Origin of the sequence: Pontibacter beigongshangensis (genome assembly GCF_014332515.1) — a bacterium.
Classification (GTDB): Bacteria; Bacteroidota; Bacteroidia; order Cytophagales; family Hymenobacteraceae; genus Pontibacter; species Pontibacter beigongshangensis.
In genome coordinates this window covers 1-115,343 of record NZ_VFSD01000011.1, presented here as the reverse complement: position 1 = coordinate 115,343, position 115,343 = coordinate 1, and the positions used below count along the sequence as shown (strand labels likewise).

The window sequence follows — 115,343 nt, the reverse complement described above, 5'->3', positions numbered from 1 at the left end:
TACAGAGAGGCTGAACTGACGAATATAAAAGTAGCGCCCGGAAAAACGACCACCCTCCATGTGCAGATAGAGGAGGATGTTACCGAATTCCAGGCCGTAACCATTGTGGGTACCCGGCAAACCAACACCGAGATGGCGCTGATAGAGGATATGCGGCAGAGTGAGGTGGTGGTAAGCGGGGTATCGGGGGAGCAGATAGCAAAATCGCTGGACCGTGATGCCGCCGAAACAGTTAAACGCATACCCGGCGTAACGATCATGAACGATAAGTATATCGTGATCAGGGGCATGAACGAGCGTTACAACACCGTCATGCTGAACGATGTGCTTGCCCCAAGCACTGAGCCCGACGCCAAATCCTTCTCCTTCGATATACTGCCTACCAGCGTGATAGACCGTATCATGATCTATAAAAACGGATCGCCAGAGCTGCCTGGTGAGTTTGGCGGTGGTGTTATTAAAGTATACACCAAAAACATTGTGGTAGAGAACCGCACCAATTTCAGTCTTTCTACTTCTTATAGGGGAGGTACTACGCTGAGAGGTTTTAAAACCTACAACGGCAGCAGCACCGATTTCCTGGGCTTCGACAATGGCACTCGTCAGCTGCCGGAAGCTTTTCCGGATAGCAAAGTAGAAACTAATAATGCCGACGAGCTAGCCCAGCTTGGAAAGCAACTGCCCAACACCTGGGCCCCCGACAACACCACAGCCATGCCCGACATTCGTGCCTCACTGGATATGGCCCGGAAATTTGATATCGGAAACATTCGCTTTAGCAATATCTCAGCTATCTCTTACAGCAACACCCGCACGCACATTTCGCAGGCGCAGCGCACCCGGTATGAGTCGTATGACAAAGAGCTGGGCCGCAGCGAACCCGGGTTTGACTATAGAGATGATATTTCGGCACATAACATTCGCTTGTCGGCCATACACAACTGGTCGGCCCGCCTGAATAACTACAACAAGATCGAGTTCAGGAATATGTTTGTGCAACTTGGCCAGAGCGAGGTTTTGAACCGGGCTGGCATAGAGAAATTTAACCAACTGGACCAGCGGAACACATCGCTCCGCTACCTGAGCCGCACCATCTACCAGGGCAACGTGCAGGGTACTCATGACTCTAAAGATGATAAAACCACCTTTACCTGGACAGGCGGCTACACCTTTACCAACCGCGATGAACCGGATTTTAGAAGGGTGCGCACGCAGCGCCCCATGGGTACTAACGAACCTTTTAGCGTAGCTTTCAAAGCAACACCGAGCTTAGCCGATGCCGGTCGCTTCTACTCAGAGCTAAACGAAAGAACGCTGACCGCCAACAGCCAGTTGGAGCACCGCTTTAACCCGGTCGATTCTGCCTCAGAGAATGCCCCTAAGATCAGGGTTGGTTTTTATGCCGAGCGAAAAGACAGAGACTTCAGTGCCCGATTCTTCTCTTATAGTCCTGCTAATTCCTTGCAATTTGATCAGAATATTCCTCTGCAGCCATTAGACCAGGTTTTCGCTTCGCAGAACATAAATCCGGAAACGGGCTTGGTGATAAAAGAAGGCACTAACCCCAGCGATACCTACACGGCAGCCAACACCATGGTGGCCGGCTATATAGGAGGTGCAACTCCTGTAACAGACAAGCTGTCGGTGGCAGGTGGAGCGCGGGTGGAGTATAACCAGCAGGAACTCAGCACAGTCAAATTAGGCGGAGCAAAAGTAGACGTAAGAAACCCAATTCTGCGGGTGCTGCCGGCTGCCAACCTGACCTATGCCCTGAGCCCGCGTGCCATGCTTCGGGCCGGTGGCAGCATCAGCCTCAACAGACCGGAGTTCCGTGAGTTGGCACCTTTCACCTACTTCGACTTCAACAACCTGTTCGAGATATCCGGTAACCCCGATCTTAAAACGCCAACTATCTACAACGCCGACCTCCGCTACGAGTTTTACCCTAACCCAACAGAGGTGCTGTCGGTGGGAGTGTTCGGTAAGTATTTCCAGAACCCGATCGAGAACTACTTTGAAGTAACCAACATCGGCAACGCCATCACTTTCGGAAATGCCGACAATGCCACCAGCTACGGCATAGAGGCCGAAATCCGGAAGTCGCTGCTCGATTTGTCAGGCTCCAGGTTTATCCAGAACATGACGCTGGTGGTGAACGCTGCCCTGATCAGAAGCGACGTGAAACTGGGTGCGGGAGCAGTAGGCCAGTCGGAGAACAGACCTATGATGGGGCAGTCGCCATACGTGCTCAACACCGGGGTTTATTACGAGGATGCAGACAAGGGGCTACAGGTAAACCTGCTCTACAATGTAGTGGGCCGCCGGATATTTGTGGTAGGCTCCTATGCTAACCCTACGGTATACGAAATGCCGCGCCACCTCCTCGACCTGACCATAACCAAGAGCCTGGGCCGGAACTTTGAGCTGAAAGGCGGTTTCCAGGATCTGCTGAACCAGAGTGTGCACCTGATCCAGGATTCTGATGGCGATGGTAAGATAGGAGCTGTGGATGAGACAGTTCAGAAATACAAGCGCGGTACCTACAGTACGGTGGGCATCACCTACAAATTTTAGACAACACAACTAACTAAACTAACTAAACCAATTTTTAAAAATCAACTTATGAAAAAGCTATTTAATTTGCTTCTAGTAACATTTATGGCCGTTACCTTCTTCGCCTGCGACGACGACGAGAAAGAAGGGACTACCCCGAAAGGCCTGGAGTTTACAACAACGCAGCGAAGCGGCATGACCGTAGTGAGCGGTTCCTCAGAAGAGAACTTTACCATGCGCGCAAACCAGAAATATCTGCTGGAAGGCTTTGTGTACGTGAAGTCTGGTGCTACGCTTACCATAGAGCCCGGCACCGTAATCATGGGGGATAAAGCCAGTATGGGTACGTTGATTATTGAGCGTGGCGCAAAAATAATGGCCGAAGGTACCAGAGAGAAACCAATCGTATTTACCTCTGCGCAGCCTGCCGGCAGCCGAAATCCCGGCGACTGGGGAGGCCTGATTATACTGGGAGCAGCACCTACCAACCTGCCAAGCAACAATGCTAAAATAGAGGGTGGTGTAGACAGAGAATATGGTGGTACAGATGCAGCCGATAACTCAGGTGTTGTAAAGTTTGTGCGAATTGAGTTCCCAGGCATTGCCTTTCAGCCAGACAACGAGATTAATGGCCTGACTTTAGGAGGCGTGGGTACTGGTACTGTGATAGACTACGTGCAGGTGTCTTACTGCGGCGACGACTCGTTTGAAATGTTCGGCGGCACGGTAAACGCCAAACACCTGATCGCTTTTAAGACAGTAGACGATATGTTCGATACCGACAACGGTTACTCTGGCAAGCTGCAGTACCTGGTGGGTATTTCTGACCCAACGCTGGCCGATGCGTCCGGTTCCAACGGTTTTGAGTCTGACGGAGATGCGCAGGGTTCTGATGCCACGCCAAAAACATCTGCCATTTTCTCTAACGTAAGCCTTTTCGGACCAAAGGCCACGGCCTCTACTACGTTCAACACTAACTTCAGAAGAGGGCTGCACATTCGCCGCAACAGCAACATACAGCTGCACAACTCCCTGGTGGCCGGCTGGCCTACAGGCTTGCTGCTCGATGGCACTAAAACCCAGGCTAACGCCACTGCAGGTACCATGGCCATTAAAAACACGGTGATCTCAGGTTCTGCCAACGCACTTACAGTGGAGAGCGGCAGCACCTTTGATGTAGCTGGCTGGTTTAACGCAGCAGGCAACGGAAACAGCGTGGAAGCAGACAATGCGACTCTGAACATCAGCGGAGGATTTAACCAGACAAGCCGTCCTTCCTTTACAGGAAATAACCTGCAGGGTGGTGCCAGCTTCGATGGCCTCGACAGCTTCTTCGAGAGAGTAGAGTTCAGAGGGGCATTCGGTGCAGAAGACTGGACCGCTGGCTGGGCCAACTTCGACCCGAAAAATACGGCTTACTAAGTTGTATTTTGAAAAAGCGAAGGCTCAGAAAGCTATAGTAGCAGGAGCAGCAGCAGAAATAGCAGGCTCCGGAGGGCAGTTTTTATTTAAATAATTGATAGCTCCAGTTAGCTGCTGCTGCCGCCGGATAAGAATTTGATTGCAAATTTATGGGTGAGAAGTAATGCTGCAATCGTAGTAGAGTGGCTTAGTCTCCCACTCTGCGAGAAACCCGCCAAAAGGCGGGTTTCTTTTTTTAAGCGCTACTGCTAATCACCTAAGCGCAAATATGGTTTAGTATGATGGCAGGTTTTTGAATTGCGCAAACCACCATTTCGCAAGTTGAAAACTTGCCTCATTTTTCCCACTAGTTACGGCTGCGCCTAAACCAGCGGTATGGCAAGATGCATGCGTGTATTCAAACTGCTAGATATGTTATGCAATCCAATTATTTAAATGAAAATGCTCTCTGGAGGTGCTGCGCTCTGCTGGTGCTACTCCACACCGGATTGTTTGCTAAAAATCGTACACAGGCGCGCCACCATCACAGCCTCTGAGCAGAAGAAAGCCGACAACCACCAGCACGATCAGTACCAGACCACTCATTCCGCAGCCGCCACCGCAGCCTCTGCCACCGCCTCTTCTGCCGCCACCGCCAAAGAGCCTGGTCAGCAGGAAAAATTTCATTAAGCCTCTTAACATAGTCTGTTTTGTTAGTAAGTAAAGTGTTTTGTTCTGCAGCAGCAAGCGCCTGTAAAGCAGCTTCTTTTACTGTTTAGCAGAGAGTATGGAGTACGCAACAAAAAAAGGGAGCGTTGCCATTGTAAAAATTACAACAGAAACGCTCCCTTTCCCGCAGCGGCTGCCAGAGGAGGTGCCGTGTTAGCTGATGGGTACTTTCCGCAACACAGCTTCTATAAAGTCTTTGGTTTTAATGTTGTCGGCCTCGGCCTCGTAGTTGAGGATAATGCGGTGATTCATGACATCGTAGGCCACGTCTTTTATGTCTTCGGGCAGCACATAGTCGCGCTCGTCGAAATAGGCTACGGCCTTGGCGGCACGGTTCAGGGCAATGCTAGCCCGCGGCGAAACCCCGAACTGGATGTAATCGGCAAACTCGTTGAGGTCGTACTCGGCGGGGCGGCGGGTGGCAAACACCAGCTCTATAATGTATTTTTCCAGCGTCTCGGAGATCTGTACCTGGTTAATCTCGTTCCGGATGGCGAAGATGTCTTCTTTGGAGAGCACCTTGGCCACGGTATCGTTAAAAGACATGTTGGCCATGCGCCGCATAATTTCCAGTTCGTCGGCCTTTTTGGGGTAGTCGATGTACACCTTCATCATAAAGCGGTCTACCTGTGCCTCTGGCAGCGGGTAAGTTCCCTCATGCTCCACCGGGTTCTGCGTGGCCAACACCAGAAAAGGCAGATCGAGGCTGAAGGTGGTTTCTCCGATGGTTACCTGCTTTTCCTGCATTGCCTCCAGCAGCGCCGACTGCACCTTGGCCGGCGAGCGGTTTACTTCGTCGGCCAGAATAAGGTTGGCAAAGATCGGACCCTTTTTCACCTCAAACCGGGAGGCGTTCTGGTTGTAGATCATCGTGCCGATCAGGTCGGAGGGGAGCAGGTCGGGGGTGAACTGTATGCGCTGGAAATCGAGGCGGAGCACTTTGGAGAGGGAGTTGATGGTGAGCGTCTTGGCAAGGCCAGGCACACCCTCCAGCAGAATGTGCCCACCCGTAAACAGGCCTATCAGCAGCCGGTTCACCATATAAGACTGACCTACTACCACTTTTCCCATCTCACTAAATACCTGCTTTATCTTCTGCTGGTGGGCCTTCACCTTGTCCTGATATAGTGTTTCTTCTGCTGGCATGTTTGCTGCTGTATCCGGTAAAACTTTTAAAGATAAGGATATTCGGGCAGCTATACCAATACTTCTGCTGCAGGAGGGAGCGGCTGAGGCAAAAAAAATAGCGCCTTCCGGCGCTAAGCATATCAAAGAAACAACTGATGGGAAAAGGAGGGAAGTCCGGCAGGAGCAGACGGGTTTAAGCAGCTAGATCCTGATCTTTGCAGGGCGGCTGTTCCTGGGGCGTTAATTTGCTTACCCTTGCCTTTTTTGCCTGGCGCACCATCTCTATCAGCTTCTCGAGCTGCGACTCCTCCACATCCAGGGGCAGTACCATGGTGGCAGATGGCGACAGGATGTGTACACGGCGGTAGCGGGTCATCACGTAGAGCATCAGGAAGAAGCCGCTCATCAGGGCAAACGAATCGTTGACATACACCATCAGGGCTGCTGCAATACTCAGGCCCAGGTAAAGTGCCTTGCCTGTGGTTTTTATTTCCCAGTCCGATATGTCTTCCAGCATAATGGAGTTGCAGCCTCTCAGGTCCCAGGGGCTGCGAATCTGGATGACGCGATGGGTGGTAAGGGCCAGTTTCTTATCAACTGTCTGGATAAGATATTGCTCCCCGTCTATCAGCCTGGCAGACGCCATGCGTGACGGAGTGTTAAGTTTGTTGAATCTCTGAAATAGTGTAGGCGATAGTATCACAAAGTGTCGGTTTATTTACTCTTAAGATTCACTAAGTCATCAAAAGGTTGCAAGTAAAAAAAGAATCTCTTCTATTCTTTCGTCAGGTTCCTGCTGCCAAATTAATTGCAAATGTAAAGAGTAAAATTACTATTCGTTTCAAGATACAGGTTTTAATGTTTAACTCTATCGTATCTCTGGTATCAGATTTCCTGTATGGTAGCAAATACCAGCTTCAGAGGCACTTGAAAAATTTAGATAAAAGGTGTCTGAGGCCGCTAAGGTTCAGACACCTTTTATCCTTATACTTTAGCCCAACAGTTAAAGTTATGCTCTAAGTTAGGCTTATTTTTCAATAAATGAAGTAGAAAATATGGTTTTGCCTCATTTTATCTAAATGAAACACAAAATGCCGGGGCATCCGGGCAACACAATAAATGCCCTTTGCGCTATTAAGATCAGGCGGAGAGATACAGGTCGCCCTCATGCCCGTGGGCACGCTGGTTTTTAAACCGGGCAATGTCTGCCTGCATGGCAGTGTAGATCTCCATAATCTCTTCAGATTCTTCTGTAAGCGGTTTGATGTGCTCGGAAAGAAGCTTGGCTGCCAGCGGGTAAAACTTGGAGTCGTCGGTATTGGGGACCTTTACTTTAAAGCTGCTGACAGAGGCTTCCAGCTTTTTCAGGACCGGGAACTGGGCCTTGTACTCTTGAATAGTGTCACGAAGTTTCTCCCTTATCATGAGGTAGAGATCTTCTTCAAACGTCATCCCAAAGTCATCATCCTCTTCCTCGTCGTCGAAGCTAAAATTAGCATCCTCATCAAAGTCAAATTCGTCTTTCATAATCGGTCTTAAAGTTATTCAGGTTGATATTACGAGATTAAAGGTGGTTTGTGTCGAGGCTCTCTAAAAAAATGTTGAAAAGGCTGCCACGGCAATCAGGGCCCGGTAAATTAAACAATATGCATAAATAGGGCTCAGGCTTCAGAATTGCAATAGCTGCCGGCTTATTCGGTATAAGAAATTTATCTGTAAAAAACAGAAGGCAGCCACAAAGGGCCGCCGCCGGCGCAGTGGGGCTGCGCCGGCGGCGGGAGGCATGTTCAGGATCAGGAGAATTTGCGCTCGATGAGGTGCAGCAGCTTGCTTACGTGCTCCTGCTTTTTGCTCCAGTCGTATTTTTGGGCCAGCTCCTGTGTCACAAAGTGTTTTGCCTCTTCAGAATTCCCATACTCGTCCAGCTGTTTAATCGACTGGTAATAGGTCATGTTGTCGCCATCGAACAGCTCGTTTATAAAGCTGAAGCGCTGGTTAATGGAGATGGAGTTTTTCAGCGACTCTATTTTACGGTTGCTGTGCGAGTCGGCCAGCGAGGCCACTGCAGCGCCTTTGTAGAAGTTCTCGTTCAGGGTAGGGCGCTCTGCGGTTTTAAAGCGTTCGTTCAGGCTGCCCTGGCCCGTGGCAGGCCTGGGCGCGGCAGAGGCTTCGCGCTGGGCTGTGTGGATCGGGGCCACCACGTCTTTTTCCGTTTCGGGGGCTGCCGGGGTTGGCCGTGCCACCTCCGGGGCAGCGGGCACGGCAATGCGCAGCAGTTCCTGGTCGCTTATCGGCAGCAGGGCATTAAACTTATCTGTGATTTCCTGCAGCGGGGTGCGGTTGTTGGCGTTCGCATTTACGTACAGCCTGAACCGGCTCAGAATATAGTCGCGGTCGCGGTTGGAGGGCGAAAGCGTGTCTATAAATCCTGCAAAGAGCTGTTTTTCGAGGTCTATGTACTTGAGGTTGTCCTGCAGCTTGGGCAGCGTAATTTCTTCCTGTATGCGCAGAAACTTTTCTTCAAAAACAGTAGCAGGGGCAAGCACCATCAGAAACGTGTCGTAAACCGCCTTTTGCAGCAGCGGCTCAAAGGCGTTGCGCTTCATCAGGATCTTGCGAGAAACCACGTTCATGAAGTTGAGCAGCGCCTCCTTCACATCCTCATGCTCATAGTCGAAATAAGGGCTGCGGAGGTTGGCCATTTCGTGGTGCCATTTCATCAGGAGCTCCTTTATCACGAAAAGGTTAACTTGCTTAACAGGGGTAAAACCCAGCAGCTGAGGGCCGTTTACGGTGTCGTAAGACGCAAAATGGCGGTCGCAGAGCAGATTTGCCAGGTCTTTGCTGTAACGCTCTAGGTGTAATTGATTATATTTGTCTTCCATATTAGGTTTACGTTCTGCTGTAAACTGTAAAGATAGAAATAATATGCCAAAGTTGATCGTGCAGAACCTGGCCAACCGGCAGGTGGAGGTGGCCGGGGGGCAGACGGTATTTGAGGCCTTGCAGGCAGCGGGCATAGACTGGATGCATGCCTGCGGCGCCAAGGGCCGCTGCACCACCTGCCGCCTGGTTGTAACGGAAGGGCTGGAGCATTTTGGCGCCTTAACAGCAACCGAAACCCGCTACCGCGACAACGGAAGGCTGCAGCAAAATGAGCGCCTCCTGTGCCAGGCCACCCTGCATGGCAAGGCCTCCGGGCTGGTGCCGGAGCAGACCAAGCTGCCGCACCAGCAATACTCTTTTTGAGTTAGAAAGTTAGAAAGTTGAAGGCTGCAGACCTCACAGCGTCTTCAGGGCCTGTGCGTGTTTAAGGAGGCGAATGCGAGACTGGAGGGAAGAGGGCAGGTCAGGATCAGGGGAACAGCAACGGCTCCTGAGGGGCTATTTGATTGGAATAACTGCTGATTGTCCGTTGCTGAATTGTTAAATGGCTGCATGGTTGATGTGGAGATGAATAACCGGGAAAAGCTTTTAAAAAATCATCCACTCTTCATGCATACATCTTAAAGAAGGTTCTGCATCTTGTGTCCGTTTCCAATAGCAGCAATGGCTCCGGAGGGGCAAATTCATTCAAATAATTAAGCAACATGAGCAGCTGCAAAGGCCTCGCAGCATGCGTAGCTCCTGCGAGTGTCTGGAGAGCAGCAGCAGCTAAAAGCAGCTTTAGAGGGCCATTTTTATTAGAAAAATTCAGAAGGGCCAAACTATTCAACCAGAGCGGCAGCTCATTATTATGTTACTCTAGAATCTAAAGTCTAGCATCTAAAATTTATTGATAAATGTTTATAGAACCGCGCGTTGGCAACGGAAGCCACGCACACAGGAGGGGGTGGATAGAGGTGATCTGCGGGTCCATGTTTTCCGGGAAAACCGAAGAACTGATCCGCCGCCTGAACAGGGCCACGATTGCCAGGCAGAAGGTGGAGATTTTTAAGCCGACCATAGACAAGCGTTACCACGAGGTGGATGTGGTCTCGCACAACGCCAACGCCATTCGCTCCACCCCGATAGATTTTGCGCAGGATATGTTGCTGCTGGGCGGCAGCTGCGATGTGGTGGGCATAGACGAAGCGCAGTTCTTCGACAGTGGCCTGGCAGAGGCATGTGTAAAGCTGGCTAACAGCGGCGTGCGCGTTATAGCAGCCGGCCTCGACATGGATTACCAGGGCAAGCCTTTTGGCCCCATGCCAGACCTGATGGCGGTGGCGGAGTATGTTACCAAGGTGCATGCCATCTGTGTGCAGTGCGGCGATATTGCCAACTACTCTTTCCGGAATGCCGTGTCTGAAAATCAGGTGCTGCTCGGCGAAACCGAATCGTATGAGGCCCGCTGCCGGCATTGCTTTCTGGAGGGCCGCAAAGCCAGGCGATAAGCAGGGCCGACACTTGGGGGCAGCAGAAGCAGTAGCAGCTTGTGCAAGGCATAATATTCTTCGTAATTTTCTGTTACTTATGCATATAAGGCTAACCGTCTCTGCTGCTGATGTGGCAAGATGGCGCCGGAAGGCCAGACAGAGAAGCAGCGGCCTGGCCTAGGAAAGGCGTGCAGCCATTAACCATCAGAAGTACCTGGTACAACACATGAAGATACTGTTACCGAACATGAAAGTGAGACCTTTACAAGAGCAGGCGCTCTATACAGTCTTTTTATTCGTAGTGCTTTGGCTGTTGAGTGGAAGTAGCACCGTGCATGGGCAGAGCCGGGTAGCCATAGGAGGGTGGCAGCTGCACGTGCCTTACCAGCAGGGCCGGGCCGTGGCCCAAACACCAGACAAGGTATACTGCGCCACCGAGCGAGGCCTCTTTTTCTACGACAAAGAGTTTAATGCCGTCCAGACCCTAACCAAGGTCGATGGGCTACGGGAGCAGCGCATCAGCGCGCTTCGCTACGACCCAGGCACGGAGACCCTGGTAATCGCCTACAACAACACCAACATCGACCTGTTGCGCGGCAACCGGATCATCAACATCAACGACATCTTCCGGAAAACAATTACAGGCGAGAAAGAAATCTACCAGATTTTTATTCATAACAAGATGGCCTACCTCTCCTGCAGTTTTGGGGTAGTGGTGCTGGACCTGGTACGGCTGGAGATCAGGGATACCTACAGCAACCTGGGGCCATCGGGCGAAATGCTGCGGGTAAACTCCACTGCTGTGCTCAGAGACAGCATCTTTGTAGCGTCGAATATGGGCGTGCTGGCCGCAAAACTAACCGGCACCAACCTGCAGGACTTTAACAACTGGAAGAGCCAAAGCACAGGTCTGCCTTTTCAGGAGGCGGCCGTAACCTTGGCGGTCTTTAATGAGAAGGTGGTGACCGGCACAAGGCACCATGGCTTGTTCCGCTGGCATACTGGTAGCTGGCAGCATCTGCCTGCGCCCGCCTTTCCTCATTTAGGCAGCCTGAGAGCCGAAGGGGAGTACCTGATCGTTTCTGCCGGCGATGGCCTGCTTCTCCTGGACAAGGCCTGGCAGCCGACTGTGCTGAAGGGCCCCCTGATGCGCAATACCTATGAGGCATTGGTGAGCGGAGATAACACCCTGTGGGTAGCAGATGGTTCTAGTGGTCTTGTAAGAGCCTCTCTGGCAGGCACCGGTGCCGTTGCTTTTGCACCAAACGGGCCTTACTCCGGCAACAGTTTTAAGATGTATGTCGGCAATGGGGCCGTGTATGGCCTGAGCGGCGGCTATACCGAATCGTATGTGCAGCGGGAGCTCTATGAGGGCTTTTTTGAATACCGCCAGGGCGAGTGGCAGAATTATAACAGCTTTCTCTATCCTGATACGGCTGTTTATCCAGGAGGGAAAGACCTGGTAAGTGCCGTGTATAATCCGGTTACAGATAAGATGTACTTCGGCAGCTTTGGTAATGGCTTGCTGGAGTGGAACGGCTTGGGTAAGTCCAAACTCTACAACGGCCACAACAGCACCCTCGTCAGCGCCAACGACAACAGCAATGTAATAGACAAAACCCTGTATGTGCGTGTTACAGATCTGGCCGTGGACCGGGAGGGAGTGGTCTGGATGACCAACCGCAACCACCAGACGGGCCAGCCCAGCCTGCATGCCCTGTACCCCGATGGCCGCTGGGAAGCTTTTAACATGCCGGGCGTTCCGGACGCCTCCAGGTTCGACCAACTGCTGCTCGACGACTATGGCAATAAGTGGCTCTCCATAAGCAGGCGCGTGTCGGCTCAAACCGGGCTCTATGTGTTTAACAGCGAAACGAAGGAGCGGAGGCTGGTTTCTAAAGGAGCAGGAGCTGGAGGCTTGCCGGATGGCTATATCTATGCTATGGCAAAAGACATGGATGGGGCCATTTGGATAGGCACAGCAGCCGGCGTAGCAGTATTTTACAACACCGACCCCCGCACCATCTTCTCCAACCAGACCTTCGATGCCTATATCCCGATCTTTGAAAGAAGGCCGCTTTTAGACGGGCAAACCGTTCGGGCCATTGCCGTGGACGGTGCTAACCGCAAATGGATGGGAACCGATAATGGCCTCTGGCTTTTCAGCCCCGACGGCGAAGAACTGATCCATCATTTCACAACTCAAAACAGCCCATTGCCTTCCGACAAAGTGTTGTCGGTGGCGGTGGAGCACAGCTCAGGCGAAGTGTTTGTGGCTACCGATGCCGGTATTGCCTCCTACAGGGCAGGAGCCACCATTACAGAGGGAAATCCCGACTGCGCCACCGTTTTCCCGAACCCGGTGGAGCGCCACTACAGCGGCATGATTGGCATTTCGGGGCTTCCGAACAATGCCAGTGTGCGGATAACCGATGTGGCAGGAGTGCTCGTGCACAAAACGCAGGCCACCGGCGGTACCGTGACCTGGGATGCGCGTGGCTACAATGGCAAGCGTGTAAAACCGGGTGTGTACCTGGTTATGAGCTCCGACCGGGATGGTACCCAGGCCTGTGTAAGTAAAATAGCCGTACTGGAATAGATGCTGGTAAAAACTAGAGGCATTGTCCTGAATTATATCCGGTTCCGGGAAACCTCCATTATCGCCAAAGTATACACGGAGCAACTGGGGGTGCAGTCCTATATCGTGAACAGTGTGCGCAAAAAAGGCAGCGGCTCCCGCATTGCCCTTTTTCAACCCTTCACGCTGCTCGAAATGGTGGTGTACACCTCGCAGCGAGGAGGTATTACACGTATTTCGGAATACAGGTCCGCTCACCCCTTCAGCACCATTCCTTTCGACATCAGGAAGAGCAGCATTCTCCTGTTTCTTTCAGAAATGGTGTCGCGCACGGTAAAGGAAGAGGAGGAGAACCCATCGCTGTTTGCCTTTCTTTACGAGGCCATTATTCACTTCGATGAGCTGGAGACGGGCTTCGAGAATTTCCATCTGGAGTTTCTGCTGCAGCTGAGCCACCATTTAGGCTTTGGCCCCAGTTCCGGCGCTGAGATTATAGAGCAGGTGGCTTTTTCGTCGCGTGCGGTCGGAGCTGCCACGGTTCCACCCGTGCTGGCCCTACAGGCCTACGAGGTCTATTTCGATCAGCTGCTACGATCACCGGACCAGGCAAGTATCCCGAACGGTAAGGTAAGGCGGGAGCTGCTGTCGGTGCTTATCGGGTATTATCAGCTGCATGTGGAGAAACTGGGAGACATAAAGTCGCTGGCGGTGCTCTCGGAGGTGCTGTCGGAGTAGAGACTGCTGCTATCAAATTATTTCAACCCCCTCACTTCGACCGGTTTGGCTTATGAGGACAAACAAAGAGGCGGCAGCAGGAGCAGCAGAGCCTCCGGAGGGTGGTTTTGATTAGAATAATTGACTGACGTAAAGCACTTTGGCAGAGACTCCCATGATTTCTGCCACCAGACTATTGAGGCACGTACACTGCAAATAGTGAGAAGTAGCAGCAAAGACCTCACAGCGTGCGCAGCTCCAGTAACAGATCTTGTAGGCAAAATCAGTCGCTGGAGCTGCGCACGCTGCGAGGCTTGTATAGAAATTATTTGAATGAAAAAGGCCCTCCGGAGGCTCTGCTGCTCCTGCTGCATAATACCTGGTATGAAGAAAACAGCGCGTTTGTTTCACCGCTAATAGTGTTGCCCTTTTGTATTTACCTGGATTTAGACAGCAGAGCAGGACCAGGAAGCAGAGGCCATAAAACAGAAGAGACTGCTCCCGGAGCAGTCTCTTCTGTTTTATTTAAAATATGCCGCTTTATCGTTTCCGCAATACCTTCATGTCAAAAATCAGGATCGAATTGCCAGGGATAGAGCCGGAACCACGGGGGCCATAGCCCAGATGGGAAGGAACAAATAAACGGGCTTCTTCCCCCACCTTCATCAGTTGCAGGCCTTCGTCCCATCCTTTTATAACTCTGCCAGCTCCTACCGTTACACTAAACGAGGAACCACGGTTATAGGAGTTGTCGAACTCGTTTCCCCAGATGTTGGTCCCGATATAATGCACGTCGGCTATTTCGCCCGCTTTAATCAAGTCTCCGGTGCCGGGGGTCACGTTCAGGTAGTACAGCCCCGATTCGGTTCTCACCACCTTGGTCGTATCTACATTGTTTGCCCGGAAATACTGCCTGATTACCAGCTCATCTTTTAGCTTCTGCCCTTCGGTGTCGAACACATACGGGTTTTTGGGCTCTTTACAGGCAGAAAAGGAGGCGGCCACAAGCAGCAGAAAGAGCGCTTTGGATAAAATGCCTTTCTTGCTGAAATTGGTTAAAAAGGGAAATGTACGCATATTCAAAAATTGTTATTGTTTCTCTACATCAACCAGCTCAATGTCGAAGCGCAGGATGGAGTTGGCCGGCATGTCCGGGCCTTGCTCACGTGCGCCGTAAGCTAGCGGCGAAGGAATAAGCAACGTGGCTTTGCTGCCTTCGTTTAGCTGGGCAATGGCATCGTCCCAGCCTGGTATCACTTGTCCGCGGCCCAGCGGGAATTTAAAAGGATCGTTGCCTTCAGACGTTTCGAGCTGCTTGCCGTTCAGGTTAGAAAGCTTGTAGTGCACCGATACCAGGTCGCCGGCTGCTGCCTGCGGGCCCTGGCCGGCCTGCGTTACGGTATAGTATACACCAAGTGGCGATTTCTGCACGTTAGTTAGCTTCTGCTCCTTCACATAGTTCTGGATAATGGTGCTGTCGGTTTTCAGCTGGGCAACCATGGCGCTGTCAGTTTTCAGGTTTTGCAGCATTTCGGCGTGCTCCTGTTGCTGCATATCCTCCATAACTTTTTGCTGATAGGCCTCTGCCTCTTCGCGGTTCATCACACGGTCTACCTTAACAAAGTAGGTCAGGTCGGAGCCTTGCTTGATAAAAGGAGGGAGCGGCTGCTTGTAGGTGTGCGCGAAAAGCGAGTCGGCGTTGATCTTGAACACGGCGCTGTCGCCGTCAGAAAGCATCATCAGGGCTTCTTCGAGGCCGCCTTTCATACTTGGCTCCACGATAGGCAACATGGCCGGGAAAGCCGGTTTCTGCGTGCGGGTGTCTACCAGCACAGAGTCTTCGGCGTTTTTCAGCGTCATGTGGAAGGCGATGATCTGGCCCATGCGGGCGCCGGATGTGTCTGCATCGGCCACTTTGCCTTTTGCCTGGTACTCGCCTTTGTCGTCCAGCTCATAAATTTTGTACTTCAGCCCGTTTGCCGATGTCTGAAATTCGTCTTTTTTGTTACATGCCTGGAACAACAGGGCACCAGCTACAACTGGCAACAAAAGTTTGGTTTTAAATAGCATTGTGTATAGGTTGAAAATGATTTGTTTACTTGGTGCTGTTCAGCAGTTCGTTTTTGTAGAGGGGGAGCAGGCTCTCAAATTTTTTCACCGTCGCCTCCAGCGATTCATGCGATATGCCGCCGGCAGCATTGCGGTGTCCGCCTCCGCTGAAATTCTGGCGGGCAAACTCATTCACCGAAAAAGTGCCCACCGACCGGAACGACATTTTTACGGCCTGGCCACGGTCTATGATGATGGCGGCAAACACAATGCCTTCAATCGTCAAGGCAAAGTTAACCAAGCCTTCCGTGTCGCCTGTTTTAGAGTCGTAGGCTTTCAGCTCGTCGGCTGTAATGGCAAAATACGCGGTATTGTACTCATGCAGCACCACCAGCTTATCTTTTAAGGCATAACCCAGAAAGCGCAGGCGCAGTTCCGAGGAGCTGTCGTAGATTAGGCGATGCACATTGGAGGTATTGACCCCGATCTGGAGCAGGTCGGCAATGATCAGGTGCACGTTTTGGGAGGTGCTCGGGTGGCGGAAAGAGCCAGTGTCGGTCATAATACCGGCATAGAGGCACTCCCCGATCCGAGTGTCGATCAGGTCTCTGTCGCCCATGGCTTTTATCAGGTCGTAAACCAGTTCGGCAGTGGCGGCGGCGCTGCTGTCGGCGTAGTCGAGGTCGGCAAAGTTCTCCGGCTCCAGGTGGTGGTCTATGAGTACTTTGGTGCCCTTGGCCTCCCGAATATACTCTCCCATCTCGTGGATGCGCGAGAGGGCCGAAAAATCAAGGCAAAATATTACCTGCGATTCAGAGATGATCCGGCGCACCAGCGTATCGTTCTTCTCAGAATATACCAGCACCTCGTCGTTGCCTTCCATCCAAGCCAGAAAGCTGGGGTAATCGGAAGGGGTGATCACCGTAACCCGGTGCCCTTTCTTTTTCAGATAACCCGCCAAACCCAGCGAAGACCCCAATGCATCGGCATCAGGCTTGTGGTGTGTGGTGATCATCACCTCTTTAGGCTCTTTTAAAAGCTCTTTTAGAGCATTAATATCGTGCATACTGCAAGTTATAACTCCTCTGATTTATAAGGAAATAAGGTGCGAATTTGGGGAAAAATAACTTCTAATGCAATTAAATTGCGGTGGCACATGCTGTTTTATAAGCTCCCAAAGGCAGGCGAATATATAAAGTAAAGCCGGAAAGTAGGTGACAATCCGTAGAATTCACTACTTTTGCAGCGCAATTGGCAAGGCGCTAAAACAATATATAGACCTAATATTATAAGAGCAACAGAAATGGCAGCAAACAAGACATTTACCATGATTAAGCCCGATGCAGTGGCTGAAAACCATATTGGCGGCATCACTAAAATGATAGAAGAAGGCGGCTTCCGTGTAGTGGCTATGAAAAAAACGCAGCTTACCGAAGAGCGTGCCGGAAAGTTTTATGAAGTGCACAAAGAGCGCCCGTTCTATGGCGACCTTGTAAAATACATGTCTTCCGGTCCTATCGTGGCCATGATCCTGGAGAAAGACAATGCCGTAGAAGATTTCCGTAAGCTGATAGGCGCCACCAACCCGGCTCAGGCCGAGGAGGGCACTATCCGTAAGGTGTATGCCAAGTCTATCGAGGCAAACGCCGTACACGGTTCCGACTCCGATGAGAACGCACAGATCGAAGGCGATTTCTTCTTCTCTGCCGACGAGCGTTTCTAGTCAGAAATAATTATTTAAGAGGCCCGCTGAGCAACGTTGTTCGGCGGGCCTTTTTTTGGACCTTATTTCCGAATTAACCCACCTCCATGAAAAAAAATCTTTGCGTTACTGCTGTGGCCAGTCTGTTGCTGTTCAGCGGCTGCCACACGGCAGATCCTGAACCAGACTACTCCGGTATTCAGAGCCTCAGCTACACCATCACAGCCAAATCTGACCTGCTGCTCAGCTCCGATGCCGTTTGGGTGTATCCTACCTTTTTCCTCGATCTGGTTCATGTAGATGTCAACCTGCAGGGCGGTGAGCAGGTGGTGGTGTATCTGTCGGATGAGAAAGGGAGATACAGCAAGAAGATCGAATTCCCGGCCGGAACCGGCGATTATCAGGCTATCATAAACTTTTCGGGTATGCCCAAAGGTATTTACATGAGCGAAGTGCACCTGGCCGATAAGGTAAGCCGGTTCAGGTTAATAAAAGCGGAGTAGCGATATGAGAGCAATTCTTACTTTTCTGGCTTTCACTATTGCGGCCTTCGCCCATGGGCAGCATATAAGTTGGGGACTCGCGGGCAGAGTGGGGGTAGTAGCCACCAACACCTCCGCCGAAAAGCCCATTTACGCCCGTGTTTCAGGCACTGATTATGATTATAAGCCAGGGCTGCAGGTGGGCGCAGGCGTTTGGGCTGCCATACCGGCAGGCAACAGAGGAGCCCTGCAGTTCATGCTGCAGCCCACAGTCAGCCGCCAGCATGCCGGAGAAATACATGTGCTCGACCAGAACAGAAACTCCATGGCCGATGCCAAGTCTGTTAACTTCAGCGTGGCAACGGGCATCAGCGGCGTTTACCTGCATCACCTATCAAGCCAGGTAGCTGTAGGGGCAGGAGTAGGCGCTCACCTCCTCCTCTTTACAAAGACGAAAGTGTATCTGGATGGCGCACTTTTTTATGGAGGAAAAGACGTGATTGAATCCTATGACAACCATACCTACAGGCGCTTGCCTGTGTATCTGCCGCTGGAGCTGCAGGTAAAGCTTACGGAGAAGCTGGCGCTTGTGGGGCAGTTTCAGGTTGGGGTGAGCAACAGGCTGGCAGCAGCCGAAACAGCTTTTAAGGAGCGGGACCTGGCGCTGCAGATAGGCTTAAACTACAGCATGCGGTAAAATTTTCTTGGCGTAGAAGTTTTGAGCAGCAGCAGAAACTCTGAAGGGCATTTTTTATTAGAATAATTTATAAAGCCGTATAATCCGGGAAATCCAAATAATCTGTGATTTAATTAAAAAGCAGCGGCAGGCCCTGTTACAGAGCCTGCCGCTGCTTTTTGAATGTCTTTGGCTTCCTTACCGTGGAATGACAAATTGCTGCCCGGGCTTTATCAGATCCGGGTTGGAGCCGATGGTGGCCTTGTTAGCCTCGTATATTTTCTTCCAGGAGCCGGCATCGCCATAAAACTTCTTGGCAATTTTCGAGAGCGAATCGCCACTCGAAACCGTGTAAACATCCTGGTTAGGAGTGTTTGGTGGAGAAGCCGGTTGCGCGGGGGCAGCGTTTGGCTGCTGAAAACCTTTAGCCGGTGCAGGCTTTGCAGGCTCTTCTTTTCCTTTCTTAAAAAAATCACTCAGTCCCATATATAAAATATTTTAAATCAAACATGTTTTTTAAACCTGCCAGGCTAAAGTCCTGTTGCGTACCTGTTTAATACGCCAACTGTCTCAGTTAGTTCTAAGAAGTGGCTGCTTTCAGGATTTAGGTGCCGACATCAACTTCTTAACTTGATTACCCGTAATCAAACCATCCTGCACAACTTTAGCGGGTAGGGTAAGGTACTAGTATAAAAAACTTTAAGACTATGGAAAATATGAAACCTAAAATGAGCCAATGGTACACTGCTGCGCTCGCGTTGCTGATGCTGGTGCTGGTAAGCTGTGGCGGAAACGAGAAAGTAGGAACCGAGAACATGATATCGGGGAGCAGCAGCAAAACCTGGAAAGCCGACAAGGAACTGACTGCCACTGGCGACAAAGACAAGCTGACAGGTGAAGAGAAGGCGGAAACCATGCAGTTTTATTCTGATGGCAGATTTGCCCTGGGCGGCGGCGGTTCGCTGCAAACAGGCACCTGGTCTTTTGATCAGGCGGCCAAGCGGCTTTCGCTCCAGTTTCAGGGGACAGATGTTTCCGAAAATTTTGATGTGGAGCAGCTAACCGAAAAGGAAATGCGCCTGGTAGCCAGAGACGGCTCTAAAATGGAATTGAAGGCACAGTAAGCGGAGTGAGTGAATGGGTAAATAAGTGAATGAGTAAATATTCAAGTTGAAACAACAGCGGCTGGCAGGAGTGCCGGCCGCTGTTGTTTTTTTAGGTGAGGAAACAAACAAGGAACTACAGCAGCTATATTTGCCTCTTGAGGGGCTGTTTCATTAGCATAATTGGTTATTGTGCTGATGTGCTAACCAGAGGATTGTTTGTTGCTGAGTGTGGAATGTTTAAATTACTTAATGGTTGATTTCCCAGTTTGAAGATTTGCACATGAATAAACAGAACAGACTTTACAAACAATCAACTTTTCTCTCATAACCATTTCGAAAGGCGATTATCTGAAATCAAGCATCTAATAGCTAAGTCACTTGGCCAGGTGCCGGAGAGTTTTAGCAGTTGTCCTTCGCCTTGCGGTCTGCCGGCTGTGGCTGTTTAGGATCGCTCATAAACAGTTTCGGCAAACTGCTTTGTTGCCTGCCGGGTTTCGGCTTTGCGCTCGAACATGCCCATGTGGCCGGTTTCTCCCAAAAAATGCACCGTGCTGTAGTGTGGCAGGTGGCACTGCTCCAGCGCTTTCTCCAGTGGCACGGCCCCGTCTTCTTTCCCGAAAATAAACAGAACCGGGCATTTCAGCTCCTGCAGCACCTTGCGCCGGTCGGGGCGGTCGCGCATGGCGGCCAGCGCGCCGGTCACCGCTGCCTGTGGCGTCTGCTTTCCGATAGTTTTCATCAGCTCGATGTCGCTTTTCAGCCGGTCGCGGTTGTCTTCGTAAAAGAGCGGTGCTATAAAGGGCTCTATAAATTTGTCGACGCCGTGCTGCTCCACAAACTCAATCGTCTTGTTGCGGTTTTCCTTTTTCTCTTCGGTGTCGGGTAGGGCAGAGGAGTGGAAAAGACAAATTCCCTGGAGCTGGGGCTCGTATTTCTCAGCAAATGCCATACTCACGTAGCCGCCCATGGAGTGCCCCACCAACATGCACTGCTGCACGCCCAGGTTGTCGAGCTGCTGCTTTACGTTATCGGCCATGTGCTCCATGCTGTAGCTGCTTATGTTTTGCGTGTTGCTGCCATGGCCCGGCAGGTCCAGCGCAATGACTCTGTAGTGCTGCTGCAACGGTTTCGTGAAATCTTCCCATACCTGCTTGCTTTCGCAGAAGCCGTGCAGAAAAACCAGTGTGTCGCCGGCACCATTATCTGAATAGGTTTTATTTTCCATAGTTTTCTTCATGATGTTTTAAATTTAAGATAATTCCGCAGAAAAGGGAGTGGCCTGTATAGGGTTACTCTAAAGGCAGGTCTATGGTTCGGGCGGGTCTATGATGGTCTCACGAAACGTTGGCCCTATTATTCCCGCTGTTACGCCCCCTGCGAGGTTTGCACAAGCTAGATTATTTGAATGTAATAGGCCCTCCAGAGGCTCTGCTACTCCTGATGCTACACAACAACAACAGTTACTAAATAAAAGAACCGCCAGCGCTTCTGCAGCACTGGCGGTTCTAAATCTATAAATCAAAACTGATCAAGGAGTTTTGAGATCTACTCCTCATGTCCTTAAATCTTCACCTTCACTCTAACCGCCACCATCTCACGCATGGCACGCTCAATAGCAGCCGGGTCGAAACCGGCTTCGCGGTGAAGTTCCTCCTGCGAACCGTGCTCAAATATTTTGTCGGGCATGCCGAGGCGCTTTACCTGGGCCGTGTAGCCATTGTCGACCATAAACTCCAGGACGGCACTGCCGAAGCCGCCTTGCAGGCAGCCGTCTTCCACGGTAATCACTTTATCGTATTTGCTGAAGATGTGGTGCAGCAGTTCCTCGTCGAGTGGTTTGGCAAAGCGCATGTCGTAGTGGCCAGGGGTAATGCCTTCGAAGCTTAGTTTGTGGCAAACCTCCACGGCATAGTTGCCGATGTGGCCAAACGTGAGCAAGGCCACTTCTTCACCTTCCTGCACGGTGCGGCCTTTGCCAATTTCTATCAGCTCGAGCGGGGTGCGCCATTGCGGCATAACGCCCTCGCCGCGTGGGTAGCGAATGGTGAATGGTCCTGCACCATCCTGCGTGGCTGTAAACATGAGGTTGCGAAGTTCCTGCTCATTCATGGGAGCCGACACCACCATGTTGGGGATGCAGCGCATAAAGGCAATGTCGTAGGCGCCATGGTGCGTAGGACCATCTGCTCCGGCAAAGCCGGCACGGTCGAGGCAGAAGACCACGGGCAGGTTTTGCAGGCATACATCGTGCACCACCTGGTCGTAACCGCGTTGCATAAAGGTGCTGTAGATGTTGCAAAACGGAATGAGCCCCTGGGTAGCCAGTCCGGCGGAGAATGTAACGGCGTGCTGTTCGGCAATGCCCACGTCAAAAGCGCGGTCGGGCATGGCTTTCATCATGATGTTGAGGGAGCAGCCAGACGGCATGGCAGGCGTTACGCCCATTACCTTAGGATTCTGCTCGGCAAGCTCCACAATGGTATGGCCAAACACATCCTGGTACTTAGGTGCCTGGGGCGTGTCGTAATGCTTTTTATAGATCTCGCCGGTAATTTTGTCAAAAAGGCCGGGCGCGTGCCATTTGGTCTGCTCTTTCTCGGCCTGGGCGAAGCCTTTGCCCTTGGTTGTGAGAACGTGCAGTATCTTAGGCCCCGGAATATGCTTCAGGTCGTTCAGCACCGAGGTCATATGATGAATGTCGTGGCCATCTATCGGTCCGAAATAGCGGAAGTTCATGCCTTCGAACAGGTTGCTCTGCTTCAGGAGAGCTGCCTTTACGCCCGCTTCCACTTTAGAGAGTATTTGCTGCGCATTAGGGCCAAACTTGCTGATCTTGCCAAGAATGTTCCAGATCTCGTCGCGCATCCTGTTGTAGGTGCGGGAGGTGGTAATATCGGTGAGGTACTCGCGCAGGGCGCCCACATTAGGGTCTATGCTCATGCAGTTGTCGTTGAGCACCACCAGCAGGTTGGCGTTGGCAACGCCGGCGTGGTTCAGGGCCTCAAAGGCCATCCCACCCGTCATGGCGCCATCGCCGATTACGGCAATGTGCTGCCGCTTGCTTTCACCTTTGTACTGCGAGGCTACCGCCATGCCCAAGGCTGCCGAAATAGACGTGCTGGAGTGGCCCACGCCAAAGGCATCGTACTCGCTCTCTTTGCGCTTCGGAAAACCGGAGAGGCCGCCATACTTGCGGTTTGTATGGAAAATATCCCGCCGGCCGGTCAGGATCTTGTGGCCGTACGCCTGGTGGCCAACGTCCCATACCAACTGATCGTAAGGCGTGTTAAAAACGTAATGGAGTGCTGTTGTGAGTTCTACCACCCCCAGGCTGGCACCAAAATGCCCGCCATGGATCGAAACCACGTCTATGATGTATTGCCGCAGTTCCTGACACACTTGCAACAATTGCTCTTCCTTCAGTTTCCGGAGGTCGGCAGGTTTGTCTATGGAGGCAAGCAGCTCTCCTGGTTTAAGAATCATAGAATTGTCTTTATAGACTTCTAACAATTTATTTCAGCAAAAGTTTGCTTGTACGCCAAGCTCTTTTACAGCCTTGTTCCAACGCGCGGGTTAAAAGAACAAGTTCTGAAAAAAAGTTTCTTATTGCCAAAATGTAAAGTTAAATAAATTTAACAATACGGCCGCTTCAAAACTGTCTTTCCTGCTGCTGTACGTTTCTGCTTCACTTGCCCCGGTTGGGTATTGGCATACCGGTGGGCTAACAAATGTTATCTGTATACAGGCCTTTCTATCAATTTGTTCGGGAGACGAATGTTGAAGGAACTCCGGTTAAGGCCAGACAAGGAGCCCACGTTATCCTGAAAATACTTATTTTTGTGTGAAGTGTGGCTTGTTGCACTTGAAATTATAGCTATAGAAGTGAGTTTCGAGATAAAATTACCGTTGTTTGAGGGGCCGTTCGACCTGTTGCTCTTTTTTATCGAGCGTGATGAGCTGGATATACATGACATTCCTATCTTCCAGATTACAAATGAGTTTGTGGGCTATATCCGGCAGTTGGAGAAGCTGAACATAGAGGTGGCCAGCGATTTTATCCTGACGGCGGCCACCCTGATGCGCATAAAGGCCAAAATGCTGCTGCCCCGCACTGAAAAGGACGAAGAAGGAAACGAGATTGACCCGCGCCAGGAGCTGGTGCAGCACCTGCTGGAGTACAAGCGGTTTAAAGACATTATACCCGACCTGACGACCATGGAGGAGCAGCGGCTGGCACAGGAGAACCGGGGCAACATACAAGAGGAACTGCAGCAGATCGCCAATGCCAACCACTTCGAGTACGAGCTGCAGGACCTGAGCCTCTACAAGATCATGCGTGTGTTCGACAAGGTCATGCGGCGGTTCGAGGAAGAGCAGAACCACCCGCGGCACACCGTTATTACTTACCCCTATACCATAGAAGATCAGAAAAACTATATTCTGAAAGCGGTAAAGGAGCGAACTCGCATGACTTTTTCGGAAGTTATCGCTGCTTTCCCAGACAAGATCGGGATGATTTTTAACTTCCTCGCCATACTGGAGATGCTGCAGCTCAACCTGATAGGCGTGGAGGTTGGCGGTGAGTTTAACGATTTTGCCATTACGGTGGCTGCCGGAGACGCCAGCCAGGTAACCGAACTGCTTTTGTAGGATCACGTTATACTGTCAACCGGCCCGGTTGCCAATGTTTCGCTTTTCAGAATCTTTTAGTTTTTTTGCCTGCCACTTGCTGAACAGCTACTGACGGAGGCAAGTGACCAGTACACCTTCATGGACCAGAATCGAAAGACAATACTTAAGAGTTTCAGCCCTGTAAAAGTCCTGATCCCGGTGCTGCTGGGCCTGGCGGCTACTGTCTGGCTTCTTCTGAAAGACGACCAGCTCACCGAACTGAAAGGTATTACACAGGCACACCTGGGCTGGTTGGCGGCGGCCCTTGCAGTGCTCCTGATCCGTGACCTGGGCTATATGTACCGCATCCGGAGCCTGACCGATAAGTTCCTGAGCTGGCGCAACAGCCTGGATGTGATCGTGCTCTGGGAGTTTGCTTCAGCTATTACCCCCTCCGTGGTGGGCGGCACGGCTGTGGCTACCATCATCCTGAACAAAGAGGGCATCCCGCTAGGCAAATCGTTGGCCTATGTTATGTTCACGGCGGTGCTCGACAACATGTTCTTTATTATGGCGGCGCCGCTGGTGCTGCTGGCTACCCAGGGCGAGGTTTTTCCTACCTTCAACCTGGAACCCTCTTTTGCAGCCAACCTCCGGATGGCCTTCTACATCAGCTATGCACTCATCGCGGTGTATACGTTCATCATGATCTATGCCCTTTTTGTAAGGCCGCGCGCCTTTAAGTGGCTCCTGCTGCGTATTACGTCCTGGGGGTTTCTGCGCAGGTGGCGGGTTAATGCCTTCCAGCATGGCAACGAGATTGTGTGGGCTTCGCAGCAACTCAGAGGCAAAGACTTTAATTACTGGGCGCGTGCCATTATTTCTACCATATTTGTATGGTGTGCCCGTTATTTCCTGCTCAACTGTCTGATTGCCGCTTTTACGGATATTACCTTCGGGGAGCACATGCTCATTGTGTCGCGCAACCTTATTTTCTGGATCGTGATGCTGGTGGCCATAACGCCTGGTGGCGCAGGCATTGTAGAGATGGCTTTCCCGAGCTTTTTCGGCAGTTTTCTGGGCCGTTTCAGTACCATTGTGGTGGTGCTCTACCGCCTGATCACGTACTATCCCTACCTGCTGCTGGGCTCGGTGTTCCTGCCCCGTTGGCTGGCAAAGGTGTATGGCAAGTCTGCAGCGGAGAAGGAAATGATGAAGTAATGTTCAAGACCTCACTGCGTCTTTCAGACCTGTGAGTATCTGGGCGAGCGGGAGAGAAGGCTGCGCAGCAAATTATTTGAATGAAAAAGGCCCTCCGGAGGCTTTTTAAAGACACAGGACACAGGACGTAAGACACAAGACTTGTTGCTGATTGATATTTTCCGGTCCATCTTCAAATTTCGAGATCAACCATTAAACAATTTAACAATCAGCAATCAACAACCAGAAATAATTCGAATGAAAGTGGCCTTTCGGAGGCGCTTCAGCTCTTGTCGCTCCTGCCGCAGTTCTTTTTACCAATGCATCACTCATGAAAGTAATTATTATCGGAGGGGGAATAGGTGGTTTGTGCGCGGCCATAGCGTTGCAGCAAGCTGGTATGGAGGCAACTGTGTACGAGGCGGCGCCGGAGCTGAAACCGGTTGGGGCAGGCGTAGGCCTGGCTGCCAACGCCATACAGGGGCTCTCCAGGTTGGGCGTGGCCGATGAGGTGGTGGCGCGCGGAAAGCAACTCATAGCCCTCACCATCTTCGATGAAAAAGGCAAAGTGATCAGCGACATGGACACGCGCCCGCTGAGCAGAAAGTACGGCATCAACAATTTTGTGATCCACCGGGCCGACCTGCACGAGGTGCTCCAGCAGCACCTGCAACCCAGCACCCTTTTCCTGAACAAGCGCTGCCAGCACATAGAGCAGCAGGGCGAGCAGGTGCACGTTACCTTCACCGACGGCACCCAGGCCACTGCCAACCTGCTTGTGGCGGCAGATGGCATTAATTCAGTAATCAGGCGGCAGCTGCTGCCCCAGCGCCTGCCGCGCTATGCCGGCTACACCTGCTGGCGCGGCATTGTAGAGAACCCGGGCGTGCAGATAAACGACACGATCTCTGCTGAAACCTGGGCACCGCAAGGGCGAGTGGGCATTGCGCCGCTGCAGGGCAATACCATCTACTGGTATGCCTGCATCAATGCGCCAGCGCAGGATCCACGCATGGGCCAGCTCACGCCGGTACAACTGGCGGAGCATTTCAAAGATTTGCCGCCTGCCGTGCCTGCTATCCTGGCGGCCACCAGTCCTGAGAAGCTGATCTGGGGCGATATTGGTGATCTGAAGCCGCTGCAGCAGTTTGTGTTCGGGCGTGTGGCCTTGCTGGGCGATGCGGCGCATGCCACCACACCCAACATGGGCCAGGGGGCCTGCCAGGCCATAGAAGATGCCGTGGTGCTGGGACAGTGCCTGCAGCAGGCGCAGGATGTTAGCGTTGCCTTAACTGATTACCAGAAGCGCAGGGTAGCCCGAACGGCAAAGGTTATCCGGCTCTCGCGCCTGTTGGGAGAGGTGTCGCAGTGGGAAAGCCCCTGGCTCTATCGCAGCCGCAACGCACTGTTCCGGCTCGCACCCAGATTTATGACGCAGCGCCAGATGGAGTGGCTGTATCAGGTGGATTTTTGAGGATAATTAATCTTTGAATTTGTTAAAGTAAGATAGATCAACCTCAAAAATAATCCTGGGCCTAAGCCCAAGCTCCACCTTTTCGAACATTTTAATAAGTTTCTGCCCATCAACCAGCTCAATCTGGGGAGCACCTTCTCTGTTCGCTTCTTTTATAGCTTCGATAGTAAATGTGCCGGTCGTCATGATGATTCCTTTCTCTGCCCTGCCAATCATAGCGTTCCTGAAATCTCCTACCTGTGCTCTGGATACTGATCCTTTGTATCTTTTGCACTGAAACAGGACCTTGAAACTAACAAACGGGTTAATTTCCAGAACCCCTTGCCCATCTATGCCTCCATCATGTGAGCCGCCTTTTACTTCTACGTTTTCAAAGCCATGTTCCCGTAGCAGTTCTTTGCAAACTCTTTCAAAACCGGAAGGAGAAATATTTTGGAGAACATCAAGCAGGTTCGTTTCGGCTTTAAGCTCTACCTCTTCAGGAGAAAGCTCTGCCTGCTCTAAAATAACGTCAGCCTTGTTTTTATCCTTTCGTGCCTGCTGATTTATCTCCACCCATTTTAAAAATAGTGCGTGCGCCTGGTCATAAGTCAGGTGGGTTTCTTTACCCTTTTCTGTAAGCTTCCAGGTGCCCCTTACTGAAGAGTCGAGCAAGCCTTCCCATGTAAGATATTGCCGTGCCCAAGCAACTTGATTATGAAACCTATTTGACCCGGACTTAAGCGTCTCATCTAAAAAAGCATCATCTAAATTAAGCATTTCTGCAATTTTGTTAGAGACCTCCTGTGGCTTGCCTGAATAGCCAAGTTCACGAAGCGCATCAAGCAATGGCCCAAACCATCGTACAAACTCAGCCTGTTTTTTCTTTTTTACCACTTAAACAAGAATCTCAAGTCAGCCTTTATTTCCCCCTTTTTCTGAACAAACCTTAAGAGGTATTAAGAGCTATGGAAGATGAAATAGACAACATTGAAAAAACGGGTTGTTTTAACCCTAATTCGCCCGCTTCAGGTACCTGAACAATTCGCTGTCTGTAGACACCACGATGCTGGTCTGCTCGTCGAAAGATTTTTCGAGGGTCTCCATGGATTTCAGGAAACTGTAGAGCTCTTTTGTTTGTGCGTTGCGGTTGTAGGCTGCAGCGTAAATAGAGGTGGCTTCTGCATCGGCCCTGCCCCTGATCTGCTCCGACTCACGCACGGCCTCCGACTGGATTTTGGCCAGGTCGCGCTCCTTATTGCCCTGAATCTTGCGGGCCTCGCCCTGGCCTTCGGAGCGGAACTGGTCTGCTATGCGGTCGCGCTCGCTTTTCATGCGGTCGTACACCCGGTTGCGCACCTCGTCCACATAATTCATTCGCTTAAACCTGAAGTCCAGGATCCGGATGCCCAGGTCTGCTGTTCGTTCGTTGGCTCTCTGTAATATCAAAGCTTCAATTTTCTCTCTTCCCACGGTTATCTTCTCCAGCACTTCGAGGTCTTCCATGTATTCTTCTGATACCTCTGGCTCACGGTTGGAGGAGCGCACAATGTCGAGCAGTTCGTGGCTGGCGATGGCATTCCGGGTCTCACCGTCCAGAATATCGTCGAGCCGCGACTGGCCCGAGCGCTCGTCGCGGAGGCGGATAAAAAACTGCAGCGGGTTGGTGATCTGCCAGCGGGCGTAGGTGTCTACAAATATAAACTTCTTGTCTTTGGTGGGCACCTGGTTGGCATCGCCGTCCCACTCCAGAAAGCGCTTGTCGAAGAACTGCACCTTCTGCACTATCGGTATCCGGAAGTTGAGGCCGGGCTGGGTGCGGGGCTCGCCCACGGGCTTGCCAAATTGTGTTACAATGGCCTGCTGTGTCTCATCCAGCACAAAAAAGCTGCTAAAGACCAGCGTTACCGCTACAAAGGCCAGCACAAGGTATATTATTCTGGAAGTTCTCATGGATTGCTTTTGGGTTGCTGTTGTTGTCTTTGCTGATCAAGGTTTAGCAGCGGAAGCACATTGCTGCCACGTTCGTCTACTATTACTTTGTTTCCTACTTTAGGCAGGATGCGCTCCATGGTTTCGAGGTAGATGCGTTTTTTGGTTACCTCCGGTGCCTTGGCATACTCCTGGTACAGGGAGGTGAAGCGGTCGGCCTCGCCGGTGGCGCCGTTTACCCTGGTCAGGGCGTAGGCTTCTGCCAGCTGCACTGTTTCTTCGGCCTCGCCACGCGCACGCGGAATAATGCGGTTATACTCCGACTCGGCCTGGTTAATAAGTGTTTCGCGCTCCTGCTGCGCCTGGTTTACGGCATTGAAGGAGGGTTTTACCGGGTCGGGTGGGTTCACATCCTGCAGCACGACCTGGTCTATCCGGATGCCATTTTCATATTCCTCGCACATTTTCTGGAGCAGCACCTCCACGCTGGTGGCTACTTCCTGCCGGCCTACCGTCAGGACCTCGTTCACGGTGCGGTCGCCCACGATTTTGCGCATCGCAGACTCCGACATGTCGTGAAGGGCTTTCTCGGCATCACGAACCCGGAACAGGTAGTAATAAGAGTTGACGATGCGGTACTGCACCACCCACTCCACGTTGGCCAGGTTCAAGTCGCCGGTCAGCATCAGCGACTCGTCTGCAAAGTTTTTGCCGGAGTACTGCGTATTGTTGTTGCCCACATTGGCCGTCCGGAAACCGAACTCCTGCTTGAGCTGCCGCTGCACCGGTATTTTGTACATCTTTTCTATCCCGAAGGGCAGAATAAAATTAAGGCCGGGCTCTACGGTGCGGTTATACTGGCCCACATACAGCACTACGCCTTCTTCTTCGGGGCCAACCGTTTTGATAGAGGTGAATATGAGTACCAGCAGAAAAAGGCCGAGCAATACTTTCTGGAAATGCTTCCGGAAAAGGTACATATAATACTGGAACTGGTAATTTTCATCTGACATGGGTGTCTTAGCTGGTTTACTTTGTTGATGATGGGAATCATTCTAAGATAAGGCTAAAGGATAAATATTGCTAGGGTTACATAAATAAAATGAGGTAAGGGAAAAGCGGGTATACGGAAACGTACACAGTTTTCATCTGAGAACAGTTTCAGAATGCTACGCGGAAGTGGAAACCTTAAAATCAGAAATTAGAAATTCAGGATTCGAAATTACGGAAGGTGCCTTTTAGGCTGCAACCACCCTGAGAATCCTGAAATCCTGTAAATCGTTGTGGGTAGGGTGCCTATAGAAAGATTCAGACAAAAAACCTGATACCTGGCCTCTATTATGTAGCGTCTAGCATCTAAAAAAGCCTCTGGAGGGCTGTTTTCATTCGAATAATGAAGGTTATTCTAATAATTTTTTACAATCATTAGCAACTTGAATATCAATTGATTATAAAAAACATATAGTAGTATATCATCTGATTGAAGGAGAGTTAAAGAGTTGGTTTCTGCTAATAATATGGTCTGGTTCAGCCCAAGACTAACGATTTTTAAATATTGTTAATCTTTTGTATACTTTTATACAAATTGTTTTTGCTCAGACTATTTATAAGCCATTAAATCCCAGCTCTTTTACCTGATATGCATACTGATGTTTGTTTTAAACAACTAATTATCAATCAATTGGCGTCCTTATAAAATTATCAGAATAATGTTTAATTTCTGCTTGTTGATTGCTGATTGTTAAATTGTTTAATGGTTGATCTCGAAATTTGAAGATGGACCGGAAAATATCAATCAGCAACAAGTCTTGTGTCTTACGTCCTGTGTCTTTAAAAAACCTCCAGAGGGCCTTTTTCATTCAAATAATTTGCCCGCTGCTCACTTACAAACCCATGTGCCCGGAGGCAGAGAGTGTCACATGGGCAAGACTACATTTCCATACGCATGGCAGATCCTAAATCGATGTCCTCAATGTATGGGTCCAGCACAGCGACAGCACTGGCAGATTTCTTAAACGTGCTGATAACCTGAGCTTCCTTTCCGGCCCAAAGCTCCACAAACAGCCCGTTCAGGGAGTAAAGCGTTACCTGCCACCCGTTGTAGGTACGCTGGCCGAGCATGGTGCCATCTTTTTCTAACGATTCTGTTTGGCTTCGGAACGGGAGCCTTTCGAACATTGAATATTCCAAGATGCTTAGTTTGGTTAGTTGGTTATTAAGAAGTGTGGCCGTTGCGAAATAGTTTCATCCCGAACTTATTTGCAAATGAACAAGATGATAAATAAGGAAAGCTGCCCCGTTACCGGAGCAGCTTTCCTTGTTATTGTAACTATGGTTGTTACTTTTATACCAGCTCGTGCTTGATCAGGTATTCTGCAATTTGCACGGCGTTGGTGGCAGCCCCTTTGCGCAGGTTGTCGGCCACGATCCACATGTTCACGGTGCGCGGCTGTGTTTCGTCCAGGCGAACGCGGCCTACCAATACTTCGTCTTTGCCATGGGCATCTTTCGGCATCGGGTACTCCAGGTTTTTCACGTTGTCAACCACTTTTACACCTTCTGTCTCGTTCAGGATGCGGTAGATATCGTCCAGCGAGAAATCGTTCTCAAACTCTACGTTCACCGACTCAGAGTGGCCGCCCATTACCGGAATACGCACAGCAGTAGCTGTTACCCGGATAGAGTCATCGCTCATGATCTTCTTGGTTTCGAGGATCATCTTCATCTCTTCTTTGGTGTACCCGTTGTCCTGGAACACGTCGATGTGCGGCAGCACGTTCAGGTCGATGGTGTATGGGTACGCCATATCGCCTTGCTTGCCGGCACGCTCGTTCATGAGCTGGTCCACGGCATTTTTGCCAGTGCCCGTTACCGACTGGTAGGTGCTTACCACCACGCGCTTCATCTTCAGTTCTTCGTGCAGCTTGTTGAGGGCCACCACCATCTGGATGGTAGAACAGTTCGGGTTGGCAATAATTTTATCGTCTTTTGTCAGCTCTTTGGCGTTGATCTCGGGCACTACCAGTTTTTTGGTAGGGTCCATGCGCCAGGCCGAGGAGTTGTCTACTACCACAATGCCAGCTTCTGCAAACTTGGGAGCCCACTCGGAGGAGGTGCTGCCACCGGCAGAGAAGATCGCAATTTGCGGGGCAGCCGCGATCGCGTCCTGCATCCCGATAACCTTTATCTGTTTACCCTTAAACGCCATCTGTTTCCCAACAGATCTTTCTGAAGCAACCAACAATAATTCATCCACCGGGAAGTTTCTTTCTTCCAGCACTTTCAAAATTTCGCCGCCAACAAGTCCTGTGGCGCCTACAACTGCTACTTTCATGTTTAAAGTTTATAAATAAATAGATAAATGGTTATTGTGTGTTAATGTAATTTATGTGCTAATAGTTTAATGTGCTCCCGCATTGATGGCAGATTGATAGATTTCTGATATTAAATGTATCAGAAATCCTGCTTTTCTGCTTTTGGTAATCTTGGCACCAAAATAACACCGGCTCCCGTAAAAGTCTCAAAGTATCCTGCTTTCTCTTGTTAAGCTGGTTTGAGTGCCCTGGTTTGTGGTACAAACTGCCTGAGCCATGGCCTGTACTTCCTGCCCCCTCCTGGGCAGTGGGTGCCGACGCCGCATCCTTACACGAGGTTGCAAAGTAAATAAGTTTTCATCACAATTCTGCATATGAAACAAACTTTACTCATTCTCTTTCTGCTATTTCCATTTTTATCGAAGGGTCAGCTCCAGGAAAATTTCTCTGACGGCAACTTCACCCAAAACCCCACCTGGACTGGCAACACCGGCAGCTTTCTGGTAAACACGGCGGGGCAGTTGCAAAGCAACGGGCCCGCCGTAACAGGCACCACCCTAACCCTCTCCACATCCCTGGAGGCTGTGACGGGCACGGTATGGGAATTTTGGGCAAATCTGCGCCTGGCCACCTCGTCTGGCAACTATGCCGATATTTTCCTGATCTCCGACTCCGAAGACCTGAGCGGCAGCAACAGCGGCTACTTTGTGCGCATTGGCGGCACCCCCGACGAGGTGAGCCTCTTCCGAAAAGACCGTGGCGGCAACCCGGTGTATGTGATCAACGGGCAGGACGGTACCATCGGGAGCAGCGCCAATAATGTGGTGCGGGTGCGGGTAACCCGCAGCGTGAGCCAGGAGTGGCACCTGGAGATTGACCTGACGGGGCAGGGACAAAGCTACGTGAGCCAGGGCACCGCTACCGATGCCACTTACACCCGCTCCGGCTACTTCGGCCTGGTGCTGCGCTACTCCTCTGCCAACAGCCGCAACTTCTACTTCGACGATTTTTCTGTAACGGATACTGCTCCGCCTGCCTTAGAGGCCGCCCAAACAATGAGCCCAAACCAGTTGGAGTTGCGCTTTAACGAGCCACTGGCCCGGCAGGATGCTGTCAACCCGGCCAATTACACCCTTAACGGCAGCATGCATCCCACCAGCGCCGCCCTCACCGCGGCGGGTACGGTGCAGCTGCAGTTTGAACAGAACTTCAGCTCCGGCGCCAACATCATCAGCATCAGAAACCTTTCAGATTATTATGACAATGTGCTTCCGGAGCCGATCCGGAGCAACTTTTCTTTTGCACCGCCAGCGGGGCTGCCGGGTTACAACGAACTGCTGATTACCGAGATAATGGCCCGCGAAACACCTGCCGTAGGCTTGCCTGCCCAGGAATACATAGAACTCCACAACCCCACCAACCGGGTACTGACACTGCAGGGAATCCGCTACTCTGATGCCACGACCAGCACCACCTTGCCTAATGTGCAGCTGCAACCGGGTGAGTATGCCGTGGTGGTGCCGAACAGCCAGGTCACGAACTTTGCGGCTTTTGGTAGGGTCATCGGCATCAGCAACTTTCCGAGCCTGAATAACACCGGTGAGCTGCTGCAGCTCCGCCAGCCAAACGGCCGCCTTATTTTCGCGGTCAGCTACAGCGATACCTGGTACAAAGACAACGTAAAACGCAACGGGGGCTGGAGCCTGGAGATGATTGATGTAAACAACCCCTGCACCGGCCTCGACAACTGGACAGCTTCTGCCGATCCTCGCGGTGGTACGCCTGCTCAGCCGAATTCTGTTGCAACTTTAAACCCTGATAACACGCCGCCACAGCTGCTCAGCGTTACAGCCACAGCCCCCAACATGCTGCTGCTCCGCTTTAACGAGCGGCTCGACAGTGTACAGGCGGCCAACCGTGGCCGCTATAGCCTGAGTCCGGCGGGGGTGGTAAGCCAGGCGCAGGTGCAGGGGCCGCTGTTCACGGAGGTCGTGCTGCAGCTGGCGGCCCCGCTGCAGGAGCTGCAACGGCATACATTGTCGGCAACAGGCATCGTGGATTGTGCCGGAAACCTGAGCCATCAGCCTTTGCAGGCCACCTTTGCCTTGCCCTCGGCTCCTGCTCCCGGCGATGTGGTGATAAATGAGGTGCTCTTTAACCCGCGCACGGGCGGTGTGGATTTTGTGGAGCTCGTGAACCGCAGCAACAAATACCTGAACCTGCAGGGCTGGCAGCTCGCCAACGTCAGCAACGACAGCATCGCCAGCCTCCGCACCATCACCACCACCAGCTATGTGCTGGAGCCGGGGCAGTACGTGGTGCTCACCTCTAATCCTGAAAACATTAAAATGAATTACCCTGCCGGCCCCGAAGAAACATTTCTGCGCATGACCAGCCTGCCGGCTTACCCCGATGCGGCCGGCACCGTAGTTGTGCTGCAACCCGATTCCCGCATCGCCGACCGCTTCGACTACAACCAGAACATGCACTTCGGGCTGCTCGACGACCTGGATGGCGTGTCGCTGGAGCGGATACGGCTGCAGGGGCCTACTACTGCTGCTAACTTCCATTCGGCTGCCAGTGCGGTGGGTTATGCCACCCCGGGCTACCTGAACTCGCAGGCACAGGAGCAGCTGGCCGTGGCCAGTATCTTCAGCGTAGACCCAAAAATATTTACACCCGATGGCGATGGTCTGCACGATTTCACGACCCTCAACTACAGCACTGATCAGACTGGTTTTATGGCCAACATCACGGTTTTTGATGAGCGGGGGCGGGAGATACGGAAACTGGTGCGGAATGAGCTGCTGGCCACCAACGGCTTCTTCCGTTGGGACGGCCTGCGCGAAGACGGCACCAAAGCCGCCATAGGCTACTACCTGCTCTATATCGAGCTCTTCGACCTGAACGGCCGCAAAAGTGTGCACAAGGAGAAGGTGGTGGTAGGGGGAGTGTTTAATTAGCTAAGAGTGAATTTGCGCTGGTCATTCATTTTTAAATCTTCACATCTTCAAATTAAAGAATTAGCACATCAGCACATTAAACCAATTATTCCAATGAAAAAGCCCCTCCGGAGGTTCTGCTGCTGCACCTGCTCAGGATCTTTTTTGAGAGCAAACTATGCTAATGCTCCTTTATCCAGGGGATAATGGATGCGAGCATGGGCACAAAGGCACTGCCGTGGGTGCCGCCTTCTATCGGGAAGAACTCCACCTGCTTTGCACCCCTTGCCCTGAATCCGTCGAAAGTGTCTTTTGAGTTTTGGAAAGGTACAATCTCATCGGCGGTGCCGTGGTAGAGGCGGGTGGGGCTCTGTGGGGTCCAGTTGGTGAGGCTGTTGTCCTGCAGTGCCTTTTTCAGGGTTTGCTCCCCGCTGGGCTGTAGCAGGCCCTGGTAAAAAGCGGGTGTGAATAGCTTCTGCGGGTCGCGGGGCAGTTCGCGGTTGATGCTGCCGCCGCTGTTGCTTCCGTTAAAAAGGCCCGGCAACTTAGTGGCATATGGCTCCTGAAACATGTCGGAAAGGGGGCGCTGCCAGTTGTTGGTGTGGTTGTAGGCCTGAAGTAGGTAGGCCAGGTAAGCAGGATAGGAGTAGTCTTTGCCAGAGGTAACATCATCGAGCATGGAGCTAAGGTCATAGCCGCCTGCTCCGGCTGCTGCTGCTGTAATCTTTAAGCTATGGGCAGGGTTGGTCTCTATCTCTTTCTGGGCCGCCAGCGTAACGTAGCCCCCTTCGGAGTAACCCACCAGAAACAGCTTTTCGCCGGCAGCAATTTGCTTTTCCTTGTAGAACTCTTTTGCAGCCTTTATCATATCTACTACGGCCATGGCAGAATGCTGCCGGTCGTAGTAAGGGTGAAACAGGTTTTTGGACTCTCCGAAACCAAGGTAATCCGGGATGAGGGTGATGTAGCCGGCTGAGGCGAAGAGTTCAAACCCCGAAAGACCGGAGAAGTGCGTGGGGGCCTCCCTGTGTGCGAAGATAGTACCGTGTTGCGCGCTCAGCACAGGGGCAGGAGTCATCATGCCATCCGGCACGCAGATCAGGCCCGACGCCTTTACCTCCTGGCCCTGGTAAGTGGTGTGGTACACTATCTTGTAAACGGATACGCCATATTTTACTTCGCTGAGGTAAGCCTCATAGCCTTGGGTCGGCACAAGTGTTTGCAGCGTTTTTAGCGGAACCGAAAGTAGCAGCGCAGAAGAAACATACCTTGCAGGCGTTTCAGTAATCACTGGCGTTGGTTCACTGTTGGAGCGATTGCAGCCTGTGAAGGAAACGAAGCTGCTTAACAGAAAGAGGTATAGTGCTAGTGTCTTTATCACGGTTTTTGAGGTCAGGATATGTGGTGTTGCTACAACACGCTGGGGTGAAGAAGAGTGCCATCAGTGCCGTGTTTCACCCAGATCAGCTATAGCCTGATTGCCCAGTAAACGGGCTTGCGCAACTCCTGCGTGTGCCGTATAAGGGCTGCTCTGACAGTTTGCAGCAGCAGCAGCTTTAATAAGCTCTGGAGGGGTGTTTTGATTAGAATAATTTATTTAATGTGCTACTTATACCTGCTGGTAAAAAGGAGGTTCCATGTTGTTCGCCGATTAGATAAAGAACCTGCAGGAGCTACCAGGCAGATGAGGTTGCCAGGTGCACCGATTCAGAAGAAATGCCAGTAGCCCTTGCCTTAGGCTCTCGCCCACAAGATCCTTGACAGGAGGACAACACGGGAGAGGGAGGGTGAACGTATGAAGCAACTAAATTCGATTTGGTATAATTTTCAAATTCCATAATCTGAAGAATTAGCACATCAGCACATTAAACCAATTATGCTAATGAAATGGCCCCTCCGGAGCTCATCTTGTAGGGAAAAGCAGGCTCGCACCAGCGCAAAATTCAGGGAATAGAATCCTCGTTTTTTCCTGCCAGATGAGCTCCAGAGGTATTCCCCACAGCTTCTGCTCCGCCTTTTAAAGTGTAATAAGACCAACATTAATCCACCTGAATCTCGCCGGCAGACCAGTATAAAGTCGTTTTGGCTTTGGCGTATTTGGCGCGGAGGGCATACAGCTTTAGCTGGGCTTCCATGTATTTTAACTCGCGGGCGTTTACCAGAAAAAGAGAGCTTTCGCCGCTTTCGAAACGGGTTAGCTCGCCCTGGTGCAATATCTCGGCATTGGCCACCATCTGTTCCTGCAGCCGTATCTGCTCCTCCAGCGATGCCCACTCATTAAACGCTGCCAACAGACCGTTTTCAACTTCCCGGGCTGTTTGTACCAACTCCATGCTGTTGAGCTGCTGTTTGGCTTTGGTGAGTTGCAGTTTGCCGCGTTCTTCGCGCAGAAACAGGGGCAGGCTGAAACTCATGCCCAGCTTGTAATTGGCGTTCATGTGCTGGCGATCAAACAGGTCGGTATTTCTGTAAAAGTCGTTCTGCAACACATTGTACTCCACATTTAGTTTAGGCTTGAGCTTATCGGCTGCAAATTGCTGCTCTATCTGCAGCTGCTCCCCCTTCAGGCTGAGCTTGCGCAGGTCGGGGTGGTTTGCCTTCGCTATTTCGAGCAGGTGGTTAAGCGAATCCTGTGGCAGCGAAGTCAGTTCGCTGCCGGTGAGGGCCGGCACAGTGTGCTCCTGCAGCTCCAGCGGCACTTCATTGTCGGCCCAAAGGTGTGTGGCGGCCATCAGGCGGGCATTGTTGTAGTTTAGCTGTGCCTGATGCAGCATTACCTGCCTGTTCTGCACTTCTGTTAGCGCCTCCACGGTGTCGATGGCGGCCAGGTCGCCTTCCTGCACCCGCGCCCGCACTGCCCTCAGCCTGAAATCGGCCAGCTCAAGCGACTCCTGAATCAGCTGCACCTCGCGGTAAAACTGCAGCCAGTCCCAGTAGTCTTTGGTTACCTGCAGCAGCAGCTTGTTTATGAGTTTTACGCGGTCGGCTTCCGCTATCTGCTGCATGAGGCGAGCCTGCCGCACGGTGGCGCGGCGGGCATCTATAAACAGCCCCTGCCCCAGCGGCACCGAAATGCCGGCAAAGCTCAGGCCGTCGGCAGGTGTGCTGTTTTCGGGGTTCAGGTAGTTGCCGGTGGTTTGGTCGTAGCCGGCCATCAGCTCAGGTCCGAACCACAGCGGCACCCGCAGGGCATTGTTCCAGAGCGTGTAGTACTCCTTGCCAGCAAACTCTTTTTTATAGAGCTTGCTGCTGACAACAGGGTCGAAGGCGCCACGGGCCATGCGCAGCTCCTGCCGTGCCTGCTCCGTGAGCAGGGCCGCCTGGCTGGCCACCGGGTGGTACTGGAGCACCAGCCGGTGGAAGTCCTGCAACGTAAGTACCTGCACCGAGTCCTGCGCCGGCTGCGCCAGGCTCCTGGCAGAGGCCGTCAGGAGCAGGAGCAGCACCGGGAGCCACCATACTTTAGGAGGGTTGTATGTCATAGCTGGCCTGTTAGTCATATTTTCCATCTGTGCCGGAAGGGTTCTTGCCTTGGCCGGCTGCTTCATCGCCATTATAATCTGGCGGGAAGCTGTTGAGCTGTCGCCACACTTCGTACCAGATCGGCACGGTGTTCAGCATCGCCCAGCCATAGACACCAGACCCTACCCGGAGCGCGTCCGGCCAGGGCTCCTGGTCGGGGTGAGGTATTACCAGCATGCGGTACCGCCCGTTCGTGCCCGTATTATCCAGCACCGCCACAATGCCGCCAAAGGTACCAAAGCTGGCGCCGGGCCAGCCGGAGAACACCAGGGCAGGCCAGCCTTCAAACTGCAGCCGGATGTCATCGCCTGGTTTAATCAGCGGCAGGTCGAGGGCATTTACATAGAGTTCTGCCGCCATCTGGGAGTTGTGCGGCATAATGGTGGCCAGTGGCTCGCCCTCTTTTATGGTTTCGCCTATACCGGCCTTTAATGTACGCACCAGGTTGCCATCCTGCGGTGCCACAATGTGGTAGTACTGGCTCCGGACCTGGGTGCTGCTCAGCTCGCTCTGCAGTTTAGATACCTCCGCCATCGTGCCGTAGAGGTAGGAGCGGGTGGAGCTCAGCTCGGCCTCTGCTTTGGCAATTTTATCGGCATACTCTGCCTGCAGGGAGTTTAGCTCTGTGCGGGCGTTTTGCAGTTCGGCCCGCGATGCATCTAATTTATTTATGGCCGAAAGTAGCTTGGCCTGCGACTCCTGCAGCTTTAGCCGCCGTGCTTCCAGTTCGGTGAGCGATTTCAGGCCCTGGTTGTAGAGGTTTTCCTGGCGGGCGAACTGCGCCTCGGCAATGGCCAGGTCGGTGCGTTGCGCCACCACCTCCATGCTGTCGCTCTGCAGTTTCAGACGTGTTTGCTCTACCTTGTTCCGGCCTTTCTGCAGGCTGAAAACCAAGCCCTCGCGGAGCGCTTTTATCTGCTCCTGCATGGCCCGCATCTTTGCTTCGGTGGCGGAGGCGGCATCGCGCTTGGCATCTGTCTGCTCACCCAGGCGGGTAATCAGGTTTGGGTCCATGTACTTTTCTTTTATCTCTGAGATGCTCACAATGGTGTCGCCCTTTTTTACGAAGGCTCCTTCCATAATATGCCACTTTTCTATGCGGCCGGCTATGGTCGCCTGCACGGTTTGGGGCCTGTCCTGGGGCGTGAGAGCCGTTAAAATACCCTCAGAGCGGATGTTCTGGGTCCAGGGCAGAAAGAGGGTCAGGACTATGATGGTGAATATGATGCCGATCCAGTAGGTGAGTATCCGGCCCTGGCGCGGTGTCTTCACCTGCGACATGGCGCTCAGGTGCTCATACTCAGCATGATGCTTATCTGCTTTTGCTTCTGTGGCCATGGTTTAATAGGTTACGTCGGTGAGTTCTTTTAAAATATCGAGTTTGCGCATCTCCTCAAAGCTTCCTGATGCTACCAGCTTTCCGTCCTGCATGAGCAGCGTGCGGTCGCAAAGCTGCATCACATCTTTATCGTTAGATACCATGATAATGGTCCAGTCGAACTCGCTGCTGGTAAGCAGGCGGAGGAAGTGAATTTTGTCGGCCTTTGGCATGCCTACCCAGAAGTCGTCGATGATGAGTAGCCGTGGGCGCTGCACCACACTGCGGGCCATCACAATTTTGCGGGCCACGCTGCCCGGAAGCCGCAGACTACCTCCTGTGAGGTTGGATTGTAGGCCCTCTGGCAGCGAGTGCACAAAAGGCGTAAGGCCGGAGAGTTCAATAGACCATAGCACATCTGCCAGTGGCAGGTCGCGGCCCAGGGTAATGTTCTCGAGCAGCGTGCCGTCAAAAACCTGCTCTTTAGACATGTTGTCGCCTATCAGGCTGCGCAGGTTGCCAATATGCAGGTCGCGCAACGACACATTGTTGTAGGCGATGCTGCCTTCGTAGCTGGGGTAGAGGCCCAGTATAAGGTTTACCAGCGTACTTTTGCCGGAACTGTTGTAGCCGGAAAGGCAGATATGCTCCGATGACCTTACTTCCAGGCTGATGTTGTCGAGCACGTTCTTGTCGGAATAAGGGAACTGGTAGACAAGGTTCTTTACCTGGAGGCTAAAGCCGCCTCTCAGGGGCATCTCGCTTATTTTAATTCCTTTCGGCTCTTCTAAAGGCAGGTCGGTTACCTGGCCCAACTTATCGAGGCTTGTGAGTACGTCGTATACCGTATCCAGCTTAATGATAATTTTCTCTACTGCCGTCATAATCAAAATGATCACGATCTCGGAGGCGACGAACTGCCCTATGTTGATCTCCCGCTGCACCACCAGTATGCAGCCCAGTATCAGCAGGCCGCCGGTAATAAAAGTCTTGAAGCCCACAAAGCTGAAGTACTGGGTCATGAGCACGCTGAAGTGCTGCTTCCGGACCTTCAGGTAACTGTTTACATAGTCGTTGGTGCGCTCCATGGGCAGGTTGGTGTGGCCCACCAGTTTAAAGGTGCTCATGGAGCGCGCCAGTTCTTCGAGCCATGCAGCCGTTTTGAACTTGTACTTAGATTCTACAATGCTGGTCTCCACACCTCTGTCGCCAGTCCACCAGATAATGCCGACCAGGGCGATAATCAGGATAAAGCCCAGAAAGATGAAGTAAGGGTGGTAGAGCGACAGCAGGATCAGCCCGAAAACGATCTGGATAACAGCCGTTGAAAAATCGGTCAGGATTTTGGCGATACCCTTCTGCAGGGTTACCACATCGAAAAACCGGTTGATGAGTTCCGGGGGGTAATACTTGTAAAGGGCCTCAGACTTGATGCGCGGAATGCGGTAGGCAAAGTCGAAGGCCGTGCGGGCAAACAGCCGCTGCTGCATAAACTCCACCATCCAGAGCTGCATTACCTGCAGGCCACCCACAAGCAGCAGAGCCACCACAATAAGCCCGATCAGCACCACCACCGACACCGAGATCTGCCCGCTCGATACAAAGCCGATAATGCTCTGAATGCCCAGTGGCAGCGAAAGACTGATAAGCCCTGCTGCCATGGCGTACACGTAGAGGTAAATGATTTCTTTCTTTTCCAGTGATAAAAGGTCCAGAAAGCGCCTCATTGGCCTGATGCCTTTATTTTTACTGCTCATGTTATGCTGTTGTGTTAGGCCGTGTTGGTTCTATGGCAGAGAATACGAGGTGAGTCAGAAAAGCCGTGGTTTCTCCTTTCAGATGTTTCGTATCGCCGATCTCGGTGAGTGATGGCAGGTGCTGCGCAAAAAACACCTGCTGGTGCGCTGCCTCCAGCACTGTGCTCATGAGCGCATGCGGATACGGATAATCGGGGTTAATGTCTTGTGCCATACGAGCCAACCGGTTGCAGAGGTGCTTGAATTCCATAAAATATCCTTCTTTGTTCTCCGAGTCTACTTCTTTGGTGTGGTACACTTTAGTCGATTCAGCCATCACAATCCGGTAGAGTCTGCTTTCATCCATATAGTCTGCCACCGGGTCGCCTGCTTTGCCGGCTGTGGTAAGCGCGGCTATGGCCCGGGTGAGGCGCTCGCGTGGGTCGTCTATGTTTTGTATCCGGAATGTGACGCTATAGTCGAGCCAGGCCCAGTAGCACGACACCAGGTATACCAGCAGTTTGTGCTTGTTCTCGAAATATCGGTACACCGAGGCCTCCGCAGAATCGATCTCCGCTGCCAGTTTCCTGAACGTGAAGTGCTCAAACCCCAGTTCATCTATCAGCCTGACACTCTCGCTTATGATTTTCCGGCCCAGCTCCGTGCCTTCCGGCTCCCGAAGGTAGGACTTGTGTATTAACCTGATATTAATGCTGGTTGTTATCATCATGTCTGGCTGAAAAGCGATTTCTTTATTATTAACAAAATTAATAAAGGTATTGTTTGTAATAGTATTAATATCTAAAAGGTTTCAGGTACTATCAAAAAAATGTTTGATGAATTTTTATGTCAACAAATCGTATATAGTTGCTATGAGTATTATACAGTTTTACTTTTCCGATAGCTAACAGCACAGCCGCCATGACAACCATAACTGAAATTGCCCCGGATATTTACAGGATCAGCGCCTTTGTGCCGGAATACAACATGCAGTTTAACCACTTCCTGATTAAAGATGAGGAGCCCATGCTCTACCACACCGGCATGCGTATGATGTTCCCACTGCTGAAGGAGGCAGTGGCCAGGTTAATGAATCCAGACCAGTTGCGGTGGGTCGGCTTCAGCCACTTTGAGGTCGATGAGTGTGGCTCTCTGAACGATTGGCTGGAACTAGCCCCCCATGCACAGGCTGTATGCAGCGAAACCGGTGCTTTGGTAAATATGGGTGATTTTGCCATCCGGCCAGCCAGAGGCCTGCGCAGAGCCGACGTGCTGGAAACGGGCCGCTATCGGTACAGGTTGATACCTACTCCACATTTGCCGCATGGCTGGGATGCCGGCGTGCTTTTCGAAGAAGAGACGAAAACGCTTTTCTGCTCCGACCTTTTTCACCAGGATGGTAACGGCGTGGCTTTAACCGAACACGATATTCTGGGAGAAGTGCGTGCCTCGCTGCGTGCCGGGCAATCTTCTCCTTTGCCAGATTATATGCCGTATACCTATAAAACGAAAATGATGCTTGCGGAACTGGCCAGCCTGCAACCCAGTACCCTGGCCATTATGCATGGCTCCTCTTTTAAGGGCCATTGCAGCCAGGCCTTGCTGGACCTGGATGGCATTATGAAAGAAGAGCTTGGGGAAGAAGGAAGGGGGGCAAAGCGATGATGTGCTATACCGAGTCGGCAGGCAAAACGCAGCAGATGCCAAAAAGATGCATTACCTTTGTAACCTGCCGCTGCCCCTGGTACTATACGAGAGGCGGGAGCCACGCATAAACACCGTCACCATGAAGTTTGAAGATTACCGCATCTCTGATGAAATAAAGAAAAGCCTGAGCAAACTGGGCTTTCTGAAGCCAACCGACATACAGTACAAGGCCATTCCGCCTATTATGAAAGGCGAGGACGTGCTGGCCATTGCCCAGACAGGCACCGGCAAAACGGCTGCGTTTGCCATACCGGTACTCGATATGCTGCAGTACGCTAAAAACAGAAAACGCGAGGATGGGATAAAGTGCGTGGTGATGGTGCCCACACGGGAGCTGGCCCTGCAGATAACAGAGGTGTTTCAGCAGATAGGCCGGCACACGCGGGTAGAAACGTTCTGCGTATTTGGCGGGGTGGAGCAGGGGCCACAGATCCAGAAACTGGAAGATGGCATTGATATACTCGTGGCCACACCCGGCCGCCTCTTCGACCTGGTGAGCCAGGGCTATATCAGGCTGCACCGCGTGGAGGTGCTGGTGCTCGATGAGGCCGACCACATGCTGGACCTCGGCTTTATCAAAGACATCCGTCAGCTGATCACCAAACTGCCGCGCAAGCGCCAGACGCTGTTCTTCTCGGCCACCATCAACGAAACCATAAAAGAGCTGGCCTACTCGCTGGTAAACAAGCCGGTACGCATCCAGATATCGCCCAAAGACCCGGTGGCTAAAAACGTGGACCACTCTGTGATGTATGTGGAGATGGACGACAAGCGCTTTTTCCTGGAGCGGGTGGTAAAGGAGAACCCCGACAAGAAGATACTGGTGTTTGTGCGCACCAAAGTGCGGGCCGAGCGGGTACTCAAAGCCATGGAGCGGGTAGAGATAAAGAGCATGACCATTCACGGCGACAAGGAGCAGAAGGACCGCCAGGACGCCATGAAGCAGTTCAAGAAAGGCGATGTGAAGCTGCTGATCGCCACCGATGTGAGTGCGCGCGGCATCGACATTCCGAACGTGGATTACGTGGTGAACTACGACCTGCCGGAGCAGCCCGAGAGCTACGTGCACCGCGTGGGCCGCACCGGCCGCGGTACCCAGAAGGGCATTGCCGTTACCTTCTGCAGCCCCGAAGAAAAACCCATCTTGGACGAGATACAGACCTACCTCACCAAAGACATTAAAGTGCTGCAGATAGACCGCGAAGACTACGAAGCCACCATCGACTTCAGCCCCGCCGCCACCTACGACTGGAAAGCCCTGATGAAAGAGGCGGAGGAGAAGGAGACGCAGGCCAAAATAGAAAAGTCTAAGCGAGCCAAGAAAAAGGCCAAGGGCAAGAAGAAGTAGCCTCAGGCCTTGCCTTGCCGGGCAGCCAGCTAAGCAGCAGCAGCAGCAGAAAATTGCTCAGAAGGGCCTTTTCTATTCGAATAATTGCCGATTGATATACCAAATCGCATTTAGTTGCTTCCATACTCCTGTCCTGCCTCTCCCATGTTGTACTCCTGTCAAGGATCTTGTGGGCGAGAGCCTAAGGCAAGGGGTGCTGGCGTTTTTACTGAATCGCTGCACCTGGCCAACCTCATCTGCCCTGTAGCTGCGGTAGGTTTTCTCTGATCAGCCTAAGCCATAGGGAACAACAAAGTACGGGATGGTGGTATCACCAGGCAATTATTCAAATGAAATCAGGACTTTCTGTATGGCTGCGCCTCCTGGTACTGCTGCGGCACATCAATCCCAGGTACGCTAAGCTCTAGACTTTCCGCGATTTCTCCAGTAGCCGCTCAATCCAGAAGATCAGGAACAGGGCGATGAGGTTTACCCCGATAAATTTTAGCCCGGTTTCGGAGCCGATGCTGAACTGGAATGAGGAGAGGGCCAGTCGGAACTTCACCGTCCAGGAGCCCGCCATGTCGAGCCCCAGGCCCAGTCGCAGGCCCGACACATACTGGAAGCTGTAAGCCCCGAAAGAAAAATAGACCACCTGCAGCACCTGGTTTATGAGAGACAGGATGAGCCCCCGCCTGAGCTGCCGCCAGAGGATAATACCACACAGGATAGAAAACACATAGAGCCCGCCCGCAAACAAGGAGAGGCGCAATACCGGAACCGTAAGCACAAGCTCGCCCCGAAACAGCACCCACAGCGTGAGCGCAATTCCTGCCAGGCCGCCCAAAACCTGGTATAGGGCCAGCCCCTTATGCTGGTTGTTTAGTGTATAGCGCAAGAGTGTAGTGGTTTAAGTAAAAAAACGGCAGAGCCATTTGCTGTTTAAACAGCAAAGCTGAGGCAAATGTAAAGAAAACCGGTCAGAGATGCGCAGAAAGCTTTATTTGTTGGTGCTGTTTACGCCTGGAGGTGGACCCAAAAGCAGCTTGTGATAGATCAATTCTTTTAAGCTGTAGCCTGAAGGAACATTTGGTGCGAGCGGCAAGCGCGCACCAGCGACCTGCTTTTCCCTACAAGATGAGCTCCGGAGGGGCTTTTTCATTTAAATAATCGCTGTTCCGCAACATGCTATAAATCCTTTTTGCCCTTTAATCGCCGGCAACTGAGGCAGATAAGGCTCTCATGTCTTATTTAGGGATCATCAGCCCAGGCCTCGCAGGATCTGCGCAAGCTGCGTAGCTTGAGCTGGCCCCACCAGATTATTCGAATGCATTTGCCCCTCCGGAGGCTCTGCTACTCCTGCTGCTGCTGATCCGGATTTTATGCGACAGCTGTATTTTGATTGTATCAGGTGTGCCTCCTCTGCGTCATATCCTGCTGCCAGACCTGTTGCCTTAGATCTTACCTTCTGCCTGCAGCTGTTTCACTATCTTTTCTGCCACTTGTTTGCCCAGTTCCTGCCCCATTGCCATCGACTCCTCCATAATCTGGGGCATGGTGCTGATGGTCTTTTTGCCAAGCGGTGTCTGGTAAAATTTTATCAGCTCCTTTATCTCTTCATGCGTGTAATGCTTGTCGTAAATAGGGGCAATGTTGGTGATGATGAGCTCGGCATTAAACTGCTTCTGAAACTCCGTGAAAAACTCCTCCGGGATGCTGGGGTTGCTGTTTCGGAGCCCCTGCATGCTCGAGCCCAGCGCCTGAATGCCCAGATCTGCAGCTCCTGTTAAGGCAAGCAGCCTTTTAATGTCTTTAGTTTTAGCGGTGTCCTGGGCAAAAGCGCTGCAGGTTAGCACTAGCGCCACCAGTATAATAAATAATGATTTCATGAAAAGTAGGTAAAATATGGATTGCTGTAACCTCGCCTCGCCGCCGGAAACTGGTGCTGAAGCAGGATCAAATTAACATAAATTTCAGAAGACTCATATTTTTATTTTGACCAGCGTAGCGGCAGCCAGACTTTGCCGTAACCATACCCAACCTCCAGTACCTGCACCTGCCCCTGCTCGTCTATGGCTACGCTGCAGGGGAAGGTGAGGCCGGTGGCGATGGCCTCGATGGTGTTGTCGGTAGGCAAGGCAATATCAGCGGGTTGTACGGTTCTGGTAGAAGTGCGGGTGGCTCCCTGCCCACCGCCCGAAGAGGAGGAGAGGCGGTAGCAGTTCCCGAGCCAAACGGAGCAAAGCGACAGGAGCAGAACGCTCTGAAATCTGATTTGCATAAGACAAACGAAAAGTATAACTTATACCACTGTTATTACCGTACGCCAGCACTTTTTAACGTTAACTTGCATCAGCATCTTACATCTGCTACCCCTGTTCCCGGCCCAAAACGCAACCTCTTGGAAGCTGCTGTCTGGGTGGCGGGCATTGCTGCGCTGGCCCTTACTGACCCGGAGGCAAAGCACCTGTTCAGCTTTTGCCCGGTAAGCTGGGTCTGGGAGGGCGGCTGCCCTGGTTGCGGACTCGGGCATGCTATCGGCTTTTTGTTCAGAGGCATGCTTGCGGCTTCGTGGCAGGCGCACCCACTGGGCGTTCCGGCATTGCTGCTGCTGCTCTGGCGCGTTTTTGTGCTGTTTAAGAATTACCTGTTCCTGCGATCTTTCCATCTTACACATAAAATAAAATTATGAATATTCTGAACCTGATGCCGGAGCTGGAGCCCGACGAAATGGCCTTTATACAGGGCATCACCCGAAACATGACCGAGGAGCAGCTAAAGCAGTTCGTCGTAATCTACCGCTCACGGCGAAAAGAGCCGATGCTGATTCTGGCTACCACACTGGTTGGATTTTTTGGGGTGGCAGGTATACAACGTTTCCTGGTTGGCCAGATTGGGATGGGCGTACTCTACTTCTTTACCGCCGGCCTCTGCTTTGTAGGCACTATCGTAGATTTGGTAAATTACAAGCGCCTGGCCTTTGAATTCAATATTAAAGAGGCCCAGATGGTGCAGGCCATGATGGGAGCATACCCTCCTATGAGATAGCTTTTAGAAAGTTAGAAAGGTCCGAGAGTTAGAAGCTTGAAAAGTTAGAAAGTTGTGGGGGTAACAGGATTGTGTTCAATTTGAAGATGATTCGATTTAAAGGTATCCGGCCAAAGCAGGCTCAAAAACAGCAGATGCAAAAGAGCGGCAGACGCAAAAAAAAAAAACCGCTGGGCGTAGCTTCCGACCACGCCCTTTCTGTACCAATTAGACTCTAACTACCTTTGCTTTGCAGAAGCAACAGTTAGGGATGGCACGATTTTTAGAATTTATACCTGCCCTTACAGCATTTTTCGCTGCTTCAGGCAGCGAGGTTAGTCAGAGACTAACCAATATAAAAAGGGCGTATTCAGAAACTACGCCCAACACAGGAAAATGAATGTGCTGTTGTAATAATTATTAAGTCTCGAAATTTGAAGACGAGAAGATTATGAGCTGATTTACAGAAGATTAATTTAGGAATCAATCAACTCTTCACTCTTAACTCCTAAAATGGTCTTATGTCCTTTTCAGCAGCAGCAGCAGAACCCATAGCAGGGCCATTTCCATTAGAATAATTTAAAAAATTTTATTCTCTCATTCACTCATTCTCTCATTCATTCATTCACCACCTACCGCATCCGCACAAAGTTGGTGCGGTAGCTTTGGCTGTGGCCGTTTACCTGCAGCAGAAAGAGCCCGGCTGGCAGGTTGGCGATGTGGACGCGTATTTCTCCGGAGCGGTGGAGGGGCTGCTGGCTTATCAGCCTGCCGGTGGCGTCGTAGATGATGGCGGAGGTGGGGGCAAAAGGCAGGTCTGAAACGAGCAGGTAATCTTTGCTGGCCGGGTTTGGGTAAACCACAGGTGTGGCCAACTGCTCTGTCGGCGAGGCCAGGGCCATGTTTCGCTCCATTTTCAGCACCACATCCGGAAGCCAGCGGTTAGGATCAACTTCTATGCCTGTTACTTCTCCTGCTACCTCCAGCACATATTCCTTTCGTTGCTCGTCGTGCGGCAGTTTTACCAGTTGGTTGCCTGCTGTGGTCCTGATCAAATACTCTACATCGAGGTTGAAAAATGGGGTAACCGGCGAGCTGCCAGTCTGCTCGGAGGCCAGCAGCAGTTGGTCGCCGAGCTGGTTCCACTCCACGGAGAACTGCGGGTGGCCTTCGCCTGTGTACCACTGCTCAAAAAAGTAATCCAGATCCATGTCGGCTGTTTCTTCGAGTACGCGTTGCAGGTCGGCGGTGGTGGCTGCGGTGTCGCGGTACTGTGCCTGGTAGTTTTGCAGCGCCTGAAAGAAGAGGGCATCGTTGTTGAAGACATAGCGCAGCAGGTGTACCACGGCAGCACTTTTCTTATAGGTGAGCCTGTAGTTGAAAATGCGGCTTACATTGGTGGTGTCGGGCACGAAAATGCTGCCGCCCGGCTGCTGCACCACTACAGTATGGGCATCCTGCATCCAGCTGGCCGCAGCAGGCGCGTTGAACTGCTGCAGTGCCAGGTATTCGGCATAGGAGGCAAAGCCTTCGTTCAGCCAGATATCCTGCCAGGAGGCGCAGGTTACATTGTTGCCAAACCACTGGTGCGCCAGTTCGTGGGCGGTAAGGGTAAAGGTGAAGGTGCTTTGGGTAGTCATGGTCTGGTGTTCCATGCCACCGCCCATCGGCGCCATGCTGTGCCCGTATTTTTCGGAGGCGAAGGGGTAAAGGGTAAACAGCCCCGAAAAATATTCCATAAAAGGAGCCGTAAGGTCTATCTGCGGTTTGAGCGTTTCTAAAGCACCTCCCCGGTACACATAATTTAAGATAGGAACAGGAGCAGCAGCCCCAGCCGGGTTAGCATAGATCAGATATTCCTCATAGTTAGAAACAGCCACCGAAATCAGGTAATAAGCGATCGGGTACTTCGATTTCCATTCGTGGCGCCTGCGGCCATCCGGTAATTCTACCACCTTGGTCAGCAGCCCGTTGGAGCCGACCTTGTTGTCGGCGCTGGTGGTGACGAACACATGCACGGAGTCGGCTTTGTCGGTAAGCACCTGTTTTACGGGCCACCACTCATAGGCCGCGTAAGGTTCGCTCAGGCTCCAGGTTACCTGGTTGCCCCAGGCTGGCTCGGTGGCCGACGTAAAGCCGCTGCCAATGGCGGCGTTGCCTACTGGGGCGTTACCATTATAATAAACCGTGGCCGTTAGTTTGTCGGGTTGGGTGAGGGGAGTAGCCAGCTTAACAGAAACATCGCCAGCGGTGCGGCTGATGGTGGCTTGCTTTACTCCATTTACTATGACCGAGTCGATCTGGTAGGCCGGGTGCAGCTCAAAGGCGAAGGTATCGAGGCGGGTGCTGGTGAGATGGGCGATAGTGGTTACATGGCCTGTTATGCCGGTCGTGTTCCGTTCCAGTTCCAGGTCCAGTTTGTAGAAACTGACATTGTACTGGTTCATGCGCTGCACATGCGCTGGTGCAGCAATGGCTTTTCGCTCCAGCAAACCAATACGGCCGAGGGAGCAGATCTCAGTTTCCTGGGCCGTGGCTGGCAGGAAGCAGGTAAGGAGAAGGAACAGCAGCGGGAGCAGGTAGTGCTTTTTCATATGCGGCCAATAGCTTTTTAGAATATATCCTCATTTTCAACTTATACGCTGGTTCAGGCAAAAGCTGCCTGAATTATTTGAATGAAAACAGGCCTTCAGAGTTGCTGCTGCTGCTCTGCTGCAATGCCGCTACAGCAGGGCCTTCAGTATAATAGTGCGTAGCAGCAGTGTGTCCGAAATAGTCGAGAAAGTACCTGTCTTTCCCCGAACTTTTATTTTCTGGATTGTAGCTTTTTGTGCTACTTTAGGGATCATACAAAAGGCAGACTTTCTATGGCAGCACTCCGGATAAGCGAAATTTATATTTACCCGATCAAGTCGCTCGGGGGCATCAGTTTGCAACAGGCGCAGGTAGAGGAGCGAGGTTTCCGGCACGACCGGCGCTGGATGCTGATAGATGCCGCTAACAACTTCCTGACGCAGCGGCAGCATGCCCACATGGCGCTGCTTCAGGTGGCGCTGCAGCCAGACGGCCTGGAGGTGCGCCATAAGCATGGGTTGCTGGGGCCTTTGTTCGTGCCTTTCGGGCAAACGGAGGGTCCTGAGCTGCAGGTCCGCATCTGGGACGATACCTGCACTGCCCTGGAAGTAAGCCCTGCCATAAGCGCCTGGTTTGCAGAAGCGCTGCAGATGCCGGCCAGGCTGGTGTACATGCCTCCCACCTCCGAGCGCAAAGTAGACCCGACCTATGCGCAGCAAGACGAGATCGTAGGCTTCGCCGACGGTTACCCTTTCCTGCTGATCGGGCAGGCCTCGCTCGATGACCTGAACAGCCGGCTGCAAGCCCCAGTGCCCATGAACAGGTTCCGGCCAAACCTGGTATTTACGGGCGGCGCACCATTTGCAGAAGACAGTTTCGGGCATTTCCAGGTCAGCCAGACACGCTTTAGGGCGGCAAAGCCCTGTGGCCGCTGCGTGGTTACCACCATCGATCAGGGATCCGGCCAGAAAGGTGCCGAACCGCTGAAAACCTTATCCACTTACCGGCTTGTTAACAACAAGGTCATGTTCGGGCAGAACCTGGTGCACGACGGAGCGGGCCAGTTGCAGGTAGGGGATGAGCTGGTGGTGCAGGAGTGGAGACCTTAGCCTTTTTAGTAAGTGACAATTATTCTAACCCAGGTTGTGCGGTAGAGAGCCTTTCTGACTTTGTCCCTTTGTCATCCAGATGGGATCTTGTGAGCGAGAGCCTAAAGCAATGGCTACTGGCTAAGGAGTTTATTTAGCATAGTCGCCTTTATGCTTTGACAGCTGCAGCAACTTGTTTTATGGCCCGTGTCTTTGTTCTTTGTCTTGATACAGAAAGAACCAAAAAAATCAAGACGATTTTGTTTGTCGGGGCCCCTTCCCCCACTCGCTGAACGCTCTTTGCAGAGGGCCCCTACCCCCAACAAAAAAACGTCAATCGGTGCACCTGGCAACTGTATCTGCCTCATAGTTACCCGCCGCAATACATAATTTGGGGCTGCTACAGCACAAACGAATTATTCTAATGAAAAAGGCCCTCCGGAGCCTTTCCCGCTGCTCCTGCTGCTCCTTTGCCAGGCTCTTTCAGGACCAGGCACCGCACGAGGCGCGGCACCCAAAACTGGCTCCACTCGAGCAACAACACGCCCTTAAAAACCGGCTATTTAAATTGATGTAGTATTTATGCATACCATATTTTGTATTTATGCATACTTTTATTAATTTGTCTCTGCAGCTTTGGCTGCACCCCATGCGCTAGTAATCTACCTACATCAGTTCAGTTATTTTTTATGTTCTTAAGCAGAGTTTGGCCTGTATTTGCACTCCTGTTCATTGTGAAAATAGGGGCAGTGCAGGCGCAGGAGGGGCAAATGGCCCTGAGTGTGGAGAAAATAATGCGGGACCCGAAGTGGATGGGAACCTCGCCAACAAATATAACCTGGTCTGAAGACGGGCGCAGGATATATTTTAACTGGAACCCCGAGGGCAACCGCAACGACTCTCTTTACAGCGTTTCTTCTGATGGGAAGAACATTACAAAAGTAAGCGCCCGGGAACGCCGCAACCTGCCAGCCAGCAATGGCCGCTACAACAAAGCCAGGAGCAAAAAAGTGTACGAGAAGAACGGCGACATTTTCCTGCTCGATATCAGATCGGGGAAAGTGCAGCAGCTAACCAGCACGGTAGAGCGCGAAAGCAGCCCCTCGTTTAGCTTTGATGAGCAGAAGGTGGTGTTTCTCAAAGATAACAACATGTATACCTGGGCGCTGAGCGGCGGCCAGGTAACCCAACTCACCGATTTCAGGAAAGGAAGGAAGCCAGCCGATGCGGAGAGCAAAGACCCGCAGAAAGCCTGGCTGCGCAAGCAGCAACTAGAGCTCTTCCAGATCATACGCGAGCAGGACGCAGATAAAAAGGCTGCCGAAAAGCAGCAAAAGGCCGACACCCCATCACAACCAAAAGAAATATACATAGAGGAGAAGACGGTAGACAATGTGGTGCTGAGCCCGGATGAGCGCTTTATCACCTACAGGCTCATAAAGCGGCCTGCCGATGCCAAAGGAACCCTGGTGCCTGCCTTCGTGACTGCCTCGGGTTACACCGAAGCTATTGACGCCCGCACAAAAGTAGGCGATGCTCAGATGGCCACGGAGTTCTTTGTGTACGATACCCGCCGCGACACCACCTTTGCCGTTTCCATGGCTACGGTAGCAGGCATAGCGGAGCAGCCCGCTTACCTGAAAGATCAGAAAACAAAATCGTCGGGAGAAAAAGAGGCAGCAGGCAAGGCTGCCAAGCAGGAAACCCGCGCCACAACACTCTACGGGCCATACTGGTCCGACAATGGTAAGAGCGCAGTGGTGGTAGCCCGGTCTGCCGATAACAAAGACCGCTGGATTCTAGCCTTTGACCCTGCCAGCGGAAAGCTGAGTCTCCTCGACCGCCAGCACGACGATGCCTGGATAGGTGGCCCCGGCATTGGCTATGGAGCAGGCGATATCGGCTGGATGCCCGACAACGAGCACATCTGGTTTATATCGGAAGAAAACGGCTATGCACATATATATAAGTGTCATGCCAGAAACGGAGACAAAAAAGCCCTGACCAGCGGAAAGTTCGAAGTATCTAATGTATCGCTGTCGCGGGATAAGAAGAGCTGGTATTTTACGGCTAACCAGGTGCACCCTGGGGAGCAGCACTTTTACCGCATGCCTTTGCAGGGAGGGGAAATGGTGCAGCTAACCACGCAGCCTGGTGCGCACCAGGTAGTCATGTCGCCGGATGAGAAGAAACTGGCTATCCGGTATTCTTATACGAACAAGCCCTGGGAGCTCTTCCTGATGGATAATAAAAAGGGAGCTGCCATGCGGCAGGTGACACAGTCGGCATCGGAGGAGTTTGCCGCCTATAATTGGCGTGACCCGGAGGTAATTACGTTTAAGGCCCGGGATGGGGCCGATGTGCATGCCAGGGTGTATAAGCCAGCTACAGTTCAGGTCAATGGGCCGGCTGTAATTTTTGTACACGGGGCTGGCTATCTGCAAAATGCCCACAAGTGGTGGAGTTCTTACTTTAGAGAGTACATGTTCCATAATTTTCTGGTAGACCAGGGGTACACCGTGCTGGACATCGATTACAGAGGCAGTGCCGGCTATGGCCGCGATGTGCGTACCGGCATTTACCAGTTTATGGGCGGAAAAGACCTGACAGACCATGTAGACGGAGCCAGGCATCTGGTGGAGCAGTACCAGGCAGACCCAGAGCGGATCGGGATTTACGGTGGCTCCTACGGCGGCTTTATTACGCTGATGGCCATGTTTACCGAGCCTGATGTGTTTGCTGCTGGTGCCGCTTTACGCTCTGTTACAGACTGGGCGCACTACAACCATGGCTACACTTCCAACATTCTTAACACCCCACATACAGACAGCCTGGCTTATACCAAAAGCTCTCCTATATATTATGCTGAGGGGCTAAAAGGAGCTTTGCTCATGTGCCATGGCATGGTAGATACCAATGTGCATTTCCAGGATATCGTGCGTCTGTCGCAGCGGCTGATTGAGTTAGGGAAAGATAACTGGGAACTGGCGGTGTATCCTGTAGAGGACCACGCCTTTACAGAACCAGCCAGCTGGACCGATGAGTATAAGCGCATTTTTAAGTTATTTGAGCATAATCTTAAAAAATAAATAGAATGCTCTTGTAATTGTTATAGTAAGGGTTGTTGAAGATCAGCTAAAATGATGCAATCTGATTTGTTCCGCTATAAACCGGATTGCCTAAATGAATTAAGGGTGGTATTCTTTTTTGCATATCCCTTTTGTTGCAGGAGATAATTCAGGCATAAGAAGCAGGTTTTCAGGCTTGTAAATCAGGGTATTTCGATATAGTGATATAGGAAACTTCAATTATTTAAATTCGTAGAGCAAGTATTCGTGCAATTGATATCACAGATATGGTGCAAATTGTGCTCCGCTATATAATAGGAAATTATAAGAACTACTTCAGTGAAGCACTATAGAATTGCTGTTAGGATCACCACTTCCCTATATAGTTTACAAATTTTTTTATTTTTATTTTTCCAAATGTGTTTTGCCTGATTATCAGGTAATTATAAAAGCCGGCTGGGCCAGGGCAAAATAGGTAAAAGAAATATTGATTTGACCTTGATTCGTTTCGGCATAAAATTATATTATGATGGCGATAATTATCAAATAACTAACGTTAGTTATTTGATAATTATCTAAAAATTAACGTTTGTAATTAAAAATTTGTGAATTTTCAGTGTATGACAAAAAAAATATTAATAAGTTTTTAAATTGGTTATTGCTTTATATATTTGGAAAATAAACTATCCTATCTTAAACATTTTACAATCTAAACAACTCAAGTATGAAGAAGAGTATACTGCTCAATTTCATTTTTGTGTTTGCGCTTGTCGTTCAGGCGTTTGCACAGGGTCGGACAGTTACAGGTACTGTAACTGATCAGGCCACGGGGCAAGGTCTCCCCGGTGTCTCCATTCAGGTGAAGGGCACAACCACAGGTACTGCTACAGACATTGATGGCAATTTCTCAGTAAGTGTTCCTGCAGAAAACTCGACCCTGATTTTCCGTGCTATTGGCTACAGGTCAGTAGAGCGTGCAGTTGGCTCCTCTTCAACTGTTGATGTAGTGCTTTCGGTAAATGCCGAGCAGCTTAGCGAAGTAGTGGTTACAGCGCAGGGCATTGAAAGAGATGAGCGCTCGTTGGGTTACGCTACCCAGACAGTGCAGGGCGATGCCATTTCTCAACGTTCTGAGCCAAATGTGCTGAATGCCCTGCAAGGTAAAGTAGCAGGTGTTAACATCACTGGCGCGTCTGGCGCCCCGGGTGCCTCCACCAACATCAACATTCGTGGCATTACTTCATTTAACGGAAGCAACCAGCCGCTTATTGTGGTAGATGGTATCATCTTCAGCAACGATGTAGACAACTCTCAGAACACGCTTTTTGGTTCGCAGCCTTCTAACCGTCTGGCCGATATCAACCCGGAAAGCATTGAGTCTATCAACATCCTGAAAGGCCCGGCTGCCTCTGTGCTTTACGGTTCAAGAGCATCTGCTGGTGTAATTGTAATTACTACCAAGAGTGGTAGAGGAATGAAAGGCAAAACAGAGGTTACTTTCAACTCATCTGTTAACTTCCAGAATATTGCCTACCTGCCAGAGTTCCAGAACGAATACGGCCAGGGTACTCAAAACAACTACGTAAACAACTCCACTAACTCCTGGGGTCCTCGCTTTGGAACCCCTGGTTTTGACAACGTAACTACTATCTGGGGCGAAAGTGTTCCTTATCGTGCTTATCCTGATAACATCAAGGATTTTTACCAGACAGGCAAGTTCCTGATGAACTCACTTAACATAGCCGGTGGCGATGAGAAGAACAACTTCAGCACTGCCCTCTCCAGCACTTTGCAGGAAGGTGTGATTCGTGAAAGCGGATTTGACAGACACAGTGTGCAGGTTGGCGGTAACTCTGCTCTGAACAATGGTATTAAGGTAGGTGGTACAGTTTCTTATGTGAAGACTTCTCAGAAGGGTGCTACCATGGGTAATGGTGGCAGTGCGTTTGGGCAGATTACACGTGTGCCAAGAAGCTTTAACCTGACTGGCATGGATTACAAAGATGTAAACGGAAACAGTATTTATTTCCTTCCCAGCCAGAACCACCCGCTTTGGAGCTTAGAGAATGAGTTCTTCGAAAGCAACGTAGACCGTGTGTTCGGTAACCTGTCAGTAGGGTACGATTTTGCTGACTGGTTGAACGTAACTTACCGTGTAACGGCTGATACTTATGCTGATACAAGACGCCAGGTGCTGCGAATAGGTGCTGCCAGAGCTCCGGAAGGCCAGATTGATGAAGATTTGAGAACAAGAGCAGAGCTGAACGGCGACCTGATGATTACAGCCCGTAAAAGCGACATCTTTACAGAAGGCCTGAGCGCTACCTTGTTATTGGGTCAGAACATTAACCAGCGTACATTCAAACAGTCTGGTGTAATCTCTGAATCACTGGTAATTCCAGGCTTCGATAACGTAAGTAACGGTTCTATCTTTACCAGCTCTTATGAGAGTAACACCAAAAGAAGACTGTTGGGCCACTATGGTCAGTTATCATTAGATTATAGGTCTTATCTGTTCCTGGAGCTTTCTGCCCGTGTAGATAAGTCGTCTACGCTGCCAGCCGGAAGCAATGCTTATTTCTATCCGTCTGCTGCCGTTAGCTTTGTGCCAACTGAGGCTTTCAACATTCAGTCAGACATTCTTTCTTATGCCAAAGTAAGAGGTAACATTGCCCGTGTAGGCCGTGACGCTGACCCTTATTTGCTGCAGTCTGTATTTACCCAGTCAACCTTTGGTAATAACCTGGCCAGTGTAACTTTCCCGCTGTCAGTAGGCGGAGGTAGCATCCCTGGTTTCCAGATCGGTACCCGTATCGGTTCAAACCAGCTGAAGCCGGAATTTGTAACTTCTTATGAAGGTGGTTTCAACTTAGGGTTCTTCAACAACCGTGTAGGTGTTGACTTCACGTACTTCAACACAACCAGTACGAACCAGATCTTCAACGTTGCTATCTCTAACGCTTCCGGTTACGACACCAGAACCACCAACATCGGTGAAATGAGAAACAGAGGTATAGAGCTGCAGCTGTCAGGTACACCGATCAGAACAGGTGATTTTGAGTGGGATATCATGGTGAACTTTACCCGTATCCGCAACAAAGTTATCTCTATTGCAGAAGGTGTAGAAAACTCTACTATTACCGGAGACTCATTTATCGGTATTGCGCCGTCTATTGCGGTTGGTTATCCTTACGGTGTGGTAATTGGTACAGCCAATGCCAGAAATGAGAACGGCGATCTTCTGGTAAACCCTACAACAGGTGGCTTTATGCCAGGTGTGGCCGGCAAAGTAATATCTAATCCACAGAAAGATTATACTGTTGGTATCAACAACTCGTTCAGCTACAAAGGTTTTAACCTTTCTGCCCTGTTCGACATCAACAAAGGTGGCCAGATCTACTCTTTCTCTCAGGTTGATATGCGCTCAGCAGGACACGTAGCTGAAACAGCTGTAGACCGTGACCAGCCACGCATCCTGCCGGGTGTAATTGCTAATAGCGACGGAACTTACCGCCCTAACAACATCCAGGTTTCTGCTCAGACTTTTTGGGCTGGCTTAGGTGGCCTTGCTTCTGAAGCTGCTGTGTTCGATGCTACTTCTTACAGATTAAGAGAGGTTGCCCTGTCTTACGCGCTGCCAGAAAGCCTGCTGTCCAGAACTCCTTTCGGAGGCATCTCTCTTGGTGTTAGTGGCAGAAACCTGTTGATGTACGCCCCAGGTTTCCCTTCAGATCCTGAAATTAACACGCAGGGTGCCGGGAACATTCAGGGAATGGATATGAATGGTGTGCCAACAACTAAAAATTACGGTATCAACCTTCGCGTAACATTTTAATTAAAAGACACATATGAAATTTTCATTGATAAAGAAAAATATAGTAATCGGGGTAACGCTCGCTCTTTCGGCATCATTAGTCTCCTGCAACGACTTTTTAGATATTAACGAGACGCCGAACAACCCGACAGCCGTGCCTCCGTCCACCTTATTGCCAACAGGCCTGGTGGGTTCTGCCTTTGCAAATGCAAATGAGCTGAACAGGTTTACAAGTGCCATCATGAGCGTAACGGCCGGGGTGGCAGGCAGCCCGGTAGATTATGACCGCTACAACACAGATGGTGCTGACTTTGGTAACCAGTGGCGATTTGAGATATACGGAGGCGCTCTTGTTAACTACGAGCAACTGATCCAGGCGGCAGAGGAAATCAACTCACCTGCCTATACCGGTATCGCTAAAATCATGAAGGCTTATACCTTTGCTATTGCCACAGATGTATGGGGCGATGTGCCTTACTCGGAGGCTCTGCAGGGTGCTGAAATTCCGCAACCTAGCCTGGATTCTCAGCGTGATATTTACCTGGGTAACGAAGCGGAAGGTATCCAGAGCCTGTTTGACCTGGTAAGGGAAGGACTGGCTGACCTGGAATTAGCAAGTGCAGCCTCTCCTGGAAACGATGACCTGGTATACGGTGGCGAAATGGACAAGTGGAAGCGTGCCGGCAACACCCTGTTGCTGAAACTGGCTATGCAGATCAGCCAGGTAGAGCCTACTGTAGCCCGTGATGTTATCAACTCCGTTATTCAGGCCAACAACTACATTGTGGCGAACGACCAGAACCTGTCAGTTAAATTTGGCGGACAGATTGGTAGTCAGAACCCGATCCATACGTACACCAACATCTCTTCTTTTAGAACAGACCAGATGATGAGTACCCGGTTCGTAAACCTGCTGAAAGGCCTGAACGATCCGCGGCTGGACGCTTTTGTAACAAAGCCGAGTGGTGACTATGTAACTATTGACAACGGATTTGGAGGCACTGCCCCAACTCCTGCTACCAGGTCGATGTTCGGTACTTATATAACCGGCGAAGACGGATCAGCGCCAGTACGCTTGCTGACCAACTGGCAGCGTGCTTTTATCTTAGCTGAAGCTGCTATCCGCTTAGGTACTGCCGGCGACCCGCAAGCCCTCTATGCCGAAGGTATCCGGGCTTCTATGTCTTCTGTTGGTATATCAGATGCCAATATCGATGCGTACTTTGCTGCTAACCCAACCGTGGTAACACTGGCTGGTACAGATGCACAGAAGATCGAGCAGATTATAACACAGAAGTACATCTCTATGACCGGTAACGGATTAGAGCAGTGGAACGACTGGAGAAGAACAGGTTATCCTACGCTGGCACCTCACCAGAATGCGGTTGGTATAGATGGTACCAGACCCGTGCGTGCCCAGTACATTGACCAGGAAGTTGCACGTAACCCAAGCTTCCCGAACAATGTGTACTCGAACGTGCCAGTATGGTGGGATGTTAATTAGTTATAACCAATAATTAAGCTAAAAGATGAAGAATATATTAATCATATTAATGCTTTTGACCACTGTTACGCTATCTTCCTGCGACAAAGAATATGGTGTGTTCTATAGCGATAACAGACCGGCAGTGCCAGTAACTTACCCTGGTACTACCACGCACGGGTTCAACCCTTACATTACGCATTCCATTTCTGGTGGAGGTAATATCACGTTTACGCTTTCTATTCCGGAGAACAGTGGAAGAACCATCAGAGAAATAACTAAAGTGGTAGCCGGAGGTACAAGCATCAACGCAGGTAATGTAGGCAGCGCGGTAGTTGGCGGCACAGGAGCTACTGCTGCCTATAACACAGCTCCGATTTCGGGTAACGGCACTACGGCTACGTTCACCACTAACCTGGATGAGTTTGCTGCCAAAACCGGTGAAGCTGCTAAAACTGATGCTAACAAGCTGATTAAGGCAGGCGGTGAAATTGCTTTCATGTTTATGATTACGCTGGATAATAATGAAACCATTATTCCTGTGCAGGTTAGAGCTAGACTCGTGCAATAGGTTTAGCTAAAGTTATAACAAATAAAAAAAGGCTGCTCCTATTGGGCAGCCTTTTTTTATTATACGATGTCTGGCAAATTCTGCCCTTCCCTAACATTGCGTGGGTAGTGTTTTTATCTATTCTAAACTACCCGGGGCCGCGCCATACATGAGAAGCGCCACGCAGCTTCCGGCACTGTTTATTGGAAAGAAGAGGTGAGCACTACAGCAATTTTACACAGAGAAACGGTACCCTTCACCTGCTTCCACTTTATGCCTAAGCTCCTCCTCGAAGCAGGAAGTGCGAAACTGCTTAAATTGTTCCTGCTTTATATAACGAGCCCGGTACCCTCATTATACCTAGCGGTGGTACCATCTTATACTAGGTATAGGCAGGCTTTTGATGCATCTTGTGGTGCGCTCTTACTAAGGCCCTGTCACTTATCTCTTTAAAAAGCCGTTCTACATCCATGGCTCCCAAACCGTCAAGCTATCTCTAACTGGAAACTCCAGTTTCTGCACCTATATTTTAATATATTCCCAAGGGGGCACCAAATGGCATTAAAATGGATAAGTTCTATATTTTTATATAAATCCAGTAATATATTCAATTAATACAATTATTGGAACAACTATTAAAGAATTTCGTACAAATGATTTTTAGTTCTTGAATTGAATTTTTCACCCAAAAAATTCGAATTTAGGGCAATTCACCCGTCTGTAGAGATTACTACACCAGGAAATTCCGGGTAGTGTTCTAGCTTATGCCATTCTGATTTCTTCCACAAGCAACCAATTCCTGCTCTTTTAGCTTTTCACCCTAATAACTTAAATTTAAGGCCAATATGAGGTGTCTGATAACGAGTTAATCAGCAAGCAGCGCCTTCAATTTGGAGTATTCTGTCCAATACTGTCCACAATGAAATAATGATTAATAATTTTAGCATGAAGAAGAGTATACTACTCACTTTTAGCTTTGTGTTTGCGCTCGTAATACTGGCGTTTGCACAACAAGAAAGAACCATTTCAGGTACTGTAACCGATCAGGTTACTGGCGAAGGTTTGCCTGGTGTGTCCATACAGGTGAAGGGAACTACTATGGGCACTGCCGCCGATTTAGATGGAAGATTTTCCCTGGATGTTCCTGCAGAGGGCGGAACGCTTATTTTTCGTGCAATTGGCTACAAAGCCATTGAACGTGAAATCGGAAGCGCTGCTACGATAAATGTTTCCCTGGCTGTTGATTCGGAGCAACTGCAGGAAGTGGTGGTAACAGCGCTCGGACGCAGGGAAGAAGAGAGAACATTAGGCTATGCCACGCAGCAAATAACATCTGAGTCGCTTACCCAGGGGCGCGACCGGAGTGTGTTAAACTCCTTGCAGGGGAAGGTAGCAGGTGTTAACATACAGAACCAGGGTGGCGGGCCAGGGTCTTCTACCCGTGTGGTAATACGGGGAGCGAAATCGATATCGCAGAATAACCAGGCCTTGTTTGTTATCGACGGTATTCCTGTAGATAACAGTTCTCCCAACAGTGTGCCCGGGCTCGGTGATAACCTTAACAACGGGGTGGATGCCGGGAACCGGGCTAACGACATTAATCCTGATGATATTGAGTCGGTAAATATTCTGAAAGGTCCTGCCGCCGCCGCGCTTTACGGTGCCCGTGCTGCAAATGGCGTTATCATGATTACGACGAAGTCAGGCAGGAACACGAACAGAAAGGCGGAGATAAGTGTAGTTTCTTCCTACCACATCGAAGATGTACTCCGTTATCCTAAATTTCAGAATGAGTACGGGCAGGGCTTTTTTGGCGAGCCCGATTTGCTGGAGAACACCAGCTGGGGTCCGCGTTTTAACGGAGAATTGCTACCTTGGGGCCAGGTAGTGAACAATCAGCAGAAAGTTAAGCCTTATGCGGCGCTGCCAGATAACATCAAGGAGTTCTTTGACTATGGCTCCAACATGACCAACAGTGTGTCGTTGTCGGGTGGTGGCGAGAAAGCGAATTACTATGCTTCCTACTCCAACACACGGCAAAAAGGTATTGTGCCTACCACCGATTATGACCGGAACACCCTTGCTTTTAAAGGCTCTGCCAACCTGGCCAATAATTTCACATCAGCGGTTTCCATAACTTACACCAAGTCTGGTGGCGACTTTGCCATGACCGGGCAGGGAAATTCGGCTTTTAACCAACTCATTCAAACGCCGCGCGATATTCCGGTTCGGGAGCTGGAAGATCTGTCTAGCCCTTTTAACGATGAGGCTGGCTATTACTCCCCTTACACGGTTAACCCCTATTGGTCTCTCAGAAACCAGACTTACAAAAACGATGTGGACCGCATGTTCGGGAATGTTAATTTTGGTTATAAAGTAAATGAGCACCTGAACCTGACATACCGGATTGGTACCGACTTCTTTACGGACCGTCGCAAGCAGTTTATGGCTATTCGTGATGTGACAGGTCAGAACGAAGCCACCAAGGACAACGGTATGTACACCGAGCGGCAGATCTACAACAGAGAGACCAACTCAGATTTTATGATCTCCTACAACCGCGACCTGACAGAGAATTTTGATGTGCAGCTGTTGGTTGGTAATAACATAAACCAACGGTCGAGCGATGACTTGTTTGCACAGGCCGATGCCCTGGCCAACAACGAGTACCAGTCGTTAAGCAATATTGTGGGTACACCTCTGGTAACCAGTACGCGCCAAATGCGGCGCCTGATCGGCCTCTACGGTTCCGCTAAATTTGGTTTCAGAAACTATCTGTGGTTAGAACTTACCGGGCGTAACGACTGGTCGTCTACGCTGCCCACAGGCGACAATAGTTTCTTCTACCCATCCGTAAACTTAGCCTTTGATGCTGCATCAGCCTTAAATCTGAATGAGAGCACTCCTATTAACTTTGCAAAGTTACGCGCCAATTATGCTAACGTAGGAAACGATGCCCTGCCTTACAGTACAAGGTCGGTGTTCGTATCTGGCAATATTACCGATGGCTTTAGTGGCACCGACCTTAATTTTCCGTTTGCGGGCATCCCAGGCTTTGAGGTGAGCAATATAATCGGAAACTCTCAGCTGAAGCCGGAAAATACAAGTTCATGGGAAGTGGGAGCTGACTTGCGCCTGTTCAATGAGCGCGTAAGAGTGGATGCCGCTTATTACGATTCTAAGTCTACCGACCAGATCATAGAAGTGCCTATCTCTTATGCTACAGGCTTTGGCTCTGCCTTTCTGAATGCGGCAACCGTGCGTAACAAAGGGGTCGAGTTATTGGTTGGCGGTATCATCATCGAGACAAACGACTTCTCCTGGGACCTGAGTGTTAACTACACAAAAAACAAAAATGTGGTAGAAGATGTCTATGGAGGTAATGAAATCTCGCTGGGAGGCTTGATTTCAGCTTCATTGATGATAACAGAGGGCATGCCCTACGGTATGTTTAAAGCCGACGATATCAGGCGCGACCCGCAGGGACGTATTGTTGTGAACGAAACAACCGGGCGGCCACGGCTCGCAGACGAACCAACCTACCAGGGAAGCATTCAGCCAGATTGGCAGGGCGGCCTTGTAAACACCGTAACTTACAAGGGGCTTCGCTTTTCCATCGTGTTCGATACGCGGCAAGGCGGCAAGATGTACTCCAGAACACGGGCTACACAGCGCTTTGCAGGCACGGCTCCTGAAACCCTGTACAACGACCGCCAGCCTTTCATCCTGCCTAACTCAGTAGTGCAGGTAGGGACAACAGATGAATACATCGAGAATACAACAGCGATCACCAACGACAACCTGTACGACTACTGGGGTAACCTGCCTGAGGCGACCAACATCATCGATGCCTCTTTTACCAAGCTGAGGGAAGTGAGCTTGTCTTACAAGCTGCCCGCTTCTGTTACTGAGAAAACATTCTTTGGTAATATTGAGCTGGGGGTATCGGGCCGCAACCTGTTGCTGTGGACACCGGATGAGAACACATACATAGACCCGGAAATGAACAGCTTCGGGAACGGAAACCTGCAGGGTTACGACTATAGCGGTACACCATCTACCCGCACCTGGGGAGGCAACGTCAGATTTACTTTTTAAGAAAATTGAAGGCAAGAATCATGAAAACTTATAAAAAATGTATGCTGGCTGCTGCCTTTGCAACTTCTTTAGGCCTTACTGCCTGCGAAGACTTTCTGGATATCAATGATGATCCGAACAACCCGCCCTCCTCTACACCAGCACTTACCTTACCAGCCGGGCAAGGCGAAGTAGCCTATATACTGGGCAACCAGTTCCAGTTTCTGGGTAACTTCTTTGCGCAGCACTGGACCCAGTCGGGAGGTGCCAACCAGTATTGCGACCTGGAACTCTACCAGATGACTTCTTCGGATTATGATACGCGTGTTTGGGCAGAGCTTTATGCAGGAGCGCTAAATGATTTCAGGTATGTTGCCGACCAGGCTACGGAGACCAATAGCCCGAATTACGCAGCGATCGGCCAGATCATGCAGGCTTATACCTTTCAGGTAATTACAGATGCCTGGGGCGATGTGCCTTACACCTCTGCCCTGGAAGGTTTAACCAATCTGAACCCGGAGTACCAGAGCCAGGAGGAGATCTACACCAACCTGATCGTGTTACTGAATGAGGCCATTGCCAAAATAGATGCCGACGCGCCTGTGCCCGCATCCGATGACCTTATTTTTGGAGGAGACATGAACCTGTGGCGGAAGTTTGCCAATACCTTAAAACTGCGCATTTACCTGCGCCAGGCCTACGTAAGACCTGACGTAGCACAGGCTGGCATACAGGAAATGTACACGGCAGGTGCCGAGTTCCTCGGCATGGGAGAAACCGCCGATGTGCCGTTTGCCAATCAGACACAAAACCGGAACCCATTCTTTCAGACACAGGTAACCTTTAGAGGAGGCGTAGACGTAGTGGCCAGCAATACTGCCCTCACCTACTTGCAAACCACCGGCGACCCCAGACTCGATAACTTTTATGCTCCGGCACAAACAGGTGCCAATGCAGGCACTTTTGTGGGAGTTGACCAAGGAACAGAATGTGCTCCTGGCCGGACTGGCGAGCAGGCCAACACCATATCTAAGCCAGGGCCATCTGTTGCCAGTGCCACTACTGCCGTTCCGCTTCTTACGGCGGCTGAAAGTTACTTCTTGCAGGCCGAAGCGGTTGCCAGAGGCTGGACCAACGGCGTTGGTGTGCCAAGTGACCTCTATGCCCAGGGAATCAGAGCTTCATTTGACTATGTGGGAGACAATGTTGCCGGAGTGGACGCGCTGCTGCAACAGCCAGACGTAGCATATCCGGCAGGTGGCACTGTAGAAGCGCAGGTGGAGCGGATAATTACCCAAAAATGGATATCCTTTAATGGTACACAAGGGTTTGAGGCCTGGACAGAGTATAGGAGAACGGGCTATCCAAGCTTTATAGAACTATCAGCGGCAGCTTCAGAAAGTGTCATCCCTAAGCGAATACTATATCCAAACACGGAGTCTATCCGGAATCAGAACTATCCGGGTTTAAAAGAGCTCTCCGTAGCGGTTTGGTGGGATGTTAAAGACTAATGTTGAACTTACAAGGTAAAGCCATGAGACATAAAAATAGAATAGTAGCATCGGTTATGATGATGCTACTGACGTCTTTCGCCCTGCTCAGCTGCGAAAAGGATGATGAGACTGCAAACATTTCTTTTGTTACTACCTACCCGGACTTTGAAATGACAGGCGGGCTGGTGGTGCTGGTAAAGGGTGAAGAATATGTGGAGCCGGGTGTGGTGGCAACCGAGTCGGGGCAGGAGATTGAGATCACTACCTCCGTTGTCGGAAGCGCCTATATCGATCCGGCAAATTCAGACCCCAGCAATGTGAGTTATACCAGCTCCATCGATACCAATGTTCCGGGCATCTACACTATCACCTACTCGGCCACCAATTCTGATAACTTCTCAGGGTCAACAACCAGAACGTTAATTGTACTGGATGCGGCCCCGGATCCTACCGTTGACCTGTCAGGGCACTACATAAGCAGTACTTCTCCGGCCTCTGATATTACTAAGGTAGCAGACGGCGTGTTTTATGCCACTAACTTCTGGGGGGGAGGAAGCACGGTGGTACTAGCCGGATACATCTTGACTTCAGATGGGGTAAATCTGAACATACCTATGCAGGAAAGCCTGGTGCCGATCTACGGGTATGGCACCAGGCTGGCCAACGGTACATTGGATTTGCGCATGACAAGACCCACTTTCTCACCTCCGCTGATAGACCAGGTAAAGGTTTGGGAAAAGGAGTAACTGGTAGGAGCTTAAAAAAGAAATATTAAACATTTGGATATGAGAATCAAGAATTTACTTATACTAGCCATCCTGTTGATCCCGGGCCTCTTCATTTCCTGCGACGAAGATGATGACCTGAAGGTAGAAAATTCGTCTACGCACCCGGTCTCAGGCGACTGGACCGTGACTTATAAAGTAGAAACAAGCCCGAACGTTTTCGAGGACATTTACGGGGTTGGGGAAACGCACCTTTTAGTCTATAACACCGCCGCAGACAACGGGCAGGAGATTTGGGTAGATGATCATGGAAACTTCTGGGCTTACAAAGTTAAAGCAAACGTTAACATGAGTAACCTGACTTTTTCCGGAAGTGAACTGGGCAATCAAAGTGAACTGGACGATCCAACTAATGAAAATCAGGTTACCATTACTGACGGGAAAGTAATTAAAGATGGCACCATGGTTACTGGAGCAAGAACCGATAGCATTTACTTCCGCGTATCCTTCAGCGATGACGAAGCCCCCTACGGCACGATCTATCATGTTTCGGGCCACAGAAGCACAGGCTTTTAGGAGTTGACATTTAAAAAAAGCTTCTTACAGAATGACATGTTTTTTACCTGCCATTCTGTAAGAAGCTTTTTTTAATGCCCAAACAGCGATTCACAAACAAATTTCTGTGCTCAGCCTTCGGAGCATTAAGATAGAAGGCTCCGGAGGGCCATTTTCATTAGAATAATTACCCGGGACATGCATTACCTGCCAACTTATACACTCGTGCTCCTCCAATTTGATTTTTAGAAGAGTTGAGTGCTTTTGAAGCCGCCAGAAAGCATATCTGCCATCATTTCTAGTTTTGAATTTGGCAAAGCACTTGGTAGCACATTTAGCCTGCCCTGTTCGGTAAAGGGCAAATTATTTGAATAAAAATAGACCCAAAGAGTATTTACAGGCTGAGACAAAACGTATCGAAACTCACATTTGATTTGTACTAATTGTTAAAAATCCTGCGTCTTATGTCCTGTAGCACTGGCAGTACAAATCCGATTTCCGGGATGTTAAGTCGCCGTCTATAGTTGAAGGCATCAGGCTAAAATCTATACCCCAGAGCCGCTCCCTCGTACCGGTACCCCATAAAGCTGCCCATGACGGGGGCAAGCGACAGGCCGGTTCTGTTGGTCTTCTTGTGCAGTTGTGGCACCAGTATGCCTGCGGCTGCCCCAAGTGTATAGCCTATAATATTGTCGCTCAGAAAGTGCTTGCCAGCTTTAAGCCTGAAGTAGCCCACAGTAGCCGGCACGGCTGCCGCTGCCGCCCACACATAGGGCCTGGCCGGAGAATCTGGGTTGAAGTCGTGAAACACCTTGGCAAAGAAGAAGGTAGCGCTGGCAGAAGCTGCCGTGTGACCGGCATAAAAGGAGTTTCTGGAGTTGGCCCGCATCTTTTCGGCCATGTCCACATCAGGGCTGTAGATCATAGGCCTGGTGCGTGGGTTCAGTCCGTTAGTTATGGTGAAGAGCGTGCCCGTAACAGCCATGGTTTGCACGTAGAGGCCAAACACCTGCCCGGCGTTGCTGCGGATGTTATCATTCAGAACCCAGATAAAAGGCATGGCAAAAGAGGTGTAAAACGGAATATCACTGATCTTGTTGGCATTTTCGGAGTCCCAGCCGGCAGAAAAGCGGTCGAAGCCGTTTACATCGCTGGTCTGTAGCCGGCTTATCTGTTCTTCTGTTAAGCCGTCTTTGTCCTGCATCAGCGTGAGACCATAGTAGCTCAGGCCCATGCCGGCGGCAGTAATGGGTCCGTCAACTTTCCAGCTGGTCTTGTAGGGTGAGTCCTGCTGTGCTCTAAGCATCAGGCTCTGAGAAAATAGCAGGGAAAAGATAAGTATTTTTAGTTTCATCTGAATGTCTTATTAAGTAGATATTTAACGTTGGTGGAACGTGTAAACAATAAAAAAGTTTATAGGCAAAGGCACTTAGAACCGGCCACCCGGCCGTTTTTGGCTGCCGGCCTGCTCCAGGCTCCGGAATCAGGGCAGGTAGTGTAATGAAAAGATGTAGAGTGAAATATCGCTGGCTGCAACTATAAAATGTTTATAGTCTGCCTTAATTATTATAGCTTTGTGTATCTTTCAAAATAAAAGCTTACAGTTGTTAAACAGCCTTTAACCCTATTTGATAATGCCATATTTATTCACTTCTGAATCTGTATCAGAAGGTCACCCAGATAAGGTAGCAGACCAGATATCGGATGCCCTGATTGATAACTTTCTGGCCTGGGATCCTGATTCCAAAGTAGCCTGCGAAACACTGGTAACCACCGGGCAGGTTATCCTGGCGGGCGAAGTAAAATCAAAAACGTACCTGGATGTGCAGCGAATTACCCGTGAGGTGATCAGGAAGATTGGTTATACCAAGTCGGAATATATGTTTGAGGCGAATTCCTGTGGTGTGCTTTCGGCCATTCATGAGCAGTCTGCCGATATCAACCAGGGAGTAGACCGGCTGACCAAGCAGGAGCAGGGAGCCGGCGACCAGGGCATGATGTTTGGCTATGCGACCAGCGAAACCGAAAACTACATGCCGCTGGCCCTCGATCTGGCGCACAAAATTCTGATCGAGCTGGCAGCCATCCGCCGCGAAGGCACTCAGATTGACTACCTCCGCCCCGATGCCAAGTCGCAGGTAACCATAGAGTACAGCGACGACCACCGGCCTATCCGCATAGATTCTATTGTGGTTTCCACACAGCACGACGAATTTGGCTCTGAAGAAGCCATGCAGAAAAGAATTCAGGACGATATTGTAGAGGTGCTGATCCCGAGGGTTAAGCGCCAACTGAAGGAAGAACTGCAGGCCCTGTTCACGGATAAGATAAAATACCATATCAACCCTACCGGCAAGTTTGTGATTGGCGGTCCGCATGGCGATACCGGCTTAACCGGCCGTAAAATAATTGTGGATACGTACGGTGGCAAAGGGGCTCACGGTGGAGGAGCCTTCTCGGGCAAAGACCCGTCTAAGGTAGACCGCTCGGCGGCTTATGCCACACGCCACATTGCCAAAAACATGGTGGCAGCCGGCGTGGCCGACGAAGTGCTGGTGCAGGTGTCGTATGCCATTGGCGTAAAAGACCCGATGGGTATTTATGTGAATACTTACGGCACCGCCAAAGTAGACCTCTCTGACGGCGAGATAGCGCAGAAGATCGGGGATATATTCGACATGACGCCCTATGGCATCGAAACCCGCCTGAAACTCCGCAACCCCATCTATGCTGAGACGGCTGCCTATGGCCACATGGGCCGTAAAAACGAAACAGTAACAAAGGTGTTCGAAGGTGCCAACGGCGAAAAGAAGGAACTGGAAGTGGAGCTGTTTACCTGGGAAAGCCTGGATTATGTAGGGAAGCTACAAGAAGCTTTCAGAATTTAATGTGCTGGTTTCTTAATGTGCTAATGGGACAATGACCATTAAGATAAATGATTAAACTGTTGAATGGTTGAATCATTGTTCTGACCTCGCAGCGTGCGCCGCAGCTCCTGCGAGTGTCTGGAGCATGGTAGCATAGTCAGGAAATTAAATGATAGTCCAAAGTCCTGTGTCCTTTTAAGCAGCAGCAAAACCTCCGGAGGGGCTTTTTTATTAGAATAATTCATCTCCCCGGCTACATTACAGTTGCTTCAGTATATCTATAAAACAGGAGAGGCTGCCCTAATGCGGGGCAGCCTCTCCTGTTTTATAGATAAGACTTAACAAGCTTTCAGTAAGTCATTTGCTTTTCTTTGAACCTTTTCAGCTGACGGCGCATAGCGTCTACGGCAGCATCGGCGGCAGCTTCAAAAGAGGGCGCATTCTCCTGCGAGAACAGGGTGGAGCCGGGCACAAAAAGCTTGATCTCTACAGTCTTTGTGTCTGTGCCATCGCTGTTGTTGTGTTTAAGAAACACCTCTCCCTCCACAATGCGGTCGTAGAAGGTCTCCAGTTTGTTCACTTTCTGTTTCACAAATTCGGTAAGCTGAGTGTCAGCATCGAAATGGATGGAATGCATCTGTAGCTTCATAGTAATTTAATTTAAATGTTAAACTTATGCCTTTGGATGAGCTTTCTCGAAAATCGATTTTAGCTTCTCAATTGAATTGTGCGTGTATACCTGCGTGGCGGCAAGGCTGGCATGCCCCAATAAATCCTTGATCGCATTCAGGTCGGCCCCCTTGTTCAGGAGATGCGTTGCGAACGAGTGCCTGAGCACATGCGGGCTGTTGTGTTCTGAGGTCGTGATCAAGCTGATGTATTTTTTTACAACACGGTAAACAAATTTTGGATAGAGCGGGCGTGCTTTAGTTGTAACGAGCAGCATTTTCGAATTGTTATCCGGCAAGGCTTTTTTCTTAGCTGCTATATACAATTCGAGGGTAGAGTGCAGCGAGTCGTTGATGGGAATGATCCGCTCCTTGTTGCCTTTGCCAAGCACCCGCACCGTACGGGCATGTAGGTTTATATCACCGTGCTCAATGCCGATCAGCTCGGCCAGGCGGATGCCGGTTCCGTAGAGGAACTCCAGGATAAGCTTATCGCGGTGCCCCTCGAAGTTGTCTTCGAACTCAAATGTGTCGAGCAGGTTGTTAAAGGGTTGTTCCGCCACAAAGCCGGGCAGCTTTTTAGAGGCCTTTGGGGCTCTGATGCGGAGCATGGGGTTCACCTGCACACGCTGTTGTGAGAGCAGGAATTTGTAGTAGGAGCGGAGGCAGGCTATTTTGCGGTTAATAGAGCGTGCCTCCAGGTGCTTCTGCACCAGGGAAAGGAGCCAGGACCGGATAATGGCATGATCAGCCTCGGCAGGATCAGAAATTTGGTAGACCTCTTGCAGGTAGTCTGCAAATTGGCCTAGGTCTGTATGGTAAGAGGTAAGCGTATGAGAGCTGTAACGCTTCTCGTACTGCAGGTATTTGAAAAATAAATCCATAAATTAGTGCGCTGGGCAGTACACTAATTTATGGAAAAATATCTATAGTGCCAGTAAAGACTAGTAGTTATCTTGAGCAAAAAGCGTTTGCTTGTACTTTGCTCTTTCTTTCTGCTTTCTTTTAGATACAGATGGCTTTTCAAAGAAAGTTCTTGCTCTCAGTTCTTTAAGAACACCGGTTCTCTCAAATTTCTTCTTAAATCTTTTTAAAGCGCGGTCTACCGACTCGTTGTCTTTTACGTTTACAATGATCATATTTTTTTAATTTCTTCTTCAGGTATTAAGGCTGCAAATTTACGAAAGTTTCTGCTTAAAAATCAATAGATTGGTAAAATATTTTATCCGCTCTATGCAATAGGTCCTTTCTGCCGCCCCATCAGCACTGGGGCAACTATATTTTGACGATACTTTTGCCAAAAATGTTACTTCAGGATCGCCCTTGCTATCACAAGTTTCTGGATCTCGCTGGTTCCTTCGCCTATAGTGCACAGCTTTGCATCGCGGTAAAACTTCTCGGCCGGGTAATCTTTTGTAAAGCCGTAGCCCCCGAAAATTTGCAAGGCTTCGTTAGCAGCCCGCACGGCCACCTCCGAGGCATAGTACTTCGCCATCGCCGATTCCTTGTTCACATCGAGTCCCCGGTTTTTCATGTCGGCCGCCTGGTAGGTGAGCAGCGAAGCCGCCTCGATCTCCGTGGCCATATCGGCCAGCTTAAACGAGATGCCCTGAAAAGAGGAGATAGGCTGGTTGAACTGCTGTCGCTCCTGCGAGTAGGCCAGTGCGGCCTCAAAAGCGCCCTGGGCGATGCCCAGCGAGAGCGCCGCAATCGAGATCCGGCCACCATCCAGCACCTTCATGGCCTGTATAAAGCCTTCGCCCACATTGCCCAGCACCTGGTCTTGGTGCACGCGGCAATCCTGGAAAACAAGCTCCGTGGTTTCGGAGGCACGCATGCCCATCTTGTCTTCTTTGCGGCCTGCGCTAAAACCAGGTGTTCCTTTCTCTATAATAAAGGCCGTCATGCCCCTCGAGTCGCCCGTTTCGCCGGTGCGCACAATTACCACCGCCACCTGCCCCGACTTACCGTGCGTAATAAAGTTCTTGGCGCCGTTTATCACCCAGTGGTCGCCGTCCTGCACGGCCACGGTGCGCATGTTGCCGGCATCGGAGCCTGTGTTAGGTTCGGTAAGGCCCCAGGCGCCAATCCATTCGGCGGTGGCAAGCTTAGGCAAGTACTTCTTTTTCTGAGCGTCGTTGGCAAACTGCAGTATGTGGCCGGTGCATAAAGAGTTGTGGGCGGCCATAGACAGACCGATGGAGCCGTCTATTTTAGACAGCTCGGCAATAGCGGTAACATACTCCAGGTAGCCGAAGCCGGAGCCGCCAAACTCTGCAGGCACCAGCACGCCCATTAGCCCGAGCTTGCCCAGTTCTTTAAACACGTCCACCGGAAATTCCTGGCTCTCGTCCCATTGGCGCATAAAAGGGCGAATATGTTTGGTGCCAAAGTCCCGGATCATGTCAGCGATCATACGCTGATTTTCTGTTGTTGATAATTCCATGAGTTTAGATTGTAGAGGGTGTGCAAGTCGCGTATATAACGGCAAGGAACAGTGCCATGTTTGCCCGATTTGAAATTTAACTAAAACTGCATAATCTTCTATTAAGTATAGAGGATATTATAGACGCTGCTTCACCGGAATAGTTGTAGGAAGGAGGCCTGCCGATAGATTTCGCTTATTTTGCCAAAAGGTATAATTGCAATATATTACCCATATATTTGCGTAAATGTGGCAACCTCAAGCGGGTCATTCTGGTGTTGTTACACTAATATTGTTCGATGATACAGTTTTTAAAAGACTTATTTGGTGCTGCTGTGGAGGAAGCTTCGCTGGCTTGCCTGGAAGTAGATATGCATTCTCATATTTTGCCCGGGCTTGACGATGGCGCAGAGAACCTGGAGCAATCGCTTGAGTTGGTGCGGGCCATGCAGGCGCTGGGCTACCGGAAACTGATCATGACGCCGCACATTATGAGTGACTTTTACAGAAACACACCGGCCGGTATCAGAGAACGGCTTAGAATGCTGCAGCACGCCGTGGCAGAGGCAAAAATAGATATGGAGCTGGCCTGCGCCGCAGAACATTACCTGGACGAGGGCTTTGTGAACAAGCTGGAGGCGAAAGAGGAATTGCTGACCTTCGGAGACAATTACCTCCTGTTCGAGACATCTTTCCTGAACGAGCCGCTGAACCTGAAAGAGGCTGTGTTCCTGATGCGTACCCAGGGCTATAAGCCCGTGCTGGCCCACCCGGAGCGCTACTCCTATTTCTATGGCAAGTACCACGAGCTGGTAGCCTTGCGCGAGAAAGGGGTGCTTTTTCAGATTAACCTGAACTCACTGGTAGGATATTACTCCGGTCAGGCCCGTACCATGGCGGAGCGGCTGGTAGATGATGGCATGGTAGATTTTCTCGGCACCGACGCCCACACCATTAAACATATTGCTTCCGTGCATAAAGTGCTGAACTGCAAATATATTCATAAAGCGCTGGCACTTAACCTGCGTAACAACCAACTGTAATCATCCCCCTGATATTTTGGCTATGACGGTATTCGTGACAGGTGGCAGTGGCCTGATAGGCAGTTATTTAATTCCGGCGCTGGTGGCGCAGGGGCATATAGTAAAGGCCTTGTACAGGGGCCGCATTCCGGCAGTGGAAGGAGGAGATAAAGTGCTGTGGCTGGAGGGCGATATCCTGGACCCGAGCCTGCTGCGGGAGGCACTGCAAGGGGTGCAGTACGTGTTCCATTGTGCGGGGCTGGTGTCGTATGCACCTCAGGACGAGGAGCTGCTGAAGCAGGTAAACGTGGAGGGCACCGCTAACATAGTCGATGCCTGCCTGGAAGTAGGAAACATTAAGCTTTGCCACGTCAGCTCCATCGCGGCGATCGGGCGCTCCAAAACGGCATCAGTTTTGTCGGAGAAAAACAAGTGGGACCAGGCCGAGGAGCATTCGGCCTACGCCAGCTCAAAATATTTTGGCGAGCTCGAAGTGTGGCGCGGTGTGGCAGAGGGGCTAAAGGCCGTGATCGTAAACCCCTCGGTGGTGCTGGGCCCTGCCGACTGGAACCGCAGCAGTACCCGCCTCTTAAAATATGTTTTTGACGAGAAGCCGTTCTACACAGGAGGAAGTGCTAATTTTGTGGATGTACGCGATGTGGTGGAGGCCATGCTCCGGCTGACCTTCTCGGATATTTCGGCAGAAAGATTTATATTAAACGCAGAACAGATGGAGTACAAAATCTTTTTTGAGCAGGTGGCGCACTGCCTCGGAAAAAAGGCCCCATCGCACAAAGTAATACCTGCCTTTGCAGAAGTGATCTGGCGACTGGAGCATGCGCTCGCCGTGGTTACGGGCAGAAGGCCACTCATCACTAAAGACACGGCACGTTTAGCCGGCAAAAGCCATCTGTTCAGCAACGAGAAAGTAAAACAAGCCATAAATATAGAGTTCAGGCCCTTGGGGGAGACCATCGCCTGGTGCTGCAGCCGATTGCTCGCGGCAGGCAAGCGCTCTGAAACAGCAGAGGCACTCTAAACTATTTGCTGTCATAAAATGTAATAAGAAAGAGCTTGCTTTTAGGCAGCTTGTTGGATTTTGGAGATGAAAGAAAACTTTGACGAACACAGCGAGGAACTTGAACTGATACAGCGGTTCGAACAGATGCTGGGAAGCAGTGAAACTGCTTTTTTCGACCTGAATGACTTTGAATACATAATTGACCACTATACGGCCAATTTCGATTATAAAAAGGCGATTATCGCCTGCGACTCTGCGCTTGCGCAGTATCCTTTCTCAAACGAGCTGCTCATAGACAAGGCGCAGCTGCTGGCCATGTCCGGCAGTTTCGACGAGGCCCTTACCCTTATTGAGCAGGTGGCAGAAGTAGAGGTGCAGAACCCCGATGTGTTCCTCACACGGGGCATCATATTTACCCAGCGCGGCGATTACCGCGATGCCATCGACCAGTTTAAGAAAGCCCTGGCCTTTGCCGAGGACCGCGACGATATTTTCTTTAACATTGGCCTGGCCTACCAGACCTGGGGCAAGTTTGCCTCTGCCATTAAATATTACAAAAAGTGTATCGCCCTGAATGTAGAAAATGAGGCGGCCATGCAAGAGGTGGTGTATTGTATGGAGATTACCGGCAATATGCGCGAGGAACTGCCGTTTTTCCAAGAATTTGTAGATGCCGACCCATACTCGTATGTAGCCTGGTTTAACCTGGGCAACGTGTACAACAAACTCGGCAACTACGACAAAGCCATTGCCGCCTACGACTACTCTACCCTTATCAAGCCCGATTTTATTACCGCTTACAACAACATGGCCAACGCCTATGTGTTTTTGGGCGAGTATACCAAGGCCATAGAGGCGTTTAATGCCATGCTCGAGCACGGTCCGCCATCAGCGGAGGTGTATTGCAACATTGGCGAGTGCTACGAAAAGCTAAACCAGTGGGACCTGTCGAGGCGGTATTACCAGAAATCCATAGACCTGGACCAGACCATGGATGAGGCCTGGTTCGGGATCGGCATTATTCTGGATGCGCAGGGCAAATGGTACGAGGCCGTGCATTTCTTCCGGAAAGCGGTGAACCTCTACGAAGACAGCGTGGATTACTGGGTGGCGCTGGCCGCCGCCGAGTACCATGTGGGGCATGTGGTGTCGGCGCTGGAGAGCTACGAGCGCGCCGCCGAAATTCAGCCCGGCGACAAAGACATTTACCTCAACTGGTCCATTATTCTGTTTGAACAGGGAAATTTTGAGGAGGCCACCGAGATTATTTTAAACGCCATAGAACTGCAACCAGACGAAGCAGAGCTATATTACAGGGCTTGCGCCTACATGCTTTCTGCAGGAAAATACAAGGAGGCGTACAATTATTTGGAAAATGGTTTAATTTTGGATTTTAATAAACACAAACTGCTGTTCGAATTCTTCCCGGAGCTTGAGTCGCAGCGTGCCTTAGCCAGATTAATTGACCAGTACCGCAAATAAAATTAAATGAACTATACCCTTAAAAACGTGCCGCAGCGCGAGCCGAAACCTCGCGAGCGGGGGTTTACCATGGCCATGGACAAAGGCCTGAGCATCCGTGAAGTAGAAGACTTCATAGAAGTAGCCGGCGAGTATGTTGATATCGTGAAGCTCGGCTGGGCCACGTCTTACGTAGTGCCTAACCTGCAGAAAAAGCTGGATGTGTTTAAAGCGGCCGGCATTCCGGTTTACTTTGGGGGCACCCTTTTCGAGGCATTCGTTATCCGCAACCAGTTCGACGATTACCGCCGCGTGCTTGACAAGTACCAGATGACCTTCGCAGAGGTGTCGGACGGGTCGCTGGAGATGGAGCATGATAAAAAGTGCGAGTATATCCGCACGCTGGCCGAACAGGTAACTGTGCTGTCGGAAGTGGGGTCTAAGGACGACGCCAAGATCATACCGCCCTATATGTGGATACAGCTGATGCAGAAAGAGCTGGACGCCGGCGCCTGGAAAGTAATCGGCGAGGCCCGCGAGGGCGGTAACGTTGGCCTCTTCCGCTCTACCGGCGAGGTGCGGAGCGGCCTGGTGGAAGAGATCCTGACCAAAGTGCCTTTTGAAAAGATTCTGTGGGAGGCACCACAGAAAGCGCAGCAGGTGTGGTTTATTAAGCTGCTTGGAACAAACGTGAACTTAGGCAACATTGCGCCAAGCGAAGTGGTGCCACTCGAGACCATCCGCCTGGGGCTGCGAGGCGACACATTTTCACAGTTTTTAGACCTCGACAAGTCTTGCTAAGAAATTCTCTTGTATTATAAAATATCAGGATAAAACCATAAATTGCCCGTCGGAAAAAGGACGGGCAATTTTTTTGTAGCAACAAAAGGCCTGCCTCAGGCGCTTTGGCTGGCTGCCACATCCTGCGCAAGAAGCAGACAGGAGCAGCACCAGCAGGAGAAATTGCCTACGGAGGGCTGTTTTGATTAGAATAATTGCCTGGTGCCGCAGTCAATGCTGTACTACAAGCGAGTTTAGGGTGACACTGTGGCTCGATCCTGATAATCGGAAAAGGTTAAAGCAATTTTAGTTAGGAAAACATCACCTGCGTATCGTTTATAATTTTTAACATCTAAACCTGGCGCAGCACCTTAGCGCCTAACGTCATATGTCAAATCCATCATCTACCAAGGAAAAAAGAACTTCTGACAGGAAGAACAGAACGCTGAAAGAGTACCTGTTGCTCTTCTCCAAAGGCGCAAGCATGGGAGCCGCTGATGTGGTGCCGGGCGTGTCTGGCGGAACAATTGCCTTTATCACAGGCATCTACGAAGAACTACTTGGCTCTATCCGGTCGGTAAACGGCGAAGCGGTTCGGTTGCTGGCCCGGCTCAATTTTGCAGGTTTCTGGAAGCACATCAACGGTACCTTCCTGGTGGTGCTCCTGTCAGGCATCCTTTTCTCTGTGGCCTCTTTGTCGCGGCTTATCCTGTACCTGCTCGAAACCTATCCTGAAATGCTGTGGGCCTTCTTTTTCGGGCTTATTGTGGCCTCGGCCGTGGTAGTAAGCAAAAAAATAACCCGCTGGAATGGTGCCGTGGTCTTGGCCGGGCTGGTGGGTACGGTGGCGGCGTATTTTATTACGGTCATGTCGCCCACGCAGACCCCGGAGGCCTACTGGTTTATTTTCCTGTCGGGGGCCATTGCGATCTGCGCCATGATCCTGCCGGGCATCTCCGGCAGCTTTTTGCTGGTGCTGCTGGCCAAGTACGAGTTTATTTTGAATGCCGTGAAGGATCTGCGGATTGATGTGGTGGCCACTTTTGCAGTGGGCTGTGTAACCGGTATCCTGGCTTTCTCGCACGTGCTCAACTGGATGCTGAAGCGCTACCACAACCTTACTGTGGCATTGCTCACAGGCTTCATGATCGGGTCGCTGAACAAGGTATGGCCCTGGAAAGAAACCATCACCACCTACACCGACCGCCATGGCGTGGTAAAGCCGCTGGTGCAGGAAAATGTGCTCCCAACGGATTATCTGCAGCTTACAGGGCAGGAACCCTATCTGCTCTACGGCGTGCTGCTGGCTGTGGCAGGGTTTGCGCTGGTATATCTCATCGATCTTATTACAGACGACGACACCAAAAAAGTCTAAGGCTGCGTCAGCTGAATAATTAGAGATCCAACATTAGAAATGATGATGGCGCGGGCGTCCTCGCCCGCGACGACTATTCTGAGGGCTCTGGCCGCCTGGGAAACCTTATGCAGGCACATTCATTTTGGGGAAGTTAAATGACTGGGGCGAGAAAAACATCCGAATAAATGATGTCGCTTGCAGGGCTGTAGCTGCAGCATCAGAACCTCCGGAGGGGTATTTTCATTAGAATAATTCGGTTATGCAGCCTGTTTCTTCTACTCCTACTGATAGGGCAATACTCACTTGAGTGTACTTAGCACTCCTCCAGTTTTATTTTTAGAAATGGTCCAGGCTTGTAAAGTTGCCGGATAGCCTATCTGCCATAATTTCTATTTTGAATATTAAATTTGGCGAAGCTTATTTGGTATAAATGTTAATCAATAAGGTAAAATGAGAAAATTCGGGTTGATCGGGCGTAAGTTAGGGCACTCCTTTTCGAAGCGGTACTTTACCGGTAAGTTTGAGCGCGAAGGCATTCAAGGTGCTGTTTACGATCTTTATGAACTGGACCAGATCGCGGAGTTTCCGGAACTGCTCATGCGTGAGCCGGAACTGGCGGGGCTGAACGTAACGGTGCCATACAAAGAAGTAGTCATACCTTTTCTGGACGAGATGGATGCCGCCGCTGCTGCCATTGGAGCCGTAAACACCATTCGGGTAGAAAACGGAAAGACAAAAGGCTACAATACCGACTTTATCGGCTTCAGGCAAACGCTGGAGGAGTTTTACCCCGTGGGGCAGGAGGGGAGGGCGCTGGTGCTGGGTACAGGCGGTGCCGCCAAAGCCGTGATAGCCGCCCTCGATGCCCTAGGCATTGCGCACAAGCAAGTATCGCGAAGCGCCGGTCCGTCTGCCATCAGCTACGAGGAGGTGCAGGCAGGGCTGCTGACGACGCACAAGCTCATCATTAACACCACTCCGCTCGGCATGTACCCGGCCACCGATGCCTGTCCGCCGCTGCCATACGAGTCGCTTACGCCACAGCACTACCTCTACGACCTGGTCTACAACCCGGAGCAAACGCAGTTTATGCAAAAAGGCGCTGCTGCCGGTGCCCAGGTCACCAACGGGCTGGCCATGCTCTACAAACAGGCCGAAGCCGCTTGGGCTATCTGGAATGCGTAGGGCTGCGCCTTGATAGGAATTCAAAATTAGAAATTAAAAATTAGGAATGATAATGGCGTGAGCGTTCCCGCTCTTACCGACTATTCCACGGCCTGCGGCTGCTTTTAGGCCCCTTTGCAGGCATCATGCAAGGCAGATCAGCAGCAGTAGAAACCTCCAGAGGGCCTTTCTGATTAGAATAATTGGCTTCATGTGCTGATGAGCGAAGCATGCAATAGCAGCTTCTAAAGACCAGATACACAACACTCTTAACTTTTAACGCCTACCCGGATCGGGTGTTTCTCGTCTAAAATCCAGTATCCGGCGTCTTGAAGGAGCGTTAACAGCAGCCGTTATCTCTGAGGGGCCATTTTCATTGGAATATTTCTGTGCCGCTTATCTCTTTGGCTAACAGTCGTTAGTAAATCTATCTTGTGTTATTTTTCTGTGAGGCTGTAACTATTGTATGCCCTTTGTGCGTACCTACAGGAAAGCTACTTACAATATGACGCACTTATACCAACTTAAACATAAAGCACAGGAATTTAACACGTCGATTTACGCCATTTATTTGTCTTACCGCGACAAACGGGCTAAATGGCCGGTTCGCCTGTTACTGGCCTTTGTGATTGGCTATGCCCTTAGCCCCATAGATCTTATTCCGGACCTGACCGTGTTGTTCGGCTTCCTGGACGATGTGGTGGTGGTGGCGCTGGGCTTGAGCCTGTCGTGGCAGATGCTCCCGAAAGATGTTGTAAATGAAGCACGACTGCAGGCCTACGAAACCATGAACAGAGCGGAATCAGGCGAGGGGCACCGGATTATAGGATATACCTGGGTGCTGGCCCTCACGGTAGTGGCGGTGCTCTTCTATAAGCTGCTGTTTCTGAACATCATCTAACCTGAGTTGCTACCTGGCCTGCTGTAACTCACTCTGTAATTTCAGCAACTAAACTAAAAATGCCGGATCTCTGATATGAGGTCTGGCATTTTTAGTTTCATCTCCCTTATTATCATCAGATCATGTAATTGATAAGAACTGTTTAATAGGATAATTCCTAAGGATAATATGAATTAAAGACAAAATTTATTATTGTTGTCCCTATCGTTTTCATATCTTTGTGTATCCTGCTATTGATGCCACTCCAGGCATAGAATCCGGATTCTGTTGAATATTTTTTTAATTCGCTTGCAACCCTTTGTCGCGAACAGGACTCATAGGGGTGTAAGTCGTAAGGAAGGTAGCTTTTGAAACTTTTTACCAGGCCAAAGTCAGACGAGGAGAAACTCATTGAAGGGTGCATTGCCGGCAAGCGGGAAGTGCAACGGGACCTATATGACCTGTACTCTAAAAAGATGATGGCGGTTTGCCTGCGTTACGCACCTACCAATTTTGAGGCAGAAGATATCATGCAGGAGGGGTTTGTGAAGGTGTTTGCCAACATCGAGAAGTTTAAGCGCGATTGTCCGTTGGAGTTCTGGATCAGGCGCATCATGATCAACACGGCCCTGAAACACTTGCGGCAGAAGTCGCTGCTCACGGTTTCACATGAAACAGAGGAAGTTGCCAGCATCAGCTCCGACTCCTGCAACCTGACCGGCTATAGCCTGGAGGAGCTCATGAGCATGATCCAAAGCCTGGCCCCACGCTACCGGATGGTGTTTAACTTGTACGCCATAGAGGGCTACAACCATAAGGAGATAGGTGAAATGATGGGTATTTCGGAAGGAACTTCAAAATCGCAGTACTCACGTGCCAGGGTCATATTACAGCAAATGCTGGCACGGCAGGACCATAACTTTAAAGAGCATGTCATCAGCAAATAAACAGGAGCGGGGATCACTGGAAGAGCAGTTCCGTAGCCGGATGCACGACGCTGAGGCTTCGCCTGCTCCGGACCTTTGGTCGCGCATAGACCATGAGCTTACTGTACATGAAAACCGCCAGTACAAGGAGCGGTTCGTTATGTACAGGCAACTGGCTGCCGCTTGTCTTGTGCTGCTACTGCTGGCCGGTGCTTTGGTGTACTACCAGGTGGGTAACCAGGCCGGGCAACCTGTAGCAGCCACAGCGCAACAAGTTGCAGCTAATGCCAATACGCAGGCTGCACCCGCAGAAGCCTCAGAGCCAGCAAAAAGCAGCCAGACCGCAGCGCCAGCAGGGGCAGAAGCCATAGCCTCCGCACAGCCGGCCACGCGTACCGCAAAACCCCTGCCTGCCGGTTCTGATAGCCGTGTGGCCGGTGCAGCCCCTGCCAGGGCGGCAACAGCAGAAACACCAAAGCAAGAGGTGCAGCAGCCATACCTGGAGCAGCCTGGTAGCACAAATCCGCCTGCGTATGCCGCCACTGGTGGTACAGGCGAGCCTGCGGAGGCACAGGAAAAAGTACAACAGCCAGCCATACCCGATACAGAAAGTGCCCGGCCAAAAATGCAGTCGGTGGTGGTGCGGCAGAAGTTGCCGGAGGAGCAGGAAGTCCTGCTGCCAAAAACGATTAAGGAGCTCGGGGAGCCACAGTACAAGACATTGGCAGCCATGCCTGCTACTGACCAGAAGAAGGAGGATGCCCTGCAGCAATCGCTTGGCAAAACAGCTAAAAAAGAGCAGGTAGTTGCCAGTGCTGCCAATAGTAGGTGGAGCGTGGGAATGGCTTCCGGGCCATCTTACTTTAACCAGAACATAGGCCTGCCCGACCAGATGATGCCAGCCGTACGCTATAACAGCTTTGCAACTTTCGGCCCGCAAGCCGATGTTTCGACAGCCAGAAATATGGAAGCTGCCCGTGAGGAATACGATGATAATACAGACGCGGCATTCTCTTATGGCATGGAAGTGCGTGCAGGTTTCCGGCTGACCAAAAAGCTGAAGCTCCTGTCGGGGATCGGGTTTATCCAAAACTCGGCCCGCACCAAGACCAGTTTTATTTTCAGGCAGTTCTGGTTTAAGCCTACCACCCGCGAGCCTTATGAACTTGTTTCTACCATCTTTATGCCATCGCTTACAAACGGGTTCTCTCCTGATTCGATTGCCGTGGAGCAGACAAGCCCGTTTTATGTAAACTACCAGTACCGGCAGATATCGGTGCCGCTCGGCCTGCAGTACGAAGGCAAGATCGGCAACAGGGGCTGGCGCTGGTATGCCTCCGGGGCCCTGGCAGCCAACTTCCTGACAGAAAGCAGAATCACGACAGGCTCCGATAAAGTGCCGTCTTTCAGCTACGACAACAAGGAGGAAGTGTCGCCTTTCCGGAAAGTGCAGTTCTCTACCAACATAGGCATGGGGGTGGGCAAGCAAATATCCGAGTCGGTGATGATCGTGGCAGGGCCGGAGTTCCGCAGCTACCTGAGCTCTATGCTGGCCAACCCCGACCAGGCCCTGGCACCCCAAGGCAAACCCTACTCCATTGGCGTGAACCTGGGCGTGCAGTACCTGCTGGGCCAGGGCGAAAAATAAAATTTTCTTCGGGCCTTGCAACCAGTAGGCCCGAAACTGAATCGTATAAGTAGTAAGTAATGCGTTCACAGCCATGAAAACGATCCTTAACTCTTTTGCCGCACTGGCAGAGGCCGCGAACATAAACCTGCTGGGCTGGTTCCTGCTGTTGGCTCTCCTGCTTTATTCGGTCTTGCGGGCAGGCTGATCGCAGCCGTCGGCAAGTACTTCCCAGCACGCCAGGGGCTGATGGGGAGGCGGCAGCCTTTTCGTGACTGTTACTTCATAAAAATGCCCAAATCAGCGCAACATAAACCAACCGTAATTAACCCTTGCGGCAATACCATGAATAAAACTACTTATTGGCTCCCCGTGGTTATTATTTCATTTCTGACGCTTTCAGGATGCTTAGAGAGCGAAGATGTGAGGCCGGCGCTGCTGGCCGAAGAAATGCAGACGACCCTGCACGGCAGGTGGAACATAGAGCGGATCGAGTCGGAGCTCTGCCGAGACCGTAACTGCACCTCCGAAAACTACGAGGGCAAACCCACCGATTACTTTGAGTTCAGGGCCGACAGCGCTTTTCTGATGCGGTTAGACTATTACAACAAAACGTACCGCAGTGCCTATAAAGTAAATTACCACTATAACCCGGGCACTATCGTGCTCAGTTCGGGCGCCTGGGTGGGTTACTTCGAGATAAAAGAAGCAAAGGACAAGAAACTGGTGCTGAAGAACTCGTTTACCGGCCAGGACCCGAAAGCAGTTTTTACCGATTCGTATTACCTGTACCGATAAACCTGATCTACCAGCAGTTGCCATGCGGCGACAGGTTCATGTCGGATGTTTTCCTATGCGTTACCTGAATTTTTTTGCGCCTTTAGTACAACCTAAAACTATGAAACCTGCCTTTTACCTTGCGCTTATCTTCCTCTGCTTGTCGCTGCTGGCAATCAGTTGTTCGGGGGAGGAACCGGTGCCTGTTGCTTGTGTGCAGGCAGAGGTGGTAGGGGCTGACTGCGAAACCGGCTGGTACGTGTTGCGCCTGCTAAACGATAACCAGGCGTCCGGCCTGCAGAGCAACCGCTTTGTGGGCCAGATTCAGGGCGGTTTGGTAACAACAGACAACCTGCCCGCTGCCTACAGGCTGCAAGGCATCCGGATAGAGGTGGCACTGGAGCTGAACGGTGAATATAGTCCCCGCTGCGTGGCTACTTCTGTTATGTATCCGGCTGTAAGGGTGGTGCAGGTATGTGCCTGCGGCTCCGGAAATTGTGCGGAACCCGAAGCCACTGTTTCACGTGGTAACCGCCTTCTGTCTAAACTTGGACGCTGTCTTGCCTAACCAGGCCGGTAGTTAAGTAGCAGGTGTGGCAGGCACTGCAATTAAATTATTCCAATGATTTTGCCCCTCCGGAGACTTAAGAGCTGCTGCTGGTTTAAACAAAACCTGGTGGTGCAGTTATCGATCTTTTTGTTGATTAGGATAGTGTTTTTCAGAAGGCCTGCCAGTTATCGGCAGGCTTTTTCTTTGCTGCAGGTAAGGAACAACTGATTAACTGATCCGACGCAATAATTTTAAACAGATAAAAAGCCCTCCCGATGGATGTAATCCCTCATGGAAAAATATCGAAGCTCCATCCTGGAAAAAGAGCCCTGAATTTTTCTGCCAGTACCCGTTCCCAGAAAGTACCCAAAACTTGTAACATTCTGAAGATGGCAGGCAGAAAGGAGGTGACCGGTCGAGGGGGCAGCTGTTGTACACAATAGGTGCATAACTTACCTTGAACTCGTATTACAGGAAGCTTAGCAGCAGAACCTCCGGAGGGGCAAAATCATTGGAATAATTGATAAAAACACTTACCTCATGCTGTCATACCTGTTTGCCCGGAAATAATTTATATGGAGGAGTTGGGCAATGGGAAGCTCTCAGGGCAATCAGTTTACAAGGTGATGACGTTTCTGAACATAAACAGGCGAAATACTAAGTGTGCCATTCTTCCCGCTAATCATTTTAGCATAAACAGTAGCAAAAGCTAAACTTACCTGCACCTATTGGTGTTATAGTCTATCTTTACAGTCTTTACAATCCGTAAAAACAACGCATGAATTTTCAGCTAACATCAGAATTTCAGCCAACCGGCGACCAGCCCAAAGCCATCGCCCAACTCACGGAGGGGTTAAACCGCGGAGAGCATGCGCAGGTGTTGCTGGGTGCCACTGGCACTGGTAAGACCTTTACCATGGCCAACGTGATCAAAAACGTAGAAAAGCCGACACTGGTGCTTTGCCATAACAAAACGCTGGCAGCGCAGCTGTACGGTGAGTTCAAGCAGTTCTTCCCAAATAATGCCGTAGAGTATTTTATCTCGTACTACGACTACTACCAGCCGGAGGCCTATATTGCTTCTTCGGATGTGTTCATAGAAAAAGATCTGGCCATAAACGAGGAGATCGAGAAGCTGCGGCTGCATACTACCTCAGCGCTGCTGTCGGGCAGGCGCGACGTGATTGTGGTGGCCTCGGTGTCGTGCATCTACGGTATTGGCAACCCCGAGGAGTTTGGCAAAAATGTGCTGCACCTGGCGCCGGGGCAGCGGTTCAGCCGAAACAACCTGCTCTACACCTTTGTGCAGATTCTCTACAGCCGCACCGAAGCCGAGTTCACACGTGGAACATTCCGGGTAAAGGGCGACACAGTAGATATTTACCCGGCCTATGCCGACTTTGCCTACCGCCTCTACTTCTTTGGCGATGAGCTGGAGCAGATTCACCGCATCGACCCGGCTTCGGGCAAAAAGCTTTCCGATGAACAGGCTATTACGCTTTACCCGGCCAACCTCTTCGTAACGGGCAAAGATACCCTGAACCAGGCTATCAGTGAGATCCAGTTCGACATGGTGGCGCAGCACGAGTATTTCCTGAAAGAAGACCGACCCGTAGAAGCCAAACGCATTAAAGAGCGCACCGAGTTCGACCTTGAGATGATCCGTGAGCTGGGTTACTGCTCCGGCATCGAGAACTACTCCCGCTACTTCGACCGTCGGGCTCCCGGAGCGCGCCCCTTCTGCCTCCTCGATTATTTCCCGGACGATTTCCTGATGGTGATAGACGAGAGCCACGTAACCATACCGCAGGTGCGGGCCATGTGGGGCGGCGACCGCTCCCGCAAGGTGGCGCTGGTAGAATATGGCTTCCGGCTTCCGGCGGCCATGGACAACCGCCCGCTCACCTTCAACGAGTTTGAGAGCGTGATGCACCAGGTAGTATTTGTAAGCGCCACGCCCGGCGATTACGAAATTCAGAAGTCGGAAGGCGTGGTGGTGGAGCAGATCATACGCCCCACCGGCCTGCTCGATCCGGAAATAGACGTGCGCCCAAGCGCCAATCAGGTAGATGACCTGCTCGATGAAATAGACGAACGCATTAAACGAAACGAGCGGGTACTCGTGACTACCCTCACCAAGCGGATGTCTGAAGAGCTGTGCAAGTACCTCGAGCGCCTCAACATAAAGGTAAAATACCTGCACTCTGAAGTAAAAACGCTCGACCGGGTAGAAATACTGCGGGAACTGCGCATGGGCGATATAGATGTGCTGATCGGTGTGAACCTGCTCCGTGAGGGGCTGGACCTGCCGGAGGTAAGCCTGGTGGCTATTCTGGATGCCGACAAAGAAGGTTTCCTGCGCGACCAGCGCTCGCTCATCCAGACCATGGGCCGCGCTGCCCGTAACTCTGGCGGCCGGGTAATTATGTACGCCGACCGCATGACCGGCTCTATGCAGCGCGCCATCGACGAAACGAATCGCCGCCGCGCCACCCAGATGGCTTACAACGAGGAGCACGGCATAACACCGCGCACCATTCTGAAGTCGAGGAACGAGATTCACGAGCAGACATCTGTGGCCGATATGCGGAAGCGGGAAGTGAAAATGTACGTTGGTCCCGAAGAGGTGACGCTGGCGGCAGAACCGATCGTGCAGACCATGAAGCGCGACGAACTGGAAAAGCTCATCAAAAAGACCGAGAAGCAGATGGAAGCAGCCGCCAAAGACCTCGATTTCCTGCAAGCCGCCAAGTACCGCGACGAGCTGGCCGATTTACGGAAGCTGCTCAAGTCGAAGCGGGATTAAGGGTGAGTACTTTATAAAACCGCCGCAGCTAATATTAGCTGCGGCGGTTTTTGTTTTATAAAAGAGGAAGCCTGCCTAAAGTGAATTATTCTAATGATTTTGGCCTTCCAGAGGTCGGTATAGGATCAGCTAACGAGCACAACGTTCACTGTTATTTCTCCTGCCGTTGAGACGAAAGTGATCGTTGTTTTTCTTAAGTCCACGACAAGGTTCCCGCTCACCCACCCGCCTTTAAGCCGGCACTTGCCTTCATGTGGCCCTTATTAGTCTTCACGTAGTTAATTAGCTGGCTCATGTTCCGTATAAAGGCCTGGGTTGAGATATATTCCTGGTCGGAGGTGTCTTTAAACGGCGAAGTGTCTGTTTCGTCGCCTACAAAGGCAGCTCCGTACTCGTCTGTTGGCTCTATCTTTTGTCCTTCGCCGTGGTAAGGGTTACTGATGGTGGCGTGCTTTACGAGCCAACGGTTCTGGTCGTCGAGCGCCGCTATGATCTCGTTCACCTGCGCTTCGGTGGGTGCCTGGCTGGAGGAGGAGCGGTTCAGGCTATAGAAGGTCTGCGGTGTGCCTGCCTCTGCAAAGGCTGCTACCTTTAGCGGTGAGTTTTTGGTGGCTTCTTCCGGCGATAAGGTTTTAACCCGCTTAAACTCGGCTTTCAGGCGGTCCAGATCTAACGTCTTTTTGCCGCGGTAGTGCGCTAGCAGGTTCTTATCATTGTAGTCGTAATAGTAGTAGCCGTGCTTTACATTAGATCCCTTGCGGTGCACGAACACAGGCTTGTTGGTTCCGATCTCTACAAACGTAGGATGGGAGTACTGGTTGTTCTCCGTCATGTTTTCAGGCAGCCGGGTTTTCTCCAGCCAGGCTAAGGCATCCGGAATCGGGGTCAGGTATTTCGACTCGCCGGTGTACTCATAAAAGTGGAGCAGGAGCATTATGTTGCTGTAGGTAGTGGTGGGCAGTAGCATGGGAGGCTCATAGGTGCGGGCACCGGCGGGTTCCAGGTTCATGTTGTATTGCTGGGCCCAGCCACCGCTGCTATGTTGCGAGATCAGGTAAAAATTCATGCCCCGCTGTATAGGATCCAGCAAACGCTCTTCGCCCAGAGTCAGGTAGCACTGCATCAGGAAGTTGATGTTTTCCCAGATCACATCGTCGTTAAAAGTAAAAAAAGAAGTGTAGTCCGGGAGGCCGTTTTTGTTGAAATCGTACTTGAGCGGATAGCGCTGCGGCCAGCCGCCAAGTGGGTACTGGCTTTCCAGGATAAAATTGATTGCTTTGTCTACAGGCGGTTTGTATTCGGGGGCCAGCTTAGTGAGGTACATTCGCAGCAGGAACCGGGCCGCATCGGTAGTATTGTCGTCGTCGAAAGTAGCGTTGGCATAATAGTGTTGAAACTCCTCCAGGCGCCAGCCGTTTTTGCCGATGGTGTTGTACCACTGCTTCAGCGATCGGTCGCCGGCAAAGTCGATCATGTAGTTCCAGCCCCCTTCTTTGCTTTGTCCCCACACAATGGCCGCCGCTGCTTTGGCTGCCGCCTGGTAGTAGTGCTCGTCGCCAGTGGCCGCGTAAGCATCCAGAAAGGTGTGCCCCATACTAACGGTGCCAGGCCCCTGCAGCCACACCATGGTTTTGTAGGCTTCCATCTCGCCCCAGCGCCGCGAAAAATCCGGCAGATAAAACCACACATAGCCGCCGTTGGTGCTCACTTTTTCCACCATGTACTGCGAAGCTCTCATCATGGCGTGTTCTGCCGCCTCAACCAAGGGAGGAGCCTGCGCTACTACCGGGTTAGTAAAAATAGCTGCAAGGGTAAAGCAGATGAGCCAGTGTTTTATTTTCTGTGCCATGATGTTTGCAGAGGTAATGCATTATATGCAGCGGGTATCCTGAAATTACAAATAATAACAAACAATAGTTAGGTTTATGGCAAGAATAATTTATCTTATGCGGCTATGGCGTTAGAATTTCATGATTTCTCATGCCATAAAAATTGTTCAGATAATAGATAGCTGTTAAGTCAGGCATGAATTATTTGAATGAAAAAGGCCCTCCAAAGGCATTTTACTCGTTTACATCCTTTGGCTTTACTTATACAGTACAAATATGATCTTGCTCTGCCGATAGTTTCATGAGGAAGAACTTACGTATATGCTCTTTTACAATACAGCCTGTGAAAGATCCTGACTATCATTTCCGGACAGCTACAACAGACGATGCCGACTTGCTGGCAGACCTGGGGTGGCGCACGTTTGAGGAGGCGTTCGGGCCATATAATGATCCGGCGGACATGCGCTCCTACAAACCGACGATGTATGGGCCTGAGCTTCAGGCTGAGGAACTGGCCGATGACGTGACCGAGTTTGTGATAGTAGAAGCTGATGAGGTGCCTGTGGCTTACCTGAAGCTGAACTGGGACGAAGCACCCAGGGAAATAAAAGGAAGCCGCCCCATACAGATAAGCCGCCTGTTTGTGCTCCAGAAATGGACCGGCAAAGGCCTTGGCGAAAAACTCATGGAAATGGCACTGGAGCGTGCCAGGCGCAGAAGGCATCAGGTAGTGTGGCTCACTGTGTGGTCAAAGAACAAGCGGGCGCTACGCTTTTACCACAAGCACGGGTTTGTAAAAGTAGGAGAACTGGATTTCTACCTGGGCAAGGAGGTGCAACTCGACTATTACATGCAGCGGAAAATATGAACAGTGTTTAAGAGCGAAGGCTACCCCCGGGTTAAAATGAAAATCAGGAATGACGGCTGGCTTGCCATGCTGGCAGCTTATCCGGCGTAAGGTTCTCCTGATGCTGCAATTGGAACTGCCTGAGCTGGCTGCCAGGATATTGGAAGGATTAGGAATTATTCTAATCAAAATGGCCCTCTGGGGCTATAAGGCCTGGTCCGCCCCGGAACCGAAGCAGGGCCAGAAAAGTTTTTGTGGTTTTAGAAAGGTTGGAAGCGAATGGTATAAAAGGCAGCACTGAATTACCAGGCTCTATTCGCTAAGTACAGGCAAGTAAAATCTGTCGTAGGTTGCCGGGCCAGCAGCATCAGAAGCAGAAGAGGTCTCTGGAGGGCTGTTTTGATTGGAATAATTCCTGCAGACAGACTTCTTTCGCTTCTCAAACTGACCCGACGATATTTACCTGAATGTACCTGGTGCGCGCTTGTAGCTCGTGCTTTCATTCCACTTATAATTCGAAACAGGCACCGCCGGTTATTAAACCTTGTCGAGCCCAGGGAGACAAAAAGTAGGCGCCATCAGCAAAAAGCATAAAGCAGGCACTCACTCATCCTTCAGAATTAGAGCAGCAGCAGCCCCTTCTCCCGCAGCGTGAACCAGGCGGGGGAGTTCAGGAACTCCGTGAAGCTGAGATGGGCATCGGCAGGATAGCTTTCCTCCAGTTGCTTCAGCGTAATAGTGGCCGGCTCTTCGGCGCTCAGTTCCTGTATCACATCAAAAAGCCACTGGCCGATGGCTGCCGTAGTTTTGACCTCAAAATCCTCGGCCTTTTCATAAAACGTGAGCACGCTACGTTCCAGCGTCTCTCCCTTCTTGGCCGTCATGGTAAAGTCGATATCCGGTAGGTTGCCCAGCCAGACCATGCGGGCAGTCTTACGTTCTGCATCTGTTTTGGCGGGTGCTGCTATGGCTTTGTAGATCAGGTCGCGGGGCAGTTTGGCGCGCGGCACTTTAAAATCGAACCAGAAGGAGAGGGGCTCGTCGAGTGCCACGCCATGCATGTAATTGTAAATGGCCTTTGCCAGGCCGGGGCCGAACAGCTCATGGTTGGTGCCCTGCGGATCTTCGTGCCAGAGGTCGTTGTTGGCAAAACCGCCGTCTTCAGGACCAACTTTTACCACGCCGTATTTAGCCGGGTTCTTGCCCACGGGGCTGTGTGCTGTCATGCTGAAGCGGTGCCAGTAGCCCGACTGAATCACGTTGTTCTGGAACAGTTGCCGCACCACCTCCAGCGAATCGATGGTTTCCTGGGCGGTTTGGGTCGGGAAACCATACATCAGGTAGGCGTGCACCATAATGCCGGCCTGCGTAAAACCATCGGTAACACGGGCTACCTGGGCAATACTTACACCTTTCTCCATCAGGCTGAGCAGGCGGTCGGAGGCTACCTCCAGGCCACCAGAAACGGCGATGCAACCGGAGGCCGCCAGCAGGCGGCAAAGGTCGGGGCTAAAGGTTTTCTCAAACCGGATATTGCCCCACCACGTAATTTTCACGCCACGCTTCAGCAGCTCCAGCGCCAGGTCGCGCAGCGAAGCAGGAGGTGCGGCCTCATCTACAAAATGAAAACCGGTCTGGCCGGTTTGGGCGATAATCTGCTCAATGCGGTCTACCAGCAAGGCGGCGGGAGCGGCCTCATAGCGCGAAATATAATCGAGGGTGATGTCGCAGAAGGAGCAGCGTTTCCAGTAGCAGCCGTGGGCAACGGTGAGCTTGTTCCAGCGGCCGTCGCTCCAGAGGCGGTGCATCGGGTTGATCACGTCGATAACCGACAGGTACTCCGTCAGGGGCAGGTCGCTGTAGTCGGGTGTGCCCACTTCTACGTGCGGAATGTCTTTGTCTAGGCAGCCGTTTATGTACTCCACCTTGCCATCTTGCAGCAGGAAGGTGCGTTGCAGAAAATAGAGCTGGCGCTGGCCCTGCAGGTGCTCCAGCAGCTTTAGCCAGGGCCCTTCGCCATCATCGAGGGTTATGTAGTCGATGTATTTGAAAATGCGGGGCTCGCGCAGGGTACGGAGTTCGGTGTTGGGATAGCCGCCGCCCATCATGGTCTTAATATGTGGAAACTTCTCTTTGATGTATTTGGCTAGCAGCAGTCCGCCATACAAATTCCCCGGAAACGGAATAGAAAAGCCCACCACACCGGGTTGCACTGTCTGTAATCGCTCCTCCAGCAGTTCCAGCAACATTTCGTCTACCAGGTTTGGGGTTTCCTGCAGCGCATTTTCCAGCGGGTCGAACGAGGTGGCCGACATGGCCAGCTTATCGGCGTAGCGGCTGAAGGCGAAGTAGGGACAGATGGTTTCCTTGATCAGGTCGCCCAGGTCTTCGAGGTAAAGCGTGGCCAGGTAACGGGCGCGGTCGGTAATGCCCATGCTGCCGAAAGCCCAGTCGATATCCTCCACCTGATCGAAACGCGCGGCCTCGGGCAGGTAGCGGCCGTAGCTGATCTGTTGGGCCAGCGTGGTGTCTTTGTTCTGCAGGAACCGGATGACTGGTTCAATCGTCTGCAGGTATTCCCGCTTCAGGCGCAGCATGCGCAGGCTGTTATCCGAAAGCTCAAACGAGCCTGCTTCTATGGCTGCAAAAATCCGCTTCAGGCCCGCACACGAGAACATGCGCAGCACCAGTTCTATGCCAAAATCTGCCTGTACTACGGCAAAGCCCTGCCCGGTTAAAAAGCCTTTCAGATAGGCCGTGGCCGGATAAGGCGTGTTGAGTTGCGTGAGCGGAGGCGTTATGAGCAGGATAGTTGGATTCTTCAAAGTAAATAGCAATAATAATGTTATAACGCAGGAACCAAACAAGAAGCTGCTGCTGTTTCTGATGCACTAACAGCGGCAGCTTGCTGCAGGTTCATATACAGGTGTTTGCCGCTGTTTTTTATCCGGTGCAAATTTATGAAAAGGCGGCTTTTCGGAACTTTTAACAAGTTAAAATGATAGTATCCTAACAAGAAGTGCACAGGTTCTGAGCAGCTGCCGAACTTACAAAACTATCGAATAGATCGCTTTTATCTTACCTTTTCAACTTTTATCCACTTTAAATTTATTTCCTTTTCTTGATGAAGAAATCATTGAAATTATTCGTGATGGCCGTGCTGATGCTGAGTGCTGTGGCCTGTGACCAGTTAGAGGACCTGGTGGTTACCAAAGTTCCTGGCGTGTCGAATATCGATTATAAAATTAAAGAGCCGGCTGGTTCGGAAGCCTTTGTAAAGGTACAGCCGGTGGAGTTGGTTAAACCAGACTCCTTAGGTTACAAAGATCACCTGCGGGCGCTCCAGATTAACAGTATTGCGGCGCAGGTCCTGCAGTACACCGGCACGGAATCTCATATAATATCAGACCTGAAATTATATTATGCCCAGGAGGGGACCACAGCCTATACAGAATTAGGTACCATCGATACCCTCGACTTGTATAATCTGGCTGTTAGAGAAAGTATCGTGTATGTGCAGTTCATCGATAAAGAACGTGATGAGCCCATTTTGAAAGAAATGATCTTAGCTGACAAGAAAGTTAATTTTAAACTGGTAGGGCTGAACCCTTCCAAAAAGGGCATTGAAACCACTATCCGGTTTCGGGTTGATGCTAACCTAAGCGTTGGGTTGAAGAACTAAGCAGGCTTACTAAACAGAACAGGCCCGTGCTCATCTGAGCAAGGGTCTGTTCTGTTATAGACCTGGTGCTTCTGAAATTTACCTCGCCAGGTCCTTCAGCTTGTTTACGGTGTAGTTTACGCCCGGCACAATTACGACTACTGTAGCAGCCAGCAACACGAAAAGCACGAAAAAAGAGCGCAGCCACCTGCTAAAAAAGTCGGAGGGGAGCCCAAAGGTGTACAATTCCAGGGCGGAGGCCAGCAGCAGGCAAAATATGGAGATTACCAGCAGCTTTCGCTTCAGATGCTGGGTTGCAAAAGGCTTTTTCATGGGGCACTTATTTTAATGCCTGTAAAGGTAAGGTGCCGGAACCAGGTTTTATAATCAGGCGTGCCCTTTTTCTGCTTCCTCTTCTTCGTTGCCGCTTCGGGGGGTAGTGTCGGATGGTTGCTTGTGCATGCGCGCCGGGTCCGCGAGGTCTTTTTTTACTTTCTCTATATCAGAAGAATCATCTTTGGTGTTCTGTTGTAGGGGTTTCTTGTCTTTGCTGTTCTGTTTCATAGCCTTTGATTTGTTTTATGTATCTGTCTTCTGCATACGTTTTAGCGGGGCAACAGATGTGTCTTTAACTCAGATGGCTTTGTGGTCGTAAACGGGGAACAGGCTTTATGGCCGCATCACGAAACCTGTTGGGAAATAAGTTAACAAAGAAACCTTGAAACTATGAATAAGATGAACCTAAAAACAGCTGTTCTGGCCGGCGTATTTTGTGCCCTGTCGGGCTTTGGTATCACGGCTTGCAACACGGGCACCGACCCAGGCGATACCAATACAGAAAGAAGTGGTATTGAAGAAACGGAAGAAGGTTTAAAGCAAAGCAGCACCTCCCGCGACACGGCCGACCATGAGCATCACTACGACCATGCCGACCACCCCGACAGCACCGCTATTGGCGGCGGAGCCTACAACCAGGATGGCAAAAGAGACAAGCGAGGCGAGTAGGTTGGGCTGTGCCAAATTAGAAATTAGAAAAGACACACGATAGCTGTCGCTTATAATTGAATGAGAAAAGGAGCAGAAACCGCTTTTTACTAAAACGGTTTCTGCTCCTTTTCTTACTCTTATTTTGGCAGGTGGCAGTCAATCTGAATTATTTGAATAAAAATAGCCTTCCGGAGCCTATTTCTGCTGCTGTTTCGAGCGTCTTTTGTTAACTGAAATAGCCTACCTGAAGGTAAAGCCATTCGGAGCCACACCTACTCTGAACGAGTCAACCACAGCACCCGTAGTGTTGTAGCGCACTACCCAGCCATCGGAAGTGTAGTTAGGGGCTTTGCCGGCATAAATATAGCCATTTGCCGGGTCTAGGCCTAAGCTGCTGAAACTTCGGGAGGGGTAGGAGGAGCCTCTGTTAATGAAGGGTGTAGTGTTAAGAGCCGTGGCTGCTATATCCTGCTGGTATACCTTGTTATCGTAAACAAAATAAATTTTGTCTTTGGTGGTATTGGTGGTGATGCCGGTAGGAGCAGGCGCGTTTCGGGTGAAGGAATAGGTCGTGGTTACCCTATTAGTGCTTAAATCGATTTTCGTCAGAGCGCCGGGCTGGCTCAGCTCCTCGCTCACTGACCAGTCCTTTGGGTCATATTCTTTGCGGTTGCTGCTGGCCACCCATAGCACATTGTTTCGATCTATTGCGAGGCTGTTGGGGCCATAAGTAACAGCCAAGGTATTCTCTACTGCATCTGTAGCTGTGTTAATTACACTAACAGAACTTCCGCCCACATTGGCTACATATAACTTACCGCCAGCAATTACCATTTTCTCGGGGTTAACACCTACCTCTATGGTTTTAGTCACAGTTAAGGTGCTCAAGTCAACTACAGCTACTCTGCCATTGCTGTTGTAAGTAACCCACTCCGTAACGTAACCCTTTTGGTTATCGAGAGCGGCAAAGTAGCGAGGCATCTCCAGCCCACCTATCTCACCTTCAGCCTTGAACGTGTTGGCGTTGGCGACCACAACTTTCTTGCTGTTATTCATGACCAGGTAAGCCCGATCATTGTGCACTGCTATGCTTTGCAGTACATCTCCCAGCACTTGTTCGTCATTCTCCTTGCTGAAAACTTGGTTGACCAGGGTGCCGTTGCTACGGTTGTAGTAGCTGACAGAGGCATTTGAATGCCCCATAGCCCCTTCGTTAGAGATAAGCACCGCATTCTCGGCATAGGTGTTGGTTGGGCCGTCAGCTTTGTCGTCGCAACTGGTAAACATAAAAGCGCCTGTTGCCAGAACAGAGGCAACTAAAAAGCCGCGCAAAGAAGTAAATCTTTTCATTGTTTAGTTATTAGTATAGGGTTTTTATTGGATTACATAGCGAAGATTGAAGGTATAGGCGCGCGGAGGCATGGCACGGTTCACCATCGTCTGGTATTCGGTGTTGGTGGAGTTATCGATGCGCAACGTGGTGTGAAGAGAGCCGGTGCCCAGCTTAAACTGCCGCTCTAGTGCCAGCCCCAGCAAGGCAAAACCTGGCATGCTTCCGGAGTTATTGGTGGTGATGTAGCGCCGGCTGTTGTAGATCAGGTTGCCGGTAAAGGTCCAGGAGCGGAAGGTGGCATCGGTGGCGAGGGTGGCTTTGTGCAGTGGCACGTAGGGCAGCTGTCTGTTTAGTTCGGCTGCCGATCCTTCGTACGACTTTACCTGCTCTGTTGCGGTATAGGCATAGCTGAAGGAGAGGCCAGGCTGCAGTTCACCGATGGTTGTGGTCGCCCTGCTGCTAAGCTCCAAGCCCTGCGAGTGTACCTTTTGCAGGTTAAGCGGAGTCCAGTAGCCAATGCCAGTGTCTGTCCAGAGCACCCAATTGTCTATGAGCATATGAAAAGCAGTCGCCTCTGACTCTAGTTTGAAGTTGCCTTGGGTATACAGGTGGCGCAGTCCGCTTTCGGCCTGCCATCCCTGCTCCGGCTTAAGGTTGGGGTTGCCACCCGGTTGCCAGAATCGCTCATTCAGCGTAGGCACGCGGTAACTCCCCGATATATTTCCTTTCAGATACAGTTGGTGCTCCCCAAAACTCAGGAACTGCCAGTTAGCACCTACAGTGGGTGTGGGTGCCGGGTTATAGCCTTTGATAAATGCCTGGCGTAGGTTCAGGCTCAGGGCAAGTTTTGGGTCCGGGTCGTAGCGGAAGAGCAGAAAGGCTGAAGCGCGGTTTTCTGTCACTTCGCCGCCATAGCCCTGCACCTCAGCCGCGAAATGTTGCAGGTTCAGGCCGCCCCGCAGGCTCCATTTCTGGCCCTGGGTATAGGTCTGCTCCGCTTGCAATTGGTAGGTGGTAATGTCTGTAGTGGAATTGTTGCTGTTGTCGGTGTAGTGCAGAAAATCAGAGAAGTAACCTGCCTTTAGGCTAGTTTCGCCCAGGCGGCTGTTGTGGCCGAATTCTGCCATCAGGCGCAGGTTCTTGTCGAGCTGCTCGGCTTTATTGTCGGCTGCGCCCATGGCTGGCTGCAACTGCCGGTGCGTGTAGGTATACCAGCTCCTGACGGCCACATGGCTCCTGCGGGCAAGCTGCCACCTGATATCCTGTGTCAGACCATGCTGTTGTACCCGGGCGTGCTCTTGCCTGGTATCGGGAGCCCCAAAGCGGCCAAGGTCACGGTATGTAAAGTCGTTCTGCGCGTCATGCCAATAACCGCTGGCTCCAATGGCAATTTTCTCACCCTTATAGCGTAAGGCCGCCTGGCTGAAGTAGCGGCCAAAGCTGCCGGCTTCCTGCTGCAGTTCCATACCAAATCCCTTGCCCGAATGCTCCGGCGAAGTAAGCATAACGGCTCCGCCAATGGCACCGTTGCCATAAGAAGCACCTGCCGCCCCGTGCTGCACCGCTATACTGCCGATGCCGCTCAATGGCAGTGTGGCAAAATCATTCTGGCCGAGCGAGGGCAGGGCAATGCTCAGCCCGTTCCAGAGTACTGCTGTGTGTGAGGCCGATGTTCCCCTGAACGACACGCTGGAAATGCCGCTGGCGCCATATGTTTTGAGGTAAAGGGGCGTGCGGGTTTGTAAAGCTTCAGCAAGCGTGGTGGAGGTGTAGGTGCTCAGGTAGGTGCTGTCGAGGGTGCTAACACGGCTGCCCGCGGCAAACACCTCGGCCGGTTTGCCGAATATTTCTACCGCCTGGAGCTGGTACAGCGTGGTGTCCTGCTGTGCCTCCGCCACCAGGGCCAGGCACCAGCAGGCGATACAAAAAATTACTTTGCAGTTGCTAAGGTTTCCCACAATTCATGCGCTTACATCCCGAAGCATGCCATGGGTAGAGGGGCAGGTGTAGCGAACGCTGGTATTAGCGCAGGCCGTGCCGCTTTTTTCCCGAAAGCATACGACAAATTTGGTCGGACTGGCAGGTCTCCTGGCTCTCTTCAGTTAGTTCGCCTTCCCATCCGGTTGCAGGACAGTGGCTTTGGTTGTGAACTAACCCTTTGTAGAAGAATACAGTTGCGGGAACAGCGCAGGTATTTCACCTGCTTCCCTTTTAAGGCCCGTGCTACGGCAGTAGTACAAGCCACCAATCTGAGCGCAAAGGTAGAGATTTTGTTTAATTAAAAATTAAAATTTAGAAATTAAAAATGGGCAGAGTCATGTACTCAGCAAAACCAGAGCGTTTTCAGCATGCTTTCAATTTCAGGAAACCATGAATACTGATTCACAAGCCCTTCAGGTCCTTTCGAGGTAAAGATAATTTGTGCCCTGTATAAAAATAATAAATGAGCAGCAGCAGTGAGAACCTTCAGAGGGGCCAGTTCATTAGAATAATTCGGAAAAAAGAGAGGCGACAAAGACCTGAAAAGCTGTTTTTAATCGTTGCCAGAACACAAGGGACCAGTCGCAGTATAATTAAAGCTGAAAAGCAACCACCTACTTCTATGACCGGACAGAAACTGCCGACCACATTTTATACCCGCCCCCATGTGGTGCAGGTGGCCCAGGAACTGCTGGGCAAGTACCTGTTCACGAACATCGGTGGCATAGTAACAGGAGGCAAAATTGTAGAAACAGAAGCGTATTCAGGCGAAAACGACCGCGCCTGCCATGCTCACCTGAACCGCAGAACGCAACGCACCGAGATCATGTACCACCAGGGAGGTGTGGCTTATGTGTACCTCGTGTACGGCATTTACCATCTCTTCAACATTATCACCAACGAGGCGGGCAAGGCCGATGCAGTGCTCGTTCGCGCCATTGAGCCCACCGAGGGCCTAGAAGAAATGCAACTGCGCCGCAACATGCCTTTCCTTAAACCCAACCTGACGGCTGGTCCAGGCGTGCTGAGCATCGCCCTCGGCATCAGTAAAAAGCACTACGGCACCGACCTCAGCGGCCACACCATCTGGGTAGAAGACAGAGGCCTGCAGGTTCCTTCGGAAAGAATTGCCATTGGCCCGCGCATCGGGGTAGACTATGCCGGAGATGACGCCCTGCTGCCCTGGCGCTTCTGGCTGAAGGAGAATAAGTGGGTGAGCCGGAAGAAGTAATTTAAATATTTATATTGACTTGGGAAAGCTGAGAACTGGCTTGCTTGGCTTGGTTCTTCCGGAAATAGTGCGGATAAAATGAATAGGCAGTTAGTGAATACGATAATGGGTATAACGAAAATGGAAGCTGCTGAAACCAAGCTTCGTAGTGAATTAGACATACATTCCAGATCCGGAAACTGATTTTTAGCCATCTGTTTAAAGAAAATCAATCCAAATCCGTAAAAGTACTAACAGCTGTGTGTTTTTGGCAAGGTATTTATTCTATATAACCAAAGGGTAATACAAGTTAAAATATAAGGCAATGGAAGCACTAAAGAAATTGCGGACGCTATGCATGGTTGCATTGGTTGCCGTTAGTTTGCTCGGGGCTGGCGAGGCAGTGGCACAGGGTGGTGCTGTGGTTTCGTTCCAGACCTTTTACGATGAGCTGGCACCTTATGGGCGCTGGATTCAGTATCCGGCGCACGGCTATGTGTGGTCTCCCAATGTGGAGCCAGGTTTTCAGCCCTACGCCACGCGGGGGCACTGGGTCATGACGGCGTACGGCAACACCTGGGTATCGGATTACCGTTGGGGCTGGGCACCGTTCCACTACGGCCGCTGGCTCTACGACGACTTTTATGGCTGGCTCTGGGTTCCTGGTCACGAATGGGGACCTGCCTGGGTGCACTGGCGAACCGGTGGCGACTACTACGGATGGGCTCCGCTAGGGCCAGGCATGCATATTAACCTTGCCATTAACATACCCATGGTGCACTGGGTGTTTGTGCCACGGCGCTATATTATGAGCCCGCGCATTTACAGGTATTGCGTGCCCAGAACCCGTGTAGTGAACGTTTACCACAACACCACCATTATCAATAACTACTATTATAACAGCAACCGCACCTATGTGTATGGGCCACGTGCCAACGAGATAGAGCAGCATACCCGCAGACGGGTGCAGGTGTACGAGGTTAACAACGACAACAAACCGGGTCGCCCCGTAGTGGACAGAAGTGCTGTAAGAATGTACCGACCCGAGGTAACCTCCGAAAGACCATCGCGCAATGAGGCCCCTGCCCGTGTCGTAGCCAGAGAAACCGGAGGACGCCCGGATCGGGGCGCAGTAGATGGCTCCCAGAACAGACCCGAAGGAGGTTTGGGCACCGAAGGTAGAAACAATATGATACGTGAGCATAACACCGGCACAAGACCTAATCCCCGGGCTGGAGATGCGTCTGGTGGCAACCCAGGCATTGAAAGGATTACACCAGGTGCCGCACCGGTCCGCGACCTAAACAGCAGCTACCAACCCGCCGAAGGCGCAGAAACGCAAAGGCCAACCAGGAATGCAAGTCCTTCGCGCCCAGAGCGTGCCGTGCGTAGCGACAACGAACGGATAAGCCCTGGCCTGCAGCCGATACCGAACATGCAGGAGCAGGCACCACGCAGGCGTCTTGAAAGCCAGGTAAGAACAGAGGCACCTGTGCGCCGGGAACAACCAGCCATGCAACCCCAGCGGCCGCAAAGGCAGGAACGACCGATCATAAACCAGAATGCACCCGTGCGGGTAGCACCGCAACAGCCGATGCAGCCACAGCGCACAGAGCGGCCGCAGCGTATAGTTCAGCCTCAACGGGTGGAGCAGCCGCAGCGTTCGGTACAATCCTCAACCCCGAGCCAGCGCCCGGCGGCAACGCAACCGCAGCGCTCATCAGGCGGAAGTGGCAAGCCGACCAGAAATTTTTAAGCCTAATGCTCCTCTAATTTGATTTTGAGAAAGGTGAAACGCTTTTAAAGCTCCCAGAAAACAAAGCTGCCATCATTTCTAATTTTGAGTTTCTAATTTTTAATCTGGAAGAGCAATAGTATGACCTCCACAAAACAAAAGCCGCACCCCCAATAAGGTGCGGCTTTTGTTTTGTAGCAGCTAAAAGCTAATATCTATTTTTTCTTTTCCTCGTCCTGCTCATTATCTGTGCGGTTTTGAGGAGTGTAGTTGTTACCTCCTTTATCACCCTGGGCATTTTTTTCCATGTCGTTAGAGATGTCTTTTCTCTGGCCTTTGCTTGTGTCAGCAGGGCTGCTTTGTTGTTTTTTGTTTTCTTTATCGTGGCTCATAGCTTTTGCATGTTTGGTTCATCTAAAATATACGGGCTTCAGGCAAAGCAGTTGGTTTTTGGCTGCCCGCCTCTCTGTCTGCCAGCCTTGGTATCGCTACGGTTTGTCTTGCCTACAAATTCGGGCTTTGTGCCCTTCTTCAATACTTATGATTGCTATTTAAGAGAAATCTGTGCTCCGGCTGACAGTCTCTGGGAAGTAACCTTGCAGGTATAAAGGTTTTACCTGAGGTCGTTTTGCTCTGCCTCGCGGCTCTGGTTGGCGCCCTGTATGTTTGGCATGGCCCCGCCGCTCGTTTGTCCCGAAGACGAAGAGCTTTGAGAAGTGGTGGAGCTTTCTGGCAGCGTAGAGGCTTTGGCTTCCTTAGTTGCCGGCTTGGTTTTACCTGTCTCGGCAAGGTGTGTCGGCTGGGTTGGTTGCTTGTTGTTTTTCATAGCATTTTGTTTAAAGAGTATACCTGCTTCTACGATTCAAATGCTTAGTAGTTAGAAGCTTGGGTGTAGTGTTGTGGAGGTTGAATAGGAATAATCTCTTAATGCATAATCCTGGCTATAGAAATATAGTAATTATCCTGCTGTAGGGTAATTGCTTGATTACTATAGTTATGTAGGGGCCGAAGCAAGGTGTCTGAGCCTCTTTGAGTTGGATTATTGTGCGTAGTAGCAGAAGATAAAAATTTGATGCAGTTTTCAGAAGGAAGGTGCCTGCATCAAAGCCCTTGCTTAAGGTGCTGATATCTCATTTTTTCATTTCGGAGATTTGAAGATGAGCAGATTTGAGAACTACCAGAACAGCTTTTAAACGCTATCAACTCTTCACTCTCAACTCTTAAAGGAGGTCTTGCATTCTCTAAAGCAGCAGGGGCAGAAATCTCCGGAGGGGCAAAACCATTAGAATAATCGGGCACCAGGCTAATCAGGAGAATCCTTTCGTTAAGGTTCAGACAAACAGCAGCAGAGCCTCCAGAGCTCATCTTGTTGGGAAAAATAATACTTCTGTTTCCTGAATTTTGCGCTGGTGCGCGCTTGCCGCTCGTACTTTCCTATCAAGCCTTTCCAGAAGGGGCCAAAGCAGCTTGTTATAGATCAATCCTTTTAGGCTGTAGCCGTAAGGAACATTTGGTACGAGCGGCAAGCTCGCACCAGCCACCTGCTTTTCTCTACAAGATGAGCTCCGGAGGGCCATTTTTATTCAAATAATTGCATTTGGGCATTTGCTGCGGCTCCTGCTACGGCTTCTCACAATAAAGGACCACGGGCTTCTGGTGCATATCGGTGGTAAAGAACAGGTAGGTGTTTCCTCCTTCCTTTATACCTGTTTTGCGCCGGATTTCGGCTACTGTTTCGGGAAAGTTGCGAACAGTAATATTGGCTTTTTTGCCGGGCAGTTGCTGCAGCAGTTCCTTTTTGTTGCAACGGCCAGTGGCGATGCAGCGGAAAGTACGGCCCGGAAAATCGGGTAGCAAGTTATCGGAGGTGTAGAGGTGGCTGTTGGGGTGCAGCTTGGCAAGCTGGTACTGCTGCGCCAGATACTTGTAGGCTCCCGCTTTCAGAATGGCGGCGTTTGGCTCGTAAACATAAGCCTTTGCATCGGCATAAGTTACCGCAGCCGCCTGTTCCTGCTCCTCCGCAAAAACAAGGCGTTGCTCCTGCCCGCCCGCCAGCAGGTTTATGGCGCATATTTCCGGCCTGGCTACCGGAGCAGCTGAGAGCCAATACAGCACTTCCTTGCACTCGTTCTGCACCGCCACCACCCATACCTTCGTCACCGACTGCAGTTGCTCCAGGGCAAGGCCGATGTCGAGCATCGGCGATGTTTTGAGGAGCACGGCATCAGCTTTTTCGAGGAGCGTAGGCAGCAGGCGCAGCACGTCGGGCTCACAGTCCTGCAGCAGGTGTACCCGCTCGTCGCGGCCGCCGCGCCGGGCCGGGTCCAGGTATATAACATCGGCTTTGCCGCCGAAGCTGCTCAGAAATGTCTCAGCACTGGCATGCACCGCCTGTATATTGTCGGCCTGGAGCAGGCTGAAGTTATGGGCGGCAATTTCTGACAACTCCTGCTGCTGTTCTATGTGCAGTACTTTTTCGAAGCTTCTGGCAAAAAAGAAGCTGTCTACGCCAAAGCCGCCGGTGAGGTCGATAAGCGTATGGCCATTTATGAGCGAAGCTTTAAAAGCCGCAGTGGTTTCAGAAGAACTTTGCTCTACCGACAGCGCCACCGGAAAGATCGCATCCGGGTGCGCCACCCAGGTCGGGAGTTTAGTTGCGGCTTTCTGGCGCGCCTGAATCTGCTGCACCAGCTCCAGCACCGGCAGGTCGGGGTGGCGCCTGGCCTGCAGCATGAGCGTAGGCACATCCTCCTGCAGGTGCTCCTGTATAAACTGCTTTTCGGCCTCTGTAAATTGGCGCATAAATTATGGCGGGTTAGTGAGCTTTGTTTCTGCCAGGGCAAATGCTGGCCATATAGCTCCGGTTACGATAAAGTTTGCATTGCCGGTACGGGTAGTAAGATAAGTTCTGAAAAGGAAATGTTCCCCATCAATGCCTAACAACTAATCTAACAATTATGAGGTTTCTGGATCCGGACATTTTACCCTCTTCTTGCTTCAACCCATAATTCTGATGCTGTGCTTCCTTGCAAATATAGCAAATCAGGAAGTAGAGGCAGTAATGAGAAATTTTGTTTAAAAAAAATAAACAAATGTTAAACAAAATAAATACGAGCCGGTTTTAAAGCTGAAACTAATTTAGAAATTCATTTTAAAATTGAACACTATGAAAAATTGGACCAAGATTTTATTGCTGACCGTACTCCCGCTATTTGCCCTGACCAGTTGCAACGATGACGATGATGAATTGCAGCCAGGCGCAAATGTGATGGTGGTGCACGCTTCTCCTGATGCTCCCTCCGTAGATCTGCTCATAGATGATAAAAAAGTAAACACTTCGGCCCTCAGCTACCCGAACAACACTGGTTACCTAAGCGTATCCTCGGGCACGCGCAATGTAAAAGTAAATGCGGCCGGTACTTCTACCACCGTCATTAATGGCAACCTCGACCTGGAGTCGGGCAGGAGCTACAGCGTGTTCGCTATTAACACTTTAAGCAATATCGAGCCCCTGATACTGGAAGATGACCTGGCAAGCCCGGCCAACGGAAGAGCGCATGTACGTTTCCTGCACCTTTCGCCAGATGCCCCGGCCGTGGATATTGCCGTACAGAATGGCCCCACCTTGTTCAGTAACCGCGCCTTTAAATCTGCCACAGCCTTTACGCCCGTAGACGCCGGCACTTATACCCTCGAGGTAAGGTTGGCAGGAACGAACACAACCGTGCTTACCGTGCCCAACGTAATGCTGGAGAACGGAGCCATCTATACCGTGTTTGCACAAGGTTTCGCAAATCCGGCTTCCGGCAACACCAACACGCTAGGCGCAGGCGCGATCAGGAACAACTAAGGCCATGCCAGACGCACATTCGGCATAAGAACTTTTCATGGTGCGAGCGTCCTCGCCTGTGACTATTATTCCGATGCCGCTGGCTGCTTTTAAATTCTATTGCAGACACCAAATAGCTGGGAATTCTGATGGAAGGCACGTTAGTAATTATCAACAAAGTATGATCGGGTGAGCTTGTAGGCTGAGCAGGGGCTGTATTTCTGAATTATTCTAATGAAAAAGGCCCTCCCACATAAATCATGGCTGCTCCTCGCTCAGGTTGTATGCCCGTGCTTTATCGGATCAGGATATGTTTTGTCTCGTCAAATAATATAAGTGGCTGCCTTAACCGGGCGGCCACTTTTTTATGCGTTGTTCCTGGCTCAGGTACGATCTGCTGCTGCCGAAATGTTTTAGCCACAGGTAGATGCAGCCAGCGCCCGAGGAACTTTTATGGACTATTAATCTACACTAATAGAGATAGTTTTATGGATTTATGCAAAAAATTGCTTAATTTTGTGTTATCAGATGAAAACATATTAACATGATTGATACCCAACTTTCTTACAAAGTAAAAGATATTTCGCTCGCTGAATGGGGCCGGAAAGAAATAAGACTGGCAGAGGCAGAAATGCCCGGCCTGATGGCTATCCGTGAGGAATATGGCCCGGGCAAGCCATTGGCTGGCGCCCGTATTGCCGGCTGCCTGCACATGACGATCCAGACGGCGGTGTTGATCGAGACGCTGATTGAACTGGGTGCTGAGGTTACCTGGTCGTCCTGCAACATCTTCTCTACCCAGGATCATGCGGCCGCAGCCATTGCAGCCGCTGGCATTTCGGTGTATGCCTGGAAAGGTATGACCGAAGAAGAGTTTGACTGGTGCATTGAGCAGACCCTGTTCTTTGGTGAAGACCGCAAGCCGCTGAACATGATTCTGGACGATGGTGGCGACCTGACCAACATGGTGCTCGACAAGTACCCTGAGCTGGCTGCCGGCATCAAAGGGCTTTCTGAAGAGACTACTACCGGTGTGCACCGCCTGTATGAGCGCATGAAAAACGGCACGCTTCCTATGCCTGCCATTAACGTGAACGACTCTGTTACCAAATCTAAGTTCGATAACAAGTACGGCTGTAAAGAGTCGTTGGTAGATGCGATCCGTCGTGCCACTGACGTGATGATGGCTGGTAAAGTAGCCGTGGTGGCTGGCTACGGCGACGTAGGCAAAGGTTCTGCCGCTTCACTTCGTGGCGCTGGTGCCCGCGTTATCGTTACCGAGATTGACCCGATCTGCGCCCTGCAGGCCGCCATGGATGGCTTTGCCGTGAAGAAAATGGTGGATGCCGTAAAAGAGGCCGACATTGTGGTGACAGCTACCGGCAACTACGGCATTATTGGTGAGCAGCACTTCCGCAGCATGAAAGACAAAGCGATTGTGTGTAACATCGGTCACTTCGACAACGAGATTGACATGGCCTGGCTGAATGGTAACTACGGTCATACCAAAGATACTGTTAAGCCACAGGTGGACTTGTACAACATAGACGGCAAAGACGTGATCGTGCTGGCCGAAGGTCGCCTGGTAAACCTGGGTTGCGCTACAGGTCACCCATCGTTTGTAATGTCTAACTCTTTCTCGAACCAGACACTGGCCCAGATCGAGCTTTGGACGAACACAGACGCCTACGAAAATAAAGTATACACCCTGCCGAAGCACCTCGACGAGAAAGTAGCTAACCTGCACCTGGCTAAAATTGGTGTGGAGCTGGATGAACTCACTCCAGAGCAGGCCGCCTATATCGGTGTAGAAGTTCAGGGACCATTTAAGCCTGAGTACTACAGATACTAGTTTTTTGAGACACAAGTCGCAGGACAGAAGACTTTTCCTGAGTAGAGATAAAAGAAGAAGCCGGTGCAACTGCACCGGCTTCTTCTTTTATAAATAGAATTATTTGAATGATTCAGGTCCTCCGGAGGCTCGGCGGCTGCTTTCAAAACCTTATAAAAGTCTTGTGTCCTGCGTCTTAAGTCCTTTTTAAATGATATTAAACCGCGACATCAGCGTCTTCTTATAGGATTTCCCAATCGGGATGTCACCTTTCCCGAACACCACGGAGTTTTCTTCCAGAGCCTCAATTTTGTCGAGGTTGGCGATGTAGGAGCGGTGCACGCGTACAAAGTTCTGTGCCGGCAGTTTGTGCTCCATGTCTTTGAGGGTGGAGCTAACCAGGTACTTCTGATCGGCGGTTACAATAAAGGAGTAATTGTCGTAAGCCTCTACCCACAGAATATCGCTGTACATCACTTTTATGATCCGGTGCTTCACCTTCACAAAAATGTAGTCGGTAGCTACTTCCTGCTCTTTGCTATTTGTGGGATGTGCTGTCTCTTCGGCTTCCTCTGCTTTTTGGTCGTGCCTGTACAGGGCGATTTCGATGGCGGAGCGCAGGCTTTTATGATCGAAGGGCTTTACCAGAAAACCGTCTGGTTCGGTTTTCTTGGCTCTGTCTATAGTAGCTTTGTCGGCATAGGCAGTCAGGAAAATAAACGGGATCTTGAATTCGGTTTTAATGAGTAAACCAATGTCGATGCCATCGGCTTTACCGCGCAGGTTTATATCCAGCAGCACCAGGTCAGGCTTTGTCTCCCGGATCATGTTAATGGTGTCTTCACCTGAATCGATGGCACAAGTTTCATAACCTAACTCTTCCAAACAAGCAGCCAAGTCCTCCGCGATAATGACCTCATCCTCTGAAATTAGAATTTTAGGTTTTGTCATAACATTAGTTCTTACATGTATTATCTACGTAAGGTTATATATCAAAATACAAAGTATTTGTTGCGCCCTTATCGGTTTTAAGCTCCAGCCTCCCGTTTAGTTTTTTAACCAGGGAGTTTACCAGCCGCAAGCCAAAGGAAGTTGCGCTTTTAGGATCAAAATCAGCTGGCATTCCCACTCCGCTATCTGCAATGGTCAGTTTGAAGGTCTGATACGTATGATGCTCCAGGCTAATGTGCAGCCACCCCTTTTGTCCGTTAGGGAATGCATATTTTAACGTATTGGAAACTAGTTCGTTTACGATAAGTCCTAAAGTAATGGCTGAATCTATATCAACTTTTAAATGGGGGATGTTTAAGTGCAGCGCCACCTGCTCCGGCCTGGTGCCAAAAGAGGAGTAAAGGCTCTCGCAAATGCCTGTAAAATAGTTGGCCAGGTCTATTTGTGCCAGGTCCTCGTGCTGGTACAGGCGCTCATGCAGAATGGCCATAGATTGCACTCTGTTGCGGAGCGCGCGCATCACCTGAATAGATTCCGGGTCGTGCAGGTGGCGGGTCTGCAGGTTGAGCAGGCTGATCACGATCTGGAGGTTGTTCTTTACCCGGTGGTGTATTTCTTTCAATAGCGTTTCTTTTTCTCTGTTCTTTTCTTCGAGCATACGGGTGCGGTGCTGCACCCGCTGCTCCAGCAGCGAGTTCTGCTTCACCAGGTTCCGTTCGCGCAGCCGGATAAGTGAAATGACGGCCCCTGCCACTACCAGCAGGAGAACCGTAATAAACCACTCGCGTTTCCAGACAGGAGGGGCCAGCGAGAAGCTGTAGCTTGCCGGGGCGGGCGTCCAGAACCCGTCGTTGTTGCGCGCCATGACCTGGAACGTATAGTTGCCGGGGTTCAGGTTGGCATAGGTAGCAGAGGTCCTGGCCGTTATGCCCGACCAGTTGTCCTGCAGCCCGATTAGCCGGTAGCGGTACCGCACCTGCTCCGGGTTAGACAGCGAAATGCCCTGGAAACTGAAGGTGACATGGTTCTGATCGTAGCGGAGTTGCAGGTCTGCCGGCAGCCCGGTAGCAGTGTCTGTCTTAAAGCCCAACTCCTGCCAATCGGCGGGCTGCATAAACAGGTCTATCGAGGTCAGAAATGTTTTAGGATATACCCTGTTAAGCTTGTCGAGGCGGTGCGTGTAGCTGGTAAGGCCGCGGGCGGTGCCGAACCACACGGTCCCATCGGGGGTTTGGGTTATGCTGTTGCGGCTCACTTCCCTGCCCCTGAAACCATCCTTTGCGGTATAGGTCTTAAAGGTAAGCTCCTTTTGCTGCTGGTAAAGACTTAAAGACGCTTTCAGGACACTGCGGCTGGTGCCGACCCAAAGAAAATTCAGGTTGTCGATGTACAGGCTGAGGATGCTCTCGTCGGGCAACCCATTGGCGGCATCAAAGACCCGTGGGTATTGTAGGTTCTGGTCCAGTATCAGGAGGCCTTGGTCATACCCGCCAAAGTACAGGTTCCCGAGCGAGTCTTCCGCAATGGAATACACCTCACGGAAGTTAAATTTTTTCAGCGCTGGCACTGCTTCCATGGCGCCATTCCTCTCTCTGAATATGCCATTTTCGGTGCCTGCCCATAAAATGTTCCGGCTGTCGAGGTGCAGCTGGTGTACTTTGCCAAGGGCCGGGGCAAAAGGTGCGGAGAATCTGCCGTTGCTGAACCGGGCTATACCCCCGGCGGTGGCAAACCACAGGTTGCCTGGCGGGTCAGAAAGGCACTGGTACACCTCGTTAGATGGCAGCCCGTGTTGAACTGTGTAGTGGGTTGTTTGGGCTGGCGTAATTTGCCAGACGCCGTTGCTGGTGCAGACCCAGAACAGTTCCGCCTGGTTGGTCCGGATATCGTGCAGGATCGTGCCCCGGGGCCAGAGGCCAGGCCAGATCCATTGCAGCTTCTCCCGCTCCATTAGAGCGGTGTGGCCGTCTTCGGTCCCGATCATAAGGCGGCCCTGCGTATCTTGCGAGAGGGTGGTGACTCGGAATTCGTTGATCTCTCCGAAATTAAAATAATGCGTAAACCACGGGTTGCGGTACTGCTGAAGTCCCTGTCCGTTGGTCCCGATCCAAATATTGCCTTCCGAATCGCTGGTCAGTGCGGCAATGTGGTTTGTCTTAAGACCATTGCGCTTAGTAAGGTGTTCGAAGTGCCTGCCATTGTATTTCAGAATACCCTCGTGCCGAAGGCCGATCCAGATGTTCTGGTCAGCATCCTGTGCAAAGCCGATCACGTCGGGCTGCCTGATGCTGGCTGGCAAGGCTAAATTGGTGAGCTGCCCCTGCCTGAATACAGCCACTCCGAGGCTGGTGCCGACCCAAATGCTGCTGTCGGTGCCCTGCCAGAGGCAGTTGATGTTGTTGGAAGGAAGCAAACTGGTTTGCGCCGTAACCGACAGGGTGCCGGATGCGCCGTTTATGAGCAAGCCATTGGCCGCGCTGCCTGCCCACACTTCGCCGGCCGCAGTACTGAGTACCGCTGTATAAGCCTGCGCAGGAAACTGACTGCTCCTGGTAAAAGTGTTGTCTTTTGTAACGAAGAGCCCGTTGCCTGTGGCAGCCCAGATGCGCCCCTTGTTGTCCTCAGCAAGGCTGTTTACTTTTCCTGTCGGGTGCGGGGTGGCCCGGGGAGCTGGTTTAAATTCCGATCCGTTGAACAGCATGATTCCTTGCCTGGCCGTACCTATCCAGAGCTGGTTTCGGCTGTCTTGCAGCAGACTAGTGATGTGGTTGCTGCTGAGGCCCTGGCGTTTGGTGAAGGTAGTGAAGCTAATGCCGTTGAAGCGACCCAGCCCGCTGCGCGTTCCCAGCCACAGTTGCCCCTTGTTGTCTTGCAGTATGGCATTGACCTGCGACTGTGGCAGCCCATGTTCCTGGGTCCAGTTACGGAAATTGTACTGCTGCCCCTGTAACGAAACAGGGCAACAGAGGATGAGCAGTAGCCTTATAAGCCACCTTAAACAATGCCCTGTGCAGCGGCTGTGTTGCATTATGCGAAACCCGGATAATTGTATTTGTCAGTACGTGTACGGCAGATATAGAGTAAGAGTATTGCAAAAAGAATATGTTGTGGGTGCGGCGGCAGAGAAAAAGTAGGTCCGGAGGGCCTTTTTCATTCACATAATTTGGTTTAATGTGCTGCCTGACCCGGTACCGTTTAGCTATATTGTTGCATAGCCCCGGTGCTGAGCGCTCACAGCTGGGGAAGGAGCCTCAAGCCAAGACCGGGATTTGTAAGGTAGCCAGCTCAGGTCATTCATTTCCAAATCTCCAAATTGAAAAATTGAAAAATTAGCACATCAGCACATTGATCCATTAGCACATTAATCAGCACGTCAAAACAAATTATTTGAATGAAAAAGGCCCTCCGGAGCCTTTGCTGCTGCTGCTCCTGCTGGCAATTGCTGATACCTGACGGGGCCTCACCAGGAGGGGTTTTTATCACGTACGAAAATTATTTCCTAATTTCTGCAACTATGCCAGCAAAGGCCCCGTATAAACAAACGGCTAAAAGTTGAAGATTAATTTAATAAAAATTCATTTTCAAGATAAGGAAAAGCCTCTCTGTAAAACGAGAGGCTTTTTTTGTTTTACAGGTAACTCCATCCTTCCTTTTCCACCTTTTATCTAAGCTTCCCGGTCTCTCTCCGTTACTGTGCGCTCTGCTCAATTCTGCCTAAGAAGGCAATTTGCTATTGGTATAAACACGCATAATTTGTTCCTTTGCTGCCACAGCCGCAAGAACAGATGAGCGTAAAGATATCAGTTGTTATTATTACATATAACGAAGAAAGGGTCATCGGGCCTTGCCTCGACTCTGTGGCAGGCATAGCAGATGAGATCGTGGTAGTTGACTCTTTCTCGACCGACCGGACAAAAGAAATCTGTGAGTCGTATGGCGTTAATTTTTCGGCTAACCCTTTTGTGGGGCACATCGAGCAAAAGAACCATGCGCTAACCCTGGCCAGCTACGACCATGTGCTCTCGCTCGATGCTGACGAGGCCCTGACGGAAGAACTTAGGGAGGCAGTGGCAGCAGCCAAAGCCAACTGGACCAAAGACGCCTATAAGCTTGCCCGCCTTACCAACTACTGTGGCAGCTGGATAAAACACTCCGGCTGGTACCCCGACTGGAAAGTACGCCTGTTTGATCGCAGAAAGGCGCACTGGGGCGGCCAGAACCCTCACGACAGAGTCATATTAGCCGCAGAGGCAACCCTGGGTATTCTAAAAGGAGACTTGCTGCACTACTCTTACTACAGCATCAAGCAGCATCTGGATCAGGTTAATTTTTTTACAGAAATAGCCTTAGAAGAGATGAAGCGCAGAAACAAAAGGACTTCTATCCTGGCCCTGCTCCTGAAACCTCCGTTTAAATTTATAAAGATGTATTTTGTACAGTTGGGCTTTCTGGATGGGTTTGCCGGTTTCTGCATAGCTGTAATCTCATCGTATGCTGTGTTTGTTAAATACGCAAAGCTTTACCTTTATAACAAGAACAGAGCCTGATGAAGACAATTCTTATAAGCAGGCCAGATGCTATTGGCGATGTGGTGCTCACCTTGCCAATGTGCGGCTGGCTGAAGCACCTGCTCCCGGATTGCCGCCTTATTTTTCTGGGGTCTACTTATACGGCTCCTGTAATTGCCTGCTGCGAACATGTGGATGATTTTATCAATGCCGATACCCTGCTCGCCCTGCCATACCAGGAGCAGGAAAGTTTCCTGAGGGCAAAGTCCATAGATATCGTCATACATGTACTTCCGCATAAAGCCATCGCAAAGCTGGCCTACAGTGCCGGCATTCCGCTGCGCGTAGGCACCCGCAACAGGTGGTTTCATTGGCGCACCTGCAACAAACTAGTGGCGCTGAGCCGGAAAAACTCCGACTTACACGAAAGCCAGCTAAACCTGCAGCTGCTGAAGGGAATCGGCATCAACAGCTTCCCTGCTTTTGAAGAAGTGCATCGCTATACTGGCTTTGCCAGCATTGCCCCTTTGCCGGCATGGGCGCAGGAACTGTTGGATCAGAGGCAGCCGGGGAAGTTGAACATCATTCTGCACCCTAAATCAAGAGGCAGCGCCCGGGAGTGGAGTTTGCAGCATTATGGCGAGCTGGCCCGCTTGCTGCACAGGCAGGGGCACCAGGTGTTTGTAACGGGTACTGCAAAAGAAGGAGATTTAATCAGAAACTGGCTGCAAGAGCACGCCGATTTCGTACAAGACATGACAGGACGCTTCGAGCTGTCAGAATTTATCAGTTTTACAGGCGCAGCCGATGGCATAGTGGCGGCCAGTACGGGTGCCCTGCATCTTGTGGCGGTGGCAGGGGGGCATGCCCTGGGTATTTACGTGCCTATGCGGCCGCTGCATCCGGGGCGCTGGGCCCCGATAGGGGAGCATGCCGATTTTCTGGTAAAGCCCATCGCCTGCCAGGATTGCCGTAAGCGCCCGGAGTCGTGCCATTGCATAGCGGAGATTAGCCCTGCCATGGCCATGAGCAAAATAAATGGCTGGCACGGGCAGTAAAAAAGCAGGATATAGGCCTGCTTAAATGGGGTTATAGCAATGGCAGGTAACTTTTTTGCGCCAATTTTGTATGTAGACCTATATAGTTGTCCGTTGTTAAGGATAAATAAAGTTAGGGCCATATCTTTGTACTATAAGACAGGCCTGATTCACTTACGTAAGTACAAACTCTAATTAAATGAGCGAGCAAACAGGTAAACAACTGAGTAAGGAGGAAAAAGATGCACGGTTTGAGGCCGAGCTGCTTCCTGTATTGGCCCCTCTGTACAACTTTGCCTACAGACTGACCTTAGATGAAGATGATGCCAACGACCTGGTGCAGGAAACATATCTTAAGGCGTATCGCTTTTTTGATTACTTCGAACAAGGAACTAATGCAAAAGCATGGCTGTTCCGAATCCTGAAGAACTCCTTCATCAATGAGTTTCGCAAAAAGAGCAAACAACCCGCTAAAGTAGACTACAGCGAAGTAGAAGGATATTACAACACCGATGACGTAGAGGGCGAGGGAGGCGTTGCTTCCACCTCCGACATGCGCACAGAGAGCGTGCAGGACCTGATAGGCGACGAGGTGGCCAGTGCCCTGAATGCGCTTCCCGTCGATTTCAGGACGGTAATTATCCTGTGCGATCTGGAAGGATTTACATACGAGGAAATGGCCAAGATACTTGACATACCGATCGGAACAGTAAGATCGAGGCTGCACCGCGCCCGGAATTCTCTGAAAGAAAAGTTGGAGGAGTATGCCAAAAGTATGGGATATAACAGTTAACAAAAAATACTAGAGTTTGAAGTTAAGATGGAAACAGGATTTACAGAAGCGTACAAGAAAATGTCTGAAGAAGGCAACGAGACAGACTGTGAGAAGGTAGCAGGGATCTTAGATCTGGTCATAGATGGGGAAGCAAGTTCCGAAGAGCAGTATTTTTTCAATTCCCATATTGAAGAGTGTGTGCCCTGCTTCGAGAGCCATCAAAAGCAAAGGCTTCTGAAAAGCATTATCAGCGGCCATTTAAAGCGCGTTATTGTTCCCGAGCGGCTCGCTCACTCTATTAAGACCAGGATCCAGGAAACCGTATAACACCTCTGATGCAAGGAAAGATCATCATATTTTCGGCTCCGTCCGGTGCCGGCAAAACCACTATCGTAAAGCACCTGCTGCAGGTGAACCCTAAACTAGACTTCTCCATCTCGGCCTGCACCCGCGACAAGCGCGGTCGGAGCGAGGAAAACGGGAAAGACTATTATTTTATCACACCCGAAGACTTTAAGCGAAGGATCGAAAAAGACGAGTTCGTGGAGTGGGAAGAAGTGTACGAAGGCGCTTTTTACGGCACCCTGAAATCGGAGATTGAGCGCATCTGGGCCAGCGGCAAATACCCGATCCTGGATGTGGATGTAAAAGGAGGACTAAGTATAAAAGAATTCTACAAAGACAGCGCACTGGCTATTTTCGTAAAGCCACCTTCCATAGACGAGTTGGCCAAGCGCCTTACAGCCCGCAACACCGATTCTACCTCGAGCATATCGAGCCGGGTGTTTAAAGCGGAGTTTGAGCTCAAGTTCGAGAATAAGTTCGACAAGGTAATTGTGAACGACAACCTGGAGGAGGCCTTTGCCAAAGCGGAGAAGCTGGTTTCAGACTTTCTTAACGCAGAGCAGGCGTAACCATGAAGGTAGGGCTCCTGTTCGGCTCTTTTAACCCGATCCATATCGGGCACCTGCTGCTGGCAAACTTCATGGCCACCAGCACCGACCTCGACACAGTTTGGTTTGTGGTGTCGCCCCAGAACCCGTTTAAGCAGAGCAACACGCTCCTGCACGAGTTCGACCGGCTGCACATGGTCTCGCTGGCCATCGGCGATAACCCGGACCTGGGGGTGTCGAACATCGAGTTTCATATGCCCAGGCCGAGCTATACCATCGATACGCTGACCTACCTGCAGGAAAAGTACCCCAGCTACGAATTTGTGCTGATCATCGGCGAAGACAATCTGGCCGGGTTTCCGAAGTGGAAGAACTACGAGAGCATCCTGAACTACCACCGGGTATACGTGTACCCCCGCTCCGGCTCGGCCACCACCGACCTCACGACAACACTTCCGAATGTTTCTTTTGTAAAGGCGCCTGTGCTGGATATTTCGGCCACTTTTATCAGAGACTGCATCCGGCAGGGCAAGTCCATCCGGTACATGCTGCCAGACGAGGTGGCCGCCTATATTAAGGTGCACAAGCTTTATCTGTGATTATGTTCCATAACC

At 50.9% G+C, this 115,343-nt stretch carries 95 protein-coding genes and 1 riboswitch (1 of these 96 running past the window's edge); of the genes, 55 read left to right on the top strand and 40 right to left on the bottom strand.

The window, feature by feature from the left end:
* From FJM74_RS10750 to FJM74_RS10740, 3 genes are all read left to right on the top strand, one after another.
* Nucleotides 1–2,574: the 3' portion of a TonB-dependent receptor gene (locus FJM74_RS10750; RefSeq protein ID WP_187262600.1), read on the top strand. The gene continues 228 nt to the left of window position 1, outside the view; the window shows 2,574 of its 2,802 coding nt (coding positions 229–2,802); its start codon lies beyond the left edge, outside the window; the stop codon is at nucleotides 2,572–2,574.
* A gap of 48 nt (nucleotides 2,575–2,622) precedes the next feature.
* Nucleotides 2,623–3,975: a T9SS C-terminal target domain-containing protein gene (locus tag FJM74_RS10745; protein ID WP_187262599.1), complete on the top strand. Its 1,353-nt coding sequence runs from the start codon at nucleotides 2,623–2,625 to the stop codon at nucleotides 3,973–3,975.
* Nucleotides 3,976–4,410: 435 nt separating this feature from the next.
* Nucleotides 4,411–4,644, top strand: coding sequence for a hypothetical protein (locus tag FJM74_RS10740; protein ID WP_187262598.1), 234 nt, complete (start codon nucleotides 4,411–4,413; stop codon nucleotides 4,642–4,644).
* A 192-nt stretch (nucleotides 4,645–4,836) separates the two neighbouring features.
* Here FJM74_RS10740 and FJM74_RS10735 read toward each other — a convergent pair whose 3' ends face one another.
* The 4 genes from FJM74_RS10735 to FJM74_RS10720 form a co-directional block, all read right to left on the bottom strand.
* Complete coding sequence (locus FJM74_RS10735) at nucleotides 4,837–5,829, bottom strand: AAA family ATPase (protein WP_187262597.1); 993 nt, start codon at nucleotides 5,827–5,829, stop codon at nucleotides 4,837–4,839.
* A gap of 175 nt (nucleotides 5,830–6,004) precedes the next feature.
* Nucleotides 6,005–6,457, bottom strand: coding sequence for a hypothetical protein (locus FJM74_RS10730; RefSeq protein WP_187262596.1), 453 nt, complete (start codon nucleotides 6,455–6,457; stop codon nucleotides 6,005–6,007).
* Between the two features lie 494 nt (nucleotides 6,458–6,951).
* Nucleotides 6,952–7,338, bottom strand: coding sequence for a hypothetical protein (locus FJM74_RS10725; RefSeq protein WP_187262595.1), 387 nt, complete (start codon nucleotides 7,336–7,338; stop codon nucleotides 6,952–6,954).
* 266 nt (nucleotides 7,339–7,604) lie between these two features.
* On the bottom strand, nucleotides 7,605–8,696 hold the full coding sequence (locus FJM74_RS10720; RefSeq protein WP_187262594.1) for a hypothetical protein: 1,092 nt from the start codon (nucleotides 8,694–8,696) through the stop codon (nucleotides 7,605–7,607).
* Between the two features lie 43 nt (nucleotides 8,697–8,739).
* Between FJM74_RS10720 and FJM74_RS10715 the strand changes: the two genes are divergently transcribed.
* The 4 genes from FJM74_RS10715 to recO all read left to right on the top strand — a co-directional run bounded on the left by FJM74_RS10715 (nucleotide 8,740) and on the right by recO (nucleotide 13,482).
* Nucleotides 8,740–9,060 carry a 2Fe-2S iron-sulfur cluster-binding protein gene (locus FJM74_RS10715; RefSeq protein ID WP_187262593.1) on the top strand — a complete coding sequence of 107 codons (321 nt, stop codon included), beginning with the start codon at nucleotides 8,740–8,742 and terminating at the stop codon, nucleotides 9,058–9,060.
* 533 nt (nucleotides 9,061–9,593) lie between these two features.
* On the top strand, nucleotides 9,594–10,187 hold the full coding sequence (locus FJM74_RS10710; RefSeq protein ID WP_187262592.1) for a thymidine kinase: 594 nt from the start codon (nucleotides 9,594–9,596) through the stop codon (nucleotides 10,185–10,187).
* 208 nt (nucleotides 10,188–10,395) lie between these two features.
* Nucleotides 10,396–12,768, top strand: coding sequence for a type IX secretion system anionic LPS delivery protein PorZ (porZ, locus tag FJM74_RS10705; RefSeq protein ID WP_187262591.1), 2,373 nt, complete (start codon nucleotides 10,396–10,398; stop codon nucleotides 12,766–12,768).
* Nucleotides 12,769–13,482 (top strand): DNA repair protein RecO, encoded by a 714-nt coding sequence (gene recO, locus FJM74_RS10700; RefSeq protein WP_187262590.1) that lies wholly within the window; start codon nucleotides 12,769–12,771, stop codon nucleotides 13,480–13,482. It abuts the gene before it with no gap.
* 519 nt (nucleotides 13,483–14,001) lie between these two features.
* Here recO and FJM74_RS10695 read toward each other — a convergent pair.
* The 3 genes from FJM74_RS10695 to FJM74_RS10685 are packed head-to-tail and all read right to left on the bottom strand — an operon-like array spanning nucleotide 14,002 to nucleotide 16,576.
* Nucleotides 14,002–14,538: an FKBP-type peptidyl-prolyl cis-trans isomerase gene (locus FJM74_RS10695; protein WP_187262589.1), complete on the bottom strand. Its 537-nt coding sequence runs from the start codon at nucleotides 14,536–14,538 to the stop codon at nucleotides 14,002–14,004.
* Between the two features lie 12 nt (nucleotides 14,539–14,550).
* Nucleotides 14,551–15,531, bottom strand: a complete 981-nt coding sequence (locus FJM74_RS10690) for an FKBP-type peptidyl-prolyl cis-trans isomerase (protein ID WP_187262588.1) — start codon at nucleotides 15,529–15,531, stop codon at nucleotides 14,551–14,553.
* A 25-nt stretch (nucleotides 15,532–15,556) separates the two neighbouring features.
* Entirely contained in the window at nucleotides 15,557–16,576 is a 1,020-nt protein-coding gene (locus FJM74_RS10685; protein WP_187262587.1) for a DHH family phosphoesterase, read from the bottom strand.
* A 237-nt stretch (nucleotides 16,577–16,813) separates the two neighbouring features.
* On the opposite strand from FJM74_RS10685, the gene FJM74_RS10680 reads away from it, so the two are divergent.
* The 3 genes from FJM74_RS10680 (at nucleotide 16,814) to FJM74_RS10670 (ending at nucleotide 18,391) form a co-directional block, all read left to right on the top strand.
* Nucleotides 16,814–17,233, top strand: coding sequence for a nucleoside-diphosphate kinase (locus tag FJM74_RS10680; protein WP_187262586.1), 420 nt, complete (start codon nucleotides 16,814–16,816; stop codon nucleotides 17,231–17,233).
* Between the two features lie 86 nt (nucleotides 17,234–17,319).
* Nucleotides 17,320–17,715 carry a hypothetical protein gene (locus FJM74_RS10675; protein ID WP_187262585.1) on the top strand — a complete coding sequence of 132 codons (396 nt, stop codon included), beginning with the start codon at nucleotides 17,320–17,322 and terminating at the stop codon, nucleotides 17,713–17,715.
* Nucleotides 17,716–17,719: 4 nt separating this feature from the next.
* Nucleotides 17,720–18,391: a hypothetical protein gene (locus tag FJM74_RS10670; RefSeq protein WP_187262584.1), complete on the top strand. Its 672-nt coding sequence runs from the start codon at nucleotides 17,720–17,722 to the stop codon at nucleotides 18,389–18,391.
* Nucleotides 18,392–18,568: 177 nt separating this feature from the next.
* Here the strand turns inward: FJM74_RS10670 and FJM74_RS10665 are convergent, their stop codons facing one another.
* On the bottom strand, nucleotides 18,569–18,856 hold the full coding sequence (locus FJM74_RS10665) for a LysM peptidoglycan-binding domain-containing protein (protein WP_187262583.1): 288 nt from the start codon (nucleotides 18,854–18,856) through the stop codon (nucleotides 18,569–18,571).
* A gap of 221 nt (nucleotides 18,857–19,077) precedes the next feature.
* On the opposite strand from FJM74_RS10665, the gene FJM74_RS10660 reads away from it, so the two are divergent.
* Nucleotides 19,078–19,494 (top strand): hypothetical protein, encoded by a 417-nt coding sequence (locus tag FJM74_RS10660; RefSeq protein ID WP_241739068.1) that lies wholly within the window; start codon nucleotides 19,078–19,080, stop codon nucleotides 19,492–19,494.
* 424 nt (nucleotides 19,495–19,918) lie between these two features.
* Here FJM74_RS10660 and FJM74_RS10655 read toward each other — a convergent pair whose 3' ends face one another.
* Both FJM74_RS10655 and dxs read right to left on the bottom strand, forming a co-directional pair.
* Nucleotides 19,919–20,713, bottom strand: a complete 795-nt coding sequence (locus FJM74_RS10655; RefSeq protein WP_241739066.1) for an alpha/beta fold hydrolase — start codon at nucleotides 20,711–20,713, stop codon at nucleotides 19,919–19,921.
* A gap of 323 nt (nucleotides 20,714–21,036) precedes the next feature.
* Nucleotides 21,037–22,959: a 1-deoxy-D-xylulose-5-phosphate synthase gene (dxs, locus tag FJM74_RS10650; protein WP_187262582.1), complete on the bottom strand. Its 1,923-nt coding sequence runs from the start codon at nucleotides 22,957–22,959 to the stop codon at nucleotides 21,037–21,039.
* Between the two features lie 399 nt (nucleotides 22,960–23,358).
* Here dxs and FJM74_RS10645 point away from each other — a divergent pair, with 399 nt between their 5' ends.
* From FJM74_RS10645 to FJM74_RS10635, 3 genes are all read left to right on the top strand, one after another.
* Nucleotides 23,359–24,126: a segregation and condensation protein A gene (locus FJM74_RS10645; protein WP_187262581.1), complete on the top strand. Its 768-nt coding sequence runs from the start codon at nucleotides 23,359–23,361 to the stop codon at nucleotides 24,124–24,126.
* A gap of 120 nt (nucleotides 24,127–24,246) precedes the next feature.
* Nucleotides 24,247–25,308 carry a lysylphosphatidylglycerol synthase transmembrane domain-containing protein gene (locus FJM74_RS10640; RefSeq protein ID WP_187262580.1) on the top strand — a complete coding sequence of 354 codons (1,062 nt, stop codon included), beginning with the start codon at nucleotides 24,247–24,249 and terminating at the stop codon, nucleotides 25,306–25,308.
* 310 nt (nucleotides 25,309–25,618) lie between these two features.
* Entirely contained in the window at nucleotides 25,619–26,761 is a 1,143-nt protein-coding gene (locus FJM74_RS10635; protein ID WP_187262579.1) for an FAD-dependent monooxygenase, read from the top strand.
* A gap of 6 nt (nucleotides 26,762–26,767) precedes the next feature.
* Here the strand turns inward: FJM74_RS10635 and FJM74_RS22655 are convergent, their stop codons facing one another.
* The 5 genes from FJM74_RS22655 to FJM74_RS10610 form a co-directional block, all read right to left on the bottom strand.
* Nucleotides 26,768–27,637, bottom strand: coding sequence for a restriction endonuclease (locus FJM74_RS22655; protein ID WP_187262578.1), 870 nt, complete (start codon nucleotides 27,635–27,637; stop codon nucleotides 26,768–26,770).
* A 117-nt stretch (nucleotides 27,638–27,754) separates the two neighbouring features.
* Complete coding sequence (hflC, locus tag FJM74_RS10625) at nucleotides 27,755–28,693, bottom strand: protease modulator HflC (RefSeq protein ID WP_187262577.1); 939 nt, start codon at nucleotides 28,691–28,693, stop codon at nucleotides 27,755–27,757.
* Nucleotides 28,690–29,685 carry an FtsH protease activity modulator HflK gene (gene hflK / locus FJM74_RS10620; protein WP_187262576.1) on the bottom strand — a complete coding sequence of 332 codons (996 nt, stop codon included), beginning with the start codon at nucleotides 29,683–29,685 and terminating at the stop codon, nucleotides 28,690–28,692. Before hflK ends, hflC begins: the two co-directional genes overlap by 4 nt.
* Before the next feature lie 916 nt (nucleotides 29,686–30,601).
* Nucleotides 30,602–30,862: a hypothetical protein gene (locus tag FJM74_RS10615; RefSeq protein ID WP_241739065.1), complete on the bottom strand. Its 261-nt coding sequence runs from the start codon at nucleotides 30,860–30,862 to the stop codon at nucleotides 30,602–30,604.
* Between the two features lie 154 nt (nucleotides 30,863–31,016).
* The gene (locus FJM74_RS10610) at nucleotides 31,017–32,006 is read right to left on the bottom strand and encodes an aspartate-semialdehyde dehydrogenase (RefSeq protein ID WP_187262575.1); all 990 of its coding nucleotides are present in this window, start codon (nucleotides 32,004–32,006) and stop codon (nucleotides 31,017–31,019) included.
* 354 nt (nucleotides 32,007–32,360) lie between these two features.
* Here FJM74_RS10610 and FJM74_RS10605 point away from each other — a divergent pair, with 354 nt between their 5' ends.
* Complete coding sequence (locus tag FJM74_RS10605) at nucleotides 32,361–34,949, top strand: lamin tail domain-containing protein (protein ID WP_187262574.1); 2,589 nt, start codon at nucleotides 32,361–32,363, stop codon at nucleotides 34,947–34,949.
* Between the two features lie 160 nt (nucleotides 34,950–35,109).
* On the opposite strand, the gene FJM74_RS10600 is transcribed toward FJM74_RS10605, so the two are convergent.
* From FJM74_RS10600 to FJM74_RS10580, 5 genes are all read right to left on the bottom strand, one after another.
* Complete coding sequence (locus FJM74_RS10600) at nucleotides 35,110–36,219, bottom strand: alpha/beta fold hydrolase (protein ID WP_317175550.1); 1,110 nt, start codon at nucleotides 36,217–36,219, stop codon at nucleotides 35,110–35,112.
* A 748-nt stretch (nucleotides 36,220–36,967) separates the two neighbouring features.
* Nucleotides 36,968–38,410 (bottom strand): TolC family protein, encoded by a 1,443-nt coding sequence (locus FJM74_RS10595; RefSeq protein WP_187262573.1) that lies wholly within the window; start codon nucleotides 38,408–38,410, stop codon nucleotides 36,968–36,970.
* Between the two features lie 10 nt (nucleotides 38,411–38,420).
* Nucleotides 38,421–39,788 carry an HlyD family secretion protein gene (locus FJM74_RS10590; protein WP_187262572.1) on the bottom strand — a complete coding sequence of 456 codons (1,368 nt, stop codon included), beginning with the start codon at nucleotides 39,786–39,788 and terminating at the stop codon, nucleotides 38,421–38,423.
* A gap of 3 nt (nucleotides 39,789–39,791) precedes the next feature.
* Nucleotides 39,792–41,525 carry a peptidase domain-containing ABC transporter gene (locus FJM74_RS10585; protein ID WP_241739064.1) on the bottom strand — a complete coding sequence of 578 codons (1,734 nt, stop codon included), beginning with the start codon at nucleotides 41,523–41,525 and terminating at the stop codon, nucleotides 39,792–39,794.
* Nucleotide 41,526: 1 nt separating this feature from the next.
* Complete coding sequence (locus FJM74_RS10580; RefSeq protein WP_241739062.1) at nucleotides 41,527–42,234, bottom strand: TetR/AcrR family transcriptional regulator; 708 nt, start codon at nucleotides 42,232–42,234, stop codon at nucleotides 41,527–41,529.
* A gap of 191 nt (nucleotides 42,235–42,425) precedes the next feature.
* On the opposite strand from FJM74_RS10580, the gene FJM74_RS10575 reads away from it, so the two are divergent.
* Nucleotides 42,426–43,169, top strand: coding sequence for an oxygen-binding di-iron domain-containing protein (locus tag FJM74_RS10575; RefSeq protein ID WP_187262571.1), 744 nt, complete (start codon nucleotides 42,426–42,428; stop codon nucleotides 43,167–43,169).
* Between the two features lie 121 nt (nucleotides 43,170–43,290).
* Nucleotides 43,291–44,559 carry a DEAD/DEAH box helicase gene (locus FJM74_RS10570; protein ID WP_187262649.1) on the top strand — a complete coding sequence of 423 codons (1,269 nt, stop codon included), beginning with the start codon at nucleotides 43,291–43,293 and terminating at the stop codon, nucleotides 44,557–44,559.
* A 403-nt stretch (nucleotides 44,560–44,962) separates the two neighbouring features.
* On the opposite strand, the gene FJM74_RS10565 is transcribed toward FJM74_RS10570, so the two are convergent.
* From FJM74_RS10565 to FJM74_RS10555, 3 genes are all read right to left on the bottom strand, one after another.
* Nucleotides 44,963–45,436 (bottom strand): hypothetical protein, encoded by a 474-nt coding sequence (locus tag FJM74_RS10565; protein ID WP_187262570.1) that lies wholly within the window; start codon nucleotides 45,434–45,436, stop codon nucleotides 44,963–44,965.
* A gap of 556 nt (nucleotides 45,437–45,992) precedes the next feature.
* Nucleotides 45,993–46,427 carry a DUF2059 domain-containing protein gene (locus tag FJM74_RS10560; RefSeq protein WP_187262569.1) on the bottom strand — a complete coding sequence of 145 codons (435 nt, stop codon included), beginning with the start codon at nucleotides 46,425–46,427 and terminating at the stop codon, nucleotides 45,993–45,995.
* Nucleotides 46,428–46,528: 101 nt separating this feature from the next.
* A complete protein-coding gene (locus tag FJM74_RS10555) occupies nucleotides 46,529–46,819 on the bottom strand; it encodes a hypothetical protein (protein WP_187262568.1) in 291 nt (96 codons plus the stop codon).
* A gap of 66 nt (nucleotides 46,820–46,885) precedes the next feature.
* Between FJM74_RS10555 and FJM74_RS10550 the strand changes: the two genes are divergently transcribed.
* A complete protein-coding gene (locus FJM74_RS10550) occupies nucleotides 46,886–47,230 on the top strand; it encodes a DUF2752 domain-containing protein (protein ID WP_187262567.1) in 345 nt (114 codons plus the stop codon).
* Nucleotides 47,227–47,586: a TM2 domain-containing protein gene (locus FJM74_RS10545; RefSeq protein ID WP_194349981.1), complete on the top strand. Its 360-nt coding sequence runs from the start codon at nucleotides 47,227–47,229 to the stop codon at nucleotides 47,584–47,586. The genes FJM74_RS10550 and FJM74_RS10545 overlap by 4 nt, the downstream gene beginning before the upstream one ends.
* 611 nt (nucleotides 47,587–48,197) lie before the next feature.
* On the opposite strand, the gene FJM74_RS10540 is transcribed toward FJM74_RS10545, so the two are convergent.
* A complete protein-coding gene (locus FJM74_RS10540) occupies nucleotides 48,198–50,159 on the bottom strand; it encodes a M1 family aminopeptidase (protein WP_187262566.1) in 1,962 nt (653 codons plus the stop codon).
* A gap of 273 nt (nucleotides 50,160–50,432) precedes the next feature.
* Here FJM74_RS10540 and FJM74_RS10535 point away from each other — a divergent pair, with 273 nt between their 5' ends.
* From FJM74_RS10535 to FJM74_RS10490, 10 genes are all read left to right on the top strand, one after another.
* Nucleotides 50,433–51,248, top strand: a complete 816-nt coding sequence (locus FJM74_RS10535) for an MOSC domain-containing protein (protein WP_187262565.1) — start codon at nucleotides 50,433–50,435, stop codon at nucleotides 51,246–51,248.
* Nucleotides 51,249–51,651: 403 nt separating this feature from the next.
* Complete coding sequence (locus tag FJM74_RS10530) at nucleotides 51,652–51,804, top strand: hypothetical protein (protein WP_187262564.1); 153 nt, start codon at nucleotides 51,652–51,654, stop codon at nucleotides 51,802–51,804.
* Nucleotides 51,805–51,916: 112 nt separating this feature from the next.
* Nucleotides 51,917–54,316, top strand: coding sequence for a prolyl oligopeptidase family serine peptidase (locus FJM74_RS10525; RefSeq protein WP_187262563.1), 2,400 nt, complete (start codon nucleotides 51,917–51,919; stop codon nucleotides 54,314–54,316).
* Between the two features lie 703 nt (nucleotides 54,317–55,019).
* A complete protein-coding gene (locus tag FJM74_RS10520) occupies nucleotides 55,020–58,130 on the top strand; it encodes a SusC/RagA family TonB-linked outer membrane protein (RefSeq protein ID WP_187262562.1) in 3,111 nt (1,036 codons plus the stop codon).
* 13 nt (nucleotides 58,131–58,143) lie between these two features.
* Complete coding sequence (locus FJM74_RS10515) at nucleotides 58,144–59,613, top strand: SusD/RagB family nutrient-binding outer membrane lipoprotein (RefSeq protein ID WP_187262561.1); 1,470 nt, start codon at nucleotides 58,144–58,146, stop codon at nucleotides 59,611–59,613.
* Between the two features lie 25 nt (nucleotides 59,614–59,638).
* Nucleotides 59,639–60,163: a hypothetical protein gene (locus FJM74_RS10510; RefSeq protein ID WP_187262560.1), complete on the top strand. Its 525-nt coding sequence runs from the start codon at nucleotides 59,639–59,641 to the stop codon at nucleotides 60,161–60,163.
* 924 nt (nucleotides 60,164–61,087) lie between these two features.
* The gene (locus tag FJM74_RS10505; RefSeq protein WP_187262559.1) at nucleotides 61,088–64,240 is read left to right on the top strand and encodes a SusC/RagA family TonB-linked outer membrane protein; all 3,153 of its coding nucleotides are present in this window, start codon (nucleotides 61,088–61,090) and stop codon (nucleotides 64,238–64,240) included.
* 20 nt (nucleotides 64,241–64,260) lie between these two features.
* Nucleotides 64,261–65,730, top strand: a complete 1,470-nt coding sequence (locus FJM74_RS10500) for a SusD/RagB family nutrient-binding outer membrane lipoprotein (protein WP_187262558.1) — start codon at nucleotides 64,261–64,263, stop codon at nucleotides 65,728–65,730.
* 23 nt (nucleotides 65,731–65,753) lie between these two features.
* Entirely contained in the window at nucleotides 65,754–66,458 is a 705-nt protein-coding gene (locus FJM74_RS10495; RefSeq protein ID WP_187262557.1) for an immunoglobulin-like domain-containing protein, read from the top strand.
* A gap of 39 nt (nucleotides 66,459–66,497) precedes the next feature.
* Nucleotides 66,498–67,013 carry a lipid-binding protein gene (locus FJM74_RS10490; protein WP_187262556.1) on the top strand — a complete coding sequence of 172 codons (516 nt, stop codon included), beginning with the start codon at nucleotides 66,498–66,500 and terminating at the stop codon, nucleotides 67,011–67,013.
* A 517-nt stretch (nucleotides 67,014–67,530) separates the two neighbouring features.
* Here FJM74_RS10490 and FJM74_RS10485 read toward each other — a convergent pair.
* A complete protein-coding gene (locus tag FJM74_RS10485; RefSeq protein ID WP_187262555.1) occupies nucleotides 67,531–68,346 on the bottom strand; it encodes a phosphatase PAP2 family protein in 816 nt (271 codons plus the stop codon).
* 280 nt (nucleotides 68,347–68,626) lie between these two features.
* On the opposite strand from FJM74_RS10485, the gene metK reads away from it, so the two are divergent.
* A complete protein-coding gene (metK, locus tag FJM74_RS10480; protein ID WP_187262554.1) occupies nucleotides 68,627–69,880 on the top strand; it encodes a methionine adenosyltransferase in 1,254 nt (417 codons plus the stop codon).
* Between the two features lie 328 nt (nucleotides 69,881–70,208).
* Here metK and hpf read toward each other — a convergent pair whose 3' ends face one another.
* The 4 genes from hpf to FJM74_RS10460 all read right to left on the bottom strand — a co-directional run bounded on the left by hpf (nucleotide 70,209) and on the right by FJM74_RS10460 (nucleotide 72,973).
* Nucleotides 70,209–70,508, bottom strand: coding sequence for a ribosome hibernation-promoting factor, HPF/YfiA family (gene hpf, locus FJM74_RS10475; RefSeq protein WP_187262553.1), 300 nt, complete (start codon nucleotides 70,506–70,508; stop codon nucleotides 70,209–70,211).
* A gap of 24 nt (nucleotides 70,509–70,532) precedes the next feature.
* Nucleotides 70,533–71,411 (bottom strand): tyrosine-type recombinase/integrase, encoded by an 879-nt coding sequence (locus FJM74_RS10470; protein WP_187262552.1) that lies wholly within the window; start codon nucleotides 71,409–71,411, stop codon nucleotides 70,533–70,535.
* Nucleotides 71,412–71,471: 60 nt separating this feature from the next.
* Nucleotides 71,472–71,666 carry a 30S ribosomal protein S21 gene (gene rpsU / locus FJM74_RS10465; RefSeq protein WP_147923065.1) on the bottom strand — a complete coding sequence of 65 codons (195 nt, stop codon included), beginning with the start codon at nucleotides 71,664–71,666 and terminating at the stop codon, nucleotides 71,472–71,474.
* Between the two features lie 167 nt (nucleotides 71,667–71,833).
* Nucleotides 71,834–72,973 carry an acyl-CoA dehydrogenase family protein gene (locus tag FJM74_RS10460; protein ID WP_187262551.1) on the bottom strand — a complete coding sequence of 380 codons (1,140 nt, stop codon included), beginning with the start codon at nucleotides 72,971–72,973 and terminating at the stop codon, nucleotides 71,834–71,836.
* Nucleotides 72,974–73,251: 278 nt separating this feature from the next.
* Between FJM74_RS10460 and FJM74_RS10455 the strand changes: the two genes are divergently transcribed.
* The 12 genes from FJM74_RS10455 (at nucleotide 73,252) to uvrB (ending at nucleotide 87,323) form a co-directional block, all read left to right on the top strand.
* Nucleotides 73,252–73,995, top strand: coding sequence for a tyrosine-protein phosphatase (locus tag FJM74_RS10455; RefSeq protein ID WP_187262550.1), 744 nt, complete (start codon nucleotides 73,252–73,254; stop codon nucleotides 73,993–73,995).
* 22 nt (nucleotides 73,996–74,017) lie between these two features.
* Nucleotides 74,018–75,013, top strand: coding sequence for an NAD-dependent epimerase/dehydratase family protein (locus tag FJM74_RS10450; RefSeq protein WP_187262647.1), 996 nt, complete (start codon nucleotides 74,018–74,020; stop codon nucleotides 75,011–75,013).
* A gap of 66 nt (nucleotides 75,014–75,079) precedes the next feature.
* Entirely contained in the window at nucleotides 75,080–76,477 is a 1,398-nt protein-coding gene (locus tag FJM74_RS10445) for a tetratricopeptide repeat protein (protein ID WP_187262549.1), read from the top strand.
* A 6-nt stretch (nucleotides 76,478–76,483) separates the two neighbouring features.
* Entirely contained in the window at nucleotides 76,484–77,257 is a 774-nt protein-coding gene (locus tag FJM74_RS10440; RefSeq protein ID WP_187262548.1) for a phosphosulfolactate synthase, read from the top strand.
* 367 nt (nucleotides 77,258–77,624) lie between these two features.
* Nucleotides 77,625–78,611: a DUF368 domain-containing protein gene (locus FJM74_RS10435; protein ID WP_206684029.1), complete on the top strand. Its 987-nt coding sequence runs from the start codon at nucleotides 77,625–77,627 to the stop codon at nucleotides 78,609–78,611.
* Nucleotides 78,612–79,043: 432 nt separating this feature from the next.
* A complete protein-coding gene (locus FJM74_RS10430; RefSeq protein WP_187262547.1) occupies nucleotides 79,044–79,778 on the top strand; it encodes a shikimate dehydrogenase family protein in 735 nt (244 codons plus the stop codon).
* 484 nt (nucleotides 79,779–80,262) lie between these two features.
* On the top strand, nucleotides 80,263–80,658 hold the full coding sequence (locus FJM74_RS10425) for a YkvA family protein (RefSeq protein ID WP_187262546.1): 396 nt from the start codon (nucleotides 80,263–80,265) through the stop codon (nucleotides 80,656–80,658).
* Between the two features lie 347 nt (nucleotides 80,659–81,005).
* Nucleotides 81,006–81,584: an RNA polymerase sigma factor gene (locus tag FJM74_RS10420; protein ID WP_187262545.1), complete on the top strand. Its 579-nt coding sequence runs from the start codon at nucleotides 81,006–81,008 to the stop codon at nucleotides 81,582–81,584.
* The gene (locus FJM74_RS10415) at nucleotides 81,568–83,211 is read left to right on the top strand and encodes a PorT family protein (protein WP_187262544.1); all 1,644 of its coding nucleotides are present in this window, start codon (nucleotides 81,568–81,570) and stop codon (nucleotides 83,209–83,211) included. The genes FJM74_RS10420 and FJM74_RS10415 overlap by 17 nt, the downstream gene beginning before the upstream one ends.
* Before the next feature lie 324 nt (nucleotides 83,212–83,535).
* A complete protein-coding gene (locus tag FJM74_RS10410; RefSeq protein WP_187262543.1) occupies nucleotides 83,536–83,988 on the top strand; it encodes a hypothetical protein in 453 nt (150 codons plus the stop codon).
* Nucleotides 83,989–84,088: 100 nt separating this feature from the next.
* Nucleotides 84,089–84,535, top strand: coding sequence for a hypothetical protein (locus FJM74_RS10405; protein WP_187262542.1), 447 nt, complete (start codon nucleotides 84,089–84,091; stop codon nucleotides 84,533–84,535).
* 760 nt (nucleotides 84,536–85,295) lie between these two features.
* On the top strand, nucleotides 85,296–87,323 hold the full coding sequence (uvrB, locus tag FJM74_RS10400) for an excinuclease ABC subunit UvrB (RefSeq protein ID WP_187262541.1): 2,028 nt from the start codon (nucleotides 85,296–85,298) through the stop codon (nucleotides 87,321–87,323).
* A gap of 217 nt (nucleotides 87,324–87,540) precedes the next feature.
* On the opposite strand, the gene FJM74_RS10395 is transcribed toward uvrB, so the two are convergent.
* Entirely contained in the window at nucleotides 87,541–89,172 is a 1,632-nt protein-coding gene (locus tag FJM74_RS10395) for a pectate lyase (protein WP_187262540.1), read from the bottom strand.
* A 323-nt stretch (nucleotides 89,173–89,495) separates the two neighbouring features.
* Between FJM74_RS10395 and FJM74_RS10390 the strand changes: the two genes are divergently transcribed.
* Nucleotides 89,496–90,020: a GNAT family N-acetyltransferase gene (locus FJM74_RS10390; RefSeq protein WP_187262539.1), complete on the top strand. Its 525-nt coding sequence runs from the start codon at nucleotides 89,496–89,498 to the stop codon at nucleotides 90,018–90,020.
* A 599-nt stretch (nucleotides 90,021–90,619) separates the two neighbouring features.
* On the opposite strand, the gene FJM74_RS10385 is transcribed toward FJM74_RS10390, so the two are convergent.
* Complete coding sequence (locus FJM74_RS10385) at nucleotides 90,620–92,824, bottom strand: B12-binding domain-containing radical SAM protein (RefSeq protein ID WP_187262538.1); 2,205 nt, start codon at nucleotides 92,822–92,824, stop codon at nucleotides 90,620–90,622.
* A 299-nt stretch (nucleotides 92,825–93,123) separates the two neighbouring features.
* On the opposite strand from FJM74_RS10385, the gene FJM74_RS10380 reads away from it, so the two are divergent.
* Nucleotides 93,124–93,681: a hypothetical protein gene (locus FJM74_RS10380; RefSeq protein WP_187262537.1), complete on the top strand. Its 558-nt coding sequence runs from the start codon at nucleotides 93,124–93,126 to the stop codon at nucleotides 93,679–93,681.
* Between the two features lie 78 nt (nucleotides 93,682–93,759).
* Here the strand turns inward: FJM74_RS10380 and FJM74_RS10375 are convergent, their stop codons facing one another.
* Together FJM74_RS10375 and FJM74_RS10370 are read right to left on the bottom strand one after the other, a co-directional pair.
* A complete protein-coding gene (locus tag FJM74_RS10375; protein ID WP_187262536.1) occupies nucleotides 93,760–93,993 on the bottom strand; it encodes a DUF2798 domain-containing protein in 234 nt (77 codons plus the stop codon).
* 54 nt (nucleotides 93,994–94,047) lie between these two features.
* Nucleotides 94,048–94,224 carry a hypothetical protein gene (locus tag FJM74_RS10370; RefSeq protein WP_187262535.1) on the bottom strand — a complete coding sequence of 59 codons (177 nt, stop codon included), beginning with the start codon at nucleotides 94,222–94,224 and terminating at the stop codon, nucleotides 94,048–94,050.
* 162 nt (nucleotides 94,225–94,386) lie between these two features.
* On the opposite strand from FJM74_RS10370, the gene FJM74_RS10365 reads away from it, so the two are divergent.
* Nucleotides 94,387–94,665 carry a hypothetical protein gene (locus FJM74_RS10365; RefSeq protein WP_187262534.1) on the top strand — a complete coding sequence of 93 codons (279 nt, stop codon included), beginning with the start codon at nucleotides 94,387–94,389 and terminating at the stop codon, nucleotides 94,663–94,665.
* Between the two features lie 222 nt (nucleotides 94,666–94,887).
* Here the strand turns inward: FJM74_RS10365 and FJM74_RS10360 are convergent, their stop codons facing one another.
* Nucleotides 94,888–95,997 (bottom strand): YncE family protein, encoded by a 1,110-nt coding sequence (locus FJM74_RS10360; RefSeq protein WP_187262533.1) that lies wholly within the window; start codon nucleotides 95,995–95,997, stop codon nucleotides 94,888–94,890.
* Between the two features lie 24 nt (nucleotides 95,998–96,021).
* On the bottom strand, nucleotides 96,022–97,938 hold the full coding sequence (locus tag FJM74_RS10355; protein WP_187262532.1) for a TonB-dependent receptor: 1,917 nt from the start codon (nucleotides 97,936–97,938) through the stop codon (nucleotides 96,022–96,024).
* 103 nt (nucleotides 97,939–98,041) lie between these two features.
* Nucleotides 98,042–98,244, bottom strand: a riboswitch (cobalamin riboswitch).
* Nucleotides 98,245–98,582: 338 nt separating this feature from the next.
* Between FJM74_RS10355 and FJM74_RS10350 the strand changes: the two genes are divergently transcribed.
* Both FJM74_RS10350 and FJM74_RS10345 read left to right on the top strand, forming a co-directional pair.
* On the top strand, nucleotides 98,583–99,191 hold the full coding sequence (locus FJM74_RS10350) for a DNA-3-methyladenine glycosylase (protein ID WP_187262531.1): 609 nt from the start codon (nucleotides 98,583–98,585) through the stop codon (nucleotides 99,189–99,191).
* Between the two features lie 337 nt (nucleotides 99,192–99,528).
* Nucleotides 99,529–100,926 carry a DUF6600 domain-containing protein gene (locus FJM74_RS10345; RefSeq protein WP_187262530.1) on the top strand — a complete coding sequence of 466 codons (1,398 nt, stop codon included), beginning with the start codon at nucleotides 99,529–99,531 and terminating at the stop codon, nucleotides 100,924–100,926.
* A 194-nt stretch (nucleotides 100,927–101,120) separates the two neighbouring features.
* Here the strand turns inward: FJM74_RS10345 and FJM74_RS10340 are convergent, their stop codons facing one another.
* From FJM74_RS10340 to FJM74_RS10330, 3 genes are all read right to left on the bottom strand, one after another.
* On the bottom strand, nucleotides 101,121–101,297 hold the full coding sequence (locus FJM74_RS10340; RefSeq protein ID WP_187262529.1) for a hypothetical protein: 177 nt from the start codon (nucleotides 101,295–101,297) through the stop codon (nucleotides 101,121–101,123).
* Between the two features lie 221 nt (nucleotides 101,298–101,518).
* Nucleotides 101,519–101,731 (bottom strand): hypothetical protein, encoded by a 213-nt coding sequence (locus FJM74_RS10335; RefSeq protein ID WP_187262528.1) that lies wholly within the window; start codon nucleotides 101,729–101,731, stop codon nucleotides 101,519–101,521.
* A gap of 794 nt (nucleotides 101,732–102,525) precedes the next feature.
* The gene (locus FJM74_RS10330) at nucleotides 102,526–103,707 is read right to left on the bottom strand and encodes a THUMP-like domain-containing protein (RefSeq protein WP_187262527.1); all 1,182 of its coding nucleotides are present in this window, start codon (nucleotides 103,705–103,707) and stop codon (nucleotides 102,526–102,528) included.
* A gap of 364 nt (nucleotides 103,708–104,071) precedes the next feature.
* On the opposite strand from FJM74_RS10330, the gene FJM74_RS10325 reads away from it, so the two are divergent.
* Together FJM74_RS10325 and ahcY are read left to right on the top strand one after the other, a co-directional pair.
* Nucleotides 104,072–104,755: a DUF4397 domain-containing protein gene (locus FJM74_RS10325; RefSeq protein WP_187262526.1), complete on the top strand. Its 684-nt coding sequence runs from the start codon at nucleotides 104,072–104,074 to the stop codon at nucleotides 104,753–104,755.
* A gap of 523 nt (nucleotides 104,756–105,278) precedes the next feature.
* Nucleotides 105,279–106,586, top strand: coding sequence for an adenosylhomocysteinase (gene ahcY / locus FJM74_RS10320; protein ID WP_187262525.1), 1,308 nt, complete (start codon nucleotides 105,279–105,281; stop codon nucleotides 106,584–106,586).
* Between the two features lie 186 nt (nucleotides 106,587–106,772).
* Here the strand turns inward: ahcY and FJM74_RS10315 are convergent, their stop codons facing one another.
* Nucleotides 106,773–107,516 carry a LytR/AlgR family response regulator transcription factor gene (locus tag FJM74_RS10315; protein ID WP_187262524.1) on the bottom strand — a complete coding sequence of 248 codons (744 nt, stop codon included), beginning with the start codon at nucleotides 107,514–107,516 and terminating at the stop codon, nucleotides 106,773–106,775.
* Between the two features lie 34 nt (nucleotides 107,517–107,550).
* Nucleotides 107,551–110,544, bottom strand: coding sequence for a two-component regulator propeller domain-containing protein (locus tag FJM74_RS10310; RefSeq protein ID WP_187262523.1), 2,994 nt, complete (start codon nucleotides 110,542–110,544; stop codon nucleotides 107,551–107,553).
* A 757-nt stretch (nucleotides 110,545–111,301) separates the two neighbouring features.
* Here FJM74_RS10310 and FJM74_RS10305 point away from each other — a divergent pair.
* The 6 genes from FJM74_RS10305 (at nucleotide 111,302) to nadD (ending at nucleotide 115,328) form a co-directional block, all read left to right on the top strand.
* On the top strand, nucleotides 111,302–112,063 hold the full coding sequence (locus FJM74_RS10305) for a glycosyltransferase family 2 protein (protein ID WP_187262522.1): 762 nt from the start codon (nucleotides 111,302–111,304) through the stop codon (nucleotides 112,061–112,063).
* Nucleotides 112,063–113,082, top strand: coding sequence for a glycosyltransferase family 9 protein (locus FJM74_RS10300; protein ID WP_187262521.1), 1,020 nt, complete (start codon nucleotides 112,063–112,065; stop codon nucleotides 113,080–113,082). Before FJM74_RS10305 ends, FJM74_RS10300 begins: the two co-directional genes overlap by 1 nt.
* 178 nt (nucleotides 113,083–113,260) lie before the next feature.
* Nucleotides 113,261–113,854 (top strand): sigma-70 family RNA polymerase sigma factor, encoded by a 594-nt coding sequence (locus FJM74_RS10295; RefSeq protein ID WP_187262520.1) that lies wholly within the window; start codon nucleotides 113,261–113,263, stop codon nucleotides 113,852–113,854.
* Nucleotides 113,855–113,881: 27 nt separating this feature from the next.
* Complete coding sequence (locus tag FJM74_RS10290) at nucleotides 113,882–114,163, top strand: zf-HC2 domain-containing protein (protein WP_187262519.1); 282 nt, start codon at nucleotides 113,882–113,884, stop codon at nucleotides 114,161–114,163.
* Between the two features lie 8 nt (nucleotides 114,164–114,171).
* On the top strand, nucleotides 114,172–114,750 hold the full coding sequence (gmk, locus tag FJM74_RS10285; protein ID WP_187262518.1) for a guanylate kinase: 579 nt from the start codon (nucleotides 114,172–114,174) through the stop codon (nucleotides 114,748–114,750).
* Nucleotides 114,751–114,752: 2 nt separating this feature from the next.
* Complete coding sequence (gene nadD / locus FJM74_RS10280) at nucleotides 114,753–115,328, top strand: nicotinate (nicotinamide) nucleotide adenylyltransferase (protein ID WP_187262517.1); 576 nt, start codon at nucleotides 114,753–114,755, stop codon at nucleotides 115,326–115,328.
* Nucleotides 115,329–115,343 lie beyond the last annotated feature (15 nt).

Excerpts from the sequence above, each read along its gene's own strand:
- FJM74_RS10745 (WP_187262599.1), top strand. The coding sequence starts at position 2,623 with ATGAAAAAGCTATTTAATTTGCTTCTAGTAACATTTATGGCCGTTACC.
- FJM74_RS10740 (WP_187262598.1), top strand. The coding sequence starts at position 4,411 with ATGAAAATGCTCTCTGGAGGTGCTGCGCTCTGCTGGTGCTACTCCACA.
- FJM74_RS10735 (WP_187262597.1), bottom strand. The coding sequence starts at position 5,829 with ATGCCAGCAGAAGAAACACTATATCAGGACAAGGTGAAGGCCCACCAG.
- FJM74_RS10730 (WP_187262596.1), bottom strand. The coding sequence starts at position 6,457 with ATGGCGTCTGCCAGGCTGATAGACGGGGAGCAATATCTTATCCAGACA.
- FJM74_RS10725 (WP_187262595.1), bottom strand. The coding sequence starts at position 7,338 with ATGAAAGACGAATTTGACTTTGATGAGGATGCTAATTTTAGCTTCGAC.
- FJM74_RS10720 (WP_187262594.1), bottom strand. The coding sequence starts at position 8,696 with ATGGAAGACAAATATAATCAATTACACCTAGAGCGTTACAGCAAAGAC.
- FJM74_RS10715 (WP_187262593.1), top strand. The coding sequence starts at position 8,740 with ATGCCAAAGTTGATCGTGCAGAACCTGGCCAACCGGCAGGTGGAGGTG.
- FJM74_RS10710 (WP_187262592.1), top strand. The coding sequence starts at position 9,594 with ATGTTTATAGAACCGCGCGTTGGCAACGGAAGCCACGCACACAGGAGG.
- porZ (WP_187262591.1), top strand. The coding sequence starts at position 10,396 with ATGAAGATACTGTTACCGAACATGAAAGTGAGACCTTTACAAGAGCAG.
- recO (WP_187262590.1), top strand. The coding sequence starts at position 12,769 with ATGCTGGTAAAAACTAGAGGCATTGTCCTGAATTATATCCGGTTCCGG.
- FJM74_RS10695 (WP_187262589.1), bottom strand. The coding sequence starts at position 14,538 with ATGCGTACATTTCCCTTTTTAACCAATTTCAGCAAGAAAGGCATTTTA.
- FJM74_RS10690 (WP_187262588.1), bottom strand. The coding sequence starts at position 15,531 with ATGCTATTTAAAACCAAACTTTTGTTGCCAGTTGTAGCTGGTGCCCTG.
- FJM74_RS10685 (WP_187262587.1), bottom strand. The coding sequence starts at position 16,576 with ATGCACGATATTAATGCTCTAAAAGAGCTTTTAAAAGAGCCTAAAGAG.
- FJM74_RS10680 (WP_187262586.1), top strand. The coding sequence starts at position 16,814 with ATGGCAGCAAACAAGACATTTACCATGATTAAGCCCGATGCAGTGGCT.
- FJM74_RS10675 (WP_187262585.1), top strand. The coding sequence starts at position 17,320 with ATGAAAAAAAATCTTTGCGTTACTGCTGTGGCCAGTCTGTTGCTGTTC.
- FJM74_RS10670 (WP_187262584.1), top strand. The coding sequence starts at position 17,720 with ATGAGAGCAATTCTTACTTTTCTGGCTTTCACTATTGCGGCCTTCGCC.
- FJM74_RS10665 (WP_187262583.1), bottom strand. The coding sequence starts at position 18,856 with ATGGGACTGAGTGATTTTTTTAAGAAAGGAAAAGAAGAGCCTGCAAAG.
- FJM74_RS10660 (WP_241739068.1), top strand. The coding sequence starts at position 19,078 with ATGGAAAATATGAAACCTAAAATGAGCCAATGGTACACTGCTGCGCTC.
- FJM74_RS10655 (WP_241739066.1), bottom strand. The coding sequence starts at position 20,713 with ATGAAGAAAACTATGGAAAATAAAACCTATTCAGATAATGGTGCCGGC.
- dxs (WP_187262582.1), bottom strand. The coding sequence starts at position 22,959 with ATGATTCTTAAACCAGGAGAGCTGCTTGCCTCCATAGACAAACCTGCC.
- FJM74_RS10640 (WP_187262580.1), top strand. The coding sequence starts at position 24,247 with ATGGACCAGAATCGAAAGACAATACTTAAGAGTTTCAGCCCTGTAAAA.
- FJM74_RS10635 (WP_187262579.1), top strand. The coding sequence starts at position 25,619 with ATGAAAGTAATTATTATCGGAGGGGGAATAGGTGGTTTGTGCGCGGCC.
- hflC (WP_187262577.1), bottom strand. The coding sequence starts at position 28,693 with ATGAGAACTTCCAGAATAATATACCTTGTGCTGGCCTTTGTAGCGGTA.
- hflK (WP_187262576.1), bottom strand. The coding sequence starts at position 29,685 with ATGTCAGATGAAAATTACCAGTTCCAGTATTATATGTACCTTTTCCGG.
- FJM74_RS10610 (WP_187262575.1), bottom strand. The coding sequence starts at position 32,006 with ATGAAAGTAGCAGTTGTAGGCGCCACAGGACTTGTTGGCGGCGAAATT.
- FJM74_RS10605 (WP_187262574.1), top strand. The coding sequence starts at position 32,361 with ATGAAACAAACTTTACTCATTCTCTTTCTGCTATTTCCATTTTTATCG.
- FJM74_RS10595 (WP_187262573.1), bottom strand. The coding sequence starts at position 38,410 with ATGACATACAACCCTCCTAAAGTATGGTGGCTCCCGGTGCTGCTCCTG.
- FJM74_RS10590 (WP_187262572.1), bottom strand. The coding sequence starts at position 39,788 with ATGGCCACAGAAGCAAAAGCAGATAAGCATCATGCTGAGTATGAGCAC.
- FJM74_RS10585 (WP_241739064.1), bottom strand. The coding sequence starts at position 41,525 with ATGAGCAGTAAAAATAAAGGCATCAGGCCAATGAGGCGCTTTCTGGAC.
- FJM74_RS10580 (WP_241739062.1), bottom strand. The coding sequence starts at position 42,234 with ATGATGATAACAACCAGCATTAATATCAGGTTAATACACAAGTCCTAC.
- FJM74_RS10575 (WP_187262571.1), top strand. The coding sequence starts at position 42,426 with ATGACAACCATAACTGAAATTGCCCCGGATATTTACAGGATCAGCGCC.
- FJM74_RS10570 (WP_187262649.1), top strand. The coding sequence starts at position 43,291 with ATGAAGTTTGAAGATTACCGCATCTCTGATGAAATAAAGAAAAGCCTG.
- FJM74_RS10560 (WP_187262569.1), bottom strand. The coding sequence starts at position 46,427 with ATGAAATCATTATTTATTATACTGGTGGCGCTAGTGCTAACCTGCAGC.
- FJM74_RS10555 (WP_187262568.1), bottom strand. The coding sequence starts at position 46,819 with ATGCAAATCAGATTTCAGAGCGTTCTGCTCCTGTCGCTTTGCTCCGTT.
- FJM74_RS10545 (WP_194349981.1), top strand. The coding sequence starts at position 47,227 with ATGAATATTCTGAACCTGATGCCGGAGCTGGAGCCCGACGAAATGGCC.
- FJM74_RS10540 (WP_187262566.1), bottom strand. The coding sequence starts at position 50,159 with ATGAAAAAGCACTACCTGCTCCCGCTGCTGTTCCTTCTCCTTACCTGC.
- FJM74_RS10535 (WP_187262565.1), top strand. The coding sequence starts at position 50,433 with ATGGCAGCACTCCGGATAAGCGAAATTTATATTTACCCGATCAAGTCG.
- FJM74_RS10530 (WP_187262564.1), top strand. The coding sequence starts at position 51,652 with ATGAAAAAGGCCCTCCGGAGCCTTTCCCGCTGCTCCTGCTGCTCCTTT.
- FJM74_RS10525 (WP_187262563.1), top strand. The coding sequence starts at position 51,917 with ATGTTCTTAAGCAGAGTTTGGCCTGTATTTGCACTCCTGTTCATTGTG.
- FJM74_RS10520 (WP_187262562.1), top strand. The coding sequence starts at position 55,020 with ATGAAGAAGAGTATACTGCTCAATTTCATTTTTGTGTTTGCGCTTGTC.
- FJM74_RS10515 (WP_187262561.1), top strand. The coding sequence starts at position 58,144 with ATGAAATTTTCATTGATAAAGAAAAATATAGTAATCGGGGTAACGCTC.
- FJM74_RS10510 (WP_187262560.1), top strand. The coding sequence starts at position 59,639 with ATGAAGAATATATTAATCATATTAATGCTTTTGACCACTGTTACGCTA.
- FJM74_RS10505 (WP_187262559.1), top strand. The coding sequence starts at position 61,088 with ATGAAGAAGAGTATACTACTCACTTTTAGCTTTGTGTTTGCGCTCGTA.
- FJM74_RS10500 (WP_187262558.1), top strand. The coding sequence starts at position 64,261 with ATGAAAACTTATAAAAAATGTATGCTGGCTGCTGCCTTTGCAACTTCT.
- FJM74_RS10495 (WP_187262557.1), top strand. The coding sequence starts at position 65,754 with ATGAGACATAAAAATAGAATAGTAGCATCGGTTATGATGATGCTACTG.
- FJM74_RS10490 (WP_187262556.1), top strand. The coding sequence starts at position 66,498 with ATGAGAATCAAGAATTTACTTATACTAGCCATCCTGTTGATCCCGGGC.
- FJM74_RS10485 (WP_187262555.1), bottom strand. The coding sequence starts at position 68,346 with ATGAAACTAAAAATACTTATCTTTTCCCTGCTATTTTCTCAGAGCCTG.
- metK (WP_187262554.1), top strand. The coding sequence starts at position 68,627 with ATGCCATATTTATTCACTTCTGAATCTGTATCAGAAGGTCACCCAGAT.
- hpf (WP_187262553.1), bottom strand. The coding sequence starts at position 70,508 with ATGAAGCTACAGATGCATTCCATCCATTTCGATGCTGACACTCAGCTT.
- FJM74_RS10470 (WP_187262552.1), bottom strand. The coding sequence starts at position 71,411 with ATGGATTTATTTTTCAAATACCTGCAGTACGAGAAGCGTTACAGCTCT.
- rpsU (WP_147923065.1), bottom strand. The coding sequence starts at position 71,666 with ATGATCATTGTAAACGTAAAAGACAACGAGTCGGTAGACCGCGCTTTA.
- FJM74_RS10460 (WP_187262551.1), bottom strand. The coding sequence starts at position 72,973 with ATGGAATTATCAACAACAGAAAATCAGCGTATGATCGCTGACATGATC.
- FJM74_RS10455 (WP_187262550.1), top strand. The coding sequence starts at position 73,252 with ATGATACAGTTTTTAAAAGACTTATTTGGTGCTGCTGTGGAGGAAGCT.
- FJM74_RS10450 (WP_187262647.1), top strand. The coding sequence starts at position 74,018 with ATGACGGTATTCGTGACAGGTGGCAGTGGCCTGATAGGCAGTTATTTA.
- FJM74_RS10445 (WP_187262549.1), top strand. The coding sequence starts at position 75,080 with ATGAAAGAAAACTTTGACGAACACAGCGAGGAACTTGAACTGATACAG.
- FJM74_RS10440 (WP_187262548.1), top strand. The coding sequence starts at position 76,484 with ATGAACTATACCCTTAAAAACGTGCCGCAGCGCGAGCCGAAACCTCGC.
- FJM74_RS10435 (WP_206684029.1), top strand. The coding sequence starts at position 77,625 with ATGTCAAATCCATCATCTACCAAGGAAAAAAGAACTTCTGACAGGAAG.
- FJM74_RS10430 (WP_187262547.1), top strand. The coding sequence starts at position 79,044 with ATGAGAAAATTCGGGTTGATCGGGCGTAAGTTAGGGCACTCCTTTTCG.
- FJM74_RS10425 (WP_187262546.1), top strand. The coding sequence starts at position 80,263 with ATGACGCACTTATACCAACTTAAACATAAAGCACAGGAATTTAACACG.
- FJM74_RS10415 (WP_187262544.1), top strand. The coding sequence starts at position 81,568 with ATGTCATCAGCAAATAAACAGGAGCGGGGATCACTGGAAGAGCAGTTC.
- FJM74_RS10410 (WP_187262543.1), top strand. The coding sequence starts at position 83,536 with ATGAATAAAACTACTTATTGGCTCCCCGTGGTTATTATTTCATTTCTG.
- FJM74_RS10405 (WP_187262542.1), top strand. The coding sequence starts at position 84,089 with ATGAAACCTGCCTTTTACCTTGCGCTTATCTTCCTCTGCTTGTCGCTG.
- uvrB (WP_187262541.1), top strand. The coding sequence starts at position 85,296 with ATGAATTTTCAGCTAACATCAGAATTTCAGCCAACCGGCGACCAGCCC.
- FJM74_RS10395 (WP_187262540.1), bottom strand. The coding sequence starts at position 89,172 with ATGGCACAGAAAATAAAACACTGGCTCATCTGCTTTACCCTTGCAGCT.
- FJM74_RS10380 (WP_187262537.1), top strand. The coding sequence starts at position 93,124 with ATGAAGAAATCATTGAAATTATTCGTGATGGCCGTGCTGATGCTGAGT.
- FJM74_RS10375 (WP_187262536.1), bottom strand. The coding sequence starts at position 93,993 with ATGAAAAAGCCTTTTGCAACCCAGCATCTGAAGCGAAAGCTGCTGGTA.
- FJM74_RS10370 (WP_187262535.1), bottom strand. The coding sequence starts at position 94,224 with ATGAAACAGAACAGCAAAGACAAGAAACCCCTACAACAGAACACCAAA.
- FJM74_RS10365 (WP_187262534.1), top strand. The coding sequence starts at position 94,387 with ATGAATAAGATGAACCTAAAAACAGCTGTTCTGGCCGGCGTATTTTGT.
- FJM74_RS10360 (WP_187262533.1), bottom strand. The coding sequence starts at position 95,997 with ATGAAAAGATTTACTTCTTTGCGCGGCTTTTTAGTTGCCTCTGTTCTG.
- FJM74_RS10350 (WP_187262531.1), top strand. The coding sequence starts at position 98,583 with ATGACCGGACAGAAACTGCCGACCACATTTTATACCCGCCCCCATGTG.
- FJM74_RS10345 (WP_187262530.1), top strand. The coding sequence starts at position 99,529 with ATGGTTGCATTGGTTGCCGTTAGTTTGCTCGGGGCTGGCGAGGCAGTG.
- FJM74_RS10340 (WP_187262529.1), bottom strand. The coding sequence starts at position 101,297 with ATGAGCCACGATAAAGAAAACAAAAAACAACAAAGCAGCCCTGCTGAC.
- FJM74_RS10335 (WP_187262528.1), bottom strand. The coding sequence starts at position 101,731 with ATGAAAAACAACAAGCAACCAACCCAGCCGACACACCTTGCCGAGACA.
- FJM74_RS10330 (WP_187262527.1), bottom strand. The coding sequence starts at position 103,707 with ATGCGCCAATTTACAGAGGCCGAAAAGCAGTTTATACAGGAGCACCTG.
- FJM74_RS10325 (WP_187262526.1), top strand. The coding sequence starts at position 104,072 with ATGAAAAATTGGACCAAGATTTTATTGCTGACCGTACTCCCGCTATTT.
- ahcY (WP_187262525.1), top strand. The coding sequence starts at position 105,279 with ATGATTGATACCCAACTTTCTTACAAAGTAAAAGATATTTCGCTCGCT.
- FJM74_RS10315 (WP_187262524.1), bottom strand. The coding sequence starts at position 107,516 with ATGACAAAACCTAAAATTCTAATTTCAGAGGATGAGGTCATTATCGCG.
- FJM74_RS10310 (WP_187262523.1), bottom strand. The coding sequence starts at position 110,544 with ATGCAACACAGCCGCTGCACAGGGCATTGTTTAAGGTGGCTTATAAGG.
- FJM74_RS10305 (WP_187262522.1), top strand. The coding sequence starts at position 111,302 with ATGAGCGTAAAGATATCAGTTGTTATTATTACATATAACGAAGAAAGG.
- FJM74_RS10300 (WP_187262521.1), top strand. The coding sequence starts at position 112,063 with ATGAAGACAATTCTTATAAGCAGGCCAGATGCTATTGGCGATGTGGTG.
- FJM74_RS10295 (WP_187262520.1), top strand. The coding sequence starts at position 113,261 with ATGAGCGAGCAAACAGGTAAACAACTGAGTAAGGAGGAAAAAGATGCA.
- FJM74_RS10290 (WP_187262519.1), top strand. The coding sequence starts at position 113,882 with ATGGAAACAGGATTTACAGAAGCGTACAAGAAAATGTCTGAAGAAGGC.
- gmk (WP_187262518.1), top strand. The coding sequence starts at position 114,172 with ATGCAAGGAAAGATCATCATATTTTCGGCTCCGTCCGGTGCCGGCAAA.
- nadD (WP_187262517.1), top strand. The coding sequence starts at position 114,753 with ATGAAGGTAGGGCTCCTGTTCGGCTCTTTTAACCCGATCCATATCGGG.